The following is a 112,789-nucleotide window of genomic DNA, read 5'->3' on the forward strand; positions in this document are numbered from 1 at the left end:
TTTCGAGGTGATCCCCTTCTCGACGCCCGCTTCGATCCGGTGGCGCGTCACAAGCGACGCGTAGCGCGGGTGGTCTTCGGGAATCTCCGTCTCCGTCATACCTGAGTGAGACGGCGCGCCGATTAAAGTGGACCGTTCGCGGTCGGCTCGCGGCCACCGGGTCAGGGTCGCGTTCGACACGGCATTTCCGGCTGCGTCCGCCAGTAAGGACACACTAACTGATCGACTGGAATTCATAACTAAGTCGCTGGATCAGGTACGTCGAAGTGTGATGAACCGGACTGGTAAGTACACGGTCGTGAGAGCGTGCAACGACCACGGAGCGATCACGCTCCGTGAATACCCGCGCAACGGGACGCTGTACGTCGTCGAGTACGACGATCCCGGCGTGGAAGCCGAGCTGTCGTCGCTCGACGCCGGGTCGGTCGTCGAACTCGACCTCCGGCGAGCGGGCCGCCGAGGCAACGCGTGGTGCGCGGAGTCCGCCCGAGCGGTCGAAACGGCGTGACGCACAGCTCGTCGAGTCTGCTCGGTCGATCTGTCTGTTTCGCTGTCCCCGCTTTTTGCTTCGCGATTTCGGCGAAATCCGCAATCTCTAACACATTCCGACAGGTGGCGCTCAGCACCGGTACAGCGATGGGCGATGTCGGGAGTGGATGTCGCAGTTCGGCGATGATACAGCGATTAACTCTCATGACAGACTGCGACGACCACTTATAAGGAACGGTGCAGTGGCGCGTGGCTGCGAGCGGCCGCCCTCGGCGGCCGTGAGTCAGTGCGCGCGAGGGAGTCGCGAACGAAAGTGAGCGACGAGGCTGGGGAGGCGTGAGGTGCGGGGCGGTGCGGGGCGGGACTCGCGGCTGGGGCGTTGGCGGTGTTCACCGCAGAGCCACCGATCACCTATAAACATCCGCCAGCAACACCGCTCGATCACTCAAGCCACCCCGATCCGCTCGCGGTAGGTCCCGTACTCGGTCTCGAACACGGCCATGATCTCGCCCATCGTCGCGTACGCTTTCACCGCCGTAACGATCGCCGGCATCACGTTCTCGCCGTCGTCGATCGCCACCTGCAAGTCGTCGAGGGCCTCCTCGACCGCGTCGTCGTCGCGCTCCGCCTGCACCGACTCGAGCCGGTCGAGCTGGCGCTCGCGGGTGGTCTCGTCGACGCGGAGCAGGTCGGTTTCCGTCTCCGTCTCGACCTGGTAGGCGTTGACGCCGACCACCGTCTCCTCGCCCTCGTCGACGCGCTCTTGGTACTCGTAGGAGGCCTGCTGAATCTCGCGGTGGAAGTACCCCTCTTCGATCCCGGCGAGCACCCCGTCGCGGACGGAGCCGTCGCCCATATCCCGAATCTCCTCGATGTAGGCGGTCGCCTCCGCCTCGACCTCGTCGGTGAGCGCCTCGACCGCGAACGAGCCCCCGAGCGGGTCGACGATGTCGGCCGCGCCCGACTCCTCGGCGATGATCTGCTGGGTGCGGAGCGCGACCCGGACCGCCCGCTCGGAGGGCAGCGCCAGCGCCTCGTCGAAGGAGTTGGTGTGGAGGCTCTGGGTGCCGCCGAGCACGCCCGCGAGCGCCTGGATCGTGACGCGCACGACGTTATTTAAGGGCTGTTGGGCCGTCAGCGACTGACCCGCCGTCTGGGTGTGGAACTTGAGCCGCTTCGAGGCGTCGGCCTCGGCGTCGTACCACTCGCCCATGATCCGCGCGTAGATCCGGCGGGCGGCCCGGAACTTCGCGACCTCCTCGAAGATGGAGTTGTGCGAGTTGAAGAAAAAGGAGAGCTGTGGGGCGAACTCGTCGATTCCGAGCCCGCGGTCGAGACAGTCCTCGACGTACGCGAACCCGTCGGCGAGGGTGAAGGCGAGCTCCTGGACCGCCGTCGACCCCGCCTCGCGGATGTGATACCCTGACACGGAGATGGGCTTGAACTTCGGGGTCTCCGCCACCGCGAACTCGATGGTGTCGGTCACGAGGTCGAGTGAGGGCTCCGGCGGGATCACCCACTCCTTCTGCGCGATGAACTCCTTGAGCATGTCGTTCTGGAGAGTCCCGCGAAGCTCCTCGCGCGGCACGCCCTGCTGGTCCGCGATCGCGACGTACATCGCGTAGATCACGGGCGCGCTCGGGTTAATCGTGAAGGAGGTGGACACCTCGCCCACGTCGATGCCGTCGAAGAGCACCTCCATGTCTCGGAGGGTGTCGACGGCGACGCCCTCCTTGCCGACCTCGCCGAGCGACATCGGGTCGTCGGAGTCGAGCCCCATCAGCGACGGCATGTCGAACGCGGTCGACAGGCCGGTCTGGCCCTCGTCGATCAGGTAGTGGAAGCGCTCGTTCGTCTCCTCGGCGGTGCCGAACCCGGCGAACTGCCGCATCGTCCACGTTCGCCCGCGGTGCATCGTCGGATAGACCCCGCGCGTGTACGGCTCCTCGCCCGGGAAGCCGAGGTCCGTCTCGTAATCGATGTCGGCCACGTCCGCGGGGGTGTACACCCGATCGACCTCGTGGTTCGAGACCGTCGCGAACCGGTCGTTGCGCTCGCCGTGCCGGTCGAGGGCCGGATCGAGCGTCTCCGCCTCCCACTCGGCGTGAGCCTCGCGAATCGCGGAGAGTTCGTCGTCGTCGTACATACCGGCAGCTACCCGTTCGTATCGTATAAATATTCATTATATTTCAAGCGGGGGCGGCAGCGACGTCGCCCGCCCCGTTGTGGCTCCGATCGGGAGCGTCCTCAGTCCTCGTCGTCCTCGACAGGCGGCGTGGACGGCTCTTGGGTGACTCCCGTGTCTGCGGAGGGGGCGTCGATCTCGTCCGCCCCGCTCGCCGCGTTCGCTCGGGCGCCGCTCCCGAACAGCCGGCTCCAGATGCCGCGGTCGTCGCGCTTCTCGGCGAGCAGCACGGAGCACTCCACGTCCTCGAGCACCTGCAACACGAGCGAGCCGCGGACCAGCCGCGAGAGCAGTCCCTTCTGGGTCGCGCCGATGATCAGCATCGTCGCATCGCGCGCGGCGCGCTCGATGGACGCCTCGACGTCGCCGCGCTCGACTCGCATCGACGCGTCGGAGAGGTCGTGCTCGGCGGCCCACTCGGTGAGGAACCGGTGGCCGGCCGCCTCGTCGTCGGCGACGTGCAGCAGGGTGACCTCGCCGTCGAACTCGACCTGGAGCATCTTCGCGACCGCTCCGGACAGATCCGAGGCCGGACCGCCGGCGGTCGGCACGAGGATCCGCGAGGGGTCGAACCCGCGGTCGCGGAACACGAGGAAGTCGGAGGGCAGCGAGTGCGCGAGCTCGTCGACCGCCGTCTCCGCGCGCCCGGGTGCCCCGTGAGAGTCCTTCCCCCACCCCATGACCGTCATGTCGGCGCCGTACGTCCGGGCCGCGTCGAACACCTCCTCGAACACGCGGTGCGAGAGGACGACGTGCGTCTCCACGTCGACGCCGAACGTCTCGGCGTCGTCGCGGGCCTTGTCCAGCAGATCGTGTGCCGCCCCGTGGGCGCCGCGGTCGCGCGCGGCCTCCAGCGAGGTCTGGTCGGGGACGTTCGCGATGTTGACCGCGACGACCGTCCCGTTCCGCTGCTTGGCGATGGCCGACGCGAGGGTGATCAGGTGTTCTTCGGTCGCAGGATTCGCGAGCGGCACCATCACGCGATAGTCGTCGCCGCCCGGCTGGACCGACGTGGCCGCCGACACGGCGGCCTGGGGCAGGTCGTCGGAGCGGTCGAGGATCCACGTCCCCAACACGCCGCGCGCCTCCACCTTGTCGCGGGCGTACAGCAGGTACCAGAGCAGGGCGAAGGCGACGAGCCCGCCCGAGATAGCGATGATCCGCGGCTCGATGTAGACGATCAACGCGAACGACGATATCGTCCCGATTACCGGGACGATCGGGTAGAAGGGGACCTCGAAGTCGGGGTCGTACCCCTCGACTTCCGACTCGCGCATCACGATCAGCGCGAGGTTGAGCAGCCCGTAGACGATCAGGTGGAGGACGGAGCCCATCGCTGACAGCGACTCGACGCCGCCGGCGAGGAGGAAGAGGATGATGAGCGCGCCGGTCAGCGCGATCGACTTGTACGGGGTGCCGTACCGCTCGTGAATCTGGTTGAGCTTCGGCGTAACGATCTTCTCGCGCCCCATCGCGAAGTTGATCCGCGACGACGAGAGGATCGACGCGTTCGCCGACGAGGCGGTCGCGAGCAGCCCCCCGATCAGGAGCATCCCGGCGCCGACGGCGCCGAGCGAGTAGCCGAACAGCTCGTAGTTACCGAAGAGGAGTCGAGCGGCTTCGACGACAGCGGTGTCGTTGTTCGCGACGAGTTCGGTCGGGACCGCCGCGAGCAGCACGACGAGGAACAGCGCATACACGACCGTGACGATCACGACCGAGCCGAGGACCGCGAGCGGGAGGTTCCGACCGGGGTTCTTGATCTCCTCGGCGACCGAGGTGATCTGGACGAAGCCCAGATACGAGACGAAGATGATCCCCGTCACCGGGAGCACCTCTCCGACCGTGCCCGGCGGCGCGATCGGTCGCAGCGACTCCATGTCGGCATTCAGCATTCCGACGACGGTGAAGACGGCGAGGATGCCCAGAAGCGACATGACGATGACGATCTGGAGCCCGCCCGTCTCCTTCGCGCCGAAGTAGTTGACGGCGATAAAGAGGAGCGCGCCGGCGAGCCCGATCACCTGCGCGGCCTCCAACGTCACCGGGCCGAGCCCGATCGATCCGAGCCCGACGAGCGCGTTGACGTACTCGCCGAAGCCGTACATGTAGAACGCAGAGGCGAACGCGAGCCCGAGCCAGTTCGCCCAGCCCGCGATCGACCCGAACATCGGTCCAAGCGCTCGGTTGACGTAGAAGTACGCGCCGCCGGACTTGGGCATCGCCGTCCCGAGTTCGGAGGCCGACAGCGCGGTGAACAGCGCGATCACACCGCCGAGGACGAACGTGGCCGCCGCGAGCGGTCCGGCTCGCGCGACCGCGGTGCCGGGCAGGACGAAGATCCCGGCCCCGATCATCGTTCCGATCCCGATCGTGAGCGCCGCGAGCGGCCCGAGATCCTTGGCGAGTTCCTCGTCGCTCATTCGGTCGATCCCTCGCGCGGGAGCGCGATCACGGGCACGTGCGACTTCGTCACGAGCGTGATCGAGAGGTCACCGGAGAGGAACTTCATGAGGCGGTTGCCGTCCCGAGAGCGGTAGGCGATGGCGCTCGCACCGACCTCGTCGACGGCGTCGAAGATCGCGTCGGCGACGTCGCGCGCGTACGCCGTGTGGTCGTCGGCGTCGGGAAACACGGTTCGGACCGCGGCGTACGACTCCGCGGCGAGTTCCTCGGACTGCTCGACCGGTGTCTTGTCTGGCGTGCCCTCACCCTTCTCGACGACGTGGAGGGCGGTTACCCGATTCGGGCTGTAGGGTTCAAGCGCCCGTGCCGTCCCCAGTGCGTCCTCCTCGTGAGCGACCGGGAGGAGGACGTGGCCGAGCAAGTCCTGTTCGCTCGGTTGGTCAGTGCTCGTCATACGAACACCCATATCCTCGTCAGTTAAGAAGATACGCTCTCCGACTCCACAGCGTTAGATCGAGGGATACACCGTGTTCAGCGATTAAAACGACTTAAATATGTTTTCTGGTGCGAGTCGTCACCGGTCGTCGACGCTCGCGACGAACAGCGCGAGCACGGGAACGATCTCCAGCCGGCCGATCCACATCAGTCCGATCATCAACAGCTTCGTCGTGTTCGGCAGGAACTCGTAGCTCCCGAAGGGACCGAGCGGCCCGAGCCCCGGTCCGATGTTCCCGATCGTCGCGAGCGAGGCCGCGAACGCCTCCGTCCCGGTGAGCGACACCCCGATTCGGGCCGTGTCGAGTTCGATGAAGACGGCCGCGAGCGCGAACACGAGGAAGTACAACAGCGAGAACACGAGGATGCCGCGGATCACGTCCTCGTCGACGACCTCGCCGCCGAGCCGCACCGGCCGGACGACATCGGGGTTCGCCGTCGTGTACAGCTCCCGGCGGAGCGTCTTCAGCAGGATGAGCCACCGAATGACCTTGATCCCGCCGCCGGTCGAGCCCGCCGACCCGCCGATGAACATCGCGAACAGCAGGAGGAACTGGGTCTGGGTGTCCCACTCCGCGAAGTCCGCGGTGGCGAACCCGGTCGAGTTCATCAGCGAGGCGATCTGGAACGCGCCCTGCCTGAGCGCGTTCTCCGTGACCCCCTCCGTGATCCCGCCGATTTCGGTCGCGGGGGCGCCGCCGTAGAACAGTCCGACCGCGAGTATCGCCGCGAACCCGGTCACCAGCCCGAGGTACATGCGGAATTCGGAGTTCTCGAACATCCGCATGGGGTCGTCGCGGAGCACGAACCAGAACAGCGCGAAGTTCACCCCAGCGATCACCATGAAGGGGACGAACACCCACTGGACGACGGGCGAGAACGCCGCGATGCTCTCGGCTTCCGGGGAGAACCCGCCCGTCGGGAGCGTCGAGAGGCCGTGGGCGATCGCGTTGTAGAGGTTCATCTCCGGCGCGAGCCCCGTGAGCCCGAGGAGCGCCAAGATCGCGATCATCGCGGCCGTGAATCCGGCGTAGATGAGCCACAGCGCCCGCGCCGTCTCGGCGATCCGCGGCGTGAGCTTCTGGAGGCCTGGGCCCGGCGCCTCGGATTTCATCAGCTGCGCACCGTTAACCGCGAGCTGCGGGAGGATCGCGACCATCAGCACGATGATCCCCATCCCGCCGAGCCACTGGGTGAGCTGCCGCCACATCAACACGGCGTGCGAGTGTTGCTCGAAGCTGATCTCCGCTGTCGCCGTCGCACCTGTCGTCGTGAAGCCGCTCATCGACTCGAATAAGGCGTTCACCGGGTGCCCGAGCGCGGAGGCGGTCCCGTACCCGGCGATGACGTACGGGATCGCGCCGATGACCGCGGCCATGAACCACGCGAGCGAGACGACCGCCAGCGCGTCGCGCGGCCCGAGGTCGGGTTCGTCTTCGAGTCGTTCGAGTCCGACGCCGATCGCGACGGCGATCGTCATCGACGCCGCGAACGTCAGCACGTCCTCCCCGTAGATCAGCGCCACGACGAGCGGGACGCTCATCGACGCCGAGAGGTACTTCACGATGCTCCCGGTGTAGCTGAGCGTCGCCCGCGTGTCGACCGTCGTTCGTGTCACCTGTGTCCCTCGGTTCCGATGTACGTCGTAGCTTTCCGGTGTGATAAGAAGTCGTCGATGGTCGGATCTGCGGACGCCAAACGTCCTTCGGGTCTCGGACTGGTACCGTTCATGAGGTCCAGAACGCTCTCGTAAACAGCACGAGCACTGGAATGATCTCGATCCGACCGATCCACATTAAGACGATCATCACGGCCCGAGTGCTCATCGGGAAGGTCGCGAACGTGCCGTACGGTCCCGCGTCGCCGAAGGCGGGTCCGATGTTGAGGAACGTCGTCGCCGCCGCGCCGAGCGCCTCGAACTCGTCCACCTGGACATTCGCCCGTTCGGCGTCGACGACGATCACGATAGCGAGCAGAAAGAAGATGACTATCGACAGGAGCAGGTACGCGTAGATGTCGCGGATCGCGCCCTCGTCGACCGACTTCCCCGAAATACGAACCGGCCGCACCGCTTCCGGGTGGACAGCGGTGAAGAGGTTCCGGCGGAACGTCTTCAGCGCGACCAGCCACCGCAGCGACTTGATCGAGCAGGTCGTCGACCCGACCATCCCGCCGATGAACATCCCCATGAACAGCATGTGCTTCGCCGCGGGCGCCCACAGCACGTAGTCGGTGCTGGCGTACCCCGTCGTCGTCACGATCGACGCGACGTTGAACACGGCGTGACGGACCGTCCCCTCCGCGCCGAAGGCGGTGTTCGGATCGAGGAACAGGCCGAGGGCGACGATCGACGCGAGCGTCCCCATCGCGCCGAGGTAGAAGTGGAACTCCTCGTTCTTTAACAGGCGCATCGGCTCGCCGTTGATGGCGAAGTAGATGAGGACGAAGCTGGTCGACCCGATCACCATGAACGGGACGACCGCCCACTGGATGAGCGGGTGGAACGCGCCGACGCTCCGCGGCTCCGGCGAGAACCCGGCGGTCGCGACCGAGGTGAGCGCGTGCGCGACGGCGTTGTACAGGTCCATCTGCGGGTCGACGGCGAGCCCGAGCAGGAAGTAGACGGCGACCGCGAGCCCGGTGAGCCCGAAGTAGATCCCCCAGATGAGCTGCGCCGTCCGGGATATCTTCGGCGTGAGCTTGTTGACGTCCTGCGTCTGCGACTCCGACTCCATCAGCTGGGCCCCACCGACGCCGATCTCGGAGAGCACCGCAGTCGCCAGGATGAGGATGCCGAGCCCCCCGAGCCACTGGATCACCTGCCGCCACATCATGACGGAGCGCGAGTGGAGCGAGAAGTCGCGCAACACGGTCGCACCCGTCGTCGTCAGCCCGCTCATCGCCTCGAACAGCGCGTTCACCGGGTGCGCGACCGTCCCGACGCCCGCGACGACGAAGGGGATCGCGCCGATCGCGGCGACGAGGAACCATATCAGTGCGACCGCGAGGAACGCCTCGCGCGGCCCGAGGTCCTCTTCCGGGTCCTGCACCGATCGGAACGACGCACCGAGCGCGAGCGAGACCGCGATCGCCGCGAGGAACGGGAACGGTGACTCGCCGTAGTAGAGGGCGATAAGCAACGGGAACGCCAGCGGGACCGGAAGCGCCGTGAGGACGTCGCCGGTGAGTCCTACGCTCGCCCGCCAGCCGACTCGGATTGTGGTGCTCACGGATCTCAGGCCATCGAGGTGATCTCGCTCACGGAGCCGGTCTCCACGAGCAGGATGACGTGGTCGCCCGCCTGGAGCACTGTGTCGCCGCGGGGGGTGACGAGTTTGCGGTCCCGAGTGATCGCGCCGATGACGAACCGCGCGTCGGTGTCGGCGACGATCTCCGAGATCGGGCGGCCGGTGAGTCCACACCCCTCAGTGAGCTCGAGCTCTAAGACCTCGGCCTGGTCGTTCTCCAGCACCGCGATGTTCTCTGCGACGCTCTCGTAGGTGAACCGCGTGATCTCCTCGGCGGTCACGGTGCGGGGGTTGATCGCGATGTCGATCCCGATCTCCTGGAACAGGGTGACGTAGTCGGGGCTGTCCACGACCGCGATCACGCGGTCGACGCCGAGCCGCTTGGCGAGCACGGAGATGAGCAGGTTCTTCTCGTCGGACCGAAGGGCGGTGACGACGATGTCGGCCTCGTCGACGTGCTCGCGAGAGAGGAACTCCGAGTCCGTCGCGTCGTGCTCCATCACGACCGTGTTCGGGAGGTTCTCCGCGAGCCATCGCGCGCGGTCGGCGTCGCGCTCTATCAGGCGCGGCTTGAAGTCGCGCTCCTCGAGCAGCCGGGCGGTCTGGTACCCGATTTCGCTCCCCCCGACGACGACGATCTCGTCGGCGCGGCCGGGCGTCGTCTCCGGCGCCACGTCGGTCGCGAACGCCTGGACGCTCTCCGGGCTCCCGATCACGACCGCCCGATCGCCGGCCTCGATACCGGTATCCCCGCGCGGGATCGTCATCTCGCCGTCGCGGAACAGTCCCACGAAGGTGAGCGACTCGAAGCGGTCGGCCTCCAAGACCGTCTGTCCCGCGACCGGACTTTCCTCGTCGATCTCGAACTCGGCCATCTGAACGAGCCCGCTGGCGAAGGGGTCGACGTCGATCGCGGCCGGGAGCCCGATGACGCGGACGATGTTCTCGGCGGTCAACAGGTCGGTACACACCATGAAGTCGACGCCGAAGGCGCCCTCGTCGCCCTGCCACGTCCGAAGGAAGTGCGTGCTCTTCACGCGGGCGATCGTGAACCCGTCGCCGAGGGTCTTCGCGGCCCCGCAGGCGACGAGGTTCGTCTGGTCGTTGTCGGTGCAAGCGATGACCATGTCCGCGCGACCGGTATCGGCCGCCGTCAGGATCTCCGAGGTGGTCCCGTCGCCGGCGATCGTGAGCACGTCGAACTCGTACTTGAGCTGTTCCGCGCGATCCGGATCGATATCGATGACGACGACCTCGTGGTCTGACGCGAGGCTCGACGCGATGCTAGTTCCGACCTCGCCCGCCCCGATGACGACCACATGCATAGGCGCAACCAGAGACCCGACCCTCAAGTTCGTTACTATCGGGAGCCCGGCGGGCCGCCCGGGTACGGCGCCGTCGGCGAGCGCCGTCGACTCCTCGACGGGCGCCTCCGGCTCCCTACCGAGCGCCTCCGCCCCCCGCCGAACGACTACGATTCCCCGCCGAGCGCTGACGACTCTCCGCCGAACGACGAGGGGTCCGTCCACTCGTTCCGTCCCGAGACGGTGCGCTGCGGGAACGGGATCGAGATGCCCTCCTCGTCGAACCGCGCTTTAACGGCCTTCACGTAGTCGGCGCGCGCCTTCACGAAGTCGGACCGGGAGGGGTCGTCGATCCAGATCCGCGACTGCAGGCCGACGTACGAGTCGGCCAGCTCCGTCAGTCGAACCGACGGCGCGGGATCCTCTAAGATCGCGTCGCTCTTCTCGGCCTCCTCGACGATGATGTCGGTCGCCGTCTCGACGTCGTCCTCGTAGTCGATCCCGAAGACGAACTTCAGGCGCAGCGTCTTCTTCGCGACCGGGTTCTTCACCACGTCGCTCGTCAGGGCGTGGTTCGGCACCGTGAGCAGTTCGTTATCGAACGTGCGCACGCGGGTGACTCGGAAGGAGATATCCTCGACGACCCCCGAGTTCCCCTGCCACTCGATCCAGTCGCCGATGCGGAACGGCCTGTCCGTATAAATGAAGACGCCCGCGACGAAGTTCTTGATCACGTCTTGGAGCGCGAAGCCGATCGCGAGCGTCGCCGCGGCGGCGATCGTCGCCAGCGACCGCAAGAACCCCTGATACCCCGCCGCGCCGAACGCGACCGTGACGCCCGCGAACAACACGAGGAACGCGATTATCTTCTGGAGCGGCCGCCGTGCGTGCTCGTCGAGGCCCTGCCTGTCGAACAGCCGCTGGACGATCGAGACGATAACCGATTTATAAAGAACGTACGTTCCGACGACGACCGCAAGAAAGATCGCGGCTTTGATGGCGAAACCGGTTAGGGGCCCGAGGAGCGGCTCCAGCGTTCCCGTGACGGCGATGACCCCCGCGATACCGCCCGATCCCCCCGCGCCGCCCATCAGTGCAGCACCGCCGTGTTTCCGCGCGTTTCGATCAGGTCGGCGTTGACCGCGTCGGCCAGTTCCGCGGCGAGCTCGTCGGTCGTGGTCCCGCCCCGCGCCGCCCGGAGGAACTTCACCTTCACGAGCTTGGCGTCGTCGAGCTGGTCGTCGAGCTCGTCGACGACCGAATCGATACCGTGTTTCCCGACCCAGACGGTGACATCGAGGTCGTGTGCTTCCTTTCGAAGCTGTTGGTCGCTCATACACCGTCCAGTTGGCCGCGCGCATTGAAGCTTGAGGTTTGCCGGTAACACTCCCCGTCCCGCGGCGCGTGGCCGACTCTCAATAACACACTGACATAAAATTAGACAAGTCTAATCTTTTTATTTGACCAGAAGTGTATTATATTCTCCCACTCTAATCACCGGTATGCACACTGACGCGATTGGCTCGTCGGGGGTTTCTCGACGCCGGTTCGCCGCGATCGGTGCCGGCGCCGTTGCGGGCGGGCTCGCGGGTTGCACCGGGAACGCGGCCGACACGGGATCGAACGGGGAGGGGAACGACATCGGCGACGGCAACGGCGGCGACGCCGACGGCTCCACCGTCGTCGCCTCGTTTTTCACGTTCTACGACTTCGCCGACTCCCTCGCGGAGGGGACGGAGATCACGGTCGAGAACCTGATCCCGACCGGCCTCCACGGCCACGGGTGGGAGCCGGATCCCTCGATCCAGCGTCGGATCACCGACGCCGACGCCTTAGTCCACGTCGGCCCCGATTTCCAGCCGTGGGTCGACCGCGCGATAGACACCCTTGCGGCCGAGTCGACCGAGACCGAACTCATCAACGCCCGAGCGGGCGTCGACCTCATCGACCTCGCCGACTCGCTGACGGAAGACGAGGCGGTCGAGGGGGCGAAGGACCCGCACTTCTGGCTCGATCCGCAGCGCGCGACGGCCGCGGTCGAGAATATCGCCGACGGGCTGGCCGCGGTCGACCCCGACCACGAAGCGACGATCCGAGAGAACGCCGCCGCGATTGACGCGGAACTCGACGCCCTCGACGAGGAGTGGCAGGCGGTCTTCGACGCCGCCGAGCGCGACGTGGCGTTTCTGGCCGCGCACAACGCGTTCGCGTACCTCGCCGAACGGTACGACGCGACGATCGAGCCGCTCGTCGTGAACCTCGCGGCCAGCAACGACGTCCGACCGGCCGACATGCAGCGAGCCCAGGACACGATCGCCGAACACGGCATCCGGCACATCGGCGCCGCCGTTTTTGAGCCGATCCGCCCGGCGCGACAGCTCCTTCAACAGACCGACGTCGAGGCGTACTACCCCGTGACGCCGTACGCGGGGACCGCGGAGTCGTGGGTCGAGCGCGGGTGGGGGTACTTCGACATCGCTCGGAAGGTGAACCTCCCGACGTTCCGGATCCTGCTCGGCGTCGACGACCCCGAGGACGTGACGTTCGCCGACTACGGGCGCAACTTCGAGCCATGAGCGGGGAGCACACGCCGGCCGTCGACGACGACCCCCTCGTCGAGGCCCGAGACCTGACGTTCGGGTACGCCGCGGTCCCGGTCGTCGAGGACGTGAATCTCCGAGTCGACCGCGGCGAGTACGTCGGAATTGTGGGACCGAACGGCTCCGGAAAAAGCACGCTGCTCCGGCTCCTCTTGGGGCTCCACGAGCCCGACTCGGGGACCGCGGAGCTGCTCGGTCACCCTGCCCGGGCGTTCGCGGAGCGCGAGCGCGTCGGCTACGTCGCACAGGACGTGACCGAAGACGAAAAGCGGATGCCGATCACGGTGAGCGAGGTCGTCTTGATGGGACGGTTCCCGCACGCCGGGTTCGGTCGGGTGACCGCCGAGGACCGCAAACTCACCCGCGAGGCGCTCCGAACGGTCGGGATCGAACACCTCGCCGACCGCGAGATCACCGCGCTCTCCGGGGGCCAGCGCCAGCGGACCTACATCGCTCGGGCGCTCGCCGGCGAGGCGGAGCTGCTCGTCTTGGACGAGCCGACGGTCGGGGTCGACGCCGAGTCCGTCGACGCCTTCTTCGAGCTCCTCGACGGGCTCGTCGCCGACGGGCTGACCGTCCTGTTGGTCGAACACGATATCGGCGCCGTCATCGAACACGCCTCGCGGGTCGTCTGTCTCAACCGCGAGGTGTACTTCGACGGCGATCCGGTCGCGTTCGCCGAGAGCGACGCGCTGGACCGCGCGTACGGGACGAACGTGCGCCGCGAGGAGGGAGGGATCCGGACGTGACGCCGCTGCTGTCTTCGTCGACCCTATCGATCCTCGTCCTCTCCGCCCCGTACGACCTCCTCGCTCGGCTCGTGGGGCTGTGGAGCGACGGGCTCGGGTGGGTCGGCAAGCGGCTGGGGATCGGAATGCTCGACTACGTCTTCATGCACCACGCGTTCCTCGTCGGCGCGCTCATCGCGGTGATGGCGCCGCTTATCGGCACCTTCCTCGTTCACCGCCAGCTCGCGCTGATCGGCGATGCGCTCGCGCACACCGCGTTCGCGGGCGTCGCCGTCGGGCTGTTCATCAACTCGCTGCTCGGTACCGGGATCTCCCCGTACGTCACGGCGATCGTCGTCGCCGTGATCGCCGCCTTAGCGATCGAGCTGATCGCCGAGACCACCGACGCGTACAACGACGTGTCGATGGCGATCGTGCTCTCGACCGGGTTCGCGCTCGGTGCGGTCCTGATCAGTTTAAATACCGGCGGGCTCGCGGTCGGGATCAACCAGTACCTGTTCGGGAACCTCTCGACGGTCTCGCGGGAGAACGCCGTCCTGTTGGTCGTCCTGTTCGCGGTCGTCGCGCTCGTCGTCACGGCCACGTACAAACAGCTGCTGTACGTGACCTTCGACGAGACCGCGGCCCGCGTCGCCGGGGTCAACGTTCCCTGGTACAACCGTCTGATGACGACGCTGACCGCCCTCGTCGTCGTCGGCGCGATGCAGATCATGGGGGTCATCCTGGTCGCGGCGATGCTCGTCGTCCCTGTCGCGGCGGCGGCCCAGCTCGCCCGCGGGTTCCGCGAGGCGCTGCTCGCGTCGGTCGTCCTCGCGCAGATCGCCGTGCTCGCCGGGATCACGCTCTCGTTCCACTACAACACGACCGCCGGCGGCACCATCGTCCTCGTCGCCGTCGCGGTCTACATCGTCGCGGTGCTCGTCGGGAAGGTGCAGTCGCGGCGAGCGGGGGGCGCGGGAGACGATCCGGCCCCGGCTCCTGAGCGCTAGTCCGCCCGCTCGCCGGTCGATCCGCGGAGTTCCCCGCCGAGGCCGAGTCCGACTCGGTCCCCGTACCGGTCCCAGACGACGACGAGCGAGGGGACGAGCAGGATCGAACAGAGGTAGGCGTACAGCACGCCCAACGCGAGCAACACGCCGAAGTCGCGGAGCAGCGGGATCACCGCGAGCCACAGGACGCCGAGCCCGCAGACGGTCGTGAGCATGCTCCCGGTGAGCGCGCCCCCGGTGCCGGCGATGGTGATGTCCAGCGCCTCGTCGATCGCGTGGCCCGCCTTGTACTCGTCGACGAACCGATGGACGAAGTGGACGGTGTAGTCCACCCCGAGCCCGATCGACACCGAGAGGATCGGGGCGTTGATCGGCGTCAGCGGAATATCGAACAGCCGCATCGACCCCACGAGCAGCCCGACCGTGACGAGCACGGGAACAAGGTTGAGCAGGCCGTACACCGCCTTCCCCTCCAAGTAAGCGTACGAGAGGGCGAGGAAGACCGCCGTGAGCCCGAACGCCGCGAAGAGGCTCCGGATCGCGGACTCCGTGAGCCTATCGATGACGGCCTCGTTGACGACGAGCTCGCCGGTCGGCACCGTCTGGAGGGGCGTGCGCTCGGACAGCTCGCGGACGTCCGCGACCGCCTCGGAGTTGTCGACGCCCGGCCGAATCGTGTAGTCGATCCGCGCGCTCCCGCGGTCGTCGGCGAGGTAGCCGCGGGCCTGCCCCTCGGCCGGGGAGTCGAGCAGGGCGTCGTACACCTCGTCGACGTTGCGGTCCGGCACCCCAGTGCCGAGCCGGTCGTTCCGGTCGACGAGGGTCGCGAACTCCGGGTCCCGCGCGGCCTGGTCTTCGATGACGGTCACGACGCTGGTCGAGGCGGCCCGACGCTCGTCGGTCGTTTCGAAGGTGTCGGGCGGGTTGCGCGTGGTCCGGTCGATGAGCTCTAAGGCGTCGTCGTCTCTGACCGACTGGTCGACGTACAGCGTCACGCTCCCGACGAAGCTCTGCTCGAACTCCTCTTCGAACAGCGTGAGCACTCTGAGGAACGTGTACTCCGTCGGCGCGAACGGCTCCGGGAGGTTCGAGTACGTCTCCAGCCGGTCCTCGTCGGGGAAGAACGCCTCCTCGGAGAACTCCGTGTTCACCCCGGTGCCGTACGCGCCCCCGGCCGCGCCGCCGACGAGGAGTAGGACGACGACCGCGACGGGGGCGACCCTCGAGAGGTCGACGCCGACCCGAAGCACGCGGCCAAGCCGAGAGCCCCCGGTCCCGAGCGCGGTCGTGCCGAACTCCGGGATCGGGAGCCGCTCGCGCCAGCGGTCCGCCAGCACCTTCACCGCGGGGAGGAAGATCCCGAAGACCGCGAGCGTGAACACGATTCCGGCGGCGGCGACGATCCCGAAGTCGCGGTTGGGCTCGAAGGGGCTCACGACGTTCGAGACGAGCCCGAACACGGTGGTGATCGTGACGAGCAGGAAGGCGATGAGCAGCTGGTCGGTCGTCGTCCGCATCGCGGCCGAAATCGAAAGCCCCTCGCCCCGCTCCTCGCGGTACCGGTTGACGATGTGGATCCCGAAGTCGATCCCGACCGCGAGCAACAGCGGGAACACGGTGATAAGGGAGTCAGAAAAGGGGATCCCCGCGTATCCCATGAACCCGAACGTCCACAAAATTCCCATCAGCAGCGCCGCGAGCCCGATCGCCATGTCAATCGGGTCGCGGTAGGCGAACACCAGGAACCCTAAGATGAGCAGCAGCGCCGCGGGGAACACGATGATCGCGGTGTCGCTGAGCAGCGCGGTGATCTCCGACTGGAGCACGCCGTCGCCGAAGAGGATCGCGTTCTCGCCGGCCTCGTTGCCCGGCACCGAGTCGACGACCTCGACGCTTCTCGTCTGGAGCTCCGTCACCCGGGCGGTGGTCGCCGCGTCAGGCACGTCGTAGGCGATCCCGACGATCGAGGCGCCGGCGGCCTGGGCGGTCGGGTTGTAGTCGACCGACACCTGCGCCGCGATCGCTCCCGTCGCGTCGGCGTCGTCGATGGCCGCACGCAGTTCCCGCGGTGTCGCCTCAGCGACCGCGTCGCGGCGCTGGGCGGCCGTCTCCGCGCTCGGATCGAGCTGTCGAGCGATCGCGTCCGCGTGGCTCGACGTCGACCCGACTCGGAGCGTCGACCGCGACTCCAGCCGTTCTTGCGTCTCCAAGATTCGGATCAGCGCCGACCGGGAGAGGACGTTGTCGTCGGTGACGATCAGCTGCGCGGCGGTGGCCGACCCGCCGATCGACGTCTCGAACTCCTCGTCGATGTCGTCTAACGCCCGCTGAGCCGGGATGTCCTGGGTGAACTGATCGGCGCCAGCGCTCGTCTCGATCCCCCCGAGTCCGCCGACGGCCACGACGCTGATGAGGAGGAAGACGACGACCACCGTCACCGGCCGTTCGGTGACGAACTCGTCGACGCGCTCGACGAACCGATCGGCCGCGGTCACGGTCGCCTCCGCCGGGCTCGCCGGAGCCGTTCGGAAATCGGATTCACCCGCTCGCGCGGTCGGTCGGACGTTGGACCCGTCATCTGGTTACCGCCGCCGGTACCACACGGCTGCGCCCGCGCCGGCGACCACGACGAGCAGGCCGACGACGATCGGGACAATCGGGAGCCCGCCGTCATCGGTGGACTCGGTCACCTCGATCGGGAACTGTGTCACGTCCGAGATGCGGTCGTTGCCCCGCTCGTCGTTGTATCGGAAGTCGAGCTCGATCGGGTGGGTCTCGACGCTCGCGTCGGGCGCCGCTGTCACCTCGAACCAGATCTCGGTCGACTCGCCCGGCTCGAGCTCGTCGACGAACGCCTCGTCGTTGGGGGCCGAGAGCGGGCTGTCGGCGTACAGCCCGACGTTGATCGACGAGAGGGTCTCCGGGCGCTGGTTCGTGATCTCGAAGGAGACCCGTCGCGTCTCGCCCGCCGGCACGGTCGTGTTGTCGGCGACGAGGCCGAACTCGGGCTGGCGCGGCGCGACTTCGATCCGGCGCGTCTCCTCGACCGCGATCGTCGCGTCGCCGCTCGTGTACTCGGTCGTGAACCGGAACTGCCGCGGCCCGGGGTCGGCGTTGCCGTTCACGTCCGCGTCGAAAGCGAAGTCGACCGACTCGCCCGCCGGGATCTCGGGAAGCGCGTACCGGCTCTCACCGAGGCTCACGCGCTGGCTCTGCGGGTCGACGATCAACACCGCGTCGTCGACGTCGAGCGGGCCCTCGTTCGTGAGCGTCCCGGAGACGGTCCCCGAGTAGCCGACCTCGAGCGTCCCCTCGACGTCGTCGACCGAGAACGACTGCTCGGGGGCGGGGACGACGCCCGCCCGCGAGGAGGGTGCGGTCGTCTCGATCCCGTCGCGGTCGCGGTAGTCGACCGTCGAGACGAACGCGTACGCCCCGCCGCCGAAGTCGGGCGAGACGGTGGAGTCGAACGTCACGGTCCGGTTCTCGCCCGGCTCCCAGTTCCCGACGAACGCCTCGCCGCTGCCGTCGCTGCCGATCACGGCCCCGCTGCCGGTCGTGGTCCCGGTGACGACCGCGTCGCGGGCGACCTCGTCGCCGACGTTCCGGAGGGTCGCGGTCACGTCGCCGCTCCCGCCGACCTGCGCATCGGTCCCAGTGTCGAGGATCGCGAACCGCGCGCCGTCGTCGACGACGACCGTCAGGTCGAAGCGGTCGATCCCGCGGCGGTCCTTGTGGTCGTTGAACTCGGGGATCACCTCGAAGGTGTACCGGTAGCGGGCGGTCACCTCGACCTCGTACTCGCCGTCCGGAACGTCGCCGGGGACCGTGACATCGAGCGGGACCTGAACGGGGCTCGCGTCGGTCCGAACGTCGCCGACCACCGTCGTGCCGTCGCCCACCTCGATGGGCACGTCGCTGTCGTCGACTTCGAGGGTAAGTCCGCGGGCGGTCGTCACGCGCGAGTCGAGGTCGTTACCGAACTCCATCTCGCCCGTGTTGAGGATGTCGACCGTTACCTGTGACTCGGCGCCGCTCGGAACGGTTCGCTGAGAGAGGAAGAGTTCGAGCACGGGCGAGCCGCGGATCTGTCGATCCGTCTGGGCGACCACGTCGCCACCGTCCGCGTCGCCTCCGACCGCACTCACACCGACCGCGTCGCTCCCGACCAGCGTCGCCTGTCCGCCGTCGAGCGTGTCGCCCGCCGCGGGTGTGGCGCCCCCGGAGAGCGCGACGCCGGCGACGAGCGCTCCGGCCGCGACGAACGCGAGCGCCAGCGTGGCGATCCGCGCGGACCGACTCATCTCCGTCCCCCGACGCGGGGGCGCCGGTGACCCCCGTGGTCCGTGCCGCGGGATCCAGCAGACCGCCCACCGACCGCGTCGAATCGAATCATACGTTCGTGTCGGACGCTCGTAACATAAGCGTGTTGAATGAACGTTCAATCAGGAGTGATATATACGCGCCTCCGGTAGCTGACGTATGAATGACCCGTTCGCGGAGCCGGCCGACACCCGGCAGGCGATCCTCGGCGCGGCGTTCCGGGCGCTCTGCGAACACGGGTACGCCGATCTCACGATACAGCGGATCGGCGAGGAGTTCGACAAGAGCCCCTCGCTCGTCTACCACCACTACGACGGGAAAGACGAGCTGTTGGTCGACCTGCTCGGATTTCTCCTCGACGACTTCGAGGCGTCCGTCTCGGCGGGCGCGTTCGACCTGACGCCCAGAGAGCGGCTCGACGCCTACGTCGCGGCGACGACCGCCCCCGACTCGATACCCGGAAGCTACGGCCCGGACGGGCCGTTCATGACCGCCATCATCGAGCTCCGCGCGCAGGCTGCGACCGACGACGCCTACCGCGACCACTTCGACCGCAGCGACCGGGTGTTCGGCTCGTTCCTCGAACGCACCGTTCGAGAGGCGGCGGCCGAGCTGCGGGAGGAGACCGAGTCCGAAGGACGGACCGAAATCGGCGCGGTGGAATCCGACGAGACCGTTTCGCCCGCCGAGGTCGCGTCGACGCTCCAGACGCTCGCGACCGGCGGGATGCTGCGCTGGGCGACGACGACCGACCGCGAGTGGATCGACGACACCCGGACGGGGATCCGGCGGTACGTCGAGACGGCGCTCCCGAGAGTCGACCCCGACGCCTGAGCGGGAACGGTCGCGCGACGGAGTCAGATCAGCGGTCGGTGACGCCGTCGACGTCCATCCGCGAGACCTCCTCTTCGAGCCACTCTCGCAGCCACTTCACGCGCTTGATGCGCTGGTGCGCGATGCTCTCGGCGGTGTCGGAGACGACGCGTTCGGTGTGATCGTTAGCGCGCTGGAGCACTCGATCGACCATCTTCGCGGCGTCCATGTGGGTCCGCGACTCGTACCCCATCCGGAGTATCATTAAGACGGCGCCGTTCGCCCCGACCTTGTCGAGCAGGTCGGCTTCCATCAGACACCGGCTCTCTAAGGGCACGTTCGTGAGATCGCCGGTGTAGGAGTGGTCGACGACCGCGCCGCACACCTCCTCGATAAACGACTCCGGGTAGTTGCCCCGGCTCTGTAGGTACTCGCGGGCGACGCGCGCACCGGCCTCGGCGTGGACGTCCTGTTCGGCCTCCAGCTTCGACACGTCGTGGAACACCGCGGCCACGCGGACCACGTCCACGTCGGCGCCCTCCTTCTCGGCGATGTCTGCGGCCAGGTCGACGACGTTGAGGATGTGATTGAACCGGTAGTCCGCGGAGTGCCACGGGTACCACCGCATTCGACCGCCGTCCTCCTCGCTCTCGACGCTCGCTGCGAGGTAATCTCTCACAAACCCCTTCATCTCCGCGAAGTCCTCGTCGCTCACCTCCGTTTCCTTAATTTCGACGCCCACGGGAACCACCTCGGGCGAAAAACTCATCGTTCATTATCGTAACCGAGGAGCGTTTCGTTCTTAGTCGTTACGACGGGTGTATCCGCTCGGATTCGCTCGGATTCGCTCGGATTCGCTCGGCCCGTCCGACCCAGACGACGAGGTTCTTAAGGTCGGGCGGTGACCAGCGACACGTATGTCGGGCCCCTGGGGAAGCGGCGAGAAGGCGCGGTTCCAGCGCGCCGCGGGGGTGAACGTCGTCGGTAACGCCGTGAAGATCGTCGTCGAGGGGTCGGTGGGCGTCTACTTCGGCAGCGTCGCGCTGGTGGCCGACGCCGCCCACTCCGTCGCCGATCTGGTCGCCAGCGCGGTCGTGTTTATCTGGGGCGGGTCGCGGTACGACGCCGCCGACGAGACCCACCCGCACGGCCACCAGCGGATCGAGCCGTTAACCGCGTTGCTGGTCGGTGCGACGATCGTCGTGCTCGGGCTCTTGTTGCTACGGGAGTCGATCCGCGGTGTGATCGGCGCTCACAGCCCGCCGCGCCAGAGTCTCCTCCTCATCGGCGCCCTCCTCTTCGCGATGGCCGATATGTACCTGCTGTACTGGTACACGGAGCGGGTGAACGCCGACCTCGGGTCGACCGCGCTCGACGCCCTCGCCGTGGACTGTCTCAACGATATCTACACCACAATCGCCGCCTTGGTCGGCGTGTTCGGCGTGTTCGTAGACGTCCCGATACTGGATCCGGTCGCGGGGGCGCTCGTCAGCGTCCTCGTCGTGTACCAGGGGATCGAGATCGGCCGCGAGAACGTCACGTACCTCGTCGGCGCGGCGCCGCCCGACGCCGACCGCGAACGTGTCACCGACGCGCTCCGCGAGAACCCCGCCGTCGAGGGCGTTCACGACCTGACGGTGTTCTACGACGGGACCGACCTCGAAGTCGAGGTCCACGTCGAGGTCGACGGCGAGATGACGCTCCGACAGGCCCACGACGTCGAGACGGAACTGGTTACGGGGCTTCGGGGATTAGACGACATCGGCGACGTCCACGTCCACCTCGACCCCTCGGGGGTCGGCGAGTGGAAGGACGCCGAGGACGGCGGGGATCGGGCCGGCGGCGACGACGCATAGCGTCTCCCCCGGCCCGGCTCAGCGTGCGGGTTAACCCGTCGGCGCCCCTACCATACGTATGGTCAAACGGCGCTTGCTGGAGATGACGTGGCGCGACGGGCTGTTCTGTCACTGGCCGGTCGATCCCGCCGTCGTGTCCGAGACCCTGCCCGACCGCCTCTCGGTCGCCACCCACGAGGGCGACGCGTACCTGAGCGTCGTCGCCTTCGTGATGGACGACATCCGTCCCCGCGGGGCGCCCGTCGGACTTTCGTTCCCGGAGCTCAACCTCCGGACCTACGTCGAGGGCCCAGACGGCCCGGGCGTGTACTTCTACAACCTCGACGCGGACGACCGGCTCGGCGTGTCGGTCGCGCGGCGGCTGTTCGCCCTCCCGTACTACCGCGCGGAGATGGACGTGGTTCGCCCCGGAGCCCCTCGACGGTCGGAGACCGGGATCGACCCCGTCCGCTTCACCAGCCGGCGGACCCACTCCGACGTGCCACACGCGCGGTTCGACGCGACGTACGAGCCGACGAGCGAGGCGTTCGCCGCCGAACCGGGGTCGCTCGACGCCTTCCTCGTGGAGAACTACCGCTTCTACGCCGCGGGGGACCGGCTGTACCGCGGTGAGATCGCTCACGAGCCGTGGACGCTGCGGGAGGCGACCGTCGACTGCCGGACGAACACGCTGTTCGAGGCGAACGGGTTCGCTCGGCCCGACGGCGACCCGATCGTTCGCTACGCGGAGCCGATCGACGTGGGCGCAGACCGGATCCGATCGGTCCGCTGAGTTCGCCCCCGGAAGACGGATGCTCCTCCGAAACGACTCGCCTGAAACGGCCGCCTTCCGGCCGATAGTGGGAGTCAGTGTTCCAGAACGGTCGTCTGGGTATGAGGTAAATCCGGGTGTCGCTCGCGGCTGTTTATAAGTGACCGACTGCTCTGCGGTGGACCGCTTAAGAGCCCCACTCGACGACGGATCGACGGCGATCGATCCCCGCCGATTTCGCCCGGACTTATACGTCGGCGCCGACAACCACGGCGCATGACACTCGGACGCGCGCCGGGGGTGCGTCGATGACGACACAGACGCTCCACCCCCGCGTTCAGGTCGTGTGGGTCCTCCGTGCGGTTCTCACTGCCGCGGTGTTGACGGTGCCGTTCGCCGGCGCCGTCTACTTCAATCGGCTCCCGGAGTGGGCACCGGTCGCCGCGGGCGCGGTCTTCCTCGTGCTCGGTGTGGGTCACGCGATCCTCCGGTACCGTCGCTGGAGCTACGAGATCCGAGAGGACGCGCTCTACCTCGACCGTGGCGTGGTCACGCAGGTCCGGACGACGGTCCCGCTGGTGCGGATTCAGCACGTCGACTCGCGGCGGGGTCCCGTCGAGCGCGGCGTCGGGCTCGCCTCCTGTGTGGTGTACACGGCCGGCTCTCGCGGCGCGGACGTTCGGATTCCCGGGCTCACGCCCGACGGAGCGAGCGACCTCCGCGAGGAGCTGAAGCGACTGGCGATCCGCGCGGACGGGGAGGACGCGGTGTGAAACTCGCGCCCCAGTCGGTCCCGTACCGCGCGCTCCAGAAGGTGTCGGGGTTCGTCGTGATCGCCTTCTTCATCGTGAACAGCAACGACTGGGGCCTCCCCGTGGCGGCTGCCGTCGGCGGCACGATCCTCCTCGCTGCGCTCGCGTACGAGGCCGCGTACTACCGGCGGTTCGACTACGAGCTGACCGAGGACACCCTCGACATCTCCTCCGGCGTGATCTCGCGGCGCGAGCGGGAGATCCCCTACCGTCGGATCCAGAACGTCGACGTGAGCCGAAGCGTGATACAGCGGGCGCTCGGCGTCGCCGCAGTCGATCTGGAGACCGCCGGCGGCTCCAGCACGGAAGGGTCGATCCGCTTTGTCACCCCCGACGAGGCGACCCGGATCCAGCGCGAAGTCCAGCGCCGCAAGTCGGCTGCCTCCGGCGAAGAGCCGGACGGCGAAAGCGGGGACCGATCGGAAACCGGATCGGGAGCGAAGTCGGGCGGCGTCGGCCCCGCCGAGGAGGAGCTGTTCGCGATCTCTCCGGGCGAGCTCGCCTTAGTGGGGGCGCTGTCGTTCGACGGTCGGCTCATCGGGCTGTTGGCCTTTTTAAGTTCGGGGTCGGTTCCGGTGCTCTCGAGCTTCATTCCGGACGCGTCGGCGGTCGCGCTCACCGCGACCGCGATCGTCGGCGTCGGCGGGCTGTTCCTCGTGTCGTGGGTGATCGGCGCGGGGCTCGCCTTCTCGAACTACTACGGGTTCCGCCTCTCCCGCGCCGGCGACGAACTCCGGTATGAGCGCGGATTGTTCCGTCGATACAGCGGCTCGATCCCGACTGCGAAGGTGCAGGCGCTCCGGCTCACCGACAACCCCGCCAAGCGGGCGCTCGGCTACGCCAGCCTCTCCATCGAGACCGCCGGCTACGCCCCCGGACAGGGCGGCGAACAGGGAAGCCAGGCAGCCGTCCCGATCGCGACGACCGATCGGGTGTACCGGCTGGCGCGCGAGGTCGAGTCGTTCGGCGACCCGCGTTTCAGCCGCCCGCCGAAGCGGATCCGGTGGCGCTACGCGTTCCGGTACACCATCGTTGTCGGCGTCCTCGTTGCGATCGCGTTCGGGATCGACTGGTACCTCAACGCCGGCCTGCCGTGGTACGCCCCGGCCGCGCTCATGCTCGCCGTGCCGCCGGCGGCCCACCTGAAGTGGAAGCACCGCGGCTACTGGCTCGGCGAGGACCACCTCCTCACCCGCAACGGGTTCTGGAGCCGCACCGTGACCGTCGTCCCGTACTACCGGATCCAGAACGTCATCGACAGTCGGACGATCTTCCAGCGCCGCTGGGACGTTGCGACGATCGTCGCTGACACCGCCGGAAGCAGCTCCATCGCCGGCAACGACGCCGCCGCCGTCGACTTCGCGACCGAGGAGGCGGTCGACCTCCGTGGGACTCTCCGGGAGCGGCTCCGGGTCGCGGTCGCGGAGCGACGGGACCTTGAAGACCCGTTCGAGTGGTTCGACGGCGACGTGGAGGGTTCAAGCGAGACCGACGAGCCGACCGGTGAGGGCGGCGAAGCGCCCGCGAACGAAGACGACGAAAGCCCGTCGGAGATTCCGGACGACGGCGTGGTCCGGCCCGACTTCTCGGGGAGCGATCGCGACTACTCTCAGCCGGCCGAGCGGATCGACACCGGGGAGTACGCGGTTGACCGCAACCCCTCGGACATTCACGACACGAACCGGAGCGAAGACGAAGAGCAGGCGGAAAACGACAAAGCGGACGCCGAGAGCGACGGAGACGGCGGTGACGAGACCGGGACTGAGTCGGACGACACCGAGAAATAGGGTGTTGCTTGCGTCGCCCGCACCTCCCGTGCCACCCTCGCCACCCTACTCGTCGAGGAGCTGTTGGGCGATCGTGTTTCGCAGGACCTCGCTGGTCCCCTCGTAGATCTCCGACAGCTTCGCGTCGCGGTAGAAGCGCTCCGCGGGGAAGTCCTTCGTGTAGCCGTAGCCGCCGTGGATCTGGATCCCCTCGTTGGCGACTTCCCGGGAGATCTCGGAGGCGTACAGCTTCGCCTGCGCGGCCTCCTTGATGTAGTCGTCGTCGCGCATCTTCAGGTCGGCCGCCTCGTGCATCAACAGCTCCGCGGCTCGGGCCTTGGTGTCCATGTCGGCGAGCTTGTGCTGGATCGCCTGGAAGTCGGCGATGGGACCGTTGAACTGCTCGCGCTCCTGCGCGTACGACGTGGCCTCGTCGAGCGCCGCCCGCGCGATCCCGACCGAGCGCGCTGCGATGGTGATCCGGCCGCCGTTGAGCGTTTTTAAGGCCTGCACGAACCCCTCGCCCTCCTCGCCGAGGCGACGCTCCTCGGGGATCCACATGTCGTCGAAGCGGAGTTCGGCGGTCGGACACCCCTTGTCACCGAGCTTGTCCTCCGTGCCCTCCACGATGAAGCCGTCGTCCTCCTCCGGCCGGACGACGAACGAGGAGATCCCCTTCCGCCCCGCGTCGGGGTCGGTCTTCGCGAACAGCGTGACCGTGTCGGCGACGGAGCCGTTCGAGATCCAGAGCTTGCCGCCGTTGACGAGGTAGCCGTCGCCGTCGCGCTCCGCGGCGACGCCGCTCCCTTCCGAGGCGCCCTGCGCCTCTCGCTCCGCGGTGGTCGACATCGCCGGTACGTCCGAGCCCGCCTCGGCCTCAGAGAGCGCGAAGGCGCCGATGTCCTCGCCGGTGTTGAGCGCGGTGAGGTACTCTCCCTTCTGCGATTCGTCGCCGAACTCGTACAGCATGTTGCCCGCGAGCGACGTGTGAGCGGCGACGACCGTGCCGAGCCCGCCGGAGCCGCGCGCGATCTCCGCGAGCCCGATCGCGTAGCTGTGGTAGTCGAGCCCGGCGCCCTCGTACTCCACCGGGAAGGGCATCCCCATGAGCCCCAACTCGGCCATCTCGTCGATCAGGTCGGCCGGGAACTCGTCGGTCTCGTCGATCTCGGCGGCGCGCGGAACGACCTCCTCGTCGACGAACTCCGCGACTGTGTCCCGGATCTGACGCTGCTCTCCGGAGAGAGTGAAGTCCATGCGTGTCGCTGTCCGCACGGAAACTTAGCCGTTTTCACACGGTTGTACACGGGCCCGGTGTTGGGTAGAGTGGAGAGCGGAGAGAAACAGACATCGCGGAGCCACGACCGCTCCCGCGAACCCTCCGGTCGTTCCACGAGGCTTTTTATGCGTTGTAACGTAACTGTCCGTAACCGAATGAGCGGACGAGAACACGGTCCCGTCGAGCCCGACCTCGACTGGTGTCACGAGGCGGTGCAAGGCGTCTCCCGGACCTTCGCGCTAACGGTCGACGTGTTAGAGGAGCCGATGGCCTCACACATCTGTGTGGGGTATCTCCTCTGTCGAGTCGCCGATACCGTCGAAGATGCCGGACACATTCCCCCTGAAGCCCAAAGCGATGTGTTGCGAACGTATCGGCGCGCGATCGACCCCGACGACGACACCGAGATCGCGGCGTTCCGGGACGCGGTCGACGAGTGGCTCCCGGCGCCCGCAGAGCGCAACGACGACTGGGACGTCGTCGCCGAGGTGCCGACGATCGCGGCGACGTTCGCGGAGTTCGATCCCGAGGCGCGGGAGGCGATCGTGCCGCCCGTGTTGGAGATGGTCGACGGGATGGCGATGTTCGTCGACCGCCACGCCACCGAGGGCGGGCTCCGTATCGACGACCGCGACGAGCTCGAACAGTACTGCTACTACGCCGCCGGCACGGTCGGGAACCTCATCACGAACCTGCTCATCCGCGGTGACGTCACCGAGGACCGCGCGCGGCGCCTCCGGGACACCGCCGAGGAGTTCGGCCTCCTCCTCCAGCTCGTGAACGTCTCGAAGGACGTGTACGACGACTACACTGAGGAGAACAACGTCTACCTCCCCGCGGAGTGGCTCGCCGACGAGGGGGTCGATCAGGAACGGGTCATCGACCCGGAGAACCGGGAATCGTCCGCTCGCGTCGTCGGCCGGACCGCCGAGTACGCCCGATCGTTCCTCGACGACGCGCAGGCGTACTTAGAGACGATGCCGCTCTCGAACGGGAACACGATGGAGGCGTGGACCGTCCCGTACCTGCTCGCGGTCGGCACCCTCCGCGAGCTCAGCTCCCGGCCCGAGGACGCGCTCACCGAGACCGGCGTGAAAATCTCTCGACAGGAGGTGTTCGCGGTGATGGCCGTCGCGGGCGACGCCGGCCGCGGCTCCCTCGCGGACCTGCGGCAGACGATCGCGCGCACTCCCTTCCACCGGGCCGTCGAACCCGCGGACTGATCGGCGTTCTCCTTCTCGCCAGCTACAACTGCGAGCGCGCCCTCGCGACCGCCGGGACCCGCACTCCGATCGTCTCGGCAAGCGCCTCAGTCGCGCTCAACAGCCACTCCGCGCGCTCGACGCGGGAGTCGAGATCGCCCGGACCGAGCCGGTAGGACTCCACCAGCTCCTCGACGGTCGCGCCCCCGATCCACTCGTCGAGGATCCGCGCCGTCTTTACCGACTCCAACCACGCTTCGAAGTCGTCCGTCTCGTCCATCGCCGTCGTCAGCGTCCCCGCGTTCGCCCGCGCGAACCGGTAGATTTCGGCGCGCTCCGCGTTACCGAGGTAGGTGTCCTGCATGTCGGGCGTGTCGCAGATCACCTCGAAGACGGTGAGCGTCGTCGCGTTGGACATTCCCGCCGCGGTCCGGAGCCCGGAGACGATCCGTTCGGCCGTTTCCGGTCTGACGTACTGCCTCGAGGCCGTCTTCCCGACGGGTGTGGCGACCAGCCGGTACGCATCGACGCCGCCCGTCCCCGTCTCTCGGCGGACCAACCCGGCCGCAACGAGATCGTCGACCGCGTCAGCGATGGCGTCTGCCAGCCCACCGGCGCCCGCTTCCCGGGCGTAGAACGTCCCCTCGAACACGTCGAGGATCTCCGTCTCGGTCTCGGCGAACCCGGTCGCGACCGCCGAGAGAACGTGCGTCCGGAGCGACGCCGGGTCGGCAAGCGTCGACTCGACCGCCTCCGGCTCCCCATCGATGTACCGTTCGACGAGTTCGGTCTCGGTGTCCGCGTCGCCGACGAGGACGGCTTCGCCGTACGGGTCCAGTCCGGGGCGCCCGGCGCGGCCGCACATTTGGTGAACCTCGAGCGTGGGGAGCCACTCCATCGCCGACCCCGCGTATCGCTTCTGGTCGCGGACCACGACCCGCCGCGCGGGGACGTTGACGCCGGCGGCCAGCGTCGGGGTCGCGCAGATACAGGCGAGTTCGCGGTCGCGGAACGCCTCCTCGACGACCGCCCGGTGGCCGGCCCGGAGCCCGGCGTGATGGAACGCCACGCCAGACCGCAGGCAGTCGGCCAACTGTCGGCCGGTGGCGGTACCGTCCACGTCGGCGGCCTCGTCGCTCGCGGCCGCGGCGGCTGACTCGACCCCCAGCCGCTCGGCGAGGCCGTCGTCAGCGAGCCGCTCGGCCAGCGCAGCCGCCTCTCTCCGCGACCGGACGAACGCGAGACACTGACCGCCCCCATCGACTGCGTCGGCGACGAGGGCGGCGGTGGCCTCGGTGTCGTCGGGGGTCTCCTCCGCGTCGTCTCCCGCGTCCACCGTCACCGCCGTCTCGTCGTCGAACGTCACGTCTCCGTCCACCGCGACGCCGGTCCGGAGGTCGACGGGGCGCCACTCGGACTCCACGAGAGTCGCATCCAGCCACTCCGCGATCGCCTCCGGGTTGTCGACGGTCGCGGACAGCGCGACGACCTGTAGCTCGGGGTTCCGCCGACGGAGCGTCGCAAGGGTCACTTCGAGGGTCGGGCCGCGACGCTGCGCGCCGAGGAGGTGAACCTCGTCGACCGCGACGCAGGCGAGGTCGTCGACCCACGGCGCGCCGTTGCGGATCGCGGAGTCGACCTTCTCGCTCGTGGCGACCACCACGTCGTTGCCCGCGAGCGCCTCGCCCGTCGCGTTGAAATCTCCCGTCGAGATGGCGGCGTCGACGCCCGGCAGCGCCGCGAACGCCTCGTACTTCTCTCGGGCGAGCGCGCGGAGCGGGCAGACGTACAGTCCGGGGCCCTCAGCCGTCAGCAGTGCCAACTCGGCGATGAACGTCTTTCCGGATGCGGTCGGCACCGCGGCGACGACGTTCCCGCCCTCACAGACGCCAGCGTCGACCGCGGCCGCCTGCGGCGGGTACAGCTCGCGGATCCCTTGGTCGGCGAAGTGATCGACGAACCGCTCCGACAGCGGGAGGTCGCGAACGCGCATTTGATTTGCTCGTTCGACGGGATCGCACTTAAAAAGTCGCGCGGGGGTCGGTCACTGCTCGGAATCGACGTCGATATCGGCATCGTCGCCGGCGTCGAACTCCTGGAACATCTTCTCGAAGTCGTCGTCTTCCTCGGTCACCGCCTCCAGCGACTGGTCGGCTTCCGACCGGAGGTCGGCGATCCGGTCAGTGAGCTCTTGGTACTCCGTGTTGTCAGCGAGCTCGGTCGCGCTCTTCTCGGTCTCGAGCATCGCTTTCTTCGAGGTCAGCGAGAACAGGTCCTGCATTTCGGCGTCGTACTCGCCGCGGCGGAGCAGACCCTCGACCGTCTCACGGAGGGTATCGCTGGTGACCGGCTTCACGAGGTAGTCGTCGAAGCCCATCTCGAGGATGTCGAAGTCGGGCTCGACCGCGGTCACCATCGCTACGCGGCAGTCGATGCCGCGATCGCGAACTTCGACGAGGACCTCGTCGCCGGACAGTCCCGGCATCCGGCGGTCCAACAGGATCGCGTCGACCTCGTTGTTGGCGTCGTCGAGTTCGTCTAACGCCTCCTGGCCGCCGTACGCGGTCCGAACGCGATACTCGTCGCCGAGCCAGGCGGCGTACAGGTCAGCCAGGTCTGCTTCGTCCTCCACCACGAGGACCAGCGGCGGTTGCTCACTCATGGATTCTCGGAGCGACGACGTGTTCGCTCACACATTTTGTCTCTGCGCGGAGTATATTAAAATACCTCTTCGGGACCACGACACCAGTTCCGATATCGGGTTGACTCCGCCCGGGGATCGACTCGGAGTTCCGAACCAGCCAACTATCGCCGCGTCACTCGTTCGGGCTGTAGTTCGGCGCCTCGTCGGTGATCATCACGTCGTGCGGGTGCCCCTCCGTCTGGCCGGCGCTGGAGACGCGAACGAACTCCGCGCGGTCGTGGAGCTCCGTGATCGTTCCGGCGCCCACGTACCCCATCCCGGAGCACATCCCGCCCGTGAGCTGGTGGAGCTCGGAGGCGAGACTCCCTTTGTAGGGGGTCGCCGCCTCGACGCCCTCCGGGACGAACTCCTCGTCTTCGTCCTCCTCCTTGAGATAGCGGTCGCCGCCGCCGGACTTCATCGCGCCGACCGAGCCCATTCCGCGGTACTGCTTGTACTTTTTCCCCTGCATCGTGATGACTCGGCCGGGCGCCTCGTCGGTGCCGGCGAAGTAGGACCCGAGCATCACTGCGCTCGCGCCCGCGGCGAGCGCCTTGATCGCGTCGCCGGAGTAGCGGATCCCGCCGTCGGCGATCACCGGGACGCCGTGTTCGGCGGCCACGTCGGCCACCTGCGAGACGGCGGTCATCTGGGGCATCCCCGCGCCGCTCACAACGCGGGTAGTGCAGATCGACCCCGGGCCGATACCGACCTTCAGCCCGTCTGCGAAGTCGACGGCGGCCTCGGCGGCCTCCTGCGTCCCGACGTTGCCGACGACCACGTCGGCGTCAACGGTCTCTTTGATCGCCCGCGCCGAGTCGAGGACGTTGAGGTTGTGCGCGTGTGCGCAGTCGATGAAGATCACGTCGACGTCCGCCCCGTCGGCCGCGACGGCGCGCTCCTCTTCGAAGGGACCGACCGCGACGCCCGCGAGCAGCCGACCATGCTCGTCGCGGGCGGCCTCTTCGTGCTCGCGACGCTGGAGGATTCCCTGCATCGTGACAAGGCCGACGAGCCCGTCGTCCCCGTCGACGAGTGGGACGCGTTCGATCTTGTGGTCGTACATCAGCTCCAACGCTTCGCGGGCCTCGACGTCTTCGGGGGCCGTGATCACCTCGTCGGTCATGGCCTCGCGGACGGCGTCGTCCTCGCCGACTTCCAGGTACGGCCGGATGTCGGTGCCCGAGATGATCCCGAGAACCGTGTCGTCCTCGTCGACGACCGGGGCGCCCGAGACGCCCTGACGCTCCATCACGGCGTCGGCCTCGCGGACGGTGTCGTCGGGCGAGACGGTCACGACGTCTTCGCGGCGGATGACGAGTTCGTGCGCGCGCTTGACGCGCTCGACCTCTTCGGCCGTCTCCTCGACGGTCATGTTGCGATGCAGGACGCCGAGCCCGCCCTCGCGAGCCATCGCAATCGCCAGGTCGCTCTCGGTGACGGTGTCCATCGCCGCCGAGAGTATCGGAACGGTGAGTTCGACGTTCCTCGAGACGCGCGCGGAGAGGTCGGCGTCGTCTGGCTCGACCCGACTTTCTTTGGGTTTTAAGAGTACGTCGTCGAAGGTCAACGCTTCCGGAACATCGAGTTTTGCCGAGAATCGGCCGGAGTCTGTCGCCATATAAACCGTCATGAGTGGCCGATAAAAAGCGTTGCGAGACAGCATAGACGTGTACGTCGTTGTCATCCATATTCACGTTATTTGCAGTATCATGGATCATTTCCTGGCCGGCGTCGGTTTGTGTACGAATGTCAGTGTTCAGAGTCACGGTCGACTCAACACAGATATCCGCCGACAAGCAGCAATCGAGTCGGCCATCGAAAGCGGCGCCGCTCCGAGGAATTGCCACCCGTTTCGCGGTTCGGTCGACATATTTAGGAGGTCGGTATAAATGCCGTGTCCCGATCTCTCGATCCGTGCGGGCACGCCTCACACAACCTTTAACGCAACCGAAACAGATATATTAGGTATGGACTCCGACAGTCCCGTGAACGCGCGCATCGCCGGCCAGCCGATTCTCCACCTCGGCGCCCGCTTTACAGCCGGCAATTCGCGCAATCGCTTTACATGGGCTCGTCGGGCCGCTCGCGGATTCGACTCCGCATGCCGGGCCCTCGGCTATCGCCGGTCGCCCGCTTCCTACCGTGTACCCGTCGGTCAGGGTCATCGCCCCTGAATGAGCGTCTCTCGTCACCCGATTGCGCTCCGATTGGAGCAGCGAGTCGGGAGCGCGACGAAGTTGCTCGCGACCGTGATGGTGCTGCCGCTCGTCGACGGAATCTTCCCCGCCTTAGTCGTCGCCGGCGTTCTGACGACCGCAACGGGCGTGATCGAGACGGGGATACTCATCTTCGGCGGCTCTGCGACCGCCGCGGTGATACTCGCGGAGATGGACGGTACCCGCCGACAGATGGCCGGATCTGTGCTGCTGATCGGCGCGATTGTCGTTCCGATCGCGGCGCTGGAAGCCGCCTTCGCCCCCACGTTCAGAGCGTTCCTGAACCTTCCCGTCTTCGAGCGCTTCGCCGGGCTGGTGATCCTCACGATCGCCGCCAAGACCGCGAGTTCGGAGATCGGCGAGTATCTGCCCAGCCCCGGCGTCATCATTTCGCTCGGGCTCGTCGCCAGCTTCGATCCGAGCGGCTTCGCGATGCGCCGGAGCGAGATGATGTCGCCGGAGTATGTTCTCAATGGCGCTGCCGCGGCCGGCGTCGGCGTCGCGTTCGCGTTGGCGATCGCGCTGCTGTCGCCGCATCTGCGCGGACGCGTCGACATCGACCGGTTCCGGTTCGGCTCGGCCGTCGCGCTGGGCGTGCTCGCGCTGCCGATCCTGCTCGGCCCGTTCGACATCATGCAGACCGAGGTCCCTATCGCGCTGGCGGTACTCGCGGTGACGACCTTGTTCGCCTACGATCCCAACGCTGGGCCGGCCGGGGACACCGCGGACGAGACCGCCGGGGACGACCCCGACGATGGCGATGGCGCCGGAGGCGGCGCTGACGCCGTCGATGAGACCAGTGCCGACAACGATGACGCAGCAGACGACGGCGGAGACTCGGACCCGACCGAACCGCCGCTCGACGCGCCGACCGCGCCCGGCCCTATCGTCGACGACGACGTGGCCGTCATTGCCAACGGCGGCGATCCCGGCGCAAGCGAAGGAGGAGACGACACGGATCCCTTCGCGGATGACGACTCTCGGGCGCCCTGGCTGTAAGAGTTGTCGAGGTCGGGAAGGCGGTCGGCCGGCCGCCCCGCCTCATATGTCGCCGGGGTTTAGGTGCTCGGCCGTATACGACTGGTATGTCAAATCGCGTCGTGCAGGGGCGGATGGTGACGCCGAAGAAGCTCGCAGAGCTTGTCGAGGGCGAGTCGGTGCTCGAAGCCGAGTCGATCGCGGATGCCGACCGCGACTGCCCCGAGTGTGGGGGCGACGTCATTTCCGTCGGTTACATGCCGAGCGTGACGGAGTTCGTGACCGGCTACAAGTGCCAGGAGTGCGACTGGAGCGCCGACGACCGGGAGGAGTGAACCCGCGGCGTCGTCGGAACGCTCTTCCACATCGTTCCGCCGTCACGTCGCCCGATCGCTTGCGATCGAAACCCCTTTATCTGCGTTTCGGCAATCACCTGATGCGAGATCACGCGGGGCTGTGGCCAAGCCAGGCATGGCGACTGACTCCAGAGGCTTGCGCCCGGGACGACACTCCAGACTGATATACCGAGCGGCCGACTGATCATCGGTCGTGTTGACGACCCTCTGGAGTTCCGAGGCGCACCGGAGATATCAGTCGATCGGGGGTTCAAATCCCTCCGGCCCCATTACCTTGTTCCTCAACCGCTGAGCGTGGAGTTTCTCGACGAAGCGGCAGAGGAGTTTGCCAATTCGTAGATGCAGGTCGTTGCTGATACCTCGGCCCTCGTGAGTCTCGGAGTCGTGGTCGACGAACTAGCGGAGACCGCGGCCTACGACGACGCGTCCGGACGCGCCGCGAAGGCGGTTCTCGACCGCCGTGATCAGTTTGTGGTTCGTGACGTCGACCTCGATGAGGCGTTTCCACTAGATGACGGTGAGAACGCCGCCGTTCGACTGGCGAACGACATCGAAACGACACAGTTCTACTGTGACGAATTCAATCGACTGGCGCTTATCCACGCGTCGCTAACCACTGCACGACTAGTCACGTCACCGATTTTACTGATGGTGGGCTGAATCACCTGTGAGAACACGTCTGTGAATGTATCGCTGTAGATTCTGCCAGATCTCGGGACTGTTCACGCGGCCCTGCTATATACAGCGCGCGAATGTGTCATGAGCGGCTGGCCGACTCCCGTTGAGAAATAATGCTCAGTACTGGGCACGTAGACATCAAAAGATGTTAGAAGTAGTATACAATCGCATATAGAGCGAGAATTCCGCCAAATAGAACAGTCCCTTCTGCCCCGATCTCTGCTGATAGTTGTAGCAGTTCTCCTATTGCTGTGGTACTTTTGCCCGTTCTCAATTGGATAGGGAACATGTGAATATCAACACACGGTTGCGGTGTCTGCTGGGCCTGCCGTGTCGTCTAGTGTACGAATGTCACTACTCAGCCGGACCTGTTTATATCATTTCATTAGCACCACGTTAGATATTATAAATAATTTATACTATCTACTAAAACCTTAAAATATAGTACTTATACTACTGCTTACGAAGAATTAACTTCATACAGAACAAGAAATACGTAATGGGCGAAGGAGATCTGAGTCGAGACTTAGGGCTATATTCAGCAGTGACGCTAAGCATGGGGGCAATGATCGGTGGCGGGATCTTTGTTCTCCCTGCCATCGGCTACAAGAAGGCAGGACCAGCAATCATCGTTGCCTACCTACTAGCTGGGTTAATTGTCCTCCCAAATGCACTCTCAAAGGCGGAGATGGCGACAGCGATGCCGGAGGATGGTGGCACCTATATCTATATTGACCGAGCGATGGGTCCGCTGTTTGGCACGATTGCAGGTATCGGCGTCTGGTTCTCCCTTGTATTCAAAAGTGCGTTCGCGCTTGTTGGTCTCGGTGCATACCTGTTATTGCTCGTGAGTATTCCGGCTACCCTCGTGAAAGTGGTTGCACTGGTTCTCGGGGCTACTGTCATCTTACTCAATATCGTCGGGACCGAAAAAAGCGGTCAGGTACAGGGTATCTTGGTAACGCTCGTCGTACTCGTGCTTGGGGCCTACATCGTCGGTGGAGTTGGAACCGCAGAGTCAGTTCAGTATGCGCCGTTTGTCACCCACGGAATCGGGGGGATTGCCACCGCCACTGCTTTCGTCTTCGTCTCGTATGCTGGGATCGGAGAAGTCGCCTCTGTTGCCGAAGAGATCACTGAGCCTGGCCGGAACATCCCGCGTGCAATGCTCATTTCTATTGGAGTAATGATGGTGATTTACACCGCCGTAGTGGGCGTTATCGTTGGCATTGTGCCAGCCGAGACACTCATTCACGGCGGCCCGGACGGTGGCACCTCACTCACTCCGATGGCTGACAGTGCCGAGAGAGTGTTCGGTGGTGTAGGTGTCACAGTGATCGCTGTTACCGCCGTGCTTGCACTTACTAGCATGGCGAATGCGGGCGTTTTAGGAACGTCTCGGTTCCTCCTTGCGATGAGTCGCGACTCGCTTTTGCCTGAGCAGGTCGGCCAGATCAACTCCCGATTTTTAACCCCAGTAAACGCCGTTCTCGTGACTGGTGCGGTGTTGCTCGCGCTCATCGCGTTTGTTCCAGTTGTCAACCTTGCAAAGTTGGCTAGTGCCTTTCTTATCCTCGTCTTCTCCTTAGAAAATCTCTCTGTGATTATCTTTCGGGAGGCCGAGATCGACTTCTATGACCCTGACTTTCGCTCTCCCGGATACCCGGTGGTACAGATTCTCGGCATGATCGGTGGTGTCATATTAATCATCCAGATGGGACTACTCTCAATCATGGGTGCGATTGGAATCAGTATTGGAAGCGCTGTCTGGTACTTCGCTTATGCGCGCTCACATACTGACCGTACCGGCGTATTAGCAACGTACTTCGACGGTGACTCAGATTTGTCGGAACCACCGGATGAGGCTACCATCAACTCAAAGCCGGAAGAAGACTAAGAACGACCAACGGGCGGGATACTCTGTACTCTTATGCTTGGGAGTGTCTTGAAATGGCACGACTGAGCGGGATTGCTAACCCCTCTGACCCACTACCTCATCGCGATAGACTGAACACAGAGACAGTAGTCCGCCGCTCCTCCTGGGCCGATATCTATGGCACCGCGCGACGTGTCTCGGGCGGAGGGCAGGTCCGACCGCCGTCAGTCACGACTTACAACACGTCGCCGATCCGCACCGGCTCGCCGTCGAGATCGGGCTTCTCCGCGACGATCTGTAACACCTCGTGATCGGTGACGTCGCGGTACCCCTTGCCGGTCGCCTCCTCGATCAGGTCCTTCTCGAGATCGAACTCGGTGCCCTCGTAGACGACGGCGACGCCGTCGTCGGTGAACGTCAGATCGGTACTCATAGGGATCGGTAGGCCGCGACCGGATAAAAGGGGCGTGACACGGCTGCGATCGACCCGAACACTGCTCTCCCGCGTTCGAGGGTGGGCGCCTACTCGTCGTCTTCGTCGTCTTTCATCTCCGAGAGTCGGCCGACGAGGTCGTCGGTCGACGCGCCGCCCTCGATGGAGACCTCACCGTCGTGGTCGTTCTCGTGGACGTTCACGGCGCTGTCGTCGTCGGTGTCCACGTCTTGGTCCTTCTGCTCGCTTTCGTCGTACGATCCGAATCCCATGTATGAACCTTCAGCGCCGGCCTGAAAAGGGTAGTGACACTGCGGTGGTTCGACAACGAGCCGCACACTTTACCGCAGCAACCGCCCCGCACCCGTCCGACGAGCGTCGGACAACCCCACACGGTTTATACGGGCGGAGGGAGTTCTCCCGGTGTGTCGCTGAGGGGAGGCGGTCCGATAGAGAAGCTCGCTGTCCCGTCCGGGACGACCGTCGAGGAGCACGACCTCGTCACCGACGGCGACGTGCTCGTCGGCGGCCAGTCGACCGTGGAGTTCGGGCTCCGCGGGCGAAACGTCGCGCTCGGCGAGCGTGTGAACGTCGAAAACGACATCGAAGCCGAGGGCGACTGCCGGCTCGACACGTGGTGTTCCGTCGACGGCAACGTCCTCGTCGGCGAGGACGCGTACCTCGGCGAGCGGGTGACCGTCACGGGCCGATTGATGGTCTCCGGCGACCTCGACATCGGCGACGACGTGACGATCGAAGAGGGGTTCGAGGCGAACGGGTGGATCGTCATCCGGAACCCCGTCCCCGCCCTCGTCTTCTACTTCATCGTCCTCTCTCAGCTCCTGCGGCTCGGCGAGACCGACGCGGCCGACGATCTCGCGGAGGCGCTCGCCGACGGCGACGACGTTCGCGACCCCCTGTTGGTCCCGCGCGGCGCCGAGATTTCCGACGACGCGTGGCGCGTCTCGACGCCCGCGACCGTCGGCGACGACTGCCGGCTCCACGGCAACCTCCGCGCGGAGTCGATCCGCGTCGGCGAGCGCAACGAGGTGTTCGGCTCTCTGCGCGCCCGCGAGGGGATCACGGTCGGCGCGGACACGACGATACACGGGGACGTCACCACCCGCGGCGGAACGGTCACCGTGAAGGCCGGCGCACGGGTGCTCGGCGACGTTTCCGCCGGCGACCTCGTCGTCCACGACGGCGCGGAGATCGACGGCACCCTCCGCGCCCGCGGCGAGATGAAGCTCGTTCAGGAGACGGACGACGCCGACGAAGGCACGGACGGTGACGATGCCGACGAAGGCGAGGAGAGCTCTGAGAGCGACGATACCGACGAGAACGGGGAGGAGAGCGATGACGACGGTGAGAGCGATAACGTGAATGTCGACGATGCGTCTGACTCCTCTTCGTCGGAGAGCGCGGAACCCTCGGACGACGAGGAATCGGACTCGGAAACGACGGACGACGAACAGGCCGACGACGACCCGGCGACTGAAACGGGCGAAGCGGACAAAACCGCTCGCGAGGCCGGGTCCGACTCCGGAAGTGAGCGTCGCGACTCTGCGGAGTCCGATGCTGACGGATCCGGCGCCGGGGACTCTGCCACTGAAGAACCCGCCGCCGAGGAATCCGCCACCGAGGAATCGGACTCCGAAGGATCCGATACTGAGGGCTCGCCAGCCGACGGGAGAGACGCAGAAGAGACCGACACCGAAGAACGAGACGCCGACGCGGAAGCGACGTAGCCGGTGTTGTTTATAAGCGATACCGACTGAGGCTACCGCTCGGCGGTTCCGCCGACGAACACGTCCTCGTGGAGCGTCTCGGTGACGACGTCCGCGAGGGTTCGGAGGTTCTCCGTGTCCTCGCGGTTGTACGAGACGAGCGTCTCGAGCGCGTCGTCGTCGCCCCGCTCGTACTCGCGCCAGAGCCGCACGGCGTCCCGACCCGAGAGGTCCGGGCGGTCGCGCTCGATCCCGATCTCCTTCTCGATCGGTTTCAGCCCCCCGGAGAGCCCGATCCGCTTGCAGGGGTACATGAGATCGAGGTGCGGCGTGTCGATATCGATCCCGAAGGAGGTCTCTAAGAACGGCACGTCGAACCGCGCGCCGTTGAACGTCGCGAGCAGGCTGGCGTCCGCGAACTGCTCGCGGAGCCGCTCGGCGGTGAGGTCCTCGCCGGCGACCAGCGTGTTCGTCTCCCCGTCGTGGTAGAAACTCACCGTCGTCACCCGATCGCGGTGTTCGTCGAGGCCGGTCGTCTCGATGTCGAAGAAGCAGGTCTCCTCGCGGAAGTTCTCGTAGAGCCGCCAGCGCTCCCCGCTCGGGAAGGTTCGGTCGAAGTAGGCGGAGTCGCCGTCGTCGAGGTGCGTCAGCGCCTCGGCGATGAACGACTCGATCCGGTCGGCGGTGGTCGAGCCGACGCCAGCGACGTCGACGGCGGGGTCGAACGACTCCCACGAGGTGACGCCCTCTCGCCAGATCCGACGCTCCGTCGTCTCGCCGACTCCCTCGACCGGGATGAAGCTGTTCTCGATGCGCATACTCGACCGCGGCGGCGCGCGGGCAAAAACCCGACGGGAGGCGGCGGCGCGATTTATACCGCCGCGGATCGAAAGATGGGACACGTATGTGCGGCCGCTACACCCTTTTCACCACCCCCGGCGATCTCGAAGCCCGATTCGACGCCGACTTCGCGGGCGCCGAGCCGAGCTACAACTGCGCGCCCGGCCAGGACCTCCCGGTGATTGCCGACGAGGACCCGACCGCCGCGACGCGGATGACGTGGGGGCTCACCCCCTCGTGGGCCGACGAGTCGTTCGACCTCATCAACGCCCGCGCGGAGACGGTCCGCGAGAAGCGGAGCTTCGCCGACGCCTTCGAGCGCCGGCGGTGTCTCGTCCCCGCGGACGGTTTCTACGAGTGGGTCGACGGAGACCGGGGATCCGGCGGGAAGACCCCCTACCGCGTCGCCTTCGAGGACGACCGCCCGTTCGCGATGGCGGGGCTCTACGAGCGGTGGGAACCGCCCGCGTCGGAGACGACGCAGACGGGGCTCGGAGCGTTCGGGGGCGGGGCGGGTGAGGACGACGACACGGACGACGAGGGCGGGCCTAGAGAGACGTTCACAATTATTACGACCGAGCCGAACGACCTCGTCGCCGACCTCCACCACCGGATGGCGGTGATTCTCGATCCGGACGAGGAAGCGACGTGGCTCCGGGGCGACCCCGACGAGGCCGCCGCGCTGCTTGACCCGTATCCGGCCGACGAACTGACGGCGCATCCGGTCTCCACGCGCGTGAACTCGCCCGGCGTCGACGCGCCCGAGTTGATCGAGCCAGTCGGCTGAACCCGACTGCAGCGCACCCAGTTTCGGGACGCTCGCTCAGCTCGCTAACGTGATGTCCAAGTACAGCATAATGATGACGCCCGCCATGAGTCCGAGCGTCGCCACGCGTTCGTACCCGCTCCTGTGCGTCTCGGGGATGATCTCGTCGGAAATGACGAACAACATCGCCCCTGCGGCGAACCCCATCGCGTACGGCAACAGCGGCTCGACCGTCGCCACGGCGACGGCCCCGAGGACCGCTAGCGGGATTTCGACGATGCCGGCCCGAATCCCGGCGACCGCGGCGTACAGTCGGCGGTCGAGGCCGGCGTTCACCGCGGCCACGGAGACGGCCAACCCCTCGGGAATGTTTTGGAGACCGATCGCGAGCATCAACGACAGCGCGCTCCCGAGCTGTGCCGGATCCCCGCCGGCTGCACCGAACCCGACGCCGACGGCTAACCCCTCAGGCATGTTGTGCAGCGTGATGGCTAGGATGAACAGGACGACGCCGGTCACCCGCTCGTCAGTGACCGGAAGCGTCTCGTTCGGCTTCGCCGCGTCCGTTCGACGGCTGCCAGTCAGCAGATAGTGCGCGTGGGGAACGAGTGCGTCCGCCCGGTCGAGAAACAGCGCGCCGATCCCCACGCCGATGAGCGTCGGAACCGGGTTTCCCCCGGAGTACTCCTCGATACCGGGAATGATGAGGCTGGTGAATGCGGCTGCGAGCATGACTCCGGCCGCGAACCCGAGCAGCCCGTTGAGGGCCCGTTCGGACGGGTTCCGCCAGACGAGGATGAGCGACGCACCGACGAGATTCAGGAGCGAGATAACGATCCCACCGACGAGTGCCTGTATCACCGGGGAGGTCCCGGCAACTCGGACAAACGCATCGGTGAGTCCAACCGCCATTGTACGCTGTTTATCGATAGGGCGCTTATAAGTATGCACATCGTTCGGACGGAATCGCCCCCGTCGTCGACGGTGCGGACAGACTGGGCCCGTTCGGTGGGTTCCGTGAACCATGCGGTTCCCGGGTAGCCAGGGTTGTTCCGGCCTGTGAGAAATGGTTTCCCCGTTCGGGCGTCGGGGCCTCTCAGCGCGCCACGAGGTCGACGACCGTCTCGTCGTCGACGACCACGTTGTACGCGCCCTCGTCGTCGTTCCAGAGCACGAGCCCGTTTTCGACGAAGACCACGGAGCCGTAGTCAGCCGTCCTGAGGTCGTCGTTGAGCACGGTCTCTCTCGTGCAGACGAGGTAGTGATCCACCGTCTGCGAGCCGTCGCCGACGCGGTAGAGGGCGTTGTCGCCGTCACTGAGATCGTGGCTGAGCTTCACCGCGAGTAGATTCACCCGATCGGTGACGTGCTCTTCGGAGTCGGCCATGCGCGCGCAGCGGCCGGCGCTCGCCCACACGTCGACTCGTCGCTTTCCGTCGGGGCGGAGGATCGCGTACGCGAACTGCACGTCGACGTTGACGAACTCGCCCGGCTCGTCGGCCGAGCCGCGCTCGGCCGCCTCGTCGAGCCGGCGCTGGAACGGGGGTATCTCGAGGTCGTCGGCCACGTCGAACGACCATCCGCCGTCAGCGGGCGTCGCGTCCGGCCAGAGTCGGAGGGTCGGCGAGTACGTCTCGACGCCGGTCTCGGGCGTCGCGACCGCGCGTTCCACCTCGCGGAGCCCCATGGCGGTGTTGCGGTCGGCGGGCGCGAACGCGACGACGCTCCCGTCGTCGGCGAGCCGGTCGAGCGCGCCCTCGACGACCGCGATTGGGTCGTCGAGCTCGGAGAGGACGTTCCCGAACACGACCAGGTCGAACTCGTCGGGGGCGTCGTCACCGCTTTTCGCTGTTTCTCCCTCGATCCCGAGGAACGATTCCGCCGTCTCCTCGTGGATCGTCGGACGGAAGTTCCGCCCCGTCTCGTCGAGCATGTGGTCAAGGACGTCGGCGGCCGCGCTCGGCTCGACGGCGTGATAGTCGACGACCGCGTCGTCGGGGAGGTAATCGTGGAGACCGAGCGCGGGCCCCCCGACGCCGGCGCCAACGTCGAGGACGCGCAGGGTCCGGTCGAGCAGCGCGTTCTCCGTGAGGTCGTCGAGGACGTACCCGATCGTCGCGTAGTACGCCGGCAGGTGGTAGATCGCGTACCCGATCGCCGCCACCCGGTCGTACGCCACGTCGTTCTCGTAGAGGTAGTCGGTCTTCAGCCGGCGCACGGCCTCCCGTAGCTCGTCGCCGGACTCCCCGCGGTGCCAGTTCGCGCCGAACTCCCCGACGAGCAGGTCCTCTAAGGCGAACGAGTACGCTTCGGGAAACGCCGCCGGCGCCCAGCCGGGCGCTCGGACGGGCTCCTCGGGGACGGGCTCGAAGGCGCCGTCCTCGCGCTCGCGCAACCGGAGGTCGAACGCCTCCTCGCGGAGCGTCTCGCGGACGACCGCCGGATGTGCGCCTCCCTCGATGTACTCCGAAATCTCCTCGGGGTCGATCGGTCTGACGTTGCGTAGGTAGTTGGCGTTGTTTCGGACGGCTGCTCTGTCTATCATGGAATCACTGGCGTCGTCGATCGGCTCACTCGTGTCGCTCCCGGCCCTCTCACTCGTGTCGCTCCCGGCCCTCTCGATCGCCGCGGGCGCGCTCGTAGAGGGCGGCGAACGCCTCCGAGTCGGCGTCGGCGATCTCGCGGGCCGCGTCGGCCACGTCGTCGGCGCCGTCGAAGGCGTGCTGGATCTCGGCGTACACCGCGGGCGCTCCCTCGGTGACGGTGTCGGCGACCTCGTCTATGGCGGCCGAGACGGGCGTGTGGAACTCCTCGCGTACGTCCTCGCCCGCGAGCCGCCAGGCGAGGACGGCCGCGTGCGCGCCGGCCTGTACCGTCTCCATCGCCTCGTCGTGCTCCGCGGCTGTCGTCTCGAACACCTCGTTGCCGCCGGCCTCGATCGCGGCCGAGACCCCCTCGATCGTCGGGCCACTCTCGTCGACGACCGCGGCGACGTTGCCGGGGACGCGCGGCGGCGCGAACAACGGGTGGTAGCTCGCGCGCTCGCACCCCGGCGCGTGCTCGCGCATTGCCGCGATCGCGTCGGTCATCTCGCCGGAGACGTCGAGGATCGCCCGCTCCGCGCGGGGGGCGTACGCCTCGATGGCGGCGGGAACCGCCGACATCGGCACCGCGAGACACACCGCGTCGTGGACGCTGTCGCCGTCGACTGGGACCGTCTCGGCGTCGCGTCCCGCGGCCGCGTCGGCGGCGACGTCGGGGTCGCGATCCGCGAAGGACACCGTCGCGTCGACCGGCAACTCGTCGGCCGACACGGTGTCGGCTACCCAGCGGCCGATCTCGCCGGCGCCCACCACGAGGATGTCCATCTGTCGTCCGTACGCAAGGGACGGGCGCCTTAAAAGGGCTCGACTCGGGCGGGCGCGTCAGGAGGGGACGTTACTCCGACGGCGATTGGCCCGTGCCGCCGCCGAGTCCGAGGAGGCCGCCGCCCGGAGCGATCGCCTTCACGGCCGGGAACAACGCCAGGGCGATGACGAGTTCGAGCCCGCCGACGGCCAGGAACGCGGGAGTGTACCCGAACAGTTCGGTGGCGCTCCCCCCGATGAGGAACCCCGCGAGGAAGCCGAGCGAGCCGAACACGTTGAACAGTCCCATCGCCGCGCCGCGGGCCTCGGGCTCGACGAGGTCCGTGACGAGCGCCATCGTCGCCGGCGCCATCAGCGCGCCGCAGACCCCGACGAGCACCATGAGCGCGGCCGCAATGGGATATATGGGTGCCACGCCGACGCCGATCGTGACGAGCCCGTAGGCGATCGACCCGGCCACGACGGGGAGAAAGCGCCCGATCCGGTCCGAAAGGGACCCGAACAACGGCTGCAGCACCGCGAAGGGAACGAAAAAGAGCGCGAGCGTCGCCCCCGCGGCCGCCGCCGAGAGGCCGAACGTCTCGGGATCCTGGAAGTAGTAGACGCCGACGAGCGCGAAGAAGCCGGCCGTGAGCCGGTCGACGAAGCCGAACGCGAGCGGGACCATGAGCCCGCGGGTCGTCCGCGCCTGCGTGAGCACGTCGCGGAAGCCCACGTCGCTCTGTGCAGCGTCTGCGCCGGTCTCGACCGACCGATCGGCGACGACTCGGTCGTCACCGAGAGCGGCGCGGTCAGCGACGACTCGGTCGTCAATAGTCAGCGCGAGGAGGCCCGCCCCTGCGAGCACCGCGGCACCGGCGTAAACGGGGTAGAAGGCGCTCACGTCGGCGAGCGCACCGCCGACGACAGACCCGACCGCCGCGCCGAGCCCGATGGCGACCCCGGCGGTCCCCATGTTGCGCCCGTTGCCGCCGCGAAGGTCCATCAGCGAGGTGATCGCCAGCGAGAAGGCGCCGATGGTGAGTGCGCCGCCGACGACCCGGACCGCGAGCGCCGCCCGGAAGCCGAACCCGAACTCGGGGACGGCAGCGAGCGCGACGTACGAGGCCGCACCTCCGAGCGCGCCGGCGACGATCAGCGGTGCCCGTCGTCCCAGCGCGTCGCTCGCAGTGCCCCAGACGACCGCGAAGGCCACGAACGCGCCGAACTCCGCGACGAGGAACCACATCCCGGCGTCGATGCCCGCGGGCGCTCCGAGCGCGACGACCAGACCCGGCACTCCCGGGTATAAGAGTACCTGCGAGATCAGCACGGCGAGCACGACGGCGCCCAGTCGCCGCCGCTCGCCGCGGTCGTCCTCCGTCATTCACTTATAAAACGGGTCGAACGGTCAAAAGGCCGACGCTCGGGTGAACCCCGATCGATACCGCGCGGTCCGCTTACAGCGCCTCGTCGATCGCCGCTGCGATCGTCTCCGCCCGATAATCTTCGACCGCCTCGCCGTTCACGAAGATCGTCGGCGTTCCCTCGACACCCATCGAAACCCCGTCGCTTCGGTCGCTCGCTGACACCTCCTCGTACGTCGCGAACTGCGCGTCGGCGATGGCGACGCACGGGTCCGCGCCGGCGGCCTCTGCGGCGTCGCCGATCGCCTCCCCGCTGTAGCTTCCCTGTGACTCGTAGGCCGCCTTGGCGAACGCGAAGAACGCCTCCGAGCCGTACTGGACGCCGACGCCGCGAGCCGCGCTGGCGACGGGGACCGCCCATCTCTCGTTGACGGGAATCGGGAAGTCCCAGTGTTCATAGCGGATCTCGCCGGAGGCGACGTACTCATCCCGGATCGTCGGGAAGTGGTCCAGCGAGTAGGTGGCGCAGTGGCCGCAGGTGAAGTCCTCGAACGCCTGCACCACCACGTCGGCCTCCGGGTCGCCGATGACGGGCCGGAACTCGGTATTCGGGTCCGCCGGCTCGGCGAGGTCGCAGTCGTACGCGCCCGTGTCGAGGGTGTTGCCACCGGTGTCGCCCCCGTCACCGCCATCGGTGCCGTCGCCGCCTCCGCCGCCGCCGAGACATCCCGCCGCGCCGACGACGCCGACCGACGCCGCACTCGCGAGCAGGGACCGCCGCGTGCGTTTCATGCGTCCGCTGGGGTCGGCGCGCACTTAACGACTCCGCGATCGGCCGTGACGCCTCGCGTCCGAACGTTTTTGCCGCCGCCTCGCAACTCTGAGGTATGAGCGATTGGGACCTCGACCTGCGCGACGCCGAAGAGCAGATGGACGAGGCGTTGGCAGCCGCCGGCGACGTCGTCCTCGGCGTTCTCGACGGGACGACAGACCCCGACGAATGGGTCCGCAGCGTCGATTACGGCAACACCCTCGTGTTGTCCGTCGAGGGCGATCTCAACGAACTCGCCGCGGGGTTCGCGCGCGACGTCAAAGACATGGGCGGCGAACTGATGCACTTCCGCGGGTTCCTCATCGTCACACCCCCCGGCGTCACGATCGACACCGACCGACTGAACGAGTAGGCTGCGCTCCGTCTCGTCAGTCGTAATCGAGCCCGCTTCCCGCAAAGACAACTACCCATCCGTTTCTCACCGTTGACAGTAGCGCAAGAGATATGTCGTCGGGGTGAGACGAGACGCGTATGAAAGCCGTCGTACTCGCTGGGGGTTACGCCACCAGACTCTGGCCGATTACCGAGACCCGACCGAAAATGTTCCTTCCGGTCGGCGAAAACACCGTCATCGACGAGATCTTCGAAGACTTCGAGGCCGACGACCGCGTCGACGAGGTGTTCGTTTCGACGAACGAACGCTTCGCCGACACGTTCGCGGCGTATCTCGACGACAGCTCGTTCGAGAAACCCACTCTCTCGGTCGAGGAAACCGTCGAAGAAGACGAGAAGTTCGGCGTCGTCGGGGCGCTCGCCCAGCTGGTCGAGCGCGAGAGCGTCGACGACGACCTCATCGTCGTCGCCGGTGACAACATGATCAGCTTCGATCTGGCCGACTTCGCCGACTTCTTCGAGAGTAAGGGGACGCCGACGCTGGCCGCCTACGACGTGGAGGACCGCGAGCGCGCGAAGTCGTACGGGCTCGTCGAGCTCGACGGCGACGAGGTCGTGAACTTCCAAGAGAAACCCGACGACCCCAAGTCGACGCTCGTCTCCATCGCGTGTTACGCGTTCCCCGCCGAGACGCTGCCTGACCTCGCGACGTATCTCGAAGACGGCAACAACCCCGACGAGCCCGGATGGTTCCTCCAGTGGCTGCAGAACCGCGGCGCGGTCCACGCCTACACCTTCGACGGCGCGTGGTTCGACATCGGCACCGCCGACAGCTACCTCGACGCCGTCGAGTACGCCTTGGATGGCGGTACGCTCGTCGACGACGACGCCACCGTCGAGAACGCCGACCTCGGCGACGTGGTCCACGTCATGTCGGGCGCGACCGTCACGGACTCGACGATCGAACGCTCGGTCGTCTTCCCGGACGCGACGATCACCGATTCGAAGATCCGCAACTCCGTACTCGACGAGGGCGTTACGCTGGAGAACGTGGACATGACCGGCGCGCTGATCGGCTCGTACACCTCGATCACCGAAGGCGACGACTTCTGAGCCCGGTCGCCGACTGCCGAGAGCGCCACCGCCGTTGCAGCCTGCTACTGCCCCGCAGCAGTCCCGGCCTGTCGATGGGTGTGGTGAAAGCAGTCGAACGTGCCGTCGTCGTCGGTGCCAGCCCCCGGACCGACCGGGTGGAAACACACCCGCTGGTACCGCTCGTTGTCGAGGAGGTTGACGACGAACCCGCCGTCATGCCGTGAGACCGACGCGTACGGGTCGCCGCAGGCGGGACAGGTTTCGGGGGGATCCTCGGGGACGTGCATAGTTGGCGTCGTAGTTGACGGACGCTACGGGCTGAGAACGCAAAACGACTCCGCCGGGCTCACGATCCGTTCCCGCTCTCGCCGCCGCCTTCGACGCCGAGCGCGTCGAACAGCTTCCGGCGGACGGCCTCCTCGGTGAGATGGAGCAGGGTGTCACGGTTCTCGCCGCTCGCCTCGATCCCGGTGAAGATGCCGAGCGGAATCTCCAGCGAGCCCTGCGTCGAGTGACCGGCGGCGTCGCCCATCTCTGAGAACGCCTCGTCGAGGACGTTGCCGATATTCAGCCGGATGTCCTTCGAGCGCGCGGCGAGGTAGATGGTGTCGTCGGCGATCCCCAACACGGCGGTGGTCGTGATCCCCTCCAGATTGAGGAGGTGTTGGGCCGCCTGCGCGAGCGCCTCGCGGTCCCGGATGAACCCGGCCGTCGAGAAGAGGTGGCTCCCCTGGACCTCGCGGTTCTGGATCGCCTCCGCGAGCACGTCCAACGTCTCGGGGCTCATCGACGGCGACTCCACCTGTTCGAGCGTGTCGTGGTTCGCGAACGGGTGCAGGTACGCGGCCGCGGTCAGGTCCGCGGGCGACGTGTCCCGCTTGAAGTCGAGCGTCTCGGCACGAATCCCGTAGAGGAGGGCGGTCGCGACCGCCTCGGTCGGCGACTGGTCGAACTCCTGGAGGTACTTCGTGAGGATCGTCGACGTCGAGGAGACGTTGGTCCGCACGTCGACGAACCGGGCGTCGAACGGGACGTCCGCCTCGAGATGGTCGATGTAGATATCGATGTCGACGTCGAAGTCGAACCCGTCCTCGGCCGATTTCGCGAGGTCGACCGCGGCCACCGTCCCGTACTCAGAGAGGCTCGGCGCCTCCGAGCGCGCAACCAGGTCGATCCCGAGCAGGTTGACGAACGCCCGATTTTCCTGGTGGCCCACGTCACCGGTGTAGAGAATGTCCGCCTCGACGCCGAACGCACCCGCGATGGCCTGCAGCGCGGTGGCCGACGCGATGGAGTCCGGCTCCGGGTTGTCGTGGGTCATGATCGCCATCCGCCCGTCATCGCCCTCGATTATCTCCGCGAGCTGGCGCGCCATGTACTCCAGTTCGCCGGTCTCTAACGACTGGAGCGCGCTGTCGGCGATCACCGTCGAAGGGTTGATTACCACGTCCGCGCCGCGCTCGCGCAGTTCGTCCTCGCTGACGGGGTCAGAGGCCCGGACGACGACGTAGTGGTCACCGCCAGTGTCGCGCACCGCCGAGACGGCCGCCTTGTTGGCCTCCACGTCACTCGCTAAGATTAACACGATGTCCCGGTCGTCGAGCGCCTCGACGACGTCCGGGTCGGCGATATCCTGCACGCGGGCATTGAGGTCCTGATCGCGGAGCGCCTCGACTCGGCTCTCGTCCCGGTCGAGGATGAGCACGTCCTTGCCGCGGCCGGTCAGGTCCTCCGCGACGGCGTGCCCGACGCTCCCACAGCCGAGGATCGCGTATCGCGTTCGCGCCGATCCGGATGCGCCACTACTCATTGGCAGTGATTTCCGCGGGACGACACTTAACGAGTGCGCTCTCGGCGCGGGGGGGCTACTACGTGGCGGCCGTTTGGGAGTCCTGCTGCCCCCGCCTGTTCGATTCGTCATCTTCCTCGTAATCGTCGCCGCCCGCCCGCCGCCGGTTGCGGACGAGGCCGATCGCGAGGATCGCCGCGCCGACGCCCCGAGCGATGAGCTCGTTCGTGATCGAGTACAGCGCGACGTCGACCCCGACCAGTCCGAAGGCGGTACTGGCCGGGAGCAACACCATTCCGGGGACCGACAGCAACACCGCGGCCGCGATGAGCGAGACGCGCGACCCGAGCCGCACGTCCGTGTGGTAGTAGCCGATGATCGCGACGCCGAGCGCGTACACGCCGGCGAACACCGCGAGGATCGGGGCGACGACCTCCGGCAGGAAGAAGCCGAGGTCGGCGAAGTCGGCACCGGTCAGGATCGCTCCCTCTCCCTCGGTCGTGCGAAGCAGGAGGATCCCGGGCGAGAACACGAAGGCGAACGGAACGAGGATCTTGTTCAGCGAGAGCAGGAACGCCTGCTTGCCGGTCGCGAACGGGTCGGACTTCGCGATTCCGGCCGCTGCGTACGCGGCGACCATCACGGGCGGCGTCACGTCCGCCATCAGTCCGAGGTACAGGACGAACAGGTGGACCGCTAAGATCGCGATCCCGAACTCCGGGAGGACGGGACCGAGAAGCACGACGATGATGATGTACATCACCGTCGTCGGCATCCCCATCCCGACGATCACGGCCGAGAGGCCTGCGAGGATCAACAGGAGGACGAGCGACCCGCCGCTCACGCTGATGATGAGCGCGCGGAGGCTGCCGCCGAGTCCGGTGATTCCGATGACGCCGGGGATGATCCCGGCGGCGGCGACCGCCACGACCACGATGGTCGCGGTCTTCGCGCCGGAGTCCATCGCCTTCAGCACGAAGGAGCCGAACTGGCCGGCTCGAGAGCCCGCGATCTCCCGACCGACCTGCTCGTCGAACCACGTCGCCGCGTCGACCACGCCGTCGTCGAGGTCCAAGAGCGGCGCATCTCCGCGGGGGTCCGCGAGCAGGAAGACGAGGCTGATCGCGGCGACGACGGTCGGCAGTGACACGGCCGCCCCTCGTAGCGCAGCCGTGGCGCCGACACCGCCCCCGCCGGCGGCCTCGGCGCCGTACAACATATCCACTGGAGTCAATCCGGTCGTGAACAGGGAGACGGCAAACAGCGTGTAGCCGGCGGCGATACCGCCGACGAGGTACGGTCCCGTCCGTTCGTTGTACGCGGCGACCATCGCGATGAGCGCCACGGTCGCGACGATCGTGAGCCACCCGGCGCGACCCACGGAGAGCCGGGCGATCACGAGGTAGTAAAGTAACAGTCCGAGGGGGACGAGGTAGAACCACCCGCGACGCATGTGGGGCCCGAGGTCGAGAAGTTGGTCGCGGTCGAGCCCGCCGATCCCGTGCTTCGCGGCCTCGAAGTGGACCATCACCCACATCCCGAAGAAGAAGGCGATGGCGGGCAGCGTCGCGGCGATGACCACGTCGCGGAACGGGGTCCCCGTGTACTCCACGATGAGGAACGCGGCCGCGCCCATCACGGGCGGGAGGATCTGCCCGCCCGAGGAGACCGACGATTCGACCGCGCCGGAGAACTCCGGCGAGTAGCCGGAGCGTTTCATCAGCGGGATCGTCAGCGCTCCGGTCGTCACCGTGTTTGCGACCGAAGACCCGGAGAGCATTCCCATGAAGCCCGAGGCGACGACGCTCGCCTTCGCGGGACCGCCCTTCCGCGTGCCCGTGATCGAGTACGCGAGATCGATGAACCACTTACCGGCACCGGACATCTCCAGGAACGCGCCGAAGAGGATGAAGATGTAGATGAACCGGACCGAGACGCCCACCGGAACGCCCAGGATCCCCTCGACCGTGTACCAGAGGTTCTGGACGATCTGGTTCCATCGGAGCTCCGACGTGGCGAACGTCTGCGCCACCGGCAGGTCCCGTGGCAGGAGATACCCGTACTTCGCGTACAGGAGGAAGACGCTCACGAGCAGCGTCAGGAGAAGACCGAGCGCTCGGCGCGTCGCCTCGAGCACCAGCAGGATCGCGAGCACGCCCATCAGGTACGCGAGACTGTACTCGGCGAGGAAGCTGACCTCTACGAGCGAGAGCCACGGGACGACCTCACCGAGCGTTCCGGCGCCGTTGAGTCCTCGCACGCGGATAATGTCCGTTATCTCGTCGTACTGGGTGACGTAGTACGCGGTGGGGAACGTCGAGAGGAGGATCAACAAGAGGTCCGACGGCGTGATCCGCGTCGACTCCTCGTCGACGAAGGCCCACCAGACCGCCCCGCGGATCCCGTCTGCCGCTCGGGTCGCCGCCGAACTGCCGACCCGCTCCCGAACTGCTGCCGGAAGCGCCCCGATTCTCCCCGTGATCGCTCCCGAACCCGTCGAGCCGGGGAACAGGAGGAACGCCATCACGAGCGCGAAGTTCACGTGAATCGCCCGAACCTGGAGTGACGCCAGCGACGCGAGTCGAACTGTGCCGAAGCCGGGGATCGTAAACTCGAAGACGAATCCCCGCGCGCCCAGCCACAGCTGGAACGCCGAAAAGAGGATACCGACGACCGCCACGGCGATCAGCGGGACCCCCGTCAGTGTGCGCCGATTATCGATTTCCTCGAATACCTGATCGGTCGCCTCGGTTCCTCCCGCGTCCGCTTCGATCCCGTCTGTTATGTTCGTCGTCACAGTTGTGTCACCTCTCTCGTGCCCCCGTCTCGCGTCAGTCTCTCCGTGCCAGCGGGCGCGACGACTACAGTCTCGGCGCAACCCGCCGTTCGATCGTGAGCTCGACCGCGCCGCCGTCACTCATCCCCGCGATGTCGTACCGCTCGCCGCCGACAATCAGGTCGTGGTCGGCGACGGTCCCCGTTTTGAGGTGCAACGGGGCGTACGATTCGGACGGGGGCTCATAGACGTACCGGCCGTCGCGCTCTGTCACGTCCGCCTGCGACGGGAGTCCCGCTCCGAAGGAGCTGAACTCCATTCGGGTCATGACCAGCGCTCCGTCTCTCGGGACGTACACGTCGCGGACGATCGTCTTTTCGACGCTGTGCGTGTACTCGATGACGACTTCCGTCTCGTCGGAGACCGGAGCCGTCACGAGCTCGGTACCGCTCTCGTCGGTCACGACGAGCGTCGGGCCGCCGGCGACGGTGTCGACCGCGCCGGCGGCGAACGCCGCTCCCGTTGCGGCCGCGAGAACCACCACGAGTGCGGCCGCGGCGAGAGCAGTTCCGCGTCGGCCTAACAGTAGTCGCGACCGGAGGGTCACGCTACTCGAAGTAGCGGGCCGCGCCCTCGTGCAGTTCGACCGACATGCCGTCCTGCGCCGAGTCGACGCTGATGAAGTCCGTTTTGATCGAGAGCTGATCGAGGTTCTCGAAGATCGCCTCAGTGACAGCCTCGACGGTGTCCGCGGAGAAGTCCGACCGAGTCGCGATCATCGCCTGGACGGAGACCGTGTCGACGTCCTCGTCGATGCCTTCGTAGGTGCCGGCGGGGATCGTGTCGTCAGCGAACCACGAGGCGTCGTCGCGGGCCGCCTGTCGCTCCTCGTCGGACATGTTGAGAATCTGCACGTCGGTCGTCGTCGCAAGCTCTTCGACCGCGCCGACGGGCCAGCCGCCGACGACGAACGCGGCGTCGACGTCGCCGTCGCGGAGCTGGTTGGCCGCCTGCGTGAAGTCGGTGTTCTGCTCGTCGAAGTCGTCGGTAGTGAGCCCGCCCGCGGATTCGAGGATCTGGAGCGCGTTCACCTGCGTCCCGCTGCCGAGGTCGCCGGTGTTGACGCGCATGCCCTCCAAGTCGGAGAGCGAGCTGATGTCCGCATCGGAGCTGATCAGGACGTGGATGGTCTCCGGGTACAGCGTCGCGACGCCGCGGAGGCTCTCTACCGGGGAGCCGTCGAAGGCGTCGAGCCCCTCACCGTTGCGGGCGAAGTAGGCGATATCGTTCTGGATGAGCGCGAAGTCGGCGTCGCCGTTGCCGAGACTGCCGACGTTTTCGACGGACGCGCCCGTCGAGGACACCTCGACCGGGAAGTCGGTGTTGTCCTCGATGACTCCCTCGAACTCGCCTGACAGCGGGAAGTACGTCCCGCCCGTGCCGCCGGCGTGCCAGCGGATGATGTCGGTGCTGCCACCGTCACTTCCGTCAGAACCGTCGGAGCCATCGGAGCCGTCCGATCCGTCGGAGCCGTCGGAGCCGTCCGATCCGTCGGAGCCGTCCGATCCGTCGCCGCCATTATCTGAACAGCCTGCGAGCCCGACGACACCGGCCGCGGCCGCTCCGCGGAGGAGCGTCCGTCGGTCAATACGTTCGCTGATTGGGTTGTCTGACATACGACATGTAGTACTCGGCGCGAGTTGATAATGGTTTCCCATCACAACAACCGTTGCAGCTGGAGACATACCGGTCACATCCGTCGGTTTTTCGACTAATCGACACGCTCTTCTCGCCGCCGAATGAAAAGGCCTTTTACGTCGACACGGGTACGTTGTGATGAGGGCCGGTAGCTCAGTTAGGGAGAGCGACGGACTCTTAATCCGTCGGTCGCGTGTTCAAATCGCGCCCGGCCCGCTTCTTCACCGAACGATTCCGAGTCGCGTAGATCGCATGACCGCGACCAAGTCGACTCAGAACCGGCGTATTTGCGGGTGGATTTCGTTCGGTGACCGAACGGTGCCCCTCACGTGTATCATCTGATTCATAGTTGACGCCCACTACAGCACAAATTCGTTGTATATCCGACATACTGCGTGGGAGGCCACTCGATGGTTCTGAAGGCGTCTAGATTGTGGGGGGGTGGCGGCCGCGGCCGGGTTAGAAGGAGAGCGTGGTGTCGTGACCGGCCGCGAGTCGGGGCACCGCGCGTTCGTCGTCCATCGTCGCCCAGTCGGCCAGGTCAGCCTCGTCGATGTCGCGGGCGGCACAGCAGTCGCGCAGGGCGACGGCGTCCGCGAGAGCGTCGGTGTCGCGGAGTCGCTCGACAGTCTGCCCGACGGTGGGGAGCCCCGACGCGTCGATGGCGTGGCGGTCGGTGTCGGTCGTCAGGAGGTGGACGGCATCGGCCATCGCCACGATGGACACGTCGTCGCCGTCGGCCAGTGCCCCCTTGGCGGCGACGAAGGGGAGAGCCGCGTCGGCGTCGTCCGGGCCCGCGGTCAACAACAAAAACATGGCTCATCGTTGGCCGGTCGGCTACATATATGCCGCGTCATGCGACGAAGGCCAGTCCCCGCGGATGGTCAGTCCGCGGCGAGCACGTTCGCCTCGGGGAAGACGAAAAACAGCACAAGCACCGAGGTCAACACGACGAAGTAGGGGAAGGCGGCGCGGGCGATTTTGATGTAGTCGATGTCGGTGATACTGCTCATGATGTAGAGGTTGAGACCGTACGGCGGCGTGATGAAGCCGATGGCGTCGCTGATCATGAAGATCACGCCCCACATGAGCGGCGAGATGCCGAGGGAGAAAGCGGCAGGCGCCAGGAGCGGCGCGGTGAGGATCATGTTCGGAATCGATGCCAGAATCGACCCGCTCAGGAGCATGATGACGAGCAACGCGACGCCGACGAGAACGGGCGAATCGAGCGCCAGAATGGCGTTCGAGACCAGATCCTGCAGGTTGAGAAAGGAGAGGCTCTGCTGGATCATGATCGACGTGATCAGCACCGGGATGATGATGCCGACGAGGTAGACGGTGAGCTGGACGGACTCCGTCACAAACTCAAAATCGTCGATGTGCCCGGAGAGAAATTCAGCTGTGACGACAAAGAGGATGGCGATGGAGGCCGATTCCGAGGGGGTGAACAGGCCGGTGAAGATGCCACCCAGCAGGACGACGATCGTGAGCAGGGAGTTTCGCGCCCGGAACATCGACTGGAAGACGGACGTGAGGCTGAACGAGTAGTCGGACATCCCGTAGTCGCGCTGCCGGGAGATGAGCGTCGCCGTCACCATGAGTCCACCGAGCATCAGAATGCCGGGCAGGATGCCGGCGACGAACAGTTCCGAGACGGAGAGGTTGAACGTGACGCCGTAGAGGATAAAGAGGACGCTCGGCGGGATGATGATGCCCAGAGTGCCGCCAGCAGCGATCGTGGCGGCGCTGAACACGGGGTCGTACCCCTCCTTGTTGAGTTCGTCGGTGAAGGCCTCGCCCACGGAGGCCGTCGTCGCGGCGTTCGATCCCGTGATGGCGGAGAAGACGCCAGCGGTGACGAGCGCCGTGTTCGCCGAGCTACCGGGAAGCCACCCCGCGAGCGAGCGGGACATGTTGATGATATCGCGAGCAATCTGTAACTGGTTGACGAGGGCGCCGACGAGGATGAACAACGGGACGGCCGTCAGCGGGAACGTCCAGAGCTGATAGTACGAGACGAGTGCCACGTTCCGCAGACTGAAGACGGGGAAGACGAGGGTGAAGCCGATGGCCCACGTCGAGAACACCAGTAGGATCGGTACCCCGACGACGAACAGGACGACGGCGACGAGGGTCAGAACCGAGAGCGCGACGCCCGGAGGGAGGCCGGCGACACCAGCCTGTAGGGGGATCACTCGCCCACCACCTCGCCGTCCGCGTAGGTAATGTCGTCGCCGCGGCGAAAGGCGTACGTCACCCAGAGCATCTGCTCGGCGACACGAAAGAGCACGAGTGCGACGCCGACCGTCACCGCCAGATACGTGATTGCGTCGGGGACCGCCGTGCCCGTGATCGTCCCGCCACGGCTGAGGAAGTCGCCGAAGACGGGGAGGGAGTAGACGAACACGATGCCCGCGAAAGCGAGCCAGCAGAGCCACTCGACACAGTAGACGACGTACCGGCCAGTGTTCGACAGATCGGCGAGTACCATCGTGAACCGCAGGTGGTCCTCGTTGCGAATCACGTACGCCACGGAGAGCCAGGCGACCCAGACGAACATCCCGATGGCACTCTCTTGTGCCCACAGCGCCTGCTCGCCGGTCAGGGTGCGCTGGATGACTGAGAACCCGATCACCAGCCCGTAGACGACGAGAAGCGTCCCGCCGAAGAAGAGTTCGAGGTTGCGCTCGACGGGACCGAGACGCGTCTCCTGCAGCCGTTCCGGGTCGAGGAGCATCCTGATGTACCGGAAGAGTGTGGTCGACATCGGCGACTTAGATTTGATCCAGATAGTCGTCCCACCAGGCGTCGAGGGTGAAGTTCTTCGACTGGTCGGGCACGCCGCTCTCGCGGGCGATGTCGTGGAGTTGGTCGAAGAACCCGTCCGTGAACGCGTCGTGAACCCGACCGATCGCGTCGTCGTAGAGGTCACGGTTGTCGGCCGGATTGACGGGTGCCCGCCACGCGTCGAGGTCCTCCTCGCTCAGCCAGTTGACCTGCACCGGCTCGTCGTCGGGACCCTGCGTGTGGAAGTTCGACCCCTCGACGGGTGCGTCGGGGCTGAGCCCTTGGAAGCGCTCGTACATCCGATCGGTGCGCTGGATGCTCTGCTCGGCGAGGTCGGCCGTGACCTCCGCGAACGCCGTCCGCTCGGCCTCCGAGAGGCCCTTGAGGAAGTCGACGCGACACCAGATGGGGTCGAGACCGGGTGCCCACTGGGTCAGCGTCACCTGCGCGGTGATCGACGTGATCTGGGCCGCGACGGCGTAGGGCGTGATGATCTCTAGGCCGTCGACGACGCCCGACTTCATCCCCTGGAGCGTGTCGGAGAAGGAGATGGTGATCGGGTTCATTCCGAGTTCGTCGAATGCCGTCGAGATGACCTCGCTCTGGGTGGTGCGGATCTTTCGATTCTCGAAGTCGGCGGGCGAGGTGACCGGGGTGCCGGGGTCGCTGCCCGTACCGATGAGGTGCGCGCGGTAGCCCGGCGGGTCGAAGCCGACCGGGACGACGTTGTACTTCTTCGCGAAGGGCACCCAGTAGTCCTCCCATGTGGTCGGGTGGACGAAACTGTAGCCGATGGAGGCCCGCTGGTGGACCGGGAACGTGTACGGGATGCTCCAGATTTCGTTCTCCGGCCATATTTTCGCGGAGTTGGCGACCGAGCTGCTACCCAACTGAATCACCTTCGAGTCGAGCTTCGACATGCAGGACTGCTCGCTGCAGAGTTCCTTGCTGTCGACGAGGGCCATGTCCGGGGCATCTTCTCGCGCGTCGAGTCGCCGCTTGAGTTCGAAGACGGGATAGACGAGTCCACAGCCCTCCGACCCTTCGGACAGGTTCTCGTCGAAGTCCCAGCACGTCGTATCGGGGTTCTGGGTGCCGGCCCAGCGGGCTGTGGCACCGGCGCCACTACTGGTCGTGTCGGTGCCGCTAGTCGCGCCGCCCAGACAGCCGGCGAACCCCGCAGCGAGGGCGCCGATCGAAGCCGTCCTGAGGAGGTCGCGTCTGGAGTGGCCGGTCGATACGTCGCGTCTGTCAGTGTGTTCGTCTCTCATGGTGTGTGGGTCAGACGTGATGATCGCCCGTCGGCCCGGTCGCATCGGCGGCGTACCTGGACCGTGCGTCGAGCATCAATCGTCAGTCGACTACACGTACGTGGCTGGGGGTCATTCCTCTGTCTCACCCGACACCATTTTCCGAGACGCGTGACGTACGGAACAGGGGGGAAATCGGCCAGCATCCGGATATCTTTGCCTATAATACCGAATATGTTCGCAGATGTCGTTGTTTCGGCCGACAAAACACGACATACACTCAGCTATCTGCAGCGAAACCGCCGTGCGTTCGCCCTGCGAACGGATGCAATACTTGTCAGTTGTGGAGCGATCGCGCCCACGAGTCAGCGGACGGCCCGCTTTCTCGCGCTGCGACCGGCTCCCTTAGAAACTCCCCCGTACAGCGACGCGCCACCGCGTCGCCGGCCGGCTCCGTGCCGCCGCTGGAGGCCGTCCCGAGGCGCCGGATCGGCATTCATGTTTGATAATTTGTGGCATGCGCTTTTGTAAGTTGCTCGGCTCGAACCGATATGGAGGGACGGAGAGGACGAAACGGTGTGGTTCACTTCGGCCCAACTGCAGACTGGGTCCGCGAAGCGGCCGCGGAATCGACAGTCGTCGGGGGGCCGGATCGCGTCGTGTCCCTCGGTGAGGCGGCGACGGGGGTCGCCTCCGTGGACCCGACCGGCGTGCGACTGGTCGTCTGCGAGCTGCCTTCGGGGTCCGGCGTCGACCCGCTCGTCACGGCCCACGACGCTCTCCCGGACATTCCGTCGCTCGCGGTCGTATCGGACGGCACGACGGTCGACGAGGCGTTCGCGGCCGGAGCGACGGACGTGCTGGTCCGTCGAGACGGTGTCGATGAGACGACGCTGCTCGCTCGCCGGATGGATACGGTCGCGACGACGCCCGATGAGCGGTCGCTCGGCTCGGAATCGACGGAGCGGCTCCTCGACACCATCGACGACTCGTTCTATACGCTCGACACCGACGGCACGCTCAAGCGGTGGAACGACCGCTTCCGCGAGATGACCGGCTACGACGACGAGCAGCTGGAGGGGACGCACGCGCTGGAATTCTTCGCCGGAGACGACAGAGACAGGATGGCCGACGCGATCGAGACCGTGTTCGAGACCGGTAGCGCTACCATCGAGGCGGAACTGGTCGCGAGAGAGGGTGAGACGACCCCCGTGGAGTACACGGGCGCGCTCGTGACCGGGCCGGACGGGTCGCCGCAGGGGATCGTCGGTATCGGGCGCGACGTGACCGAGCGACGAGAGCGGGAAGACCGACTGGTGCGGCTCCGGCAGGCCGTCGAGACCGTCGCCGACAGCGCGCCGCTGACGTTGTTCGAGGTCGAGCCCGACGGAACGGTGTCGACGGTTCGCGGCGAGACGCTTCCCCGGCGTCTCGGCCGACCGGTGACCCGCGGGGATCCGGTCGGGGAGGTGTTCGCCGATCAGCCCGAGCTGCGTGGGGGCGTCGAGGCCGCGCTACGCGGCGAATCCACCCACGACCTCGTCGGGGTCGCCGACTCGACCCTCGAGGCGTGGCTGCAGCCGGTACTAGACGAAACGGGTGCCGTCAGCCGAGTGATCGGGCTCACCCTCGACGTGACGGAGCGGGAGGAGCGGGCGGTGATGCTCGATCAGATCCAATCGAGCGCCGGGGAGGTCATCTGGATATCCACTCCCGAGAAGGAGTCGATGGACTTCATCAGCGACGCCTACGAGGACGTCTGGGGGCTCCCCCCGGAGACGCTCGACGAGGACGCCGCGTCGTTCGTCGAGGCGATCCACCCCGACGACCACGACCGCGTCGAGGCGGCGTTGGCCGAGCAGAGCGAGGATCCCGACGCGTACGAGGAGACGTATCGCGTGGTCCACTCTGACGGGGAGGTCCGATGGGTTCACGACCAGTCGTCGGGGGTCTACGAGGACGGCGAGCTGACGCGCGTCGTCGGGATCGCGACCGACATCACGGTGCGGAAGCGCCGCGAACGGGAGCTTCGGCTGAAGAATCGCGCTATCGAGACCGCACCCGTCGGTATCGCGATCCACGAGACGACGGAGCCGGGGAGCCCGATGAGTTACGTGAACGACGCGTTCGAAGCGGTTACCGGCCACGACCGCGACTTGGTCGTCGGCGAGAGCGTGTCGGTCCTCGGCGGCGACGACACGGACCCCGACCGGATCCAGGCGATAGCGTCGGCGGTCGAAACGGGCGGCCACCGCTCGGAGACTCTCGTCCTCTCCCGGGCGGACGGGACCCCCTTCTGGGGCCGCATAAGCGTTGCACCAGTCGCCGAAGGAGGCGGCGAGACGACCCACGCCGTCAGCTTCATCCAAGACGTGACCGAGTCGAAGGAACACCAACAAGAGATCGAGCGACATCTGACGGAGTTCGGCGAGGTGCTCGCCGAGGACCTCGGATACCCGCTTCGAGAGGCGGAAGAGCAGCTGAAGGCGGCGACCGACGACGGGGCGGGAGAGGAGGTCCGTCGGGCGGAGCGGTCGGTGGAGACGGCCATCTCGCTCGTCGACGACCTCGCGACCGTTCACTCCTTCTCGGTCGAACCGCGACGCCTCTCTGAATCGATGCGCGGGTCGTCGCCCGCGCGCACCGGACGGAACGAGTGAGATGACCGAGCCACGAGTCGATACCGCTCGGGTCGGTGGGTGACTCTGATGGAGCTCCCGGCCTCGGCGGTCGTCGTCTGCGAGGCGAACAAGACGAGGGCCGACCTCTATGGCCTCTGGCTCGACGATTACGAGACGCGGCGGGCGCTGACGAGCGCGCAGTTCCTCGAGGCGTTCGACGCCGGAGTAGCGGTCGTCGTGTTGGACGACTCGTTCGGTGAGGAGGGGCCGGAACCGGTCCTCGAACGGGTCGAATCGGAGGCGTCCCACTGTCGGGTGCTCGGGCTCCGACGGCGGTCGAGCGGCGGTCCGGAGTCGGGGTACGACCGCGAACTCGAACGCCCGGTGTTCGAGGCGGACCTCACCGCGTGCATCGAGACGCTGTCGTGCCGGGCGAACTACCACCTGCTGCTCGACCAGTACTACCGCACCACAGTCATGATATCGACGTACGAGTGGCAGGCCGACGACGACCCGGCCGACGACGACCCGGCCGACGACGACCCGGCCGACGACGACCCGGCCGACGACGACCCGGCCGACGACGACCGATACGAGCGGCTCCGAGCCAGAGCCGAGCGGCTGCAGGAGTATTTAAACGGGCTCCGGCCCCGGATGAGCGACGAGGACGTCCGCGCCGCCGCGAAGTCGATCGCGGTCTCGGGCACCGCCGATGTCGACGCCGAGGAGTCGGTCGAGAGCAAGTACCGGCCCGACGAGTGCGGCCGGTGCGGACAGGACTGGAGCGAGCCGATAGACGGCGGTGACGCTGTCGCGAAGCTCGGAGCGTACGTCTGGCGGTGCGTCAGCTGCGGACACGTGGACATGCGCGCGGACCCGAACTACCGGCATATCGGCTCGTTCAGGCGCTAAACCGGGCCACCGGCGAGGCCGCTGGCCGATCGCTGCGTTCACCGCGACACGACCATTTATACCCGCCGTCGCTGACGGGTCTGCCATGACGAGTCTCGGCGACACAACGATACTGGTAACGGGGGCGAGTTCCGGGATCGGCGAGGCGACGGCACACGCGCTCGCGGAGCGCGGGGCGAACGTTGCGTCCTCGCTCGCCGACGCGAGGCGCTGGACGCGGTCGCGGAGGCGTTGGAGACCGAGTACGACGCGAGCGCGTTGGTCGTCGACGGCGACGTCCGCGAGCGCGAGACCGCCGAGGCCGCGGTTGAGTCGGTCGTCGATCGGTTTGACGGGCTCGACGCGGTCGTCTCCAACGCGGGGATCGGCCGCGGCGGCGACGTGGAGTCGATGACCGACGAGGAGTACTTCGCCATGCAGGAGACGAACGTCGACGGGACGTTCTTCCTCACGCGGGCGGCGCTCCCACAGTTAAAAGAGCGCGAGGGAACGCTCGTCGTCGTCGGGAGCTTCGCGGGCCAGTACCCCCGCCCGCAGAACCCGGTGTACGCCGCGACGAAGTGGTGGACGCGCGGCTTCGCCCACAGCGTCGCGGCCCAGGTCGGCGACGAGGGCGTGGCGGTCTCCGTCGTGAACCCCTCCGAGGTGCGCACGGAGTTCGGTAGCGAGGACGGCGAGCCGTTCGAGGAGCGCTTCGAGCCCGGAACGGTGACTGAGCCAGAGGAGGTCGCCGAGGCGATCGCCTTCGCGGTCACGCGGGAGGGGTCGACGGCACAGGAGCTCGACCTCTTCCGGAGAGACAAGTTCGCCGACATGCAGTAGTGCGGTCGCAGACGGAGCGACGAGAATCGACGGGGGAGCGAGAGGGGGCGACGGCGACCTCCGCCCTCACCCCTCGATGCCCTCGATCCGGGCACCGCACTCCGGACAGGTGTCGTCGGCACACGAGACCGCGAGGTCGCACTCCGGACAGAACCGGCGGTCGCAGGCTGGATCGCCCATGGTCGTGCGTCCGCCCGGACGATTTATAACTCCGACGGCGCCCCTCGTCCTCCTCCACCCGACGCTCATCCGACCCGACAAACGCGTCGAACCGAAACCCCTTTTGAACCGCTGCGCGCCGATCCGGTGTGAGCCACGCGGACGCAGGGAACGGGGCGAAGCGATCGCAGTTCTGGGCGCTTTACCTCACGCGGTTCGCGGAGGGGTTCGGCTTTATCACCCTGATCACGCTGCTCGGGCCGTACATCAACATGCTCGACCCGCAGGCGACGACGGTACTCGGCGTCACCATCTCGGCCGGGTTCATCATCGGGATGTACACCACGGGGTTCACCCTCGCGCAGACCGTCGCTGTCGTCCCGCTGGCGTGGGCCGGCGACCGGTTCGACAAGCGGACCGTCCTGCTGGGGGTGCTCGCGGTCGGTGCCGGCGTCTACGCGCTGTTCCCGCTCGTCGACTCCTCCGCCTCGTTCATCCTCGTCCGCGCGCTTCAGGGGCTCGTGGTCACCGGCGCGGGGCTGATGACCCTGTCGCTGGTCGGTCAGATCGCCGATGTCGGCACCCGCGCCGACAAGATCGGGAAGGCGAACGCCGCCTCCTTCGCCGCCTCGATCGTCGGCTCGCTGTCGGCCGGTGGGATATACGACGCGGTCGGCTTCGGTCCCATCTTCGCGATCATCTCGCTGCTGATGGTCGCCGCGTGGGTGGTCACGTGGCTCGTTCTCGACGACGACGATACCCGCGTCGAGGGGTTCCCCTTCTCAGATCTCGCCGTGAATCGGCGAATCCTCACGATAACGAGTTTCCGCGCCCAGTACGCCTTCGCCGTAACGATGGTGCGGACGTGGATCCCGATCTACGCCGGCACCGAGATGGCCGCCGGCGGCCTCAGCGTCGCCGGCATCGCAATCGCGGTCACCGTCACCGCCGAGAAGGCGACCAACATGGTCGGTCAGCTGTTCACCGGTCGGCTCTCGGACGCCTACGGTCGGTCGTTGTTCGTCTTCGCCGGCGGCAGCGCCTACGGCGTGATCGCGATGGGGATCCCGCTTTCGGCCGCCATCGGGACCGCGCTCGGCGCCGACCTGACGCTTCCCGTCCTCGGTGAGTTGCCGCCGGCGTACCTGCCGCTCGTCGCCTTCTCGGGACTGCTCGGCGTCGCCGACTCCTTCCGCGAGCCGGCCAGCATGGCGTTGTTCGCCGACGAGGGGACCGACGACGGCGGCGTCGCCTCCAGTTTCGGCATCCGCGAGCTCGTCTGGCGCCCTGGCTCCGTCGCCGGCCCCCTCATCGCCGGCTGGCTGATGGTCGAGGTGAGCATGGCCGCCGTCTTCTACGTCGGCGGCGCGTTCGCGATCACCGGCGTCCTCGCGTTCCTCGCGCTCCTCGCGCGCGATCACGGTTGCGCGGCGCTGACGGCGTGGTAGGCGAACGGCGTGGTAGGCGTGTGGCGTCGAAGTAGAACGCCTCAGTCGTCGCTCCTCCGGGGGCTCAGTCGCCGCTTTCGGCCGCCGTTTCGCCGTCCGAGTCGGCGACTCGCTTCGTCTCGCTGTCCACGCTGACTCCCTCCCAGTCGTCGTCGGTGTGGAACCCCTCGCGCTCCTTCGCGCCGGGGGCGACGCGGACGAACGTCGACTTCGTGCGGGCGCGCTCGATCGTGTGCCCGCCGCAGTACGACAGCCCCGAGCGGATCCCCTGACAGAACTCCTCGGCGACCGTCGCCGTCGGCCCTTTGTACGGCGTCAGCGCCTCGACCCCCTCGTCGGTGCCCACGTCGGCCCCCTTGTCGTCGCGGTCCTCGGCTGCGGCGGTCGTCGCCATCCCCCGCGAGCGCTTGTACCGGGTCCCGTCGACCTCGACGACCGCACCCGGCGCCTCCTCCGTGCCGGCGAAGAGGCTCCCGAGCATCACGGTGTCGGCGCCCGCCATCAGCGCCTTCACCGCGTCGCCGGAGGTGCGGATCCCGCCGTCGGCGCAGATCGTCACGTCCAGATCGCCGGCCGCCGAGGCACAGTCGTCGACCGCGGTCAGCTGTGGCACGCCGGCTCCGGCGACTTTCCGCGTGGTGCAGTGCGATCCCGGGCCGATACCGACTTTCACGCAGTCGGCCCCGGCGGCTGCGAGGTCCTCGACGCCCGCGGGCGTCGCGACGTTGCCGGCGACCAGATCCGTGTCCGGAAACTCCTCGGCGATCTCCTCGACCGCCGTGATCGTCCGTTCGAGGTGTCCGTGTGCGACATCGACGACGAGGGCGTCCACGCCGGCTGCGACCAGCGCGGCGCTCCGAGCCACGTAGTCCTCGTTGATACCCACCGCGGCGGCGACCTGCTCGCCGGCGGCGGCCACCCGCTCGACCTGCGCCGCCTGCTCGTCGACGGTGAGGAAGCGATGGAGCACGCCGAGTCCGCCGGCTCGCGAGACCTCGATCGCCAGTTCCGCCTCCGTGACGGTGTCCATCGCCGCCGAGACGAGCGGCGTCTCCAAGTCGATGCTCGGCGTGAACCGCGTTGCGAGGTCCACGTCGCTTCGGCTATCGACTGGCGACCGCTGCGGGACGAGCAGCACGTCCCCGTAGCTCAGTCCAGTTCGTAGATCGTTCATACCCCTCACAAACGGAGGGACGGGTACTCAAAAACGTCTCGGCGGTCGCCGCGGTTGCACTCGAAGCGTTCACGGCCGCTCTTGCCGGCTCCCGACCGCTCAGAACCCCTGCTCTGTCAGCGCCTCTGCCAGCGCCGCGAGGACGTACTCGACGTTCTTCGGGCGGGCGGAGTAGCCCATACAGCCGACCCGCCAGATGTCGCCTTCGAGGTCGCCGAGGCCCGAAGCGATCTCCAGATCGTACTCCGCAAGCAGGTAGTCGATGACGGCCCCGTCATCGACCCCGTCCGGCACCCGCACCGCGTTCAGGCTCGGGAGCCAGTACTCGTCGGGGGCGTTCATCTCGAGACCCAGTCCTTGGAGCCCCGCCTTCAGGTCGCCGGCGACCTCGCGGTGGCGCGCCCACCGCGCTTCGATCCCCTCTTCGGCGACGAGCCGGAGCGCCTCACGAAGTCCGTAGACGTTCGTGATGGGGGCAGTGTGGTGGTACGCGCGGTCCTCGCCCCAGTAGCCCTCTAAAAGGGAGAGGTCGAGGTACCACGAGCGGGATCGCTCGTCGCGGTCGAGAACCTTGTCCATCGCGCGGTCGTTGAGCGTGAGCGGGCTCGCGCCGGGCGGACAGGAGAGGCACTTCTGCGGCCCCGAGTAGGCGACGTCGACGTCCCACTCGTCGACGCGCATCTCGACGCCGCCAAGCGAGGTGACGCAGTCGGCGATCACGAGCGCGTCGTGGTCGTGCGCGATGTCGGTCAGTTCGGGGACGTTCGGCTGGAGGACCCCGGTCGAGGTTTCCGCGTGAACGAATCCGAACACGTCCGGCTGGTGTTCGTCGAACGCGCGCTCCACGTCGACCGGGTCGAGGGGCTCGCCCCACGGGGCGTCGACTTCGACGACCTCGCCGCCCGCGCGCTCGGCCATCGACTTCATCCGTCCGCCGAAGTAGCCGTTCGTCGGGACCAACATCGTGTCGCCCGGCTCAACGAGGTTACCGATCGCGGCCTCCATCGACGCCGACCCCGTCCCCGAAACCGGAATCGTCCACTTGTTGTCGGTGCGGAACGTGTACCGGAGCAGCTCCTGAACCTCGTCCATGATCTCGACGAACGAGGGGTCGAGGTGGCCGACCAGGGGCGTGCTCATCGCCTTGAGAACGCGCGGGTGGACGTCGCTCGGTCCCGGCCCCATCAGCGTTCGATCGGGCGGCGTCAGCTCCCCGACGTCTGGTGCGTCGTCCTCGTGCGTGGTCAGCGCGGATGCATCACCCATGGAGACGGCTACCCAGAGCAGCGCCAAAAGCACGACGAAACCCGAGAGCCGGAGCAGGGCCGACCTCCCGAGTACTCACTCCGCGTCGACGAAGTCCGGCTCCGTCCGCTTCTCGTCCCGTTCCTCGACAAGGTGGTCGACGAAGGCGTCGAGGTCGACGTCGCCGCGCTGGTTCTCGAAGCGATCACGAACGGAGACGGTCCCCGCCTCCTGCTCGTCCTCACCGACGACCACCATGTACGGGAGGCGGTCGTCGTGGCCGGCGCGGATCTTGCGACCGACCGTCCAGTCGCGGTCCTCGACCTCGACGCGGAAGCCGGCGTCTTCGAGCTCGTTTTTCACGCGGTGAGCGTAGCCGAGCGTCTCGTCGGAGACGGGGAGGATCCGGACCTGCTCGGGCGCGAGCCACAGCGGGAAGTCGCCGTCGAAATGCTCGATGAGAACCATGAAGAAGCGCTCGTAGCTCCCGTACAGCGCGCGGTGGATCATCACGGGCTCGTGGTCCTCGTTGTCCTCGCCCGTGTAGGTCAGGTCGAATCGGTCGGGCATGTTGAAGTCGAGCTGGACGGTGGGGCCGTCCCAGACGCGACCCAGCGCGTCCTCGAAGCCGAAGTCGATCTTCGGGCCGTAGAAGGCGCCGTCGCCAGGCTCCACGTCGTAGTCGTACCCGCCCGAGTCGAGCACCTCGCGGAGCTGCTCCTCCGCGGACTCCCAGATATCGTCGCCGCCGACCGACTTGTCCGGGCGGGTCGCTAAGGCGACCTCGACGTCGAGGTCGAGGGTTTCGACGACCTCGAAGATCATCTCGATGACCGACTCGATCTCCTGGCGGATCTGGTCCGGGCGGACGAACAGGTGGCCGTCGTCGATGGTGAACGACCAGACGCGCGAGAGGCCGGAGAGCTCGCCGCGCTGCTCTTTTCGGTACACCTTGCCGTTCTCGAAGTAGCGCTGCGGGAGGTCGCGATACGACCACGACTGCTGGTCGAAGATCGTCGCGTGCCCAGGGCAGTTCATGGGCTTGAGGCCGTACTCCTCGTCGTTCACGTCGAGGAGGAACATGTCGTCTTTGTAGTTCTCGTAGTGGCCGGACTTCTTCCACAGCTCCGTCCGGAACACGTGGGGGGTCTCGACCTCCTCGTAGCCGTTCTCCCGGTTGAGCTCGTTCGCGAAGTTCGATAGCTCGCGGAGCACGGTCTTGCCCGGCGGGTGGTACAGCGGGAGGCCCGGACCCGTCACCGTCGGGATCGAGAAGAGGTTCATCTCCTGACCGATCTTTCTGTGGTCGCGATCTAACGCCTCTTCGCGCATCTCGAGGTGTTCTTCGAGGGCCGACTCGCTCGCGAACGCCGTCCCGTACACACGCGTGAGCGTGTCGTTGTCCTCGTCGCCGCGCCAGTAGGCCGCCGAGACCTCAAGCAGGGTCGCCGCGCCGACCTCCCCGGTCGACTCGACGTGAGGGCCCTGACAGAGGTCCTGCCAGTCGTCCTGCACGTAGAAGGTGACCTCCTCGTCGTCGGCCTCTTCGTCGAGGATCTGCTGTTTGTACTCGTTGTCGGCGTAGATCTCTTTCGCCTCCTCGCGGGACCGGACCTCGCGCTCGATGTCGTAGTCGGCCGCGATGATCTCGTCCATCTCGTCTTCGATCGCGTCCAAGTCGTCCTCGTCGAGGTCGACGTCGGTCACGTCGTAGTAGAACCCCTCGTCGGTCGGGGGGCCGATCGTGAGCGTCGCCTCGGGATGGCGCCGCTGGAGGGCCTGCGCGAACACGTGGGCGGCGGAGTGGCGCAACACCGTGAGGTACTCGTCGGACTGGTCCGTGACGATCTCGATATGCGCGCCGTCGTGGACCGTCGCGTGCTTTTCGACGAGTTCGCCGTCGATCTTCCCCGCGACCGTGTCGCGACCGAGCCCGGGGCCGATCTCGAAGGCGACATCCTCGACTGTCGCTCCTGCCGGCACGTCGAGTTCTGCTCCGTCCGGAAGGACGACCGTCACGTCGGCCTGCGCATCGGTCTCGCTCATACCTCTTGGGAACCGGACGAGGGGCATAAGTTTGTTCGATCCCCGGCAGCGCGTCACGTCCTCCGGGCCGGCCGCGTCGATCATGGAAACACGCAAGAGGGACGGCAACGATCGCGACAATATGACGACCCATCGGGAGCCCCTGTCGTCGGTGTTGGAGACGATCGGGGAGACGCCGCTCGTCCGGGTACACGACTCGTCGGACGCGGTGCCGGTGTACGCGAAACTGGAGTCGTTCAATCCCGGTGCGAGCATCAAGGACCGCATCGGGAAGCACATGCTCGAACGCATGCTCGAACGGGGCGACGTTGGCGAGGGCGGCACCGTCGTCGAGCCGACCGCGGGCAACACCGGAATCGGGCTCGCGGTCGCGGCCAAACAGCTCGGGCTGAACGCGGTGTTCGTCGTCCCCGAGCGGTTCTCTGTGGAGAAACAGCAGCTCATGCGCGCGCTCGGCGCCGAGGTAGTCAACACCCCGAGCGACGACGGGATGGGGTTCGCCATCGACCGCGCCCACGAGATCGCCGACGAACTCGACGACGCGGTCGTCCCCCAACAGTTCTCGAACCCGCTCAACGCCGAGGCCCACTACGAGACGACCGCCCCCGAGATCGACGACGCCCTCGACGGCGAGGTCGGCGCCGTCGTCGCCGGCTGCGGCACGGGTGGGACGCTGATGGGAATGGCCCGCTACTTCCGCGAACGCGACCCCGACACCCACGTCGTCGCCGTCGAGCCCGCGGGGTCCGCGTATCGCGAGTTCCTCGGCGAGGAAGTCGCCCACGAGGAGTACAAAACGGAGGGGATCGGCACCCACGACATCGACACCAACGAGCTATTCGATCCGACCCTCGTCGACGACATCCAGGCCATCTCCGACCGCGCCGTCCACGAGGAGATGAGCCGACTCGCGGCCGAGGAGGGACAGCTCGTCGCCTCCTCCGCCGCTGCGAACGCGGTTGCGGCCAAGCGCGTCGCTCGCGGGATTCGAGACGGCGATATCGACGCCCCGTCCGAGACGGTCGTCACCGTGTTCGCCGACTCCTCGGAGCGCTACCTCTCGAAGGGCGTCTATCGATCGTTTGAAGAGTGGGAAGGGTAGGAGGTCGAGGGGGCGCCCGAGTCGCGTCGTTACCTGCGAAGCCGCCCGTGTTCTACCTTCATACAGCGGTCCTGGACGACCGCGATCCCGTCTGACTCCGCGCCCGCCGCCGCCTCGTCGTGGCTGATCCCCAGTTGGAGCCACGCCGCGTCGGCGTCGCCGCGCTCCGCGTGTCGCTCGCGCACGGCGTCGAGGATCTCGGGGACCTCCTCGCTCGGGCGGAACACGTTCACGAGATCCACGTCGGCCTCGACATCTGCGAGCTCGTCGTACGCCGTCTCGCCGAGCACCTCGTCGGCGAAGGGGTTCACCGGAATCACGTGGTACCCGTGGCGCTGGAGGTACGCCGGCACGTCGTGAGCGGCCTTCCCGGCCGTCGTCGAGCAGCCGATGACGGCGACGGTGTCGGCGTCGAGCAGTCGGTCGAGTCCCTCGTCGTCAGTGATGGGCATAGCTGTGAGTACGCAAGCCCGTGGATTAAAACGCCCGGCAGCTACAGACCAGCCGAAAAACGCCCCGCTCGGGTCAGCCGACGCTCAGGCCAGCCGGATCTCCGGTTCGCCGTCCTCGGGAACCGTGATGACGCCGTCGAAGAGCTGTTTGAGGGTGTTCATCGCCTGCTCGTCGTGAGAGGTCGAGTCGATGCTGAACAGCCCGAGGCCGTTCACGCTCTGGATCCGGCCCGTGAACACGTGGAGAAAGCGGAACACGGTCTGGAGGTCGGAGTACATCAACAACGTCGACAGCGAGTGTACCATCACGCGGTTCTCCTCGATCCCGCGGTCCCCGAACGCCTGTAGGAACTCCGAGAGCTTGATCCCGATCCCCGTCATGTCTACCGGCGACGAGGCGTACTTGATCCGGTCGGACTCGGGAGCGTCGGTGACGCCCTGCTGGCGGGTGACGCAGTCGACGACCGCGACGGGCTTCCCCTCGTAGGGCGTTCGCTTCTGGTAGTCTTTTAAGACACGATCGGCCCCGTCCTTCGTGGTCACGACGATCGCGCCGTCACCGCGCTCGGTCCCTGCCGCCAAGAGATCCATCATCAGCGATCGTTTGCCGGTGAGCGGCGGTCCGGTGAAGAGGAGGTTCGTCCCGGGCTCGACCTCCTCGTCGAAGTGTGGTCTCAGGTCATACATGGGCGTACCTCAGCGACGACAGGACCGGCTCAGGCCACTCGTTCGGCTGTGACGCCGTGCGACCTAGACACATCTACTACAGAAACCATGCCGGGACCCGATAATATTCTTTTTGATCGCCCGCGGCGCCGAGACTGCCGGCGTCGGTTCGATCAGGTCCGACGCGATTTTGAATCGCGGGACTTAACATCCTTACCGAGGAACTACTGCGTACGGGCGCTTAGCTCAGCCTGGATAGAGTGCTTGGCTTCGGACCAAGCTGTCGCGGGTTCAAATCCTGCAGCGCCCATAACGGAGATTTTGCTCCAGAATCGCAGTACAGCGGAGGGGTTGATCGTCGATTGACCGCAATGCCATTGCTTTCGTTCAGCAGAGCCAATCCCAAAACCCGTTATCGCTATCGAAGTCGGGAAGAGGACGCTGATCAACGCCGTTGTCATCCACGTCCCTCTCAAACTGTGCTGCCGCCACACCTGAGAACCGCTAGTAGGTCACCACGGGGACGCATCAGATCCATACTAAATATCTGCCACGAACGGCGTGACCGATACAGAGGTTGTAGTCAACACGAGAACTGCGTTATTTTTCCAAAATAAATCCTGAATCAGCCGATAGAATGCACCTGCGTATTGACACCCAATCGCTACGGGAATCGTCAGGAGAACTGAATTGTATCAGGGATCGTGATACTCAACGGTGATCTCTGTTGGTCGGTCGACACCGTTCAGACGCCAGAGAGTGAACGAATAGTCGTAATGATACTCGGGGGTGTCTGGATCCGGCGGGAAGGCTTGGTATGAGGTTACGTCGTATCGGAGTTGCCCGTTTCGGTAGACGGAGTCGTCGGTGAACTCATCGGCGACGTCTTCGACGATATTCTCGTTCTCCTCGTTATAGTCCATGAGGGCGTCACCCGTTGGAAGGACACCGACAACGACCGACACGAACTGCCGGTCCGGGTCAAACGTGCGGAACTCCGTTCCGGGGCCGCTGTCGCCTTCTGCCGGCGTGAGTGCTCCCCAGTCGATGAGTTTGCGCGCGGCGTCCGGATGCGCGAGTAGTATCCCCCAGACCGCGGGGACGCCCTTCTCAGGCGTTGGTTGCTCATCAATAACCGCGGCATAGGCAGTCGTTCCAAGCGACGTATCGACCTGTGGCCGAGCGTCGAAGCCGGCGGCGCTACAACCAGCGAGGCCGGTGAGGACTGCTGTACTAGAGAGGTGGAGGGTCTTCCGTCGTGACCATTTAGGGGCCATACGAACGGGTGACCTCACCGACGGTTATAACCGGTGTATCAAACTTGAAGTACCAGATGGGCGCTTCAAAAATGGACGGTTCACAAACTACCTCGCCTGTACTTATCGCTATCTGACTCTCCACGTATTCTGGGTTACCTTGATCTTGAAAAGGCCGGTAAGTAGAGTTACATATCACTCAGTGGAGTCGGATTCTGGGCTCTGACTCACAGCGTTCAGCGATGAAAAGACACTCCCAATAAGTCCGATCACCCCAATCCCAAGTGAAGCGAGAACAATACTATCTGAGGAACCGTATCCGCTAGCTTCAATTTGAACTGCCCATAGCATCATCACGATACTAAACAGGAGGACATCTCTTGACAGGGACATGTATCTGCGGCCAACAGCAAACTTGTTATCTTTTTCTGATTGAGTTGCCTCGCTCGCTACAATTCCTATACTAACCACTGTCCACGGAACGGCATCACTACAGTTTTCAGAATCGCGTCCGAATTTTGATTAATGCCCTCCAACAAAGCGACCGCTGCGGCCCCGATAGCAACCGGCGTCCTCCTCGCCGGGACAGCTGCACAAGAAATCGCACAGAACGGACTCGAGATCTGGACGACGCTGGCGCTCGCCGGTGGCCTCTCCGCAGTCGCTGTCGGTCTCGGCGTTCTGACCCGTCTCAGTAGGTTCGACTCCGGCGACGAACCCAACGGACACCACGACCGGACAACAGTCATGCTCGCTGGCCTCGCACTGACGAGTGCCGCCGTCGGTGTCGGGATTGCACTGACGTAGATGACGCAAACTGGCCCGCGTCCACACTACCTCCGACCCCCGCCCGACGTCTGCTGTCGTTAGGGACATACAGAGGCGCGCGCCACCGAACTTGCTCAGTAGGTAGCCTCTATGCAGTACGCTCAAAATGATCACTCACGAACTGTCAGATGACGACTGCCGCATGCAGAGGGTGAAGCTAACACGAGTAAGCGAATGAGATTCCATCTGGCTCAACAAGAATTTGCACGTCTTCCCCTTCCCGTGAGCAATTGCCTACATCCGGGGTATACTCATGTCGTACATCGTCTTCACCGTCTAGCGAGACGACAAGATGGCTAACGCGGTTTTCAACACCTTTTGACTCGTCGCCCTTTCCTCCCGGCAATGTATACGTGTGGTCGAGCAGTAGACTGTCGTCTATCGCATAAACGGCTACTTGCAGGGAGATCTCCCGGTCGGTATAGTTTCGTGGGATGATTTCGACCATCGTTCCTTCTCCATCCTGTCCACTACCGACGCCGAGACACCCGGATGTGACAATGGTGGTGCCAAGTGCAGTGGATAGGAGGGCGCGCCGTTTCATACGCAACCGTCCTGCCTCGGTGGACTAATCACTTGCCACCGTCTGACAGATGTGCGCCGTATATGCAGCAGTGTGGTTTCGATCTACTCAGTGTCTGTCAGTAAGGGCGTGACCGATACAGAGGATGCAGTCAGCACGGCGGCTTCCTTCGTTCTGGCCATAATTAATTGAAATAGCTGCTCAGTATGCCTGCGAACCTCTCATCGTCGGGTCACAATACCTGCCGAGTCGATGTCAAATGCAAGTGTATCGACATCGGTGTTTTCAGGCTTTTCAGGCGGATAATAGTGAATATGATCTTGATCCGTCTGTTTGGAGTTGTCTTCATATACTGCGTACCGAAGGAGGTACGGTCGAGCCTCGGCAATGTTCTCGCGCTCGGCTCGGCCCTGCGGTTCGACGTCGATGCTCTCGTCATACACTCTCGCGTCACTGCGTGATGAGTCGCCGCCGCTCTCGAACAGAGCAAACTCGACCGTATAAGGGCTCTCAGTGTGATTAAATATGTCCAAGTCGACCGTCGCGGATACAGAAGAGAGCCCCGAGCAGCCAGCGAGTCCACCAAATACGGTCGTCGTCCCGAGGAGTACTCCACGACGTTTCATACCTGACTCCTGAGATGCAATCGATAAGTGTCTTGTTTGTACTGAGCGATCCGATCTGATCGAATCCAAAGATAACTCAGTACAAGACTCGCGCTCTGTATTCAGCAACGCCTGAATGAGTTCCCAGATTGCTGTTAAGAATGCTATGCGAGATATAGAGGATACATACAGCATAGCGGCTTTGTTTCTTTCAGATACTTCTCGCCGAATCACCTGCTCAGTGTCCGTGCAAATGTAGCGATTCGTGACCCGACGCCATGACTGAGGGTTCACAGGGTGTTAGGCGTGATCGCTTGCTTCGGGGCTATCCGTATCTATGGGCAGGAATTTGGCTACGTCTGGCCGTATACTGTCCTACTGGCGATCTCGATGATTGTCGGAATCTATGGGTTTTATCTGTCTCATCAAGAGGCTCTCGCCCAGCGAATTGCCTAACCGAAATCGGTTCGCTGGAGGTTCAAACCGTTGTTTGACCTTCGAAGGGATTTATTTCCGGACCGCATGGAGCATGCGATATGAACCGACGGGAATTTCTCACAACAATGGGTAGCGGGAGTATTGTATTGACAGCTGGCTGTTCCTCAATTCTTGAAGCCCGGAATCCGTTCCACTTCGGTATCACCAACTGGCAGGAACGGGAGTATACAGCTGAACTCAGGCTCCGCAAGAACGACGAGGAGAAACTAATCAATGGGCGGTTTGACATCGCTGCGAACAGACCTGATTACGAGCAACCGCGGGGATCTACCTAGAAGAGGTGACACAAGTGAAAAACGGAGACACCATTGACACCCGAGTGATTCTGAATGATGAAACCTATCGCGGTCGCTACGAGGTGACGTGCAACCAGCGCAAAAGATCCGAGAACAACTTCTTTTTATATATCCATTCTGGTGAAACCGGCGAGATAGAGTTCGGCGGTAGCGAATGTGAGGTATAGAACCGATCTCTCACAACCGAACCGTGATCGAACCGCTTTTTCAGACCAGCCGATACAGACTGTACTGGCAACTACTGTTTATATCGGGGAGGATGTCGAGTCGGAGAGTCTCGAAATGAGACTCACATGGTAGCGACGATAAGAGCGCCTTGAGAAGCCAGCAAGATGCTGAGCGTTCCCACCACAATAACCGTATAGTATGGCCGGATAGCGGCAAACTCCTCGATATGCTGCAATCGAGCGTCGAGCCAGTAGGTACCAAGTGCAATCCCAGCAATAATTACGGGGAACGCGATCAGAACCACCAGTGTCGGGACAAATTCCGGGCCGTAGTACGGACCTAGTCCGAGTGTCCAGTGGATCCGCATCTGCTCGGGGAGGAATCCGTGGGCAAAACTACTCAGAGCGATGCTTAGGAGGGTGATGCCAACGTCAGCCAACGCAAGCAGACGGCTACCGCTGCTGTCTTTGTCGGAGCCGGGTTGAGTGCTCGTCGATTCGGACTGTGAATCGTGTATGGATGAGGGTGTCCCTGTCATCACGCCTCGTTGTTCGAAGAGAGAGTGAAAAGAGCCACTAGCAGGGCTTCAAACTCTGAAGTAGTCGGTACTCACTTAATGGTGTTAGGCGAAATGCCGCTAATGAGTGAGGACGAGCCGGATATCGAGACCGTCGCTGGTCTTCTCGAAGACCAGACAGTCCGAGAGATCCTCACCGAAACGAGCCGAGAACCCATGTCAGCACGCACTCTGAAGGACCGTTGTGACGCTTCCGGACCGACGATCTACCGCCGCCTCGAACGGTTGCGCGAAGCCGATTTCGTCGTCGAACGGACGCGTCCGGATCCGGACGACGGGCATCACCGCCAAGTGTACGCGCCGAACCTCGATCGCATCACCATCGATCTTGGGGACGGCACCCTGTCGATCCAGATCACGCGGCGCGAGCGCATGGCCGATCGGTTCACACGACTTATCGAGGAAATGTAACCATGTTTGAAATTGTTTTACTGATCCGGAGTGTATTCGTGCTTCAGGCTAGTGGTCAGCCTTCGGGGATCGTGCAGTCGGGGTTGTTGGCTTACGAGCTGGTCGGAGCCGCACTCGGCGTGTTCGTCGCCTACCTCGCGTATTGCGGTTATCGCCGCAATCAGAGTCGGCCAATGCTCTTCGTCTCGCTTGGGTTTGCCCTTGCACTCGGCGTCCCGCTTGCTCTTACACTAGTGTATCTCGCGCTTCCTGTCTCGGGTGGCCGCGTCGGCGTTCAGGTTCTCACTCAGACCTTCGAAGTCGCCGGCCTCCTGTGTATCATCTACGGCCTCAGAGCCTGATACTGTTTGACGGGAGGACCTGCCGCTATCCGAAGGCGACGAGTCGTTTGTCAGCAACGTCCCCGTCCTCTTGACGATCGATCACGACCGTTGTGTAGATGGTGCCGCCAGCGGCGGCGATGCTCTCGACGTGATCCTCGAAGGTGAGCTCCCAGAGTTGGTCGCCGGACTCCAGATCGAACGCTCGCAGCGCAGCATGCTCTGGTGCGGTCGTCTCTACCGACCGATCATGTGTGGCCGCGATAATGGTATTGTCCGCGCCGATAACGTCCGTGATCTCGTGATCCAACTCTCGCGTCCATTCGGTCGCCCCGACGTGGGTTAGGGCTCGCAGTCGTCGATCACCCAACGCGGTCACGACGCTGTCGTCAGTCACGACCGGCGCTCCTTGTCGTCCCTCGATACAAAAAATACGGAACTGCTCCGGTTTGACATCAGAGTGCTCGTAATCCACGCTCGAAGGACCAAACCCGCGTATGGTCGCGTTAAGCTTGGCGTGAATTATGCTAGACGGCGACGGCTTCGAGCCAGTTTCGAGCTGTCTCTAACGCGACATTGCTAAAACTATTCGCAAACGATGATGTCCGCCGTTCTATTTCTCAAAAACACGTTCGATAGCATTTCGATTTTCATGGCGAATGACTTAAAATCGATAGCCGTCTTCAGCAAGAACTGATCCAAGATAGTCTGCGTCATCGACGAGAAATTCGACGTCATTTAACTGGTAGCGCCGGTGTAGCTCGGTCAAGAACCATCGCGTCGTTTGTTGATTTGCGGTTGGATAGAGGCTCACGTGGAGAATTTCGTTCGTATACGGATCAACCGCACCGTACAGCCAGAACTTCTGACCATGGAGGCGGATCATCTTTTCGTCAACCGCGAGTTGATCCTCGGAGACGGTCGAGATCGGCTGTAGATCGGCTTTATCAACCCAGTTGTGGATAGCGACATGACTCCGATCAATGCCGTATTCCTCGAGAAATTTACTTACCTTGCGTAGTGACATACCGGCCAAGTGACAGCGGATCCCTACTTCAATTGCCCAGAGTGGCGTTCGATCTCGCTCCACAAACGACAAGTCAATCCACGCGATACCATCGTTGAGGCGGTCGAATTCTGCCATAGACACTCAGAACTCGTCCGCCTCATCCTCTAACTTAATGCGACCTATCGATTCTCAGGTTTCTCGGAATATGAATAGTCTGCTCTGTTGAAATAATTTCTTCAGACACAATATCGTCTGAGACAGCCGGACACTGAAGAGCGCATCTTGATCGCCGAAGATTCTACCAGCTCAGAGAGGTGTTCCGATAGCCGTGCGAGATACACAGAGCGTATCCTGTGCGGAGCCACTCCCCGGCTTTCGTGGGCAGCTTATTCAATACAGTCAGCTCACGTATCGCGACTGCAGGTTTCTCGGCGCTACCGCCTCGTCAATCCTACCATTTGTCACCGTCGAGGATGCACGGTACGTATGGGTAGCGATGGTCTCATTGAGCTCGATCAGGACTGTTGGGTAGCGTTCGCAAAGTACAATCTGATACTGGCAACGGCGTTCGGTGTTCTCGCCGTAGGCATCCGGACGATGCGGCCAGACAACGTCTTGTTGCTCGTCGAAAACGGGGCACTCGCGCTGTTGTTCGGCGCCGTCCAGACGTACGCATGGCTCTCATCCTAATGTGTGTCGATTCCGACTACCGAAGAACTCGTACAGAGTTGTCGAAACGAGACGACCGCCGCACGGTCTCGTCGTACCGTGAAACGGCGGGAGACACACACGTACACCGAGCGGGTGGTTCAGCGTCGAACGCCCGAACAAAACGGAATTTTTGTGCTGACTACACCCTCTGGGCCTTGTTTAGACGCCAGCGTTCAGCGGTTTGCCCCCTCGATCGCGCGTTCAATGTTTCTCACCGCTGATTTCATGACAAGTTCGCGGAGTAGCGATGTCTTCACCGCCTCAAACGTGTAATCCGTCCGTTTCGCGTAGTGATGGCTCGCTTGGACACGATCCACGCCGGTTGCGTCGATTGTCTGAACATCTCCGAGTTCGTATAGTTCGACCGACGCGTCAAGGATCTCCCGCTACCGCTTCATCGGAATCGCTTGCTTCCGTGTACACATGGTCGAGAAGTGAGGTAACGTCTCAACCGTCAAATCGAGTGATTCCACGACTCTCGGCATTTCTCGAAGAACGTCCATCAGCGTGCGGTAATCGTGTGCGAGATACTCTTTGAAGTCTTGTACAGCAAGAATCACCCAGTCAGCATACCCGTCTCTTCCGGGACGGTATGCCGGAGCTGGCTCGCCAGCGACGGCTTTTTTGGCGAGCGAAACAACCGCCTCTGCGAAGCGGGAGATCTTGGTTTGCACACCCAATCTGTCCCGCTTCACATTCTAATAGATTTGGTAGTTCGTTGTATCTACTAGTGAAGCGATATTAATTAGGCATCTCTCAGACTGACCGGGTCTCTCCGTCTAAACAAGGCCCATTATCGTTATTCCACAGCACAGTAATGGTTTGCTAGGGCTGTGTTGAATCACCATACTGCAGCGAGGTAGGCCGCTAAATCAAAGGAGTTGAAGCGGGAGACTTCAGTTGTTCATGACCCAAATCTCCCGCTTCATCGGAGAAGTTGTGCCGGTTGCTCAAAGAGTTACTGGCGATGGAGGCGAATCCGCCGCCCCGGAAGGTGGCGGCGGATTCGCTGACTATGCACTCGTTTCCCTTCACGGTCTGCGGATTTACCTCGATTCATCGTACCGCATGACGATCGACCTACTCAAAGAGATGCCACAAATAACCGGGGAGATCGGCCTCAACGCGGCCGATCTCCCCGCGCCGTCCACGTTGTGTAAGGCATTCGACCGGATCAGCATGAGCGTCTGTCGAGTGCTGCTGCGCCAGTCGGCGCACCTGCACGATCTCTCTGAACACGCCGCGATCGACGCCACGTTCTACGACCGCTCACCAGCGAGCCGCCACTACTGCCAGCGAATCAGCTACCGCGTTCAAAAGATCAAAGTCACAAAACTCGTCGATACAGCGTCTCAAGCCGTCCTTGACGTTCATTGCTCAACGAATCGGGAGGGAAGCGACGCAGACCTCGCTGAGCAGATCGCCCGCCGGAACGCGGGCGATCTGCGGTCTCTTGCGGCCGATAAAGGCTATGACAAGCAATCGCTTCGTGAAGGATTACGCGACCTCGGAATCAGACCGCTGATCAAGCACCGTATCTTCACTCCGTACGACCACGCACACAACGCCAGAATCGACGATAACAGCTACAATCAGCGCTCTATGACTGAAACTGTGAACTCGGCTGTGAAGCGTTCGCTCGGCTTCGCCGTGCGAGCGCGGTCATGGTTTCGTGAGTTCCGAGAAATCGCGCTGATGTGTGTCGTCTATAACATCAAGCGCTTCGTCAAACAGTGAATCTCTACGCCTTACAGCGATTCAACACAGCCATCTGAACCGCCCGAGTCAGACCCACTACAACCAGCTATCCGGGCAGCAACTGCGCTGCCGACGGCCGCCAACAGAGCTCTTCTGGAGGGCACACAACCGAATGAATAGGTTGATAAAAATCAAGTTCGGTTTTGCTCACGAGCAGAATTTGACTGACCGAGCAGATTCTAGGAGATCGACACGCTGTATTCAACAACAGCTGAGCAAGTTCCCGATTTATTATCAGACATTCAGTATAAGATATAGGTTATTGAGGATGAGGACGACGATACTTGAGCGTGGGTGGAGATCAGGCAGAACCGGGATCGAACACCCAAATCATGTTGTTCTCGTGGCCGCGATTACCCGTATCCTCGCCGATAACGACCCGTCCGTCGTCCATGACGACGATGTTGTCGGGTTCGGCGATTGTGTTCTCGGGGTCGAGCGAGGTCTGCCCGCTCATGGCCATCGATTTTGCCAGATTCATCGTGCCCTTTAGACGACCTTGGTCTTCGTCGTCCTTCGTCGGGTTGAACGCACACGATTGACACGCCTTGTCGTTGGCGTTCGGATTCGCGTCGTAGGGACAGCCACCACAGATGTTGGCCTCCGGCCCACCGGTGACGATCGGCTCCATCTCACTGATGTCGTAATCGCTTTCCAGTGGCATTCGGTAGACAGCTCCCCATTCGTCGCCGTTCAGCTGGATGTCGCCCTCGTCGTCACCCATCGTTCGGTTGGTATTCGACATGGCGACATACATGTAGTCCTCACCCGCTTCGGCATCGCGGCGGATATTGATCCCCTCCATCTTGCGGAACTCCGTCGTTGCGCCTTTCCGCATTGCGGCCTGTCGACATTGGAGGAAGGCGACGCGATCGTCGTCTGCGTCCCCTACGGCCCACGCATCCATCTCCGCGTCGGTGATATACGAGTTCTCACCTTCCTCGTAGTCCGCCTGGGTGATCTCGTCGTACTCGGCGATCCACTCCTCGATTTGGTCGTCGCTGGCGTGCCCGAGTTCGATCCACTCGATGCCGAAGCTAACCTTGTCGGGATCGCCGCCGAGCGGTCCGTCTTGAGTGGCTTTCGCGGCGTACAGCGTTCCCGAGGAAAGGTCGCCCTTCTCATCGGCAACGAATTTGTAGAAGCCACGGGCGGTCCCGTCGGAGGTGGTGTAGGCGGTCTTCTCGTCCGGCATGACAACCGCGTTCTCGTGCGTCGAGCGGCCGAGCGCGAACCGCTTCTCGGGTACCGGCTCCTCGCTTTCCGGTTCGTTCAGTTCGACGATGTACCCGTAGCGGTACGGGTTCGGGAACTTGTCGGCAAAGATGCCGTCATCGTTTCGTTCGTGGCCGAGGTGCCGTGCGAGCCGCTCGACACCGCCTTTGTACTGCCAGTCCGGGTTGTTCCACACCGGCGTATCCGGAATCGAGTAGTTCTCCTCGGAGGTCAGCGGGGTGCCCCACGGAGAGACGGTCCCGAAGCAGTTGACCCAGGTTCCTTCCACGGCGGAAAAGTCGAGATTCTCCATGCCGAGGACCCGCCACGTGCCGTTACGGCCGTTCTGCTGCAGGTGAACTCGCGTCATCGCCCCCGGACGGTGTTCCCAGTTGGTGAACAGGTAGCCTTCGTCGGGTTCCTCGCTCGACGGGACGTAGCCGTTGAAATCGGGGTTGATCTGCCCGGTGAGCGAGTCGCCCTCAGGCGTGTAGACGGATCCCAGTTCCTCGCCGTCGTCGGTCTCGTCGCCGCCAACCGCAAGCCGCTGATAGTCACCCAGTGCCGTCCGCACCCGCTTGTCGTACGGTTCGGGTACTCCGTCGCCGTCGTCGCTGTAATCGTCGTCGTCTCCCTCGGGAATCTGGACGCTCTGGAAATCCCTGGGGAGCTGGTTCATGTCTACTCCCGTGACTGCGCCGAGAATTCCCGGTTCGTCCTCCCCGTCGAGGTTCGCGTCCGGGTGTTGGACGTTGAAGAAGAACCGCCCGTCCTCGGTGATGAACATGCCAGTGATCTCAGCACCAATGATGGTCGTCGCAAAGCGGTTGAGCGTCGCTCCTTCCTGTTCGATCCCGTGGCCTTCGCCTTCCGCTTCTTTACCAGCCACACTGCCCGCTGTCTGGCTCGCCGCCGTTAACGCGGCTAGACTCGATACGACCGTGCGCCGGGTATACCTCTTTGACATCCGAGTCAGCCATCGCCCACTTCCGACTTAATATATTATATTTCTTATATTTTCGGCGAAGTATACACTCGTTCCACGGTGTAGTAATATAGAGACGTACGTCCGGCTACTTCGTTTTGTTCGACCGTTCGCTCGATCATCCATCCCGGATCCTCACGCGACCGCTCACTCTCTTCGAAGGCGATCGGCAACGATCCGAGCTGAGCGATCTCGTCTTTGTACAGGTCGTCCTTTTCGGCGTACAACGGTTCCTACTGTACGAAGATGTGCCGACTTTGAGCGGGAAGTATTGTGCCGGTGTTCAAAGTCGGATCTCAATTTCCCGGGACGTTGATTGCGGTTGCCGCTGAACCCGATTGCTTCCACTCGCAGTTAGCTTGATTACTGAAGAATCCGGCCGCTGATCACGAACTGCACCGTTAAACCACGGAAGTACTGATTGCACGGTTCACATGCCTCGTTGATCGACCCGTGAATCGGTCAGTACAGTTCACATATCGTTTAAATTGGGCTCGTTCTCTGTGCGATTCGCAATCTCTCTGAGAGCCTTTGTTACGGCCTCGACTTCGATAGTAGACTCAAAAGACTCGAACCTCTCAAGCGTGCTGTCCGACCAATCTCCTGTACTCTTTTGATCTTGAATGAACCCTTCGAGGAAGACGACAGCACGGTATGCCTCTTTGGGGCTAGGATCAGCCGGAACATCTGATGGCGCAATTGAGTTGAGATCGGTCTGATATTCGTAAATCTCAAACGCCCACTCTCCGCAATCGTCACGAAACGGCTCATAGCGCTTCCCGAAATTGGAAGAGTCTGTTTGATGTCTCATATGTATGCTTACATATTACTATATACTGACCAGTTACGTTTCTTTTGAACAAGGCAACAAATATGACATTATTTTAAGTATTGTTTAGACGCGGAACTAAACTATTTATTCCGCCAATGGTGTCGCAGAGTATTCACCCAAGATGCAATCAGGTTCCATCGGCTAATTCAGGATTCCTTTAGAGAAAATAACACAGTTCCCCTGCTGACTACATCCTCTGTATCGATCAGACCGTACTGACAGTTCCTCGGTAGCTCGGGAAGACGCTGTAAGATGTATAACGCGTATTCAGCACAGTCTGGGGATTCGTATCGGCTTGTAACCATTCCCGACGTAGGGTTATTTTAACTCCCAATGCCTGTCTCTTTCGTACAACGGCGACGCGTGGATGGCGGTTCAATCTGTTCGTGGTATTTGAACTCGGACAGTAGAAGCGACGCACTTAGCGACACGTTTCGATAATAGTAAGTCGAAGTTGTGGTTGTTTGACGGATGTGTGGTACTGATATTTAATGACTTAACTAAACTGGCGAACGTGAGGATTCACTATGGATGACCCGAAGGAATATAGTTATAGAAGTGACATTCTCGGCATATGAACGCCCTGAACAACCTCCACAAGGCAAGCAAGTCCTCTCGGATTGGCTATCGTGGGCTCTCTGCACTTCTGGGAGTTGTAACGCTAGCAATATTCGGGATTGATCGATTCCTGCTTGAAACGGCAGGTCAACCACTTGAAGAAGTATCTATGTATGTGCTATATGGTGTCCTACTCGTCGTCGGGGTGAGTGCCTTCTATGCGTCAGTAAACGGTCAAGACCTCAGAACAGCAGTTCTCCTTTCATTAGGGCCGGTCGGTGGACTCTCAGTGTACCTAATTGGGTATCACCTCGTCTTGCCCCCGAGTACTGACTCTCCGACGTGGCTCATATTCCTCGCCTTTACCGCGGGGTTCCTTGCAATTGGGACTATAGCACACCTTTGTGGTCGTTTAGTCCAAAAAGTGTTCTAAACCTGTTTTGAGCGTCTTCCTTTTTCGACAGATACCAGACGCCGTACACTCAAGACCATCGTGTTCAGATTAGCTGATTCCATGCGAAACTGAACGAACTGAGCCAGTCGTCGGTGGTTTCTGCTTCGGCGTTGCTGAAACAGTTTGAGAAACAGGTAGTTCTACGTTTTATCTCTCTAAGGACACGTTCAACGGCATTTCGATTTCCATGTGTTTCGTATCTGAAATCGAAGCTGTGGCGTTGACACGCATCTTGTAACGAGCGCGATCCATCGACGAGAAACACCGCGTCGGAGACGTCGTGTTTCTCAGAGAGTCCTGTCAGAAATGAATGAGCAAGAACCTTTGTTTTTGTCGGTTCAAGCTTTGTATAAGATAATTCGTTTGTCTCGGGATCGACTGCGGCATACAGCCAATATTGCTCATCGTTGAGTCGGATCACGGTCTCGTCAACTGCATCGTGATCCGGACACCGCCCAGCTTCGGGCTGTAGATCGGCTTCGTGTGCCCAATTATGAACGGTTGATCGAGCACGTTCGACACCAAATATCTCAAATATAGAAACAGTATTTGAAAGTGATAATCCAGCGAGATAGAGCAGAAGACCGAGCTTCATCAGTAATCTCGGTGTCGCCTCTCGTTCCACAAAGCCTAATTCGGTCTGGTCGATACTACCGCGGAGATATGTGTTTTCGGGCATAAACCACTCAGAAAACACACCGCCTCACTTTCCATCTTTATCTGAACACCGCCCAAGGCAGTGTCAAAATATATACTATGTTATACGGGATTTCTCGTACCTCAAGATGAGTGACGGACCGAGAGTATCGTAACCCGCCACAAGAACTCTTTGAACCGAAGTACCCCGGCGGCGAAACCCATCCGTCTGTTTACTTTGACGAGCGCATCGAACCGTGGCTCGTCGCTACCGGTGGATTCCTCAGAGACCACAAGTTCTCTCACGATCTCGCAAGCGGGCGGCGGTACGATGCGCCGACGATGATCAAAGCGTTCGTCTACCAGCGCATCGTCGGCATCAAGTCATTCTACGGACTTGCCTCGCACTTCGATGGACGCCTAAAGGTCGCGGCGCTCCTCGGCTTCACTGAGGGCCTTTCGGCGGGCGACACGTTCCGCTCCAAGTGCTGATGGGGTGGAGCGACTTGGCGACAGCTCAAAAGTCCATCAGCATCTCCGGGAGAGCCACTGGCGACGCTCTTCGGCAAGTCCATCACCGCTCAAGAAACCAAAACGTATTCATCCTCTGTATCTCGCACAGCGTTCTTGACAGGTAGTGAGTGATTCTACGGGGTGATGGATTTGTGAGTCACCTGTACTGGCCGATCATGTACTTTCGTAGATCAGCCCATCTCATTCCAAGGTCGCGTTTCGTATCTCGCACGGCTACCGGGACCTCTCTTTGAACCGGTAGAACCCTCGATAGTCGATACGCACTTTTCAGCGACCAGCTGTTTCATACGATATTGTATCTGAAGAACAGGATTTCAACAGAGTCGTTCCTTCGGGTAGCTGATAATTCGAACTACTCTTCGAACCCAGGATCGACGGTGAATGCCTTTGGCGCGCAGGGGAGCCGGTTGTGTTGACACCACTGACAGTGCTCGCCGGTGGTGTATCGACTGAACGAGAACTCAGCGATACGGTTCATCGACTCCGTCACGTCTTCTTTGACTGATTCGAGTTCGGCCTCGTCAAACACCCGCGATTCGACTGTTGGCCCGATCTCGCCGACGTACGCGTACCCGGCCTGTGCGATTGGTTCATCGTATAGGTCACGACAGGCCAACAGATAGATCGGGAGTTGCTTGTCGTCCTGTAGGTCACGGTGGCGTTCAGTCGCTTTGTAATCGATGACGACCAGTTCGTCGTCAGGCGTCCGATAGACCGCATCAATGTATCCAACGAGTTCGTGCCCGTCGATATCGAGTTCGAACTCTCGCTCGGCATCGATAATCTCGTACTCGGGAAGATCCAACTCGAAGTATCGGTCGATACACCCCTGGGCTGCTGGGAGCGCGTCCTCGGCGCGGCGCTGACCGGCGAGCCGCTCACAGATGTCGTACCACTCCTCACGGCGATCGACGTCTTGTTTCGCGGCTTGCTCTGCCGTGTCGTGGAACAACAACCCGATCCCACGTTGTGACACACCGCTTCCGGCGGTGTTCGTGGACTCCTGATAATCGGAGAACGCATTGACCACGTAGTCGAGGTAGTGGCTCCGCGGGCATTCCTCGTACGCCGCTAGCGAGGTGTAGCTGTGCGAGAGCGATGGTGGCGGCGTCGACGGACCAGTCAGCGACGCCACGTGGAGTGTGTCCCGCTCGCCTTCCCATGAGAGGCCCCCGTTGAGGGAGGCTGTTGCGAGGTCTACCACGCGGTCGCGCGCAGCCTCTACCGCGAGTTTCTCGCCGTCATGCGTAACGGTCCCGCCGACGTTCCCGATCGTTTCGCTGGCGAGTGTGGGAGTCCAATTCGCTGTTACATCGGGGAGACACTCTTGGATGTCTGTCCAGAGTGGGAGATGGCCGCGTTCCGGCTGCCACGGGATTCGTGATGGGAGGATCCCACTGACTGCCTCGGAAACGGGGTGCTCGTCTTCAGCATCGACGCCTTGGTCCTCACTGCCTCCCTGTAGGACGAGAACATCTTCGGCGCGCGTGATTCCGACGTGGAACACGCGCCGAGTTTCGCGCGCATCACGCTCGACGAAGTCCTCGGCGAACGCTGCGTCCGCGCCATCCGAGAGGCTGGTTTCGAGCGCATCATATGTACGCGAACTTGGAGCCCACTCGTCGGCGGTGATTTGCGGGATGAGGACGACGGGGAAATCGAGCCCCTTGCTTTTGTGGATGGTCATGACGTTGACCGCGTCGTCGGCGATATCCGGCTGGCTCGTGGGTGCGGTGCCGCTCTCATCGAACAGGGAGTCGTAGTGTTCGAGGGAGTCGATGAACTCGGGGGTGAGCGGCGGTTGGACGGCACTGTCTCCGTACTGTTCGATCACATCCTCAAGCTGGGCGAGATCTCGACGCTCCTGCTCGCTGAGATACCACTCGATGTTCGTGAGCGCTGTGAGTTCGCGGTACAGGTGGCTGAGTGACGCCGAGTCCCGCAGATCGAGCAGTTCCGTGACGTGATCGCGGGCGTCCGCGATGCGGTCGGGCTCCTCGAACTCCTCTAGCGGTGTGTCACGGAGCGCGTCCACGAGTGAATCGTCCCCGTCATTGAGTGTTCGAAGGTCTGTGTCGCACACGCGGTACCGCATCAGGAGAACACGGTTCCAACTCACCTCGTCGTCCGGCCGGGCGAGCGCTTTCAGATACGCGGTGACGGTGCCAACGCCGACTGACTCCGTGGCTAACTCCCCAGCCACCTGGTACGGGATCCCGGCATCCTCGAACTCCTCGATGACGGGTGTGGCGTGGCTGTTCTTCCGGACAAGTAGCGCGATGTCGCCTGGATCGTACGTCTCATCGAGGGTCTCTGCGGCACCGCTCACCAAATTCTGCACGACGGTGCGAAGTTGCGCCGCACCGTCCGCATCCTCCTCGTCTTCGTCATCTGGGAGTTCGACGGTAGCGACGGTGTCCCCGTCGTACTCGGGCTCATCAACCCGAGTGAGCGTCTTGTGTCGTTCTCGGTGGTCGAGTTTCTGAATTGCTTCGTTCGCCAAGTTCAAAATTGGCTGTCGGGAGCGGAAGTTCTCCTCTAGCGGTTCGTCGGTGAGCGTTTCGAACGCTTGGTCGAGCTCGTCGGCGATGTTGGCGACGTGCGCGCCGCGCCACTCGTAGATCGCCTGATCGTCATCGCCAACGACGAACAAGTTGTCGTCGGTGACGAGCGACGTGACGAGGTCGAACTGAAGGCGATCGGTGTCTTGGAACTCGTCACAGAACACGTAGTCCCACCGCTCGGCTATTTCCTCACCGACCGGCGAGTCCATCAGCGCGGCTGTCTCGACGACCAGCCCGTCGAAGTCGATGCGGTTCCGCTCGTCGAGTTCTCGTTCGTATGCCGCATATCCTGCTGTCAGGTCACGGGCAGCAAGACAGTCGGAAACGAACGAGTCGAGGTGGTCCGTGAGTTCGAGATTGAGATCACCGGGAATTCCCGTTGGAGCACCGTTTGCGTAGCCGCCGAGCAGATATTTTGGGAGTTTGTGCGCGTTGTCTGGGAGGTCTCGGGCACCCGCCTCGTGTGCTTCGAACGCAGCTTCGAGCGCGTCACACAACTCAATGAGGCGATCGAGGAAATCTCGGGCACTCGGTTCGATACCGTGCGTGCCGAGCGCATCGCGTTCAGCGACTAACTCTGACCGGACATCCGGGATCGAGTCGTGAACGCTCCCGATAGAGCGCCCACCGAGATGATCGCCGGCGATATCCTCGATCCGCTCCGGAAGATCAGCGAGTTCGTAGACACGATCGGCCGACCCGAGGAACGCGTCGATGTCGTCGGGCGTAATCCCGCTGCGTTTCATCGATCCGATGAAGTTCAGGAGTTTCGAGGCAGCGCCAGACGCGTACCCGTCGCCGCCGTACACATTCGGTTTCACCGACCGGTACTCGATCTCGTCGAGGACGTCGATGACGATGGCGTACTTTTCGGCATCTGTGGCGACCTCGAAGTCGGGGTCGATCCCGGCTTCGTACGCGTAGTCGGTGAGAATCTCGTTACAGATGGAGTGGTACGTGTACGCGTCGATGTCGTATCCGGCGGTCCCGAGTTTCGCGTTGAGTTTCTCCCGCATCGAGTCCGCGGCGTTATTCGTGAACGTCAACGCGAGAATTCGGTCCGGGGAGACGTCTTCCTCGTCAATGAGGTGCTCTATTTTCCGCACCATCGTGAACGTCTTCCCGGTCCCTGCACCAGCGAGCACCCGCATCGGGTACGCGTTGGAGTCGATGATCGTCTCCTGCTGGGGCTCCGGTGAGATATCTGTCTCCGGAACCGGGAACCACGACGGGTACGCCGTCTCGTCGCTCATCGCCGCACCTCCTGAGACAGGCGGTCAGCACACATCTCCCGATAGTCACAGTCCGGGCACGCCTCCTCGGTGATGAGCTCGAACGGTTCCGGCTCAAACCCGTTGTTTGTGATGCCGTCGTGTGCGTCCTGAATGAGCGCCCAGATCGTGTCTCGGTGTTCGTCGTAAATCTCCGTGGTTTCCCGTGGGTAGCCGCGTGCAGACACCTCGTACCCGTCTGGGGTACTCTCGAACGACGTGCGATTGAGGAGCCCGTAGAAGCTGAACCGGACCTCCATCCCCTCTTTGTAGAACGGTTCGTTCTTCACGCCCTCGATGTACGTCGCCGTCTGAAACGCATTCCGTACCCGCTTCGGTTCGTGCGCCTCGCCGTCGAGATGCTCGTCGAGACGCTCGGCCGTCCCAGACGAGAGAGCACCGCGAGTGTTCCGCTTGTAGTCGAAAATATGGAGCCCATCGTCCGTTCGGATGACGTTGTCTGCTTTCCCGTGAAGCTCTCGCCCATCGACTTCGCACTCGACCCAGCATTCTGTAGCGAGTGACCGGCGGGCGTGCTCGCTCCCGTCACCACCATCCGGATCGAAGAACGACTCGATGGCAGCCCGATTCTCAACGCGTTGGTACTCTTGGTGTGCAGCCGATTCGTAGTCATCCGGCGTGCTGTGCTCGTCCCACTTCGCATCGAAAATCCGCATCGCTCGGTCGGAGATGACTCCCGGATCGTCGTCTCCGTCGGTCGCGTCACACACGTCCTCGATCGTCTCGTGATAGATCGTTCCTTGATTGAGGTAGAGTTCAGTCCGATCTGGCGTGTTCACGTCCTGTCCGTACCGGTAGTCGTACAGGCGTGGACACGTCGCGTACGTCGCCAACCGAGATGGAGAGAGATCGGTGCTCATCGTCGAACCTCCCCATTAGCAAATTCAACGCGCGCACGCAACGCCTGCCGGAGTTCGTCGCCCCGTGAGCCACTCTGATCGAGGAGCTCCTGAATCTCACCAAGTTCCGCTTCGACGTCGTCGAGCGACACCGTCACGTCCTGACTGTTCGCGCGCCGCACCTCCGCGAGCGCGTCATCGACCCGTGACAACAGGTACTTTTCTGCTGCCTGCTCGCTCGTAATCTGCGGGTCGTCGGCGTCGGTCACCCACGGGAGTGCTTCGTATGCCGCCGTGAGGAACCGCGAGGCCTGCGCACGCTCTTCGAGCGCTGTGTCCTCGAACTCATAGAGACAACAGTACAGTTGCTCCGTCGCTGCGCCCGCACCGACAGCCAGTCGTCGCCGCGCATGCTCCGTGTGATACCGTGCGAACGGGCGACTCGACGCCGTCGACGTCGTCGGGAACGTCGCCTCCACGTCCGTCGCATCGAGTTCCGTGACGCTTGGGTAATCCGGCATCGACGCGACGCGCTCCGTGGGGAACAACCGGGTCAGGAACGCGTCACCCGGGTACTCGCCGTCGACGAGGTTCACGAGAAACACCGCGCGGAACGACTCGTTTTTGACGGCCTGCAAATGATCGACGCGCACACCGCCGTCGAGGTCCGTCGCACTCGTCTGGTTCTGCTGTGGCGCGTACTCGTGGGCGCGTTCCAACATCTTGCCGAACGACGCCCACGTCGCATCGATAATCTCGGTGGCTTCGAGGAACTCCGCCATCCGGAAGGCTCGGCGGACGTTCCCGAACTGTGATCGTGCGTCAAGCGGCGAGGCCCGCTCTGCGACCCGCTCTTTTAACCCAGCAGCGGTGGCCCACCATCGAACCGCATCCTCGATCGACTCCATGTCGCGCATCCGGTCCACGCGAGTGCTGTCGATGTTCGGGCCGAAATCGGTGTGGTCGTCGCTGTCGCCGTCGTCGGCTGCGAGCCGGCGGACGGCCGCGAGCAACTCTCGGATTGCCGGGTCATCGCCGAAGCCAGTCACAGTCGTCGATTCCGTTGGGATCCCTGTGCGTTCGAACGCTTCGATGACGTCTGTGACACTCTCTCCGCTCCCCTTCGTGGCGACCGCGATATCGCCGTACCCCCAGTCGGGCTCGCCGACGAGTGACTCGATCTCGTTCGCAACCGCGGCAAGGTGCCCATCACTCGACTCCGCAGCCAAGATGGAGACAGCCCCGGACTCCGGATCGGCTTCCACTCGCTCGTCGGCGAAGTACGCTGCTGTGGCCGCCGGCCGCGTCGACGGCGTCGTCGGGGGCCCGCGTCGAGACTCGTTGAACGAGACGTACTCCGTCACCGGTCCCGCCTCGACCCACGTGCGACGTACACTCGCGTTCTCCTCAGCGACACACACGAGCTCGCAGTCCGCTGTGAGCGCATCAAGGTACGCACGGTCAAGTGGGAAGAACTCCTCAAACTCGACCGCAAGCACTGCTTCGACATCGACGACGTCATCGCGGTTGTCACCAGTGAGCACGTCACGCGCCTCGGAGATGAGTTGCCCGCGCTCCATGTGATCGTGCTCGGCGAGCCACTCGTGGAACGCGTCAAGCGCAGCCGATATCTCTTGGAGCTCCGGTGTCTCGTCGGGCGTGACGGTCTGCCAGGAGAGCGTGTCCATCACGTGGTCCACATCGTCGATGAATGACGGCTGTTTCGACGCTCGTCGCAGGTACTCCGTCTCCCACTCGTAGCCAGCGAGGAACCGATGGAGGAGTTCGCGCCGCAGCGCGTCAGAGAGGATTACACGATCATCAGTCTGATTGAGAACATCAGTCGCGTGTACGACGAGCGATGTCACGTACGGCGTCGCCGCGCCCGACAGTTCCTCACCTAGCGTCTCACGGAACGTGTCCGTGCTCGTCGGTGCCCCTGTGATGACGAGTATCTCCTCGGAGTCGTGCTCGTCGAGATACGCCGTGTAGATCTCGCGTGCCGCTGCTTCGACATGTTGTGTGCCGAACGGTGCTGTCACCAGTTCACCATCGAAACTGCGGTGGCCCCTATCGCTCATTGCTTCCCCTCAAACAGAGCAGACAGAACGGTCGTGGCTGACATACTATTTAGCTCAAAGACCTATCAGTTAGGCTTTCTCCCAACAGACCACACGCAGCGATACCGTCACAGACGGTGGTGACAGCCGATGGAGACTGACGATACTCGCGCGATCGTCACCGGCGTGTTCGCCGGCTCAATCGACCTCGCAAACGTCCTCGCCGCGAAACGCACGTGGATCGAACGCCCCGGACCTGGCGGAGTCGACCGTGTCCGCGGTCAGTCGGCGGTGTCCGGCGCGCCGGTAGCTTCTCCGACCCCGTCGTCAAGCGTCGGCGGCAACTCCCCCTCGTACCCATCTGGCACGTGCGGGCAGAGCGGGTCGCTCCCCAGTGGGTCTCCCGTCGTCGCGAACGCCCGCGACCGGCTCCCGCCGCACACCTGCCGGAACTCGCAGGCACCGCACTTCCCCTTCAGCTGGTCCGGTTCGCGGAGGGATTCGAACAGCTCCGTGTTCCGGTAGATGTCGACGATCGATCGATTTCGGACGTTGCCCGCGGACGACGGAAGAAACCCGGACGGGTACGCCTCACCGGTGTGGCTCACGAACGCGAACCCGCGACCGGCGGTGATTCCGCCGCGCCGCCTCGCCGCCCCCTCGTCGCCGTCGGATTGGAGCCCGACCCGCCGGTAGAAGGGCGCCTCGGTCGTCTTGACGCCGAACGGCTCCGCCTCGGCGACGCCGTGGAGCCACTCCATTACATCTTCGGCCCGCTCAGGGGCGATCGGGTCGAGGATCCGCCCTCGACCGACGGGGACGAGGAAGAACACGCTCCAGAGAACGGTGCCGAGGTCTCGCACTCGGTCGCGGATCGCGGGGAGCTCGTCGACCGTCTCCGCGCAGACGGTGGTGTTGATCTGCAGCGGGAGCCCCGCGTCGGCGGCGACCTCGGCCGCGTCCAGCGTGCTCTCGAAGCTCTCCTCGCCCCGGAACCGGTCGTGGCTCTCGCGCGTCGCGCCGTCGAGGCTCAACGCCATCCGCCGGATCCCGGCGTCGGCGAGGGCCTCGACCCGATCGGGCGTCAGCGACTGCGTCCCGCTTGGCGTGATCGTCATGCGGAGTCCCCGATCGTCCCCGTATGAGACGAGTTCCATCAGGTCGTCTCTTGCGAGGGGATCGCCCCCGGAAAGCACGACGAGCTGGCCGTCACCGAACGCCGCCGCGTCGTCGAGGAGTCTCTTCCCCTCCTCGGTCGTCAGCTCGTCGGGGTGACGCGCGGGCTTCGCGTCGGCGCGGCAGTGACGGCAGGCGAGTCCGCACGCCTGCGTCACCTCCCAGATGAGGACCAGCGGCCGCCGGTCCGTGTCGAAATCTTCGAACATCAGCGTATCGGCAATTCTCGTCCTACCCGTATGGGTCCTATCCCGAACGTGTTCACGCGCACAGGCGTAGCCCTAGATGCCTCAGTGAGTCGCCGATCACCCCTCAGTTTGATGTTGTCACCCGTTGAAGCCGAAGCATGGCAGACTCTGTCCTCGTCGCGATGGACGACTCGCCGCTGAGTCGGGAGGCGCTGGCGTACGCCTTCGAAACGTTCCCGGACGCGGAGATTACTGTCGTCCACGTCGCCTACCTCGATCTCGACATGCTTCCCGATGACACCAGGGAAGTCTTCCAGGAGTCGCTTGACGAACTCAGCGGTGTCGGCGACGAAACCGCCGCGTCTGTGTTTGACACCGTCCGCGATGTCGCCGACGATCGCGAGGTGTCGGTCACCTTTCTCACGGGCGAGGCGGAGCGCCGCATCGTCGAGTACGCCGATGACGGGGCCTTCGATCACGTCGTACTCGGGACGCACGGCCGCTCGGGGATCTCACGAGTGCTGGTCGGAAGCGTCGCCGAGGCCGTCCTGCGGGAGACGACCGTCCCGACGACGCTAGTGAAGTAAGCGGACCGAGTCCCGCTAACAGCAGCCGTCGTCGTCGGCGCCGCAGACGCTACCGTAGTCGATCCCGGTCTCGTCGCCGATCGATTCGTTACATTGCTTCACCATCGTCGTGAACGCGAACTCCGAAGACGATTCTTTCGCCGTCGCAAGCTCCTCGCCGAGCGTCTCGGCGGCCGCGACGACTGCCTCGTCAGTGGTTCCGCCCTCGCCGGCGTCTCGATCGGAGGCGCTCAACAGCACCCACCACCGGTGGACCGCGCAAACTCCTCACCGATCTCGTCGCTGATCGCGTCGTCCGTTCGCTGGAGGAGTTCGACCAGCTCGTTCTGTGCGGCCTGCTGACGCTGGATCGTCTCGTTGTTCGACAGCTCCGACTGGAGTTGCTTCAGCTCCGCCATCACCGACTCGTCGAAGCCCCCGCGCTGCAGCTGCTGCTGTTTCTGTTGGTACTCACGGAGCAGCGCCATCGCGTCGGCGTCCTCCTGGAGCGCCTCGTCGGCCTCGACGAACCGCTGATACGTCTCCGACTCGCTGAGGGCGTCGAGGAACTCGCGGAGCGCCGCCTCGACGTTCGCCTCCACGTCCTCGGGTGCCGTCGGCTCCGCGTTTCCGTCGGCCACGTCGACTCCCTCCGCATCCCGCGCGTCGCTCACGAGGGCGTCACCTCCGGCGCGTCCGTCTCGGTGATGTCCGCTATCCCGGTGATCTCGTCGCTGAACGCGCTCAGCTCCGCGAGTCCGATCGGCTCGTCCCGACGCAGCGGCGCGAGCATCATCGGTGTTTCGAAACGCTCTTTGATCTCACCGAGGTACTTCTCCTGTTGTGCCCGCCGGTTGGCGAAGAAGGCGTTGTCGCCGTACTCCTCGGGGAGGAGGTAGTTCGCTACGACGAACGCCGTCTCGATGCCGACCTGGTCTCTGAGATCCTCGGCCGCGCGATACGCCTCCATCATGGGCGTGTACTCGGGGTACATCACGAACGCGAAGGAGCTCCGATCGGGGTCTTTCATCGTCTCGATGACCTCGTCGTACTGGTCGCCCTTCGCGGGCGCGGCGCCCTTCGTCAGCGAGCCGAGGTCCATGAACCCCTTCCAGTCGGAGGGGAGTTCGAGCAGGCGGAGCGTGTGGCCCGTGGGGGCCGTATCGAAGACGACGATGTCGTATCCGTCCTCGTCGAAGTAGCTGACGAACTTTTCGAGGGCCGCCATCTCCTCGGCACACGGCGACTCCAGCTCTTCCTCGACGTTCGAGATCGCGGCGTCAACGTCTATCTGCGTGTCGTCTTTCTCCTCGTACATCTCCGTGACGTGATCGAGGACCTGCTCGCGGTACTCTTCGAGAGCCTTCTCCTGGTCGATCCGCGCCGCGTCGAGGTTCGCCTGGCCCACCGACGTAGGCTCGTGACCGACCGGCTCGCCGAAGATATCTTCCAAGTGGGCCGCCGGGTCCGTCGTGACGACGAGCGTCTCGTAGCCGGCCTCCGCGAGCTTCGTCGCCGACGTCGCCGCGACGGTGCTCTTGCCGACGCCGCCTTTCCCGGTGAAGAACAGGTACCGCGTCTCGTCGCCGCTCGGCGTGACCTGCTCGGCGACCGACGCCGGGTCGGCCAGCGACTCGACGTCGATGGACTGGTCGGTATCGACGTCGGTAGCCGAGCCGACCTCGACGGTCGCTTCCGCGCCGTCGTAGAGGACGCCCCCGACGTCCGCGAGCAGGTCGAGCCCGGCGATCTCGCCGGGCTGGAGCGGGTACGTCGCCGTCGCGTCGGCGTCGAACTCCTCGCGGGCGCGCTCGATGACGGCCTGCTCGTCGTCGCGTTTCCCCTCGAAGAAGGGGTCTTCACACACCGACTCGGGGAGGTAGCCGTTGAGGACCAACAGCTGCGACTCGATCCCGAGTTCGGCGAGGTCGCTCGCGCTGCGTTCGATCTCGTCGATCGAGGAGTCCTCGGGCTTACCGACGAACGCGAACGAGGTGCGCTCGTCGTCTTGGAGCGTGTCGATCGCGCGCTCGTAATCCCGCTTTTTGTCCTCCATCGAGGCCGCCGGGCCGATACACGTCGAGCCGCCCTTCTCGAGTTCGGCGTTCCAGTCGGAGGGGAGCTCCATCAGCCGGATGGTGTGGCCCGTCGGCGCCGTGTCGAAGACGACGGCGTCGTACTCCGGGCTGTCCATGAAGTCGACGAAGTTGTCGAAGGCGGCGATCTCCTCGACGCAGGGGCTGTTGAGCTGCTCTTCGACCGTTTTGATCTCCTCCTCGCCGAGCAGTTCCCGCATCGGCTCGATCGTCTCCTGGCGGTACTCCTCGGCGGCCGTATCGGGGTCGATCTCGATCGCGGAGAGGTTCTCGATCCCGTCGATCGCGGTGACCTCGTGGCCGATCGTTTGCCCGAAGATGTCCGAGAGGTTCGGCGCGGGGTCCGTCGTCACCAGCAGCGTCTCGTAGTCGTTGTCGGCGAGCCACGTCGCGGTCGCACAGCTCACCGTGCTCTTGCCGACGCCGCCCTTTCCGCTGAAGAAGACGAACTCGGTGTCGTCCCCGCTCGGTTCGACTATCTCGCGCGCGCTCGTCTCCGTCGCCTGCTCTATCTGTGACATTTATTAGGCCTCCTGTGGCGGAACACTTCTGTCGATAGCCGCGGTCAGTTCGTCGTACGAGAGGTACTCGCCCTCGGCGACGATCTCGTCGTCGACGACCGTGATCGGGAGAATCGACGGACCGTTCTCCTGTACCCGGTCGTAGATCCGCTGCGTCTCGAGGAACTGGTCGATGTTGTGTTGCATATTCGCTCGACTCACGTCGAGGTCGTCGAACGCGTCCTCGAGCTGGTCGAGCGCCGCGCTGACCTCGACGAGTTCGTCGTCGGGGTCGGGACCGCAGACGCCGGTGGAGCAACACATCGCTTCTTCGTAGAGTGTGAGTTCGGTCATTGTGTGGAGTCGGATCGTCGTCGAACGTCTGATCTATCGTTCACAGCGAGACACGCTGTTCTGTGTCCACTGTAACCGATTCATTTGAACAAATACTCAGACAATTATAAGCCCTTCGGTCGGGTGCCACCAGGTCGGTCACGTGGTCACGGACCTGATACAGCCGAGCGCTACGATCACCCGATGAATCCGTTGGTGGCCCACGATCCCGGTTCGTCGGCACACGTCGCAGTTCGACACTGCGACGCCGGGGCGCTCACGAGGACGAACGCGCTCTCGACGTCGCCGTTCCGAATCTGACGCGTCGCCGTCGGCGGGATCCAGACCGCGTCGCCGGCCTCGAGTTCGACGGATTCGTCGTCGATAACGACGGTGGCTTCCCCCTCTAAGAGGACGTATATCTCCTCGTGATCCTCCGCGGCGTGATCGTGCGGCTTGTTCCGCCAACCGGGCTCGCAGCGCGCGATCGACACGCCGACCTGCTCGCTGTCGAGCGAGTCGGTAAGCGGCCGCATCGCGCCCGAGACCGGCTCGATGTCGGTGTAATTGACTCGTTTGTAGGATACAGTCACGCCGGACACCCCGGCCTCGGGACGGCGCATTCGGCCGTATCGCTGCTCGCGCTTGCCGTCGTGATCGTCGTTGACCGGCGGATGCCCGCCAGAACGCTCTGATCCCTCATACGAAACGATAGTTGAGCGATTGCTATATCGTTTTCGCTATCGAGCGCACTTATTAAGACGGCGCTCCACAACGTTTAATCTCACCTCCGTTCAATTGTGCCGTATGTCATCCACCGATCGCCTGCGACGGTACGTCGTCGACGAGTGCGGCTCGTGTACCGACGAGGACCTGTCCGAGCGTATCGCGGAACTGGAGGAACTGAACGAGGCCGCCGGCGGGTCGGACCTCGACAGCGACGTCGATCTGCTGTCGGCGCTCGGAAACGAGACGCGGTATAAGATCGTTCGCATGCTCCACGCGGCCGACGACGAGGAACTGTGCGTCTGCGAGCTCTCGCCGCTCTTGGACGTGAGCGACAGCGCGATCAGTCACGCCCTCTCGAAGCTCACCGACGCCGGTCTCGTCACGCGTCGGAAGGAGGGGAAGTGGCGGATGTACCGCGCCACGCCGCGGGCGAACGCGGTCCTCGTCGCGCTCGACGGCTCGCGGTCGCTGTGAAGGAAGCCCAAGTCGCCGATACCGAACGCGATGCGCGGGCCGGGCGGAATACCCGTCTCGCGGCTCGTCCGGACGCTATTTATTCGCCTGCGAACGAGCGATACCCATGAAAGTGATCGGCGTCGCCGGACCGTCGGACTCCGGAAAGACGACCGTCGTCGCGGGGCTGGCGACTCGGCTCAGCGACCGCGGAACGGTGGGGACCGTCAAGCGGCTCACTCACGAGCCGGACATAGACACCGAGGGGAAAGACACCGCCAGACATCGCGCGGGCGGATCGTCGCGGACCGTCGGCCTCACCGACGACGGGGGGTGGTTCGGCACCGGCGACGGGCGGACGCTCGAAGACGTGCTCGACGACTTCGCGCGCGAGTGCGACTACGCCGTCGTCGAGGGGTTCAGCGACAGCCGCCTTCCGAAAGTGTCGCTCGGCGATCGACCGGCCGCGGCCCCGGTAGTGGCCACGGCCGCCGGTGCCGACGAACTCGGCCTCGACGACGTAACGCGTCTCGTCGAGGACCTCCCGTCCTACGAGACGCCGGCCTCACTCGTGGCGAAGCTCCGTGACACGGCCGGTACAGGCGATACCGAGAGCGTCGCAACGAGTACCGTGCCGGTGGCTGAACTGGCTCTCGGTGACGACGTGGCGACGCAAGTCGAAGCTGTCGACCGCCGCCTCCGTTCGAGAGGCGGTGTCCGCGAGGCGCGCGTCCACCATCAACAGTCACTCTTCGACGACCGTGACGACCTCGTCTATCTGGTGGTACTGGCTGACGACTCAGTGAGAGCGAACGAGGCGATCGGTGAGGCGATCGATCGACTCGTCGAGACGGCCTGACTACCTCACGTCTGCGGCCCCCTCGAGGGGCGGATAGCTTACTTAAAAGCGGCGAGCGCGAGCTTCGCTTCGACCGAGTTTAGCCGCTGGGACATCGCCGACTTCGTAAGTCGAGTGACGCTGTTATCCCAACACCTCTCGGGTCGTCGCCGCCAGCGATTCATAGAACTGTTCACGCGTCTCATCCTCAACAAGTCCCAAGAATTCTCCAGTCCAAGCGTTGAGATGTTCGTCACAGAACTGGTCAAGTCGCTCATCGAACCCCTCTTCTGACAGGTACGCGGCAAACTCTAATTCCGTCGCGATATGGTCTGGAAGGTCCGGATGGTCCTGAGCAGGCTGGACGCCAAACTCTTGATACCAGCGCACGACCGCCATTGTGGCTGGTCCCTTGACTGGGCCCAGTTCGTCAGAGTCGTCACGATCACGGTAGACGCTCTCGTATGGCGGACACGGTGGTCCCGCTGGGCCGACGAACAGTCGTGTGTGTTCGGTTCGAAGGTTCTTGAGGTCTATCGAACCGAGGTCACCAAACACCGGTTCTAACTCACCGGCTTCGATTGCCTTGGCGAGCCGGTGGCTGGGTTCCCGCCAACACTCGGCGAGGACTGCGTACATCGCCGCTGCGTCTGACTGGAGCGCATCGCTTTCAGCGGTCCGTTCGGCTGATCGCTCACGCCCGGTCGGTGCGTCAGTTTGTCTGGTCATTGGTCTTGTTTGCCGCCGTCGGTCGCGTACGATGACTGTGCGTCGACTCGCTGGATTGGCACGTACTTCAGACCGATCGTGACGATGAGTGCCCCGAACGCGATGATACCGAGGGTGACAGCAATCTCAACGACTGTCGGGGTGTATGCCCCTGCAGTCGCCCAGACATTGGTCGTGATGCCCGTATACTCGCCGCCAAGCGAGATGCCGGGCGCAGAGTCAATGTTGGCGACCTCGTATCCCGTGAATACGAGGCGAATCCCTTCGAACATCGTACCGACGACTGCGAGCACGCTCGCGGTGAAGATGACTGACATACGCTTTCGAAGGGATGGAATTGCCAGCATAGCGAGTGGGACTGCACCACCGACGACCGTCCACAGCCAGAAGTACACCGAGTCCCCGATGAGAAAGTTACTCATGATGGCCCAGAACTCGAAGTGATCCGCCCAAGCGTGTGGTAGTCGCTCGGCCGCCAAGAGGTACACCACGTGGAACGCGAGGAAGATCCCGAGGATCTTGCCGAGGCTCGTGAGTTCCGCTCGGTCGACCTCGAAGTTCGTGTACCTGTCAGCGAGAATCGACACGACCAGCAGCAGGCCGAGCCCGGAGACGAGTGCTTTCGCGATGAACACCGGTGCGACGAGCGGGCTGAACCAGTCACCGCGACCGATCTGCGTTGCGAATATCCATCCCGTCACCGAGTGGAGCGCGACCGCGGTCGGAAGCGCGAGCGCCGCCATCCAGAACATAAGCGTTCGATCACGCTCACGACCCGCTTCGGTGTCTTTGACGCCGAGCGCAAGGGATGACCCGCGTGCAGCCAGGTCACGGCGGGTCAAGAGCCACAGGTACCAGAGGTTTAAGAGTCCGTACAGCAGGACGATACCGAAGTCCCACACCATCGGTGACCGAAAGTCTGGTGAGGTGAAAAACTGGTATAGCCGCCCCGGACGGCCGATATCTGGCAAGATGAGCAGTCCCGCGACGATGATACACGCGAGACTGACAAGCACTCCGAGTCGGGCGAATCCCTCGTAGCGGTGCGAATGGAAGAACTTCGGCGCACTACTGATGATGAGTCCGCCTGCCGACAGCCCCACGAACAGGACGAACATCATGATGTACAGTCCCCACGAGAAGACGTTTCGCATTCCCGTGGCAATCAGCCCCGTAGTGAGCTGATACCCCCACGCAGCCAGCCCAGCGGCCATGAGCACAACGAGCAGGCCGATCCAAAGCTTACCCTTCCCGCTAAAAGACGGGATCGCAACTCGCGACGACCCAGTCTGTTCCGCCATCAGTCGTCACCTCCTGATTTCGCGGATGGGGCGTATGGAATTTCGTCGCCGTTGACCGAATGGTGGCCACCACCCGACTCACCACCGTCACTGTCGGCTCCCTCAGACGGCACGTCGTCGTCGCCGTCAGACCACGGCGAGACATCGTCGAGTTCACTCTCCATCTTGTCCGATGTCTGTGGACGTCCGGGACTCATCTCACCGCTGATGTAGTGGGTCTTCGGGTTCGTTCCGCGGTCTTCGAGCAGCTGGTTCGTCTCGTACTTGTCGATGTACTTCGAGACGGTGCTGCTCTCGTCATCGAGGTCACCGAAGATACGGGCGTCGGCCGGACAGTTGACTGCACAGGCCGGATCGAGACCCTCGTCGACGCGGTGGCTACAGAACGTACACTTCTCGACGACGCCCTCCGGTCGCGCCTCCACGTCACCAGTCCCTCCTTCTGGCATGTGTTCGGGTTCGTCCCAGTTGAATACCCGAGCGTTGTACGGACACGCCGCCATGCAGTAGCGACAGCCGATACACTTGTCGTAGTCGATCTCGACGATGCCGTCGTCGCGGGTGTACGTCGCGTTGACCGGACAGACCTTCACACACGGCGCGTTCTCGCAGTGTTGACACGCCGTCGGCTGGTACTGCATGTCCAGTGATCCGCTCCCGCCGTCTTCGGGGTAGCCGCCCGACGGGGTGTCCATCTTCTTGCCGCCCTCGGTGAGAACGCGGTTCCAGAACTGCCCCATCGGAACGTTGTTCTCCTGTTTACACGACACTGCGCACGCTTGACACCCGATACACCGCTCTTGGTCGATTACGAGCCCGTAGTTTGTCATCGTCAGTCACCTCCTGTGCGGGTAGCTTTGGCACTAGCCCCGCGCGGATTGTCAGATTCGTATTTGTCCGTGTCGATATCGTCGGGGGCGGATTCGACCGCCACCCGCACGTCGTAGAACGCCATCGTCTGGCCGACCTCGCTGACCTCGTTGTGCGTGAGGTCCTGGAGGTGGCCCTTGACAAAGTCGCGGCTCCACCACCCCTGATCGGTGTTGACCAGACCGGGCTGGAACGCGTCGTTGTACTTCGCCTTCACGACCATCTCGCCCCGGTCGTTGTGCACCCGGACGTACTCACCGTCGTCGATGCCACGGGCCTTCGCATCCTTCGGATGGATGTCCAGCTGCGGTTCGGGGTTGATTTCGCGGCTCCAGTTCACCATCTCGTACTGGGAGTGGATGCGGAACCGACTGTGCTTCTGCATGAACATCAGCGGGTACTCGTCGGCCTTCTCGTAGTCGTCGGCAGTCCGGTCTTCGAGCGGTCGCGGAACGTCGAACGTGACGCCCTCTTCGCTCGGGGCGTCGTCGTCGTACATCTTGATGCGTCCCGTTTCGGTCGGGAACTCGTCGGTGTACTTGACGATCGGGACGCTCTCTTTCTTCTGCGTCCCCTGCTCGAACAGCGTGTCGAAGTCGATATCGTCGTCTCGGCCGGCGAGCTTCCGGAGCATGTCTCGTTTCGTCTCCGGGAAACGGTCACCGTACCCGAATCGCTCCGCGAGTCCGCGGATGGCGTAGTAGTCGTCTTTCGTCTCCCACAGCGGTTCCTGCACCTTGTGGCGGTAGCCGAGATGCGGATGGGACCCCCAGCCCGAGCTGATGTCCTCCTGCTCGAACCAGTGGGGAACTGGGAGGATGATGTCCGCGTGCTGGACCGTATCCGTGTGGTGCATGTCCGCGACCACGTACATCTCGAGGCTTCTGATGGCCTCTCTGAACCGCTGTCGGTCAGGGAACTGGTTGCCCATCATGTTCGACTCGATGGAGTAGACAGCTCTGACTTTGTGCGGGTCGCCGTCGATCATCGAGTCGGGGTACTCGGGGAAGAACATCGACGGGCCAGGGTCGGCGTCGCTCGGACTCGCCCAGTCACCGGCGGCGAGCGTCGCGCCGCCGGAGTGGTGGGCGTGGATGTTCCCGTGACGACCGTAGTCACCGGTTAGCCCCATCAACATGGCGTACGTCTGCCCGAAGATGTGTCCGTGTTTGTAGCGCCCGAGTGCGTAACTCGGGGCGATGCCGCCGGGACCGCGGGTCGCCAGCCACCGGATCGCAGTCCGGATGTTCTCGGCGTCGACGCCGGTCTTCTCGGCGACCTTCTCGGGCGCGTAGTCCGCCACGTGGGCTCGAAGTCTCGTCAGTGCCGTCTCGCACGCGATACCGTCGACGGTGAACTCTCCGAAGAGCGCGTACGGGCCGCCGGTTTCTGGTTCCAGTGCGACTGGGCTGTCGCTGCCCTGTTCGACCGCGACGACCTGTTTCTCGCCGCCGTCTTCGAAGACGTCGCTCGCCTTGAGCAACTCCCCGGTGTCCTTACGAATTAGCGCAGGGGCGGTCGTCCGTTTCCGGAGGAAGTCCTCGTCGTACGTCTCGTCCTCGAAGACGGTGTGCATCATCGCGAGCGCGAGGTGCACGTCTTTGCCGGGCTCGACGGGAAGCCACAGGTCCGCCTTCGACGCCGTCGTCGTGTACACCGGATCGACGACGACGAGTTTCGCCCCGTTCTCGATCGCGTCGAGGATCTTCGAGGCGTCCATCTGGAACTGACTGGAGAAGATGTCCGACCCCCAGACGATGATGGTGTTCGCGTTCTCCCAGTCTTCGGCTTCGTTCGTCGGCGGGAGGAAGAAGCCGGTCCCGGTGACGCGGTTGAACCCGCGACCGACGTTGGCGTCGATGCCCCAGGCGGATTGGGTCGCACCGAACAGCGACGCGAGTCGCTTGAACGATTTTCCCGTCTGCCCGTAGTTCCCGGACCCCTCGTGGAAGAGGACGCTCTCGGCGCCGTGGTCGGCTTTCAACGATTGCATCTTGTCGGCGACGAGGTCGAGCGCCTCGTCCCACGAGACGCGCTCGAACTCCGCGTCCGGACCGCGTCCTCGGGGATTGGGGTCGTCGGGGGACCAGTCCGCCCGCTTCATCGGGTACTTCAGTCGCGTCGGGTCGTAGACGCGTTGCGTGTGCGACAGTCCGAGGACGCAGGCTCGCTTGTACTGTTCGTCCTCGGGCGGGTGCGGTTCGATTTTCTTCACCTGGCCGTCACGAACGTGGACGTCGATCGGACACTTCCCCCTGCAGTTTGGTGAACAGACGGTCTGGATAACGTCGTTTTGACCGACAAAGCTCTCGAACTCAGGAGTTGACACCTGATCTTCATCCCCCTCGACCAGTGTCTGGAGAAATCCGCTACCACCAACACCGAGGGCAGCAGCGGCTCCGCCAGCCTTCAGTACATCACGTCTGTAGGCTCCGTCGTCAGTCATCCTCGAATCCCTCCGGCTTCGTCGGGCGCTCGTCCTCGCCGAACTCTTCCAGTACCGCTTCGTGGTATTTTTCGTGGAACTCGGCGTCAGTTAGCTCTCCGTTTGAGACCCGAATCGCGTCACGAGCCATCTGGACTCCCAGATCGGTGTCATACTCGACATCGTCTAACATCGCTTCAGCTTCATCTTCCCACTCGTCAATTGGGGTCAATCTCGGTTGCTGTGGGTCACTCATGGCTCTATATGTAACATATAACCAGACCCCGAAGCAACTCGCGCTGTATACTACAGCATATTATATACCACAAGGAACATCACTGATCAATTGTTATAATCAAGAACAGATAGAACAGCTCCTTGGCATTTCACACGCCTCATTGCCACATATCGACGGCCCTCCCGAGAGCCGGACCGCTTACTTGAAGGCGGCGAGCGCGAGCTTCGACTCGACCGAGTTCAGCCGCTGGGACATCGCCGACTTCGTGATGTCCAGCTCCGCAGCGAGCTCACCGACGCTCGTCTCCCGCGGCGTCTCGTAGTACCCCGTCGAGACCGCCATCGTGGCCGTCTCCTGTTCGGTCTCGGTCAGCGTGGAGAGGTCGAGCGTGACGCGGTTCGACCGGTCGCCATCGACAGAGGCAACCCGCGTGAGCCGACGTAACGAGAGGCCGTCCGTCGCCTCTCTGAGATCGTCTATCAGCGCGGAGAGGCGGTCGCGGTCCGGGAGAAACGCCTGAATGACAACACCCTCGTCGGTGACCGCCGTGATCTTCGGGATACAGTCGTAGTCGAAGAAAATCGGGCAAAAACACTCAGAGGTGATCTCGGTCTTCGAGTGACGGATCTCGGTATCAGTCGAGCCCGGCGTCGTCTCCTTGTCGTGATCGCGCGCCGTTTCGGTGTGACACTCTCCGTCGGAAGACTGCCGGTCGATCCGGTCGGCGTCTCGGCCGTAGACCTCCACTGGACAGGCGACCGCGCCGGACGCGGACAGCTCGAACTCGACGTAGAGGCGACGGGTCTCTTCTGTGCCGGCACTTTCTTTGGTTGACGATCGCTCTGTCATTCCCACAGTCGATACGTTCGACGAACGAGTATAAAGCGCTGTCTCGGGTTATCGGCCTTTAGAACGGCCGAGAAGACGGAACGAGTCAACTCGTTGCTCACTCCGCGTCGACGATGTCGTCGATCCACGTCAGCACTGCCACCGCTTTCGGAAACCCGAGCGTCGGCACGGCCAGCAGGGCGACGTGTCGTAGCGTCTCGGGGTCGGCGCCCTCCTCGAGCGCGCGGCGGACGTGCGAGTGGACGGCCCCCTCCGACCCGGAGCCGGCCGCCAGCGCCAGTTTGACGAGGCGTTTCTCCTCGCCCTCGATCGGGCCGGCTTCCGAACAGGCTTTCCCCAAGTCGGCGTACTCGTCCCACACCTCGGGGAATTCGGCCGCGAGATCGCCCGCCGTTGACGGGAGTTCGTCGGTGTCTTCGATAGCGTCAGACATACAAATATTTTCGGAGAACGGACGTAAAACAAGATCGGCCGTTTCCACAATGTGACGATACCGTTCCGATCGGTTTGATCGGTTCGATCGATTCGACCGGTCACTCCCTCCGGTCGAACGCGATCGTCGAATCCGGCGACTCTTCGCGAGCCATCTCCTCCACCAGCCGCCGAACGATAGTCGCCTCGGCGCCGTGGAGACGTTGTGAAACCGCGGACTTGGACACGTCGAACTCGGCCGCAAGATCCGTGAGTGTCGCCTCCCGCGGGTCGGCATAGTATCCGGATCCTACCGCCCGAAGGAGCGTCCGACGCTGTACAGCGGTCAGCTCTTCGGGATCGATCGAGACCGTCGATCCCTCCTCGTCACGGACGTCACGGACCTGTGCCCCGTCGACGTCGAGATCCGCAATGGTACCTAACACGGCCGCGACGTCGACACCCGGATCGATCTCTATCAAGACCGTGTGTCCGTCGTCGCCCGCGTTGTTCGTGGCCATTGGTAGATCAGTGCTACCCTATTTTACTGAAAAGAGCAAACCAACTCCGGTAAATTATGTAGACCATTAAATATCCTGATAGACTCTTGTAGATCATCGATTCGCTCCCGAACAGGACGATCGCACCGCGCGGTGCCTGCTCACAGGAATTACTCACGCCGGTCGGTACGGCTGTGCAACATCAAAATCCGCGGATAGAACTTAAATACCTGTAATATACAGGGGCATCCCTTGGGCAGTCGGGTTATAATCGATACATATGCATCGAGACCATGGCGGCTGCCGGGCGTCAGCAAACTCGAAGTTTGTCTTCGGGTTTGAGATGCTCCACGACTGGACGGTGTTCGTCGAAAGCGACGCCCACGAAACCGCAGTCGACGGCGGCGAACCCCAACTGTCCGCCTCTCAGTTTAACCGGGTGAGCTAATAATGGCCTCTACCCTTCATGACGCGCTCGCCCGAGTCGACGACCCGATCCTCGACGAAGACATCGTCTCGCTCGGCCTCGTCGGTGACATCGAAATCGACGGAGATACCGCCCACGTCCCGCTCGCGCTCGGCGCCCCACACTCGCCGGTCGAGACCCAGATCACCGAGGACGTTCGGGCCGTCGTTCGGGAAGAGGGATACGAGCCGTCGCTGTCGGTCGAGATCCACGATACGACGCCTGCCGGCCAGATGGACGGCGCGCCGAACGTGATCGCCGTCTCCTCCGGCAAGGGCGGCGTCGGGAAGAGCACTGTTGCGGTGAACCTCGCGACGGCGATGGCCGAACGGGGGGCAAGCGTCGGGCTGTTCGACGCCGACGTGTACGGCCCAAACATCCCCCGGATGCTCGGCGTTCAGGATAAACCGGGGAGGGCGGAGGACGACGAGACAATCATTCCGATCGAGAGCCACGGGCTCAAACTGATGAGCGTCGGCTTCCTCGTCGGCGAGGGCGACCCGGTCATCTGGCGGGGCGCCATGGTTAATAAGGTACTCACGGAACTGTTACACGACACTAAGTGGGGGAACCTCGACTACTTCATCGTCGACCTGCCCCCGGGAACGGGCGACGTACAGCTGACCATGCTCCAGCAGATGGGAATATTGGGCGCGCTCGCCGTGACGACACCGCAGGACATCTCGCTGGACAACGCCCGGAAGGGCGTCCGGATGTTCGACAAACACGACGCGTCAGTGCTGGGCGTCGTCGAGAACATGAGCGGCTTCGTCTGCGACGAGTGCGGGAAACAACACGACGTGTTCGCGACCGGCGGAGGGCAACGACTCGCCGACGAGTTCGATCACCCGCTCCTCGCCCAGGTTCCGCTCGACCCCGCGATCCAGGAGGGATGTGAGATCGGCGAGCCCATCGTCTCCAGCGGCGACTCGGAACCGGCGCGGGCGTTCCGCGAGCTCGCCGATCGGACGATGGATCAGGTCGGTCAACTGCGGCGTCGATCGCACGCCGACAGTGCAGTCGAAATCGATCTGAACCCGTAGGCCACGAGGGCACTCTCGAGACCGCGATCGGCGGAGAGTCCCCTTTTTGAACCGGCGACGTAATCGGGGTCGACCGCAAATAGCGTGACATTCGCCAATAACGTAACTTCAAACCATTACTTCTTACAAGATAGTAACGAGAGTAGGTTATATGCCGTCGGTTGCCGAAGAACGATGTATGCACTCGCGTTCCCGACGGTCGGTGCTCGCTGCGCTCGCCGCCGGGAGCGGACTCGGGGTCGCCGGCTGTCTCGGCGGCAACGAGTCCGTTTCGGTCCTCGCCGCCGGGAGCCTCGCGGTCCTCATCGACGATCACCTCGGATCGCGGTTCGAGTCCGAGAGGGGAATCGCCTGTCACGGAGAGTACTACGGTACGAACGCGGTGATGCGGATGGTTGACGACGGCCGAAAGTATCCCGATGTCGTCGTGAGCGCGGACGCCGGCCTGTTGCGCGATCGGCTGTACGACAGCCACACTGCGTGGGATATCTCGTTCGCGTCCAACGCCGTCGGGATCGCTTACGCCCCCGACACGCGGTTCGGGAAACGACTAGAGGCGGGCGATCCGTGGTACGAGGTGGCCCGTGACGCGGACCCCGGTGCCCTCGCGATAAGCGACCCCGACCTCGACCCCCTCGGCTACCGCGCCATCCACGCGTTCCGACTGGCCGAGCGGGAACACGGGCTCGACGGCTTCGCCGAGGCCGTCACCGACGCCGCCTATCGAGAGCCGGAGGAGCCCCAGTTGCTCGCCGGCGTCGAGACGGGGAACCGCGCAGCCGCGGTCGTCTACCGGAACATGGCCGCGGACCACGGGCTGCCGTTTCAGCCGTTCTCGGAGGCGTACGACTTCTCGAACCCGGAGTACGCTGATCGCTACGCCGAGGTCTCGTACACGACTGACGAGGGATACACGGCGACGGGCGGACCGATCGTGTACAACGCAACAGTGCTCGAGAGCGCGGACTCGCCGGACGCCGGGCGCGAGTTCGTTCGGTTCCTCGCGAACGCCGAGGAGACTCTCCGCGAGAACGGGTTCGAGACGGAGGGATTCCCGAGCACGCACGGCGACGTTCCAGCCGAGGTGACGGGCGGATGAGCCTCGTCGACGCGACCCGATCGGTCACGGACTCTCGACGGCTGCCGCCGCTGTTGGTCTTCGGACTCCTCGGGGGGGTCCTACTCGTCTACTTCGCGCTTCCTTTCGCGGTGTTTCTCGGCCGGACCGGATCGGTTCCGGTCGTCGAGACGCTGCTGCAGGCGGGGAGCCGGACCGCGGTCCGGAACTCGCTTCTCACCGCGCCGGTCGCCACCGCGATCGCGACCGTGTTGGGCGTTCCGCTCGCGTACGTCCTCGCCCGCGAGACGTTCCCGGGAAAGCGACTCATCGAGGCGCTCGTCGTGCTCCCGCTCGTCGTCCCGCCGGTCGTCGGCGGGGCGATGCTGCTCAGCGTGGTGGGTCGATTTACGCCGATCGGCGCCGCCGCGGCGCGCGTCGGGGTCCCGCTGACGGACAGCCTCCTCGGCGTCGTCCTCGCGCAGACGTTCGTCGCCGCGCCGTTCGTGGTGATCACCGCTCGCGCCGGGTTCGGCGCCGTTGACGAGCGTCTCGAACAGGCGTCCCGGTCGCTCGGATACGGACCGATAGCCACGTTCAGACGCGTGTCGCTTCCCCTCGCGAGCCGAGCGATCGTGGCGGGGATCGTGCTCACGTTCGCGCGGGCCATCGGCGAGTTCGGCGCCACGATGATGGTCGCGTACAACCCCCGGACGATGCCGACGCGGATCTGGGTCGACTTCATCGCCGGCGGCATCGACGCGATCGTCCCGCTCGCGCTCGCCCTGTTGGCGGTCACGCTCGTCGTGGTCGTCACGGTACAGCGGTTCGCCGGAGTCCCGACCGTGGTGGACAGATGACCCTCGAACTCGACGGGCTAACCCATCGGTACGGGAGGGAGCGCGCCCTCGACGACGTGTCGCTCGCTCTCGACGACGGGGAGCTCGTCGCGCTGCTCGGGCCGAGCGGCTGCGGGAAGACGACGGTCGTCCAGGCGATCGCCGGGCACCTCGACCCGACGGCCGGTCGAGTGTCGCTCCGCGGGACCGACGTCACCGGCGTGCCCCCGGAGGACCGAAACGTCGGGGTCGTCTTTCAGTGTCCGACGCTGTACCCGCACATGACCGTCGGCGAGAACGTCGCGTACGGGCTGGAAAACGGTGATCTCACCGCCGACCAGGTGGACGAGCGCGTCGACCGGTATCTCGACCTGGTCGAACTCGCCGACCGACGCGACGCGTCTCCGAAGTCGCTGAGCGGGGGTGAGACACGACGAGTAGAACTCGCTCGGGCGCTCGCACCCGAACCGGACGTCCTCCTGCTCGACGAGCCGCTCTCGGCGCTCGATAAGGGGCTTCGCGCGCGTCTCCGCGACGAGATCGTCCGTATCCAACAGCAGACCGGCGTGACGACGCTGTTCGTCACCCACGATCAGGAGGACGCGATGTCGGTCGCGGACCGGCTCGTCGTCCTCCGCGATGGAGGGGTCGTCGCCGCCGGAGCACCCAGACGACTCTACGAATCGCCGCCGAACCGCTTCGTCGCGTCGTTCCTCGGTCGGTCGAACGAACTCTCGGCGAGGGTCGACGGCGGCGAGTCGCCGACGGTGAGGATCGGCGGGACTGAAGTCGATCTCGACGCCGTGCCGGGCGAGTTCACTGACGCGTCTCGGGCTGCCGTTCACGTCCGTCCGGGCGATCTGACAGTGAGACCCGCGACGCGGTCCGACGGGGCCGGCGCACCGGGTGGGAGGGAGACGACCGACGACCCGCCGGGAAGGGTCCTCGAGATGCGAGGGACGGTAACACACGTGCGTGACGTGGGGCGCCGCTACGACGTGCGCGTCGAGACCGACTCCGGGGAGGTGGTGACCGTCGAGCGGCATCGCGACGGCCTCCGCGAAGCCGATCCCGTGATCGTTACCGCCGCGGTGAGCGATCTCACGGTGTTTTCCGTCTCAGTGTGAGTCCGCGAATGAGAGTGGACTGCTGGCCCGACATCGGATATTCATTCTAGCCGACCCCGATCGGTGAACGGGGCTGACAGATATGAACCGAATCGCCGGATCGAAGCGCTGGTCACTCGTCGTCGGTCTCACCGAGCGCGTCCGCGATGTCCAGCAGCTGGAGGGCAGCCGTATCGCCGATCCGATAGTACGTCCATTTTCCCTGTCGACGTTTCTTGACGACGCCGGCGTCCTTGAGCTCTCTGAGGTGGCTCGCAACGGTCGACTGCGGAGCGTCGAGGACGACCTGCAGCTCGCAGGCACACATCTCGCCGTCGCGTAGCGCGTCGAGGATCCGGACTCGATGCTCGTTGGCGAGCGCTTTGAAGACCGTCAGCTGCGCGTCGACCTTGTCGTCGTCCGCGGCGAGCTCGAACAGTGATGTCAGGCGGCTTTCGGGGTCCTCATAGAGGCGTTCGAGGGTCTGGCGTGTCGATTCCGGGACGGTGTTTGTCATGGTTGGAGTGTCGACCGGGAGAGCGGTCTGCGTGTCGAAACTACTCGGTCCAACGCAAAAGCGTTCGGTTGCAGCACACCGACGGGGGCGTCGCCTCAGAGGACAACGTTGAACAGCAGGCCGATCAGCAGGATTCCCGTGGCCAGCGTCCCCGCGTAGGCGGCGATCAGCTCCTTTTGCATCACCCTTTTAAGGATCATGAACTGCGGGAGCGAGAGCGCGGCGACCGACATCATAAACGCGAGGCCGGTTCCGACCGGCAGTCCCTTCCCGATCAGCGATTCGACGACCGGGATCACGCCGAGGATATCGGTGTACATCGGGACTCCGACAGCGACCGCCCCGAAAACGCCCCACGGTCCCGAGAGGTACGTCTGGACCAGTTGCGACGGGAGGAACCCGTGAATGAGTGCTCCGACACCGACACCGATGAGCACGTAGGGAACGACCTCGAGGGTGAGCTCTTTGGCTTCGACGTACGCGTCTCTGAGCCGTTCGCGTCTGGTCGGCTCGTCGATACTGACTCCCGAATCACCGAACTCGAAGTCGTCGACGTAGCGGTCGAATCCGAGGCGGTTGAGCGTGTACCCGCTCGTCATTCCGATGGTGATACCGCTGACCGCGTACAGCGCGGTCAACTCCAGCCCCACAACGCCCGGAAGCACGACGAGTGCGGCCTCGTTGATCATCGGCGAGACCGCCAAGAACGTGATCGTGATGCCGAAGGGGATGCCTGCGCCGACCATCCCGAGAAAGATCGGGATCGTGGAACACGAACAGAACAGCGAGACGATCCCCAGCAGGGCGGCCAGCGCGTAGCCCGTGAACGCCGTCTTGCCGTCGAGACAGTCTCAGATCTTCTCCGGCGGGAAGTACGTCCGGAGGTACGTGACGCCGAAGATCACGGCCGTGAGGATGGCCAGGATCTTCAGCGTGTCGTACACCCAGAAGTGGGCGGCCGCTCTGACCGTTCCGGTGAGTCCGAGGGCGTCGACGACCCACGTCGCGAACCGTTCGAAGACCATTCTACACTCGATCCGTGAGTATCTCTTCGAGCTTGTCTGCTGACGGTGTCGTGCCGGTTAAGACCATCTCGTCGCCGATCTCGAAGCCGGGAGTCGACATGACCCCCTTCTGTGCGAGCTTCGTCATATCGGATTCTTTCGTTACCTCTGCGTCGAGATTGTTGCGCTCGACGACCTCCTCGGTCGTCTGTTTGAGCTGCGTGCAGTTGTTACACCCTTCAGGCCCGTAAACCGTGATATTCATCGGTTTCCTCCGTCGCTTTCGCCCGCAATCGTGTGTCCAACCGGTTCAACTGTGTCGGCTATTGTAGGCCTCATACATCCCTGTAAAACGCGGCGAGAAATAAATACGTTTCGAGTTTTTTCGATTTGTATCAACGAGGGTTCGATGCGTCGGCGACGCGAGAAGTGGCGTCGCGAGCGAGTCCTCCGATTTTGCCCCTCACAGCAGAGGGCCGACCAATGTGAGAGCCGTGGGGTGCGCTTCGCGAGCGACTGCAGGAGGTGAGCTAACAGGTAGATAACCGGAACGCGCCGAGTCCGACGATCGGTACCCTCGAGATGCGCTATCTCGGGAGGTTCGGCACCTACTGTACAGCCGGGGGCTTCCTCCGTGCATCTATGTGGTCTGTTATCATTTAAATCATATATAATCTCACAATGCAAGTAAATTTCTTGAGAAGAAGGTTACTCGAAGTGATGTCGCCATTCTCGACGAAGTTCAGAGGGCTGATCTACAGCCGATCTCGACCGTGTCAGAGGACCGGTTCAGGGTTGACCAAAAAGATGACCCGTATCCACGGTCAGCAGTTCTGGCTGTGCGTTTGATCCGTATATGACCGAAATTATCTACGTAAAGCTGTATTTAGCCACGATAAACAAACAATACGATCGTTTCTGACCGAGCTATACCGGCGCTATCAGCCAGATACCGTCGAATTTTTCGTCGATCGCGCAGAGTATCTTGGGTCCGTTCGTGCTGTAGACGGTTATCAATTTTAAGTCATTCACTGTGAAAACAAATGCTATGAAATATATCTATTAATGTATAATAAGTCGTGTCTTACTGTCTACAAACAAATTTAGCAATGGTGCATTAGAGACAGCTCAAAACAGGCTCACTTGATAGGCGATAGTCATTACAATAGTACTTTTGTAATGCGTCACCAGAATGCAGCCATGACGGCCATTGTGGTTGAAACCGAGCGGTCGCCAGGCAGTCGCCGGGCAGTCGCCGGGCAGCCAAACTCGCTCGACATCACGGCACAACCCGGACTACGTTCACTCGCCGTTCGGACACTCGATCTCCCCTGCGTGATTTCTCCCTTCTTTGCGCGCGTTTCCATAATATACTACGATAGATCATCAACATGTCCCGCAGAGCGGGATGAGTCATACGAAAGAAATAGCCAATTCGTACCACTTCTCTCCCGACTTCCGCTGAATATCGGATGAGACGCGGAAATTTCTCAACTGGCCGATCGATTTGCTACAGTATTTTGTTTTGGTATCCCGGATTGCGGGACACAGTCTGATCCGTTCTACGATACCGATCGATGCGGGACGATCGATAGGTGCGAAACAGGGGCGGAATCACACGATGAGGCGGGTTACCTGTCTCAGATTTAGGTCCGAGTCGGCCTACAGGTACTCGATGTTCAACTCGATCTCGTTGACGGTACCCAACAAGAGGTTCGGGAGTTCTTCGCGGAAGTACTCCCCCCTCAGCCGGTTAGCCGGTCCCGACACGCTGATCGCCCCGAGCACTGTGTCATCGCTGTGGCGAATCGGAACACCGACCGCTCGGAGGCCGGACGTCGACTCCTCGTCGTTGAACGCGTACCCCCGGTCTCTGGTGGTT

104 protein-coding genes, 3 tRNA genes and 5 pseudogenes (2 of these 112 only partly in view) are annotated in these 112,789 nt (G+C 64.1%); 42 read left to right on the forward strand and 70 right to left on the reverse strand.

The window, feature by feature from the left end; all coding sequences use genetic code 11:
- Nucleotides 1–99, reverse strand: the 5' portion of a protein-coding gene (locus ACNS88_RS06700; RefSeq protein WP_435095022.1) for a 4-phosphopantoate--beta-alanine ligase. 663 nt of this gene lie to the left of the window's left edge; only the first 99 of its 762 coding nucleotides appear in the window; it begins with the start codon at nt 97–99; its stop codon lies off the left edge, out of view.
- A gap of 172 nt (nt 100–271) precedes the next feature.
- Here ACNS88_RS06700 and ACNS88_RS06705 point away from each other — a divergent pair, with 172 nt between their 5' ends.
- Nucleotides 272–508: a DUF7999 family protein gene (locus tag ACNS88_RS06705; RefSeq protein ID WP_435095023.1), complete on the forward strand. Its 237-nt coding sequence runs from the start codon at nt 272–274 to the stop codon at nt 506–508.
- Between the two features lie 426 nt (nt 509–934).
- Here ACNS88_RS06705 and ACNS88_RS06710 read toward each other — a convergent pair whose 3' ends face one another.
- From ACNS88_RS06710 to ACNS88_RS06745, 8 genes are all read right to left on the reverse strand, one after another.
- Nucleotides 935–2,635 carry an acyl-CoA mutase large subunit family protein gene (locus ACNS88_RS06710; RefSeq protein WP_435095024.1) on the reverse strand — a complete coding sequence of 567 codons (1,701 nt, stop codon included), beginning with the start codon at nt 2,633–2,635 and terminating at the stop codon, nt 935–937.
- A gap of 101 nt (nt 2,636–2,736) precedes the next feature.
- The gene (locus ACNS88_RS06715; RefSeq protein ID WP_435095025.1) at nt 2,737–5,097 is read right to left on the reverse strand and encodes an amino acid permease; all 2,361 of its coding nucleotides are present in this window, start codon (nt 5,095–5,097) and stop codon (nt 2,737–2,739) included.
- Nucleotides 5,094–5,534: a universal stress protein gene (locus ACNS88_RS06720; protein ID WP_435095026.1), complete on the reverse strand. Its 441-nt coding sequence runs from the start codon at nt 5,532–5,534 to the stop codon at nt 5,094–5,096. Before ACNS88_RS06720 ends, ACNS88_RS06715 begins: the two co-directional genes overlap by 4 nt.
- A gap of 120 nt (nt 5,535–5,654) precedes the next feature.
- The gene (locus ACNS88_RS06725) at nt 5,655–7,193 is read right to left on the reverse strand and encodes a TrkH family potassium uptake protein (protein WP_435095027.1); all 1,539 of its coding nucleotides are present in this window, start codon (nt 7,191–7,193) and stop codon (nt 5,655–5,657) included.
- A gap of 109 nt (nt 7,194–7,302) precedes the next feature.
- Nucleotides 7,303–8,805 carry a TrkH family potassium uptake protein gene (locus ACNS88_RS06730; RefSeq protein WP_435095028.1) on the reverse strand — a complete coding sequence of 501 codons (1,503 nt, stop codon included), beginning with the start codon at nt 8,803–8,805 and terminating at the stop codon, nt 7,303–7,305.
- 5 nt (nt 8,806–8,810) lie between these two features.
- Nucleotides 8,811–10,148 (reverse strand): Trk system potassium transporter TrkA, encoded by a 1,338-nt coding sequence (gene trkA, locus ACNS88_RS06735; RefSeq protein ID WP_435095029.1) that lies wholly within the window; start codon nt 10,146–10,148, stop codon nt 8,811–8,813.
- A gap of 146 nt (nt 10,149–10,294) precedes the next feature.
- Nucleotides 10,295–11,218, reverse strand: coding sequence for a mechanosensitive ion channel family protein (locus tag ACNS88_RS06740; protein ID WP_435095030.1), 924 nt, complete (start codon nt 11,216–11,218; stop codon nt 10,295–10,297).
- Nucleotides 11,218–11,463 carry a YhbY family RNA-binding protein gene (locus ACNS88_RS06745; RefSeq protein ID WP_435095031.1) on the reverse strand — a complete coding sequence of 82 codons (246 nt, stop codon included), beginning with the start codon at nt 11,461–11,463 and terminating at the stop codon, nt 11,218–11,220. Before ACNS88_RS06745 ends, ACNS88_RS06740 begins: the two co-directional genes overlap by 1 nt.
- A gap of 166 nt (nt 11,464–11,629) precedes the next feature.
- Between ACNS88_RS06745 and ACNS88_RS06750 the strand changes: the two genes are divergently transcribed.
- From ACNS88_RS06750 to ACNS88_RS06760, 3 genes are read left to right on the forward strand one after another with little or no spacing between them, the layout of a single operon-like run.
- Nucleotides 11,630–12,703: a metal ABC transporter substrate-binding protein gene (locus tag ACNS88_RS06750; protein ID WP_435095032.1), complete on the forward strand. Its 1,074-nt coding sequence runs from the start codon at nt 11,630–11,632 to the stop codon at nt 12,701–12,703.
- The gene (locus ACNS88_RS06755) at nt 12,700–13,476 is read left to right on the forward strand and encodes a metal ABC transporter ATP-binding protein (protein ID WP_435095033.1); all 777 of its coding nucleotides are present in this window, start codon (nt 12,700–12,702) and stop codon (nt 13,474–13,476) included. Before ACNS88_RS06750 ends, ACNS88_RS06755 begins: the two co-directional genes overlap by 4 nt.
- A gap of 8 nt (nt 13,477–13,484) precedes the next feature.
- Entirely contained in the window at nt 13,485–14,465 is a 981-nt protein-coding gene (locus ACNS88_RS06760) for a metal ABC transporter permease (RefSeq protein WP_435095272.1), read from the forward strand.
- Here the strand turns inward: ACNS88_RS06760 and ACNS88_RS06765 are convergent.
- Nucleotides 14,462–16,960 carry an efflux RND transporter permease subunit gene (locus ACNS88_RS06765; RefSeq protein WP_435095034.1) on the reverse strand — a complete coding sequence of 833 codons (2,499 nt, stop codon included), beginning with the start codon at nt 16,958–16,960 and terminating at the stop codon, nt 14,462–14,464. The genes ACNS88_RS06760 and ACNS88_RS06765 overlap by 4 nt on opposite strands.
- 87 nt (nt 16,961–17,047) lie before the next feature.
- Nucleotides 17,048–18,769, reverse strand: a complete 1,722-nt coding sequence (locus ACNS88_RS06770) for a COG1361 S-layer family protein (protein WP_435095035.1) — start codon at nt 18,767–18,769, stop codon at nt 17,048–17,050.
- A 178-nt stretch (nt 18,770–18,947) separates the two neighbouring features.
- On the opposite strand from ACNS88_RS06770, the gene ACNS88_RS06775 reads away from it, so the two are divergent.
- On the forward strand, nt 18,948–19,622 hold the full coding sequence (locus ACNS88_RS06775; RefSeq protein WP_435095036.1) for a TetR/AcrR family transcriptional regulator: 675 nt from the start codon (nt 18,948–18,950) through the stop codon (nt 19,620–19,622).
- Between the two features lie 28 nt (nt 19,623–19,650).
- On the opposite strand, the gene ACNS88_RS06780 is transcribed toward ACNS88_RS06775, so the two are convergent.
- Nucleotides 19,651–20,352 carry an HD domain-containing protein gene (locus tag ACNS88_RS06780; protein ID WP_435095275.1) on the reverse strand — a complete coding sequence of 234 codons (702 nt, stop codon included), beginning with the start codon at nt 20,350–20,352 and terminating at the stop codon, nt 19,651–19,653.
- Nucleotides 20,353–20,518: 166 nt separating this feature from the next.
- Here ACNS88_RS06780 and ACNS88_RS06785 point away from each other — a divergent pair, with 166 nt between their 5' ends.
- The 4 genes from ACNS88_RS06785 to ACNS88_RS06800 all read left to right on the forward strand — a co-directional run bounded on the left by ACNS88_RS06785 (nt 20,519) and on the right by ACNS88_RS06800 (nt 24,807).
- Complete coding sequence (locus ACNS88_RS06785) at nt 20,519–21,457, forward strand: cation diffusion facilitator family transporter (protein WP_435095037.1); 939 nt, start codon at nt 20,519–20,521, stop codon at nt 21,455–21,457.
- A 58-nt stretch (nt 21,458–21,515) separates the two neighbouring features.
- The gene (locus ACNS88_RS06790; RefSeq protein ID WP_435095038.1) at nt 21,516–22,229 is read left to right on the forward strand and encodes a YqjF family protein; all 714 of its coding nucleotides are present in this window, start codon (nt 21,516–21,518) and stop codon (nt 22,227–22,229) included.
- A gap of 287 nt (nt 22,230–22,516) precedes the next feature.
- Complete coding sequence (locus ACNS88_RS06795) at nt 22,517–22,981, forward strand: PH domain-containing protein (protein WP_435095039.1); 465 nt, start codon at nt 22,517–22,519, stop codon at nt 22,979–22,981.
- On the forward strand, nt 22,978–24,807 hold the full coding sequence (locus ACNS88_RS06800; protein ID WP_435095040.1) for a PH domain-containing protein: 1,830 nt from the start codon (nt 22,978–22,980) through the stop codon (nt 24,805–24,807). Before ACNS88_RS06795 ends, ACNS88_RS06800 begins: the two co-directional genes overlap by 4 nt.
- A 45-nt stretch (nt 24,808–24,852) precedes the next feature.
- Here the strand turns inward: ACNS88_RS06800 and ACNS88_RS06805 are convergent, their stop codons facing one another.
- Nucleotides 24,853–26,043 (reverse strand): acyl-CoA dehydrogenase family protein, encoded by a 1,191-nt coding sequence (locus tag ACNS88_RS06805; RefSeq protein ID WP_435095041.1) that lies wholly within the window; start codon nt 26,041–26,043, stop codon nt 24,853–24,855.
- A gap of 177 nt (nt 26,044–26,220) precedes the next feature.
- On the opposite strand from ACNS88_RS06805, the gene ACNS88_RS06810 reads away from it, so the two are divergent.
- On the forward strand, nt 26,221–27,288 hold the full coding sequence (locus ACNS88_RS06810; protein ID WP_435095042.1) for a phytoene/squalene synthase family protein: 1,068 nt from the start codon (nt 26,221–26,223) through the stop codon (nt 27,286–27,288).
- Nucleotides 27,289–27,310: 22 nt separating this feature from the next.
- Here the strand turns inward: ACNS88_RS06810 and ACNS88_RS06815 are convergent, their stop codons facing one another.
- From ACNS88_RS06815 to guaB, 3 genes are all read right to left on the reverse strand, one after another.
- Nucleotides 27,311–29,260 carry a DEAD/DEAH box helicase gene (locus ACNS88_RS06815; RefSeq protein ID WP_435095043.1) on the reverse strand — a complete coding sequence of 650 codons (1,950 nt, stop codon included), beginning with the start codon at nt 29,258–29,260 and terminating at the stop codon, nt 27,311–27,313.
- A 51-nt stretch (nt 29,261–29,311) separates the two neighbouring features.
- The gene (locus ACNS88_RS06820; RefSeq protein ID WP_435095044.1) at nt 29,312–29,929 is read right to left on the reverse strand and encodes a HalX domain-containing protein; all 618 of its coding nucleotides are present in this window, start codon (nt 29,927–29,929) and stop codon (nt 29,312–29,314) included.
- 154 nt (nt 29,930–30,083) lie between these two features.
- Entirely contained in the window at nt 30,084–31,571 is a 1,488-nt protein-coding gene (gene guaB / locus ACNS88_RS06825) for an IMP dehydrogenase (RefSeq protein ID WP_435095045.1), read from the reverse strand.
- Between the two features lie 349 nt (nt 31,572–31,920).
- Here guaB and ACNS88_RS17650 point away from each other — a divergent pair, with 349 nt between their 5' ends.
- From ACNS88_RS17650 to ACNS88_RS06850, 6 genes and pseudogenes are all read left to right on the forward strand, one after another.
- Complete coding sequence (locus tag ACNS88_RS17650; protein ID WP_496923270.1) at nt 31,921–32,127, forward strand: DUF8099 family protein; 207 nt, start codon at nt 31,921–31,923, stop codon at nt 32,125–32,127.
- The gene (locus ACNS88_RS06830; RefSeq protein ID WP_435095046.1) at nt 32,128–33,168 is read left to right on the forward strand and encodes a DUF5794 domain-containing protein; all 1,041 of its coding nucleotides are present in this window, start codon (nt 32,128–32,130) and stop codon (nt 33,166–33,168) included. It abuts the gene before it with no gap.
- Nucleotides 33,169–33,254: 86 nt separating this feature from the next.
- Complete coding sequence (locus tag ACNS88_RS06835; protein ID WP_435095047.1) at nt 33,255–33,482, forward strand: DUF5795 family protein; 228 nt, start codon at nt 33,255–33,257, stop codon at nt 33,480–33,482.
- A gap of 115 nt (nt 33,483–33,597) precedes the next feature.
- Nucleotides 33,598–33,772 (forward strand) — tRNA-Trp (locus ACNS88_RS06840).
- 70 nt (nt 33,773–33,842) lie between these two features.
- Nucleotides 33,843–34,157: pseudogene (locus ACNS88_RS06845) on the forward strand (hypothetical protein); the annotation flags it as partial.
- A 523-nt stretch (nt 34,158–34,680) separates the two neighbouring features.
- Nucleotides 34,681–36,078, forward strand: a complete 1,398-nt coding sequence (locus ACNS88_RS06850) for an APC family permease (protein WP_435095048.1) — start codon at nt 34,681–34,683, stop codon at nt 36,076–36,078.
- A gap of 214 nt (nt 36,079–36,292) precedes the next feature.
- On the opposite strand, the gene ACNS88_RS06855 is transcribed toward ACNS88_RS06850, so the two are convergent.
- The gene (locus ACNS88_RS06855) at nt 36,293–36,490 is read right to left on the reverse strand and encodes a DUF5800 family protein (RefSeq protein WP_435095049.1); all 198 of its coding nucleotides are present in this window, start codon (nt 36,488–36,490) and stop codon (nt 36,293–36,295) included.
- 89 nt (nt 36,491–36,579) lie between these two features.
- Nucleotides 36,580–36,762 carry a DUF5786 family protein gene (locus ACNS88_RS06860; RefSeq protein WP_050026968.1) on the reverse strand — a complete coding sequence of 61 codons (183 nt, stop codon included), beginning with the start codon at nt 36,760–36,762 and terminating at the stop codon, nt 36,580–36,582.
- Between the two features lie 153 nt (nt 36,763–36,915).
- On the opposite strand from ACNS88_RS06860, the gene ACNS88_RS06865 reads away from it, so the two are divergent.
- Nucleotides 36,916–38,238, forward strand: a complete 1,323-nt coding sequence (locus ACNS88_RS06865; RefSeq protein WP_435095050.1) for a polymer-forming cytoskeletal protein — start codon at nt 36,916–36,918, stop codon at nt 38,236–38,238.
- Between the two features lie 32 nt (nt 38,239–38,270).
- Here ACNS88_RS06865 and ACNS88_RS06870 read toward each other — a convergent pair whose 3' ends face one another.
- Nucleotides 38,271–39,035 (reverse strand): ribonuclease H-like domain-containing protein, encoded by a 765-nt coding sequence (locus ACNS88_RS06870; RefSeq protein WP_435095051.1) that lies wholly within the window; start codon nt 39,033–39,035, stop codon nt 38,271–38,273.
- Between the two features lie 86 nt (nt 39,036–39,121).
- On the opposite strand from ACNS88_RS06870, the gene ACNS88_RS06875 reads away from it, so the two are divergent.
- Nucleotides 39,122–39,844: an SOS response-associated peptidase gene (locus ACNS88_RS06875; protein WP_435095052.1), complete on the forward strand. Its 723-nt coding sequence runs from the start codon at nt 39,122–39,124 to the stop codon at nt 39,842–39,844.
- A 36-nt stretch (nt 39,845–39,880) separates the two neighbouring features.
- Here ACNS88_RS06875 and ACNS88_RS06880 read toward each other — a convergent pair whose 3' ends face one another.
- The 5 genes from ACNS88_RS06880 to ACNS88_RS06900 form a co-directional block, all read right to left on the reverse strand.
- On the reverse strand, nt 39,881–40,735 hold the full coding sequence (locus tag ACNS88_RS06880) for a ZIP family metal transporter (protein WP_435095053.1): 855 nt from the start codon (nt 40,733–40,735) through the stop codon (nt 39,881–39,883).
- Nucleotides 40,736–40,919: 184 nt separating this feature from the next.
- Nucleotides 40,920–42,368: a small ribosomal subunit Rsm22 family protein gene (locus ACNS88_RS06885; protein ID WP_435095054.1), complete on the reverse strand. Its 1,449-nt coding sequence runs from the start codon at nt 42,366–42,368 to the stop codon at nt 40,920–40,922.
- A 49-nt stretch (nt 42,369–42,417) separates the two neighbouring features.
- On the reverse strand, nt 42,418–43,191 hold the full coding sequence (locus ACNS88_RS06890) for a prephenate dehydrogenase (protein WP_435095055.1): 774 nt from the start codon (nt 43,189–43,191) through the stop codon (nt 42,418–42,420).
- Nucleotides 43,192–43,261: 70 nt separating this feature from the next.
- The gene (locus tag ACNS88_RS06895) at nt 43,262–44,557 is read right to left on the reverse strand and encodes an MFS transporter (RefSeq protein WP_435095056.1); all 1,296 of its coding nucleotides are present in this window, start codon (nt 44,555–44,557) and stop codon (nt 43,262–43,264) included.
- Nucleotides 44,558–44,630: 73 nt separating this feature from the next.
- Nucleotides 44,631–45,329 (reverse strand): thioredoxin domain-containing protein, encoded by a 699-nt coding sequence (locus ACNS88_RS06900; protein ID WP_435095057.1) that lies wholly within the window; start codon nt 45,327–45,329, stop codon nt 44,631–44,633.
- A gap of 95 nt (nt 45,330–45,424) precedes the next feature.
- On the opposite strand from ACNS88_RS06900, the pseudogene ACNS88_RS06905 reads away from it, so the two are divergent.
- Nucleotides 45,425–45,718, forward strand: a pseudogene (locus ACNS88_RS06905) (DUF5779 family protein); the annotation flags it as partial.
- A 122-nt stretch (nt 45,719–45,840) separates the two neighbouring features.
- On the forward strand, nt 45,841–46,815 hold the full coding sequence (locus ACNS88_RS06910; RefSeq protein WP_435095058.1) for a nucleotidyltransferase family protein: 975 nt from the start codon (nt 45,841–45,843) through the stop codon (nt 46,813–46,815).
- A 44-nt stretch (nt 46,816–46,859) separates the two neighbouring features.
- Here ACNS88_RS06910 and ACNS88_RS06915 read toward each other — a convergent pair whose 3' ends face one another.
- The 5 genes from ACNS88_RS06915 to ACNS88_RS06935 all read right to left on the reverse strand — a co-directional run bounded on the left by ACNS88_RS06915 (nt 46,860) and on the right by ACNS88_RS06935 (nt 53,038).
- Nucleotides 46,860–47,084 carry a DUF8145 family protein gene (locus ACNS88_RS06915; protein WP_435095059.1) on the reverse strand — a complete coding sequence of 75 codons (225 nt, stop codon included), beginning with the start codon at nt 47,082–47,084 and terminating at the stop codon, nt 46,860–46,862.
- Between the two features lie 59 nt (nt 47,085–47,143).
- Nucleotides 47,144–48,607, reverse strand: coding sequence for a DHH family phosphoesterase (locus tag ACNS88_RS06920; RefSeq protein WP_435095060.1), 1,464 nt, complete (start codon nt 48,605–48,607; stop codon nt 47,144–47,146).
- A gap of 58 nt (nt 48,608–48,665) precedes the next feature.
- Nucleotides 48,666–51,383, reverse strand: coding sequence for a TRAP transporter permease (locus ACNS88_RS06925; RefSeq protein ID WP_435095061.1), 2,718 nt, complete (start codon nt 51,381–51,383; stop codon nt 48,666–48,668).
- Nucleotides 51,384–51,447: 64 nt separating this feature from the next.
- Entirely contained in the window at nt 51,448–51,906 is a 459-nt protein-coding gene (locus tag ACNS88_RS06930) for a DUF1850 domain-containing protein (RefSeq protein WP_435095062.1), read from the reverse strand.
- Between the two features lie 64 nt (nt 51,907–51,970).
- A complete protein-coding gene (locus tag ACNS88_RS06935) occupies nt 51,971–53,038 on the reverse strand; it encodes a TAXI family TRAP transporter solute-binding subunit (RefSeq protein ID WP_435095063.1) in 1,068 nt (355 codons plus the stop codon).
- A gap of 164 nt (nt 53,039–53,202) precedes the next feature.
- On the opposite strand from ACNS88_RS06935, the gene ACNS88_RS06940 reads away from it, so the two are divergent.
- Nucleotides 53,203–53,276, forward strand: a tRNA-Lys gene (locus ACNS88_RS06940).
- Between the two features lie 243 nt (nt 53,277–53,519).
- On the opposite strand, the gene ACNS88_RS06945 is transcribed toward ACNS88_RS06940, so the two are convergent.
- The 4 genes from ACNS88_RS06945 to ACNS88_RS06960 form a co-directional block, all read right to left on the reverse strand.
- A complete protein-coding gene (locus tag ACNS88_RS06945) occupies nt 53,520–53,876 on the reverse strand; it encodes a DsrE family protein (RefSeq protein WP_435095064.1) in 357 nt (118 codons plus the stop codon).
- Nucleotides 53,877–53,944: 68 nt separating this feature from the next.
- On the reverse strand, nt 53,945–55,255 hold the full coding sequence (locus ACNS88_RS06950) for a TRAP transporter large permease (protein ID WP_435095065.1): 1,311 nt from the start codon (nt 55,253–55,255) through the stop codon (nt 53,945–53,947).
- Nucleotides 55,252–55,827 carry a TRAP transporter small permease gene (locus tag ACNS88_RS06955; protein WP_435095066.1) on the reverse strand — a complete coding sequence of 192 codons (576 nt, stop codon included), beginning with the start codon at nt 55,825–55,827 and terminating at the stop codon, nt 55,252–55,254. The genes ACNS88_RS06950 and ACNS88_RS06955 overlap by 4 nt, the downstream gene beginning before the upstream one ends.
- A 7-nt stretch (nt 55,828–55,834) precedes the next feature.
- On the reverse strand, nt 55,835–57,118 hold the full coding sequence (locus ACNS88_RS06960) for a TRAP transporter substrate-binding protein (protein ID WP_435095067.1): 1,284 nt from the start codon (nt 57,116–57,118) through the stop codon (nt 55,835–55,837).
- 530 nt (nt 57,119–57,648) lie between these two features.
- On the opposite strand from ACNS88_RS06960, the gene ACNS88_RS06965 reads away from it, so the two are divergent.
- The 4 genes and pseudogenes from ACNS88_RS06965 to ACNS88_RS06980 all read left to right on the forward strand — a co-directional run bounded on the left by ACNS88_RS06965 (nt 57,649) and on the right by ACNS88_RS06980 (nt 63,059).
- Nucleotides 57,649–59,757: a PAS domain-containing protein gene (locus tag ACNS88_RS06965; RefSeq protein WP_435095068.1), complete on the forward strand. Its 2,109-nt coding sequence runs from the start codon at nt 57,649–57,651 to the stop codon at nt 59,755–59,757.
- Nucleotides 59,758–59,805: 48 nt separating this feature from the next.
- Nucleotides 59,806–60,630: a response regulator receiver protein gene (locus ACNS88_RS06970; RefSeq protein ID WP_435095069.1), complete on the forward strand. Its 825-nt coding sequence runs from the start codon at nt 59,806–59,808 to the stop codon at nt 60,628–60,630.
- A gap of 85 nt (nt 60,631–60,715) precedes the next feature.
- A pseudogene (locus ACNS88_RS06975) lies at nt 60,716–61,452 on the forward strand (SDR family oxidoreductase).
- Between the two features lie 308 nt (nt 61,453–61,760).
- A complete protein-coding gene (locus ACNS88_RS06980; RefSeq protein ID WP_435095070.1) occupies nt 61,761–63,059 on the forward strand; it encodes an MFS transporter in 1,299 nt (432 codons plus the stop codon).
- A gap of 64 nt (nt 63,060–63,123) precedes the next feature.
- On the opposite strand, the gene ACNS88_RS06985 is transcribed toward ACNS88_RS06980, so the two are convergent.
- The 3 genes from ACNS88_RS06985 to thrS all read right to left on the reverse strand — a co-directional run bounded on the left by ACNS88_RS06985 (nt 63,124) and on the right by thrS (nt 67,524).
- Complete coding sequence (locus ACNS88_RS06985) at nt 63,124–64,233, reverse strand: guanosine monophosphate reductase (protein WP_435095071.1); 1,110 nt, start codon at nt 64,231–64,233, stop codon at nt 63,124–63,126.
- 99 nt (nt 64,234–64,332) lie between these two features.
- Nucleotides 64,333–65,499 carry a pyridoxal-phosphate-dependent aminotransferase family protein gene (locus ACNS88_RS06990; protein WP_435095072.1) on the reverse strand — a complete coding sequence of 389 codons (1,167 nt, stop codon included), beginning with the start codon at nt 65,497–65,499 and terminating at the stop codon, nt 64,333–64,335.
- A gap of 75 nt (nt 65,500–65,574) precedes the next feature.
- Entirely contained in the window at nt 65,575–67,524 is a 1,950-nt protein-coding gene (gene thrS, locus ACNS88_RS06995; RefSeq protein ID WP_435095073.1) for a threonine--tRNA ligase, read from the reverse strand.
- 121 nt (nt 67,525–67,645) lie between these two features.
- Between thrS and ACNS88_RS07000 the strand changes: the two genes are divergently transcribed.
- Nucleotides 67,646–68,626, forward strand: coding sequence for a PLP-dependent cysteine synthase family protein (locus tag ACNS88_RS07000; protein ID WP_435095074.1), 981 nt, complete (start codon nt 67,646–67,648; stop codon nt 68,624–68,626).
- 29 nt (nt 68,627–68,655) lie between these two features.
- Here the strand turns inward: ACNS88_RS07000 and ACNS88_RS07005 are convergent, their stop codons facing one another.
- Nucleotides 68,656–69,078 carry a CoA-binding protein gene (locus tag ACNS88_RS07005; protein ID WP_435095075.1) on the reverse strand — a complete coding sequence of 141 codons (423 nt, stop codon included), beginning with the start codon at nt 69,076–69,078 and terminating at the stop codon, nt 68,656–68,658.
- Between the two features lie 84 nt (nt 69,079–69,162).
- Entirely contained in the window at nt 69,163–69,765 is a 603-nt protein-coding gene (locus ACNS88_RS07010; protein WP_435095076.1) for an RAD55 family ATPase, read from the reverse strand.
- A gap of 214 nt (nt 69,766–69,979) precedes the next feature.
- Between ACNS88_RS07010 and ACNS88_RS07015 the strand changes: the two genes are divergently transcribed.
- Nucleotides 69,980–70,054: transfer RNA gene (locus tag ACNS88_RS07015), tRNA-Arg, on the forward strand.
- 385 nt (nt 70,055–70,439) lie between these two features.
- Here the strand turns inward: ACNS88_RS07015 and ACNS88_RS07020 are convergent.
- Complete coding sequence (locus tag ACNS88_RS07020; protein WP_435095077.1) at nt 70,440–71,021, reverse strand: hypothetical protein; 582 nt, start codon at nt 71,019–71,021, stop codon at nt 70,440–70,442.
- A 504-nt stretch (nt 71,022–71,525) separates the two neighbouring features.
- On the opposite strand from ACNS88_RS07020, the gene ACNS88_RS07025 reads away from it, so the two are divergent.
- Nucleotides 71,526–71,807 (forward strand): hypothetical protein, encoded by a 282-nt coding sequence (locus tag ACNS88_RS07025; RefSeq protein ID WP_435095078.1) that lies wholly within the window; start codon nt 71,526–71,528, stop codon nt 71,805–71,807.
- A 178-nt stretch (nt 71,808–71,985) separates the two neighbouring features.
- On the opposite strand, the gene ACNS88_RS07030 is transcribed toward ACNS88_RS07025, so the two are convergent.
- Both ACNS88_RS07030 and ACNS88_RS07035 read right to left on the reverse strand, forming a co-directional pair.
- On the reverse strand, nt 71,986–72,372 hold the full coding sequence (locus tag ACNS88_RS07030) for a hypothetical protein (protein ID WP_435095079.1): 387 nt from the start codon (nt 72,370–72,372) through the stop codon (nt 71,986–71,988).
- 200 nt (nt 72,373–72,572) lie between these two features.
- Nucleotides 72,573–72,977: a hypothetical protein gene (locus ACNS88_RS07035; RefSeq protein ID WP_435095080.1), complete on the reverse strand. Its 405-nt coding sequence runs from the start codon at nt 72,975–72,977 to the stop codon at nt 72,573–72,575.
- A gap of 515 nt (nt 72,978–73,492) precedes the next feature.
- On the opposite strand from ACNS88_RS07035, the gene ACNS88_RS07040 reads away from it, so the two are divergent.
- Nucleotides 73,493–73,729 carry a hypothetical protein gene (locus ACNS88_RS07040; RefSeq protein ID WP_435095081.1) on the forward strand — a complete coding sequence of 79 codons (237 nt, stop codon included), beginning with the start codon at nt 73,493–73,495 and terminating at the stop codon, nt 73,727–73,729.
- Nucleotides 73,730–74,039: 310 nt separating this feature from the next.
- On the opposite strand, the gene ACNS88_RS07045 is transcribed toward ACNS88_RS07040, so the two are convergent.
- Nucleotides 74,040–74,456 (reverse strand): SdpI family protein, encoded by a 417-nt coding sequence (locus ACNS88_RS07045; protein ID WP_435095082.1) that lies wholly within the window; start codon nt 74,454–74,456, stop codon nt 74,040–74,042.
- A gap of 102 nt (nt 74,457–74,558) precedes the next feature.
- Here ACNS88_RS07045 and ACNS88_RS07050 point away from each other — a divergent pair, with 102 nt between their 5' ends.
- Both ACNS88_RS07050 and ACNS88_RS07055 read left to right on the forward strand, forming a co-directional pair.
- Nucleotides 74,559–74,906, forward strand: a complete 348-nt coding sequence (locus ACNS88_RS07050; protein ID WP_435095083.1) for an ArsR/SmtB family transcription factor — start codon at nt 74,559–74,561, stop codon at nt 74,904–74,906.
- Nucleotides 74,907–74,908: 2 nt separating this feature from the next.
- Nucleotides 74,909–75,247, forward strand: coding sequence for a DUF7521 family protein (locus tag ACNS88_RS07055; RefSeq protein WP_435095084.1), 339 nt, complete (start codon nt 74,909–74,911; stop codon nt 75,245–75,247).
- Between the two features lie 25 nt (nt 75,248–75,272).
- Here ACNS88_RS07055 and ACNS88_RS07060 read toward each other — a convergent pair whose 3' ends face one another.
- Both ACNS88_RS07060 and ACNS88_RS07065 read right to left on the reverse strand, forming a co-directional pair.
- Entirely contained in the window at nt 75,273–75,623 is a 351-nt protein-coding gene (locus tag ACNS88_RS07060) for a hypothetical protein (RefSeq protein ID WP_435095085.1), read from the reverse strand.
- Nucleotides 75,624–75,753: 130 nt separating this feature from the next.
- Nucleotides 75,754–76,370 (reverse strand): annotated as a pseudogene (locus ACNS88_RS07065) (IS6 family transposase).
- Nucleotides 76,371–76,721: 351 nt separating this feature from the next.
- Here ACNS88_RS07065 and ACNS88_RS07070 point away from each other — a divergent pair.
- Nucleotides 76,722–76,925: a hypothetical protein gene (locus ACNS88_RS07070; RefSeq protein ID WP_435095086.1), complete on the forward strand. Its 204-nt coding sequence runs from the start codon at nt 76,722–76,724 to the stop codon at nt 76,923–76,925.
- Nucleotides 76,926–77,332: 407 nt separating this feature from the next.
- Here the strand turns inward: ACNS88_RS07070 and ACNS88_RS07075 are convergent, their stop codons facing one another.
- The gene (locus tag ACNS88_RS07075) at nt 77,333–77,620 is read right to left on the reverse strand and encodes a hypothetical protein (RefSeq protein ID WP_435095087.1); all 288 of its coding nucleotides are present in this window, start codon (nt 77,618–77,620) and stop codon (nt 77,333–77,335) included.
- Between the two features lie 232 nt (nt 77,621–77,852).
- Here ACNS88_RS07075 and ACNS88_RS07080 point away from each other — a divergent pair, with 232 nt between their 5' ends.
- On the forward strand, nt 77,853–78,683 hold the full coding sequence (locus ACNS88_RS07080; RefSeq protein ID WP_435095088.1) for an IS5 family transposase: 831 nt from the start codon (nt 77,853–77,855) through the stop codon (nt 78,681–78,683).
- Between the two features lie 322 nt (nt 78,684–79,005).
- On the opposite strand, the gene ACNS88_RS07085 is transcribed toward ACNS88_RS07080, so the two are convergent.
- Together ACNS88_RS07085 and ACNS88_RS07090 are read right to left on the reverse strand one after the other, a co-directional pair.
- Entirely contained in the window at nt 79,006–80,808 is a 1,803-nt protein-coding gene (locus ACNS88_RS07085) for an alkaline phosphatase PhoX (RefSeq protein ID WP_435095089.1), read from the reverse strand.
- Nucleotides 80,809–81,376: 568 nt separating this feature from the next.
- Nucleotides 81,377–81,715 carry a hypothetical protein gene (locus ACNS88_RS07090; RefSeq protein WP_435095090.1) on the reverse strand — a complete coding sequence of 113 codons (339 nt, stop codon included), beginning with the start codon at nt 81,713–81,715 and terminating at the stop codon, nt 81,377–81,379.
- Between the two features lie 595 nt (nt 81,716–82,310).
- Between ACNS88_RS07090 and ACNS88_RS07095 the strand changes: the two genes are divergently transcribed.
- A complete protein-coding gene (locus ACNS88_RS07095) occupies nt 82,311–82,727 on the forward strand; it encodes a hypothetical protein (protein WP_435095091.1) in 417 nt (138 codons plus the stop codon).
- Between the two features lie 64 nt (nt 82,728–82,791).
- Here ACNS88_RS07095 and ACNS88_RS07100 read toward each other — a convergent pair whose 3' ends face one another.
- The gene (locus tag ACNS88_RS07100; RefSeq protein WP_435095278.1) at nt 82,792–83,427 is read right to left on the reverse strand and encodes an IS6 family transposase; all 636 of its coding nucleotides are present in this window, start codon (nt 83,425–83,427) and stop codon (nt 82,792–82,794) included.
- 110 nt (nt 83,428–83,537) lie between these two features.
- Here ACNS88_RS07100 and ACNS88_RS07105 point away from each other — a divergent pair, with 110 nt between their 5' ends.
- Nucleotides 83,538–83,876, forward strand: coding sequence for a hypothetical protein (locus ACNS88_RS07105; protein WP_435095092.1), 339 nt, complete (start codon nt 83,538–83,540; stop codon nt 83,874–83,876).
- 394 nt (nt 83,877–84,270) lie between these two features.
- Here ACNS88_RS07105 and ACNS88_RS07110 read toward each other — a convergent pair whose 3' ends face one another.
- The 4 genes from ACNS88_RS07110 to ACNS88_RS07125 form a co-directional block, all read right to left on the reverse strand.
- Entirely contained in the window at nt 84,271–87,735 is a 3,465-nt protein-coding gene (locus tag ACNS88_RS07110; protein ID WP_435095093.1) for an ATP-dependent helicase, read from the reverse strand.
- Nucleotides 87,732–88,634 (reverse strand): RecB family exonuclease, encoded by a 903-nt coding sequence (locus ACNS88_RS07115; RefSeq protein ID WP_435095094.1) that lies wholly within the window; start codon nt 88,632–88,634, stop codon nt 87,732–87,734. Before ACNS88_RS07115 ends, ACNS88_RS07110 begins: the two co-directional genes overlap by 4 nt.
- The gene (locus ACNS88_RS07120; protein ID WP_435095095.1) at nt 88,631–90,694 is read right to left on the reverse strand and encodes a PD-(D/E)XK nuclease family protein; all 2,064 of its coding nucleotides are present in this window, start codon (nt 90,692–90,694) and stop codon (nt 88,631–88,633) included. Before ACNS88_RS07120 ends, ACNS88_RS07115 begins: the two co-directional genes overlap by 4 nt.
- Nucleotides 90,695–90,954: 260 nt before the next feature.
- Nucleotides 90,955–92,058: a radical SAM protein gene (locus ACNS88_RS07125; protein ID WP_435095096.1), complete on the reverse strand. Its 1,104-nt coding sequence runs from the start codon at nt 92,056–92,058 to the stop codon at nt 90,955–90,957.
- Nucleotides 92,059–92,195: 137 nt separating this feature from the next.
- On the opposite strand from ACNS88_RS07125, the gene ACNS88_RS07130 reads away from it, so the two are divergent.
- Complete coding sequence (locus tag ACNS88_RS07130) at nt 92,196–92,624, forward strand: universal stress protein (RefSeq protein ID WP_435095097.1); 429 nt, start codon at nt 92,196–92,198, stop codon at nt 92,622–92,624.
- Nucleotides 92,625–92,639: 15 nt separating this feature from the next.
- Here the strand turns inward: ACNS88_RS07130 and hcsS are convergent, their stop codons facing one another.
- The 5 genes from hcsS to ACNS88_RS07155 all read right to left on the reverse strand — a co-directional run bounded on the left by hcsS (nt 92,640) and on the right by ACNS88_RS07155 (nt 96,155).
- Nucleotides 92,640–92,864, reverse strand: coding sequence for a halo-CC-star protein HcsS (gene hcsS / locus ACNS88_RS07135; protein ID WP_435095098.1), 225 nt, complete (start codon nt 92,862–92,864; stop codon nt 92,640–92,642).
- Nucleotides 92,855–93,277, reverse strand: coding sequence for a halo-CC-star protein HcsL (gene hcsL, locus ACNS88_RS07140; RefSeq protein WP_435095099.1), 423 nt, complete (start codon nt 93,275–93,277; stop codon nt 92,855–92,857). The genes hcsS and hcsL overlap by 10 nt, the downstream gene beginning before the upstream one ends.
- Nucleotides 93,274–95,220, reverse strand: a complete 1,947-nt coding sequence (gene arsA, locus ACNS88_RS07145; protein ID WP_435095100.1) for an arsenical pump-driving ATPase — start codon at nt 95,218–95,220, stop codon at nt 93,274–93,276. Before arsA ends, hcsL begins: the two co-directional genes overlap by 4 nt.
- 3 nt (nt 95,221–95,223) lie before the next feature.
- Nucleotides 95,224–95,553, reverse strand: coding sequence for an arsenite efflux transporter metallochaperone ArsD (gene arsD, locus ACNS88_RS07150; RefSeq protein WP_435095101.1), 330 nt, complete (start codon nt 95,551–95,553; stop codon nt 95,224–95,226).
- Between the two features lie 176 nt (nt 95,554–95,729).
- A complete protein-coding gene (locus tag ACNS88_RS07155; protein ID WP_435095102.1) occupies nt 95,730–96,155 on the reverse strand; it encodes a cupin domain-containing protein in 426 nt (141 codons plus the stop codon).
- 184 nt (nt 96,156–96,339) lie between these two features.
- On the opposite strand from ACNS88_RS07155, the gene ACNS88_RS07160 reads away from it, so the two are divergent.
- On the forward strand, nt 96,340–96,735 hold the full coding sequence (locus tag ACNS88_RS07160; RefSeq protein ID WP_435095103.1) for an ArsR/SmtB family transcription factor: 396 nt from the start codon (nt 96,340–96,342) through the stop codon (nt 96,733–96,735).
- Nucleotides 96,736–96,841: 106 nt separating this feature from the next.
- Nucleotides 96,842–97,573, forward strand: a complete 732-nt coding sequence (mobB, locus tag ACNS88_RS07165; protein WP_435095104.1) for a molybdopterin-guanine dinucleotide biosynthesis protein B — start codon at nt 96,842–96,844, stop codon at nt 97,571–97,573.
- 123 nt (nt 97,574–97,696) lie between these two features.
- Here the strand turns inward: mobB and ACNS88_RS07170 are convergent, their stop codons facing one another.
- The 8 genes from ACNS88_RS07170 to ACNS88_RS07205 form a co-directional block, all read right to left on the reverse strand.
- The gene (locus ACNS88_RS07170; RefSeq protein ID WP_435095105.1) at nt 97,697–98,281 is read right to left on the reverse strand and encodes a TorD/DmsD family molecular chaperone; all 585 of its coding nucleotides are present in this window, start codon (nt 98,279–98,281) and stop codon (nt 97,697–97,699) included.
- Nucleotides 98,278–99,582: an NrfD/PsrC family molybdoenzyme membrane anchor subunit gene (gene nrfD / locus ACNS88_RS07175; RefSeq protein ID WP_435095106.1), complete on the reverse strand. Its 1,305-nt coding sequence runs from the start codon at nt 99,580–99,582 to the stop codon at nt 98,278–98,280. The genes ACNS88_RS07170 and nrfD overlap by 4 nt, the downstream gene beginning before the upstream one ends.
- Nucleotides 99,582–100,412 (reverse strand): sulfate reduction electron transfer complex DsrMKJOP subunit DsrO, encoded by an 831-nt coding sequence (gene dsrO / locus ACNS88_RS07180; RefSeq protein ID WP_435095107.1) that lies wholly within the window; start codon nt 100,410–100,412, stop codon nt 99,582–99,584. Before dsrO ends, nrfD begins: the two co-directional genes overlap by 1 nt.
- Before the next feature lie 2 nt (nt 100,413–100,414).
- Entirely contained in the window at nt 100,415–102,898 is a 2,484-nt protein-coding gene (locus ACNS88_RS07185; protein ID WP_435095108.1) for a molybdopterin-dependent oxidoreductase, read from the reverse strand.
- Complete coding sequence (locus ACNS88_RS07190; RefSeq protein ID WP_004597865.1) at nt 102,891–103,133, reverse strand: 4Fe-4S ferredoxin N-terminal domain-containing protein; 243 nt, start codon at nt 103,131–103,133, stop codon at nt 102,891–102,893. The genes ACNS88_RS07185 and ACNS88_RS07190 overlap by 8 nt, the downstream gene beginning before the upstream one ends.
- Nucleotides 103,134–103,313: 180 nt before the next feature.
- The gene (locus tag ACNS88_RS07195) at nt 103,314–103,964 is read right to left on the reverse strand and encodes a helix-turn-helix domain-containing protein (RefSeq protein WP_435095109.1); all 651 of its coding nucleotides are present in this window, start codon (nt 103,962–103,964) and stop codon (nt 103,314–103,316) included.
- 97 nt (nt 103,965–104,061) lie between these two features.
- Nucleotides 104,062–104,397 carry a carboxymuconolactone decarboxylase family protein gene (locus ACNS88_RS07200; protein WP_435095116.1) on the reverse strand — a complete coding sequence of 112 codons (336 nt, stop codon included), beginning with the start codon at nt 104,395–104,397 and terminating at the stop codon, nt 104,062–104,064.
- A gap of 100 nt (nt 104,398–104,497) precedes the next feature.
- A complete protein-coding gene (locus tag ACNS88_RS07205; protein ID WP_435095118.1) occupies nt 104,498–104,896 on the reverse strand; it encodes a helix-turn-helix domain-containing protein in 399 nt (132 codons plus the stop codon).
- Nucleotides 104,897–105,325: 429 nt separating this feature from the next.
- Here ACNS88_RS07205 and ACNS88_RS07210 point away from each other — a divergent pair, with 429 nt between their 5' ends.
- From ACNS88_RS07210 to ACNS88_RS07225, 4 genes are all read left to right on the forward strand, one after another.
- Nucleotides 105,326–106,384, forward strand: a complete 1,059-nt coding sequence (locus tag ACNS88_RS07210; RefSeq protein WP_435095120.1) for an Mrp/NBP35 family ATP-binding protein — start codon at nt 105,326–105,328, stop codon at nt 106,382–106,384.
- Nucleotides 106,385–106,562: 178 nt separating this feature from the next.
- Complete coding sequence (locus ACNS88_RS07215; RefSeq protein ID WP_435095122.1) at nt 106,563–107,483, forward strand: extracellular solute-binding protein; 921 nt, start codon at nt 106,563–106,565, stop codon at nt 107,481–107,483.
- Nucleotides 107,480–108,301: an ABC transporter permease gene (locus ACNS88_RS07220; RefSeq protein ID WP_435095124.1), complete on the forward strand. Its 822-nt coding sequence runs from the start codon at nt 107,480–107,482 to the stop codon at nt 108,299–108,301. Before ACNS88_RS07215 ends, ACNS88_RS07220 begins: the two co-directional genes overlap by 4 nt.
- Nucleotides 108,298–109,407, forward strand: a complete 1,110-nt coding sequence (locus ACNS88_RS07225) for an ABC transporter ATP-binding protein (protein ID WP_435095126.1) — start codon at nt 108,298–108,300, stop codon at nt 109,405–109,407. Before ACNS88_RS07220 ends, ACNS88_RS07225 begins: the two co-directional genes overlap by 4 nt.
- 112 nt (nt 109,408–109,519) lie before the next feature.
- Here ACNS88_RS07225 and ACNS88_RS07230 read toward each other — a convergent pair whose 3' ends face one another.
- From ACNS88_RS07230 to ACNS88_RS07250, 5 genes and pseudogenes are all read right to left on the reverse strand, one after another.
- A complete protein-coding gene (locus tag ACNS88_RS07230) occupies nt 109,520–109,903 on the reverse strand; it encodes an ArsR/SmtB family transcription factor (protein WP_435095128.1) in 384 nt (127 codons plus the stop codon).
- A 95-nt stretch (nt 109,904–109,998) separates the two neighbouring features.
- Nucleotides 109,999–110,730: pseudogene (locus ACNS88_RS07235) on the reverse strand (permease); the annotation flags it as partial.
- Between the two features lie 24 nt (nt 110,731–110,754).
- Nucleotides 110,755–110,928, reverse strand: coding sequence for a hypothetical protein (locus tag ACNS88_RS07240; RefSeq protein ID WP_435095130.1), 174 nt, complete (start codon nt 110,926–110,928; stop codon nt 110,755–110,757).
- A gap of 1 nt (nt 110,929) precedes the next feature.
- A complete protein-coding gene (locus tag ACNS88_RS07245; protein ID WP_435095132.1) occupies nt 110,930–111,172 on the reverse strand; it encodes a thioredoxin family protein in 243 nt (80 codons plus the stop codon).
- Nucleotides 111,173–112,569: 1,397 nt separating this feature from the next.
- On the reverse strand, nt 112,570–112,789 hold the 3' end of the coding sequence (locus tag ACNS88_RS07250) for an IclR family transcriptional regulator (RefSeq protein ID WP_435095134.1). 533 nt of this gene lie beyond the right edge of the window; the window shows 220 of its 753 coding nt (coding positions 534–753); its start codon lies beyond the right edge, outside the window — the gene reads right to left on this strand; its stop codon occupies nt 112,570–112,572.

The sequence above is a fragment of the Halorubrum shenae genome (assembly GCF_051194165.1).
Classification (GTDB): domain Archaea; phylum Halobacteriota; class Halobacteria; order Halobacteriales; family Haloferacaceae; genus Halorubrum.

What these genes read in the sequence shown, in the direction of transcription:
- ACNS88_RS07200 (WP_435095116.1), bottom strand. Translation starts at nt 104,397, where the DNA reads ATGTCTGACGCTATCGAAGACACCGACGAACTCCCGTCAACGGCGGGC.
- guaB (WP_435095045.1), bottom strand. Translation starts at nt 31,571, where the DNA reads ATGGCGACAGACTCCGGCCGATTCTCGGCAAAACTCGATGTTCCGGAA.
- ACNS88_RS07090 (WP_435095090.1), bottom strand. Translation starts at nt 81,715, where the DNA reads ATGAGACATCAAACAGACTCTTCCAATTTCGGGAAGCGCTATGAGCCG.
- ACNS88_RS06895 (WP_435095056.1), bottom strand. Translation starts at nt 44,557, where the DNA reads ATGACGGAGGACGACCGCGGCGAGCGGCGGCGACTGGGCGCCGTCGTG.
- ACNS88_RS07095 (WP_435095091.1), top strand. Translation starts at nt 82,311, where the DNA reads ATGAACGCCCTGAACAACCTCCACAAGGCAAGCAAGTCCTCTCGGATT.
- arsD (WP_435095101.1), bottom strand. Translation starts at nt 95,553, where the DNA reads ATGACCGAACTCACACTCTACGAAGAAGCGATGTGTTGCTCCACCGGC.
- ACNS88_RS06960 (WP_435095067.1), bottom strand. Translation starts at nt 57,118, where the DNA reads ATGAGAGACGAACACACTGACAGACGCGACGTATCGACCGGCCACTCC.
- ACNS88_RS07170 (WP_435095105.1), bottom strand. Translation starts at nt 98,281, where the DNA reads ATGACCAGACAAACTGACGCACCGACCGGGCGTGAGCGATCAGCCGAA.
- ACNS88_RS07185 (WP_435095108.1), bottom strand. Translation starts at nt 102,898, where the DNA reads ATGACTGACGACGGAGCCTACAGACGTGATGTACTGAAGGCTGGCGGA.
- ACNS88_RS06875 (WP_435095052.1), top strand. Translation starts at nt 39,122, where the DNA reads ATGTGCGGCCGCTACACCCTTTTCACCACCCCCGGCGATCTCGAAGCC.
- ACNS88_RS07100 (WP_435095278.1), bottom strand. Translation starts at nt 83,427, where the DNA reads ATGCCCGAAAACACATATCTCCGCGGTAGTATCGACCAGACCGAATTA.
- ACNS88_RS06990 (WP_435095072.1), bottom strand. Translation starts at nt 65,499, where the DNA reads ATGGGTGATGCATCCGCGCTGACCACGCACGAGGACGACGCACCAGAC.
- ACNS88_RS06795 (WP_435095039.1), top strand. Translation starts at nt 22,517, where the DNA reads ATGACGACACAGACGCTCCACCCCCGCGTTCAGGTCGTGTGGGTCCTC.
- ACNS88_RS07035 (WP_435095080.1), bottom strand. Translation starts at nt 72,977, where the DNA reads ATGAAACGTCGTGGAGTACTCCTCGGGACGACGACCGTATTTGGTGGA.
- ACNS88_RS06750 (WP_435095032.1), top strand. Translation starts at nt 11,630, where the DNA reads ATGCACACTGACGCGATTGGCTCGTCGGGGGTTTCTCGACGCCGGTTC.
- ACNS88_RS06935 (WP_435095063.1), bottom strand. Translation starts at nt 53,038, where the DNA reads ATGTCAGACAACCCAATCAGCGAACGTATTGACCGACGGACGCTCCTC.
- ACNS88_RS07000 (WP_435095074.1), top strand. Translation starts at nt 67,646, where the DNA reads ATGACGACCCATCGGGAGCCCCTGTCGTCGGTGTTGGAGACGATCGGG.
- arsA (WP_435095100.1), bottom strand. Translation starts at nt 95,220, where the DNA reads ATGTCACAGATAGAGCAGGCGACGGAGACGAGCGCGCGCGAGATAGTC.
- ACNS88_RS06870 (WP_435095051.1), bottom strand. Translation starts at nt 39,035, where the DNA reads ATGCGCATCGAGAACAGCTTCATCCCGGTCGAGGGAGTCGGCGAGACG.
- ACNS88_RS06790 (WP_435095038.1), top strand. Translation starts at nt 21,516, where the DNA reads ATGGTCAAACGGCGCTTGCTGGAGATGACGTGGCGCGACGGGCTGTTC.
- ACNS88_RS06880 (WP_435095053.1), bottom strand. Translation starts at nt 40,735, where the DNA reads ATGGCGGTTGGACTCACCGATGCGTTTGTCCGAGTTGCCGGGACCTCC.
- ACNS88_RS06720 (WP_435095026.1), bottom strand. Translation starts at nt 5,534, where the DNA reads ATGACGAGCACTGACCAACCGAGCGAACAGGACTTGCTCGGCCACGTC.
- mobB (WP_435095104.1), top strand. Translation starts at nt 96,842, where the DNA reads ATGAAAGTGATCGGCGTCGCCGGACCGTCGGACTCCGGAAAGACGACC.
- ACNS88_RS06850 (WP_435095048.1), top strand. Translation starts at nt 34,681, where the DNA reads ATGGGCGAAGGAGATCTGAGTCGAGACTTAGGGCTATATTCAGCAGTG.
- ACNS88_RS07190 (WP_004597865.1), bottom strand. Translation starts at nt 103,133, where the DNA reads ATGAGTGACCCACAGCAACCGAGATTGACCCCAATTGACGAGTGGGAA.
- ACNS88_RS07115 (WP_435095094.1), bottom strand. Translation starts at nt 88,634, where the DNA reads ATGAGCACCGATCTCTCTCCATCTCGGTTGGCGACGTACGCGACGTGT.
- ACNS88_RS06770 (WP_435095035.1), bottom strand. Translation starts at nt 18,769, where the DNA reads ATGAGTCGGTCCGCGCGGATCGCCACGCTGGCGCTCGCGTTCGTCGCG.
- ACNS88_RS07245 (WP_435095132.1), bottom strand. Translation starts at nt 111,172, where the DNA reads ATGAATATCACGGTTTACGGGCCTGAAGGGTGTAACAACTGCACGCAG.
- ACNS88_RS07215 (WP_435095122.1), top strand. Translation starts at nt 106,563, where the DNA reads ATGCACTCGCGTTCCCGACGGTCGGTGCTCGCTGCGCTCGCCGCCGGG.
- ACNS88_RS06860 (WP_050026968.1), bottom strand. Translation starts at nt 36,762, where the DNA reads ATGGGATTCGGATCGTACGACGAAAGCGAGCAGAAGGACCAAGACGTG.
- ACNS88_RS06715 (WP_435095025.1), bottom strand. Translation starts at nt 5,097, where the DNA reads ATGAGCGACGAGGAACTCGCCAAGGATCTCGGGCCGCTCGCGGCGCTC.
- ACNS88_RS07220 (WP_435095124.1), top strand. Translation starts at nt 107,480, where the DNA reads ATGAGCCTCGTCGACGCGACCCGATCGGTCACGGACTCTCGACGGCTG.
- ACNS88_RS06890 (WP_435095055.1), bottom strand. Translation starts at nt 43,191, where the DNA reads ATGGACATCCTCGTGGTGGGCGCCGGCGAGATCGGCCGCTGGGTAGCC.
- ACNS88_RS06900 (WP_435095057.1), bottom strand. Translation starts at nt 45,329, where the DNA reads ATGAAACGCACGCGGCGGTCCCTGCTCGCGAGTGCGGCGTCGGTCGGC.
- ACNS88_RS06810 (WP_435095042.1), top strand. Translation starts at nt 26,221, where the DNA reads ATGAGCGGACGAGAACACGGTCCCGTCGAGCCCGACCTCGACTGGTGT.
- ACNS88_RS07160 (WP_435095103.1), top strand. Translation starts at nt 96,340, where the DNA reads ATGTCATCCACCGATCGCCTGCGACGGTACGTCGTCGACGAGTGCGGC.
- ACNS88_RS06965 (WP_435095068.1), top strand. Translation starts at nt 57,649, where the DNA reads ATGGAGGGACGGAGAGGACGAAACGGTGTGGTTCACTTCGGCCCAACT.
- ACNS88_RS07120 (WP_435095095.1), bottom strand. Translation starts at nt 90,694, where the DNA reads ATGAGCGATAGGGGCCACCGCAGTTTCGATGGTGAACTGGTGACAGCA.
- ACNS88_RS06920 (WP_435095060.1), bottom strand. Translation starts at nt 48,607, where the DNA reads ATGAGTAGTGGCGCATCCGGATCGGCGCGAACGCGATACGCGATCCTC.
- ACNS88_RS07240 (WP_435095130.1), bottom strand. Translation starts at nt 110,928, where the DNA reads ATGGTCTTCGAACGGTTCGCGACGTGGGTCGTCGACGCCCTCGGACTC.
- ACNS88_RS07130 (WP_435095097.1), top strand. Translation starts at nt 92,196, where the DNA reads ATGGCAGACTCTGTCCTCGTCGCGATGGACGACTCGCCGCTGAGTCGG.
- ACNS88_RS06775 (WP_435095036.1), top strand. Translation starts at nt 18,948, where the DNA reads ATGAATGACCCGTTCGCGGAGCCGGCCGACACCCGGCAGGCGATCCTC.
- ACNS88_RS07005 (WP_435095075.1), bottom strand. Translation starts at nt 69,078, where the DNA reads ATGCCCATCACTGACGACGAGGGACTCGACCGACTGCTCGACGCCGAC.
- ACNS88_RS06855 (WP_435095049.1), bottom strand. Translation starts at nt 36,490, where the DNA reads ATGAGTACCGATCTGACGTTCACCGACGACGGCGTCGCCGTCGTCTAC.
- ACNS88_RS06785 (WP_435095037.1), top strand. Translation starts at nt 20,519, where the DNA reads ATGTCGGGCCCCTGGGGAAGCGGCGAGAAGGCGCGGTTCCAGCGCGCC.
- ACNS88_RS06835 (WP_435095047.1), top strand. Translation starts at nt 33,255, where the DNA reads ATGTCAAATCGCGTCGTGCAGGGGCGGATGGTGACGCCGAAGAAGCTC.
- ACNS88_RS06805 (WP_435095041.1), bottom strand. Translation starts at nt 26,043, where the DNA reads ATGGACTTCACTCTCTCCGGAGAGCAGCGTCAGATCCGGGACACAGTC.
- ACNS88_RS07195 (WP_435095109.1), bottom strand. Translation starts at nt 103,964, where the DNA reads ATGACAGAGCGATCGTCAACCAAAGAAAGTGCCGGCACAGAAGAGACC.
- thrS (WP_435095073.1), bottom strand. Translation starts at nt 67,524, where the DNA reads ATGAGCGAGACCGATGCGCAGGCCGACGTGACGGTCGTCCTTCCGGAC.
- ACNS88_RS06710 (WP_435095024.1), bottom strand. Translation starts at nt 2,635, where the DNA reads ATGTACGACGACGACGAACTCTCCGCGATTCGCGAGGCTCACGCCGAG.
- ACNS88_RS06755 (WP_435095033.1), top strand. Translation starts at nt 12,700, where the DNA reads ATGAGCGGGGAGCACACGCCGGCCGTCGACGACGACCCCCTCGTCGAG.
- dsrO (WP_435095107.1), bottom strand. Translation starts at nt 100,412, where the DNA reads ATGACAAACTACGGGCTCGTAATCGACCAAGAGCGGTGTATCGGGTGT.
- ACNS88_RS06885 (WP_435095054.1), bottom strand. Translation starts at nt 42,368, where the DNA reads ATGATAGACAGAGCAGCCGTCCGAAACAACGCCAACTACCTACGCAAC.
- ACNS88_RS17650 (WP_496923270.1), top strand. Translation starts at nt 31,921, where the DNA reads ATGGACTCCGACAGTCCCGTGAACGCGCGCATCGCCGGCCAGCCGATT.
- ACNS88_RS06740 (WP_435095030.1), bottom strand. Translation starts at nt 11,218, where the DNA reads ATGGGCGGCGCGGGGGGATCGGGCGGTATCGCGGGGGTCATCGCCGTC.
- trkA (WP_435095029.1), bottom strand. Translation starts at nt 10,148, where the DNA reads ATGCATGTGGTCGTCATCGGGGCGGGCGAGGTCGGAACTAGCATCGCG.
- ACNS88_RS07010 (WP_435095076.1), bottom strand. Translation starts at nt 69,765, where the DNA reads ATGTATGACCTGAGACCACACTTCGACGAGGAGGTCGAGCCCGGGACG.
- ACNS88_RS07210 (WP_435095120.1), top strand. Translation starts at nt 105,326, where the DNA reads ATGGCCTCTACCCTTCATGACGCGCTCGCCCGAGTCGACGACCCGATC.
- ACNS88_RS06945 (WP_435095064.1), bottom strand. Translation starts at nt 53,876, where the DNA reads ATGTTTTTGTTGTTGACCGCGGGCCCGGACGACGCCGACGCGGCTCTC.
- ACNS88_RS07025 (WP_435095078.1), top strand. Translation starts at nt 71,526, where the DNA reads ATGCCCTCCAACAAAGCGACCGCTGCGGCCCCGATAGCAACCGGCGTC.
- ACNS88_RS06970 (WP_435095069.1), top strand. Translation starts at nt 59,806, where the DNA reads ATGGAGCTCCCGGCCTCGGCGGTCGTCGTCTGCGAGGCGAACAAGACG.
- ACNS88_RS07225 (WP_435095126.1), top strand. Translation starts at nt 108,298, where the DNA reads ATGACCCTCGAACTCGACGGGCTAACCCATCGGTACGGGAGGGAGCGC.
- ACNS88_RS07070 (WP_435095086.1), top strand. Translation starts at nt 76,722, where the DNA reads ATGGGTAGCGATGGTCTCATTGAGCTCGATCAGGACTGTTGGGTAGCG.
- ACNS88_RS07055 (WP_435095084.1), top strand. Translation starts at nt 74,909, where the DNA reads ATGTTTGAAATTGTTTTACTGATCCGGAGTGTATTCGTGCTTCAGGCT.
- ACNS88_RS06915 (WP_435095059.1), bottom strand. Translation starts at nt 47,084, where the DNA reads ATGCACGTCCCCGAGGATCCCCCCGAAACCTGTCCCGCCTGCGGCGAC.
- ACNS88_RS07030 (WP_435095079.1), bottom strand. Translation starts at nt 72,372, where the DNA reads ATGAAACGGCGCGCCCTCCTATCCACTGCACTTGGCACCACCATTGTC.
- ACNS88_RS07125 (WP_435095096.1), bottom strand. Translation starts at nt 92,058, where the DNA reads ATGTTCGAAGATTTCGACACGGACCGGCGGCCGCTGGTCCTCATCTGG.
- ACNS88_RS06815 (WP_435095043.1), bottom strand. Translation starts at nt 29,260, where the DNA reads ATGCGCGTTCGCGACCTCCCGCTGTCGGAGCGGTTCGTCGATCACTTC.
- ACNS88_RS07050 (WP_435095083.1), top strand. Translation starts at nt 74,559, where the DNA reads ATGAGTGAGGACGAGCCGGATATCGAGACCGTCGCTGGTCTTCTCGAA.
- ACNS88_RS06820 (WP_435095044.1), bottom strand. Translation starts at nt 29,929, where the DNA reads ATGAGTGAGCAACCGCCGCTGGTCCTCGTGGTGGAGGACGAAGCAGAC.
- ACNS88_RS07020 (WP_435095077.1), bottom strand. Translation starts at nt 71,021, where the DNA reads ATGGCCCCTAAATGGTCACGACGGAAGACCCTCCACCTCTCTAGTACA.
- ACNS88_RS07040 (WP_435095081.1), top strand. Translation starts at nt 73,493, where the DNA reads ATGAACCGACGGGAATTTCTCACAACAATGGGTAGCGGGAGTATTGTA.
- ACNS88_RS07080 (WP_435095088.1), top strand. Translation starts at nt 77,853, where the DNA reads ATGACCCAAATCTCCCGCTTCATCGGAGAAGTTGTGCCGGTTGCTCAA.
- ACNS88_RS06955 (WP_435095066.1), bottom strand. Translation starts at nt 55,827, where the DNA reads ATGTCGACCACACTCTTCCGGTACATCAGGATGCTCCTCGACCCGGAA.
- ACNS88_RS06705 (WP_435095023.1), top strand. Translation starts at nt 272, where the DNA reads ATGAACCGGACTGGTAAGTACACGGTCGTGAGAGCGTGCAACGACCAC.
- ACNS88_RS07110 (WP_435095093.1), bottom strand. Translation starts at nt 87,735, where the DNA reads ATGAGCGACGAGACGGCGTACCCGTCGTGGTTCCCGGTTCCGGAGACA.
- ACNS88_RS06830 (WP_435095046.1), top strand. Translation starts at nt 32,128, where the DNA reads ATGAGCGTCTCTCGTCACCCGATTGCGCTCCGATTGGAGCAGCGAGTC.
- ACNS88_RS06745 (WP_435095031.1), bottom strand. Translation starts at nt 11,463, where the DNA reads ATGAGCGACCAACAGCTTCGAAAGGAAGCACACGACCTCGATGTCACC.
- ACNS88_RS06985 (WP_435095071.1), bottom strand. Translation starts at nt 64,233, where the DNA reads ATGAACGATCTACGAACTGGACTGAGCTACGGGGACGTGCTGCTCGTC.
- ACNS88_RS07045 (WP_435095082.1), bottom strand. Translation starts at nt 74,456, where the DNA reads ATGACAGGGACACCCTCATCCATACACGATTCACAGTCCGAATCGACG.
- ACNS88_RS07155 (WP_435095102.1), bottom strand. Translation starts at nt 96,155, where the DNA reads ATGCGCCGTCCCGAGGCCGGGGTGTCCGGCGTGACTGTATCCTACAAA.
- ACNS88_RS06910 (WP_435095058.1), top strand. Translation starts at nt 45,841, where the DNA reads ATGAAAGCCGTCGTACTCGCTGGGGGTTACGCCACCAGACTCTGGCCG.
- ACNS88_RS07205 (WP_435095118.1), bottom strand. Translation starts at nt 104,896, where the DNA reads ATGGCCACGAACAACGCGGGCGACGACGGACACACGGTCTTGATAGAG.
- ACNS88_RS07230 (WP_435095128.1), bottom strand. Translation starts at nt 109,903, where the DNA reads ATGACAAACACCGTCCCGGAATCGACACGCCAGACCCTCGAACGCCTC.
- nrfD (WP_435095106.1), bottom strand. Translation starts at nt 99,582, where the DNA reads ATGGCGGAACAGACTGGGTCGTCGCGAGTTGCGATCCCGTCTTTTAGC.